Source organism: Streptomyces thermoviolaceus, from assembly GCF_045209695.1.
Classification (GTDB): Bacteria; Actinomycetota; Actinomycetes; order Streptomycetales; family Streptomycetaceae; genus Streptomyces; species Streptomyces thermoviolaceus.
The window spans coordinates 5372077-5486758 of the sequence record NZ_CP109280.1; the positions used below are offsets into that span (position 1 = coordinate 5372077).

96 protein-coding genes and 6 pseudogenes (1 of these 102 cut by a window edge) are annotated in these 114682 nt (G+C 72.8%); 46 read left to right on the forward strand and 56 right to left on the reverse strand.

The window, feature by feature from the left end:
* On the reverse strand, positions 1-478 hold the 5' portion of the coding sequence (locus OG899_RS23490) for a MurT ligase domain-containing protein (RefSeq protein ID WP_125498866.1). The gene continues 761 nt to the left of window position 1, outside the view; 478 of the gene's 1239 nt are visible here — the first part of the coding sequence; the start codon lies at positions 476-478; its stop codon lies off the left edge, out of view.
* A 181-nt stretch (positions 479-659) separates the two neighbouring features.
* Here OG899_RS23490 and def point away from each other — a divergent pair, with 181 nt between their 5' ends.
* Positions 660-1205, forward strand: coding sequence for a peptide deformylase (gene def / locus OG899_RS23495; RefSeq protein WP_125498865.1), 546 nt, complete (start codon positions 660-662; stop codon positions 1203-1205).
* Between the two features lie 103 nt (positions 1206-1308).
* Here the strand turns inward: def and OG899_RS23500 are convergent, their stop codons facing one another.
* Positions 1309-1953 carry a TetR family transcriptional regulator gene (locus OG899_RS23500; RefSeq protein ID WP_125498864.1) on the reverse strand — a complete coding sequence of 215 codons (645 nt, stop codon included), beginning with the start codon at positions 1951-1953 and terminating at the stop codon, positions 1309-1311.
* 177 nt (positions 1954-2130) lie between these two features.
* On the opposite strand from OG899_RS23500, the gene OG899_RS23505 reads away from it, so the two are divergent.
* Positions 2131-3357: an acyl-CoA dehydrogenase family protein gene (locus tag OG899_RS23505; RefSeq protein ID WP_125498863.1), complete on the forward strand. Its 1227-nt coding sequence runs from the start codon at positions 2131-2133 to the stop codon at positions 3355-3357.
* Positions 3358-3745: 388 nt separating this feature from the next.
* Here the strand turns inward: OG899_RS23505 and OG899_RS23510 are convergent, their stop codons facing one another.
* The 7 genes and pseudogenes from OG899_RS23510 to OG899_RS23540 form a co-directional block, all read right to left on the reverse strand.
* On the reverse strand, positions 3746-4315 hold the full coding sequence (locus OG899_RS23510; protein WP_125497619.1) for a cupin domain-containing protein: 570 nt from the start codon (positions 4313-4315) through the stop codon (positions 3746-3748).
* A gap of 5 nt (positions 4316-4320) precedes the next feature.
* A complete protein-coding gene (locus OG899_RS23515) occupies positions 4321-5640 on the reverse strand; it encodes a cytochrome P450 (RefSeq protein WP_125497620.1) in 1320 nt (439 codons plus the stop codon).
* A pseudogene (locus OG899_RS23520) lies at positions 5637-6704 on the reverse strand (type III polyketide synthase); the annotation flags it as partial. The gene OG899_RS23515 and the pseudogene OG899_RS23520, both read right to left, overlap by 4 nt.
* A gap of 726 nt (positions 6705-7430) precedes the next feature.
* The gene (locus OG899_RS23525) at positions 7431-7670 is read right to left on the reverse strand and encodes a DUF6213 family protein (RefSeq protein WP_125497622.1); all 240 of its coding nucleotides are present in this window, start codon (positions 7668-7670) and stop codon (positions 7431-7433) included.
* 25 nt (positions 7671-7695) lie between these two features.
* The gene (locus OG899_RS23530) at positions 7696-9081 is read right to left on the reverse strand and encodes an NADP-dependent succinic semialdehyde dehydrogenase (RefSeq protein ID WP_168131473.1); all 1386 of its coding nucleotides are present in this window, start codon (positions 9079-9081) and stop codon (positions 7696-7698) included.
* Between the two features lie 74 nt (positions 9082-9155).
* On the reverse strand, positions 9156-9635 hold the full coding sequence (locus OG899_RS23535) for an NUDIX domain-containing protein (RefSeq protein WP_125497624.1): 480 nt from the start codon (positions 9633-9635) through the stop codon (positions 9156-9158).
* Positions 9632-11170 carry an ATP-dependent DNA ligase gene (locus OG899_RS23540; RefSeq protein WP_125497625.1) on the reverse strand — a complete coding sequence of 513 codons (1539 nt, stop codon included), beginning with the start codon at positions 11168-11170 and terminating at the stop codon, positions 9632-9634. Before OG899_RS23540 ends, OG899_RS23535 begins: the two co-directional genes overlap by 4 nt.
* A gap of 221 nt (positions 11171-11391) precedes the next feature.
* Here OG899_RS23540 and OG899_RS23545 point away from each other — a divergent pair, with 221 nt between their 5' ends.
* The 4 genes from OG899_RS23545 to OG899_RS23560 all read left to right on the forward strand — a co-directional run bounded on the left by OG899_RS23545 (position 11392) and on the right by OG899_RS23560 (position 14999).
* Positions 11392-12369 carry an NADPH:quinone oxidoreductase family protein gene (locus tag OG899_RS23545; RefSeq protein ID WP_125497626.1) on the forward strand — a complete coding sequence of 326 codons (978 nt, stop codon included), beginning with the start codon at positions 11392-11394 and terminating at the stop codon, positions 12367-12369.
* Positions 12366-13559, forward strand: coding sequence for an acyl-CoA dehydrogenase family protein (locus OG899_RS23550; protein WP_168131474.1), 1194 nt, complete (start codon positions 12366-12368; stop codon positions 13557-13559). The genes OG899_RS23545 and OG899_RS23550 overlap by 4 nt, the downstream gene beginning before the upstream one ends.
* Positions 13556-14656, forward strand: coding sequence for an acyl-CoA dehydrogenase family protein (locus OG899_RS23555; RefSeq protein ID WP_125497628.1), 1101 nt, complete (start codon positions 13556-13558; stop codon positions 14654-14656). Before OG899_RS23550 ends, OG899_RS23555 begins: the two co-directional genes overlap by 4 nt.
* 148 nt (positions 14657-14804) lie before the next feature.
* Complete coding sequence (locus tag OG899_RS23560) at positions 14805-14999, forward strand: hypothetical protein (RefSeq protein WP_125497629.1); 195 nt, start codon at positions 14805-14807, stop codon at positions 14997-14999.
* A gap of 431 nt (positions 15000-15430) precedes the next feature.
* Here the strand turns inward: OG899_RS23560 and OG899_RS23565 are convergent, their stop codons facing one another.
* From OG899_RS23565 to xylB, 4 genes are all read right to left on the reverse strand, one after another.
* A complete protein-coding gene (locus OG899_RS23565; RefSeq protein ID WP_125497630.1) occupies positions 15431-16579 on the reverse strand; it encodes a phosphodiester glycosidase family protein in 1149 nt (382 codons plus the stop codon).
* A 647-nt stretch (positions 16580-17226) separates the two neighbouring features.
* The gene (locus OG899_RS23570; RefSeq protein WP_125497631.1) at positions 17227-17829 is read right to left on the reverse strand and encodes an N-acetylmuramoyl-L-alanine amidase; all 603 of its coding nucleotides are present in this window, start codon (positions 17827-17829) and stop codon (positions 17227-17229) included.
* A 511-nt stretch (positions 17830-18340) separates the two neighbouring features.
* The gene (locus OG899_RS23575) at positions 18341-19549 is read right to left on the reverse strand and encodes an ROK family transcriptional regulator (protein ID WP_125497632.1); all 1209 of its coding nucleotides are present in this window, start codon (positions 19547-19549) and stop codon (positions 18341-18343) included.
* A gap of 98 nt (positions 19550-19647) precedes the next feature.
* Entirely contained in the window at positions 19648-21096 is a 1449-nt protein-coding gene (xylB, locus tag OG899_RS23580; RefSeq protein WP_168131475.1) for a xylulokinase, read from the reverse strand.
* A 191-nt stretch (positions 21097-21287) separates the two neighbouring features.
* Here xylB and xylA point away from each other — a divergent pair, with 191 nt between their 5' ends.
* Positions 21288-22454, forward strand: coding sequence for a xylose isomerase (gene xylA, locus OG899_RS23585; protein ID WP_125497634.1), 1167 nt, complete (start codon positions 21288-21290; stop codon positions 22452-22454).
* 301 nt (positions 22455-22755) lie between these two features.
* Complete coding sequence (locus OG899_RS23590) at positions 22756-22938, forward strand: hypothetical protein (RefSeq protein WP_125497635.1); 183 nt, start codon at positions 22756-22758, stop codon at positions 22936-22938.
* Positions 22939-22964: 26 nt separating this feature from the next.
* Here OG899_RS23590 and OG899_RS23595 read toward each other — a convergent pair.
* Both OG899_RS23595 and OG899_RS23600 read right to left on the reverse strand, forming a co-directional pair.
* Positions 22965-23814 (reverse strand): annotated as a pseudogene (locus OG899_RS23595) (tannase/feruloyl esterase family alpha/beta hydrolase).
* 168 nt (positions 23815-23982) lie between these two features.
* On the reverse strand, positions 23983-24861 hold the full coding sequence (locus OG899_RS23600; RefSeq protein WP_125497636.1) for a hypothetical protein: 879 nt from the start codon (positions 24859-24861) through the stop codon (positions 23983-23985).
* Between the two features lie 85 nt (positions 24862-24946).
* Between OG899_RS23600 and OG899_RS23605 the strand changes: the two are divergent.
* Positions 24947-25163, forward strand: a pseudogene (locus tag OG899_RS23605) (DUF2236 domain-containing protein); the annotation flags it as partial.
* Positions 25164-25198: 35 nt separating this feature from the next.
* Here OG899_RS23605 and OG899_RS23610 read toward each other — a convergent pair.
* On the reverse strand, positions 25199-25798 hold the full coding sequence (locus OG899_RS23610) for a class I SAM-dependent methyltransferase (RefSeq protein ID WP_125497637.1): 600 nt from the start codon (positions 25796-25798) through the stop codon (positions 25199-25201).
* 104 nt (positions 25799-25902) lie between these two features.
* Positions 25903-26331: a PPOX class F420-dependent oxidoreductase gene (locus OG899_RS23615; RefSeq protein ID WP_125497638.1), complete on the reverse strand. Its 429-nt coding sequence runs from the start codon at positions 26329-26331 to the stop codon at positions 25903-25905.
* Positions 26332-26424: 93 nt separating this feature from the next.
* Between OG899_RS23615 and OG899_RS23620 the strand changes: the two genes are divergently transcribed.
* Both OG899_RS23620 and OG899_RS23625 read left to right on the forward strand, forming a co-directional pair.
* Positions 26425-26838, forward strand: coding sequence for a roadblock/LC7 domain-containing protein (locus tag OG899_RS23620; protein WP_125497639.1), 414 nt, complete (start codon positions 26425-26427; stop codon positions 26836-26838).
* 124 nt (positions 26839-26962) lie between these two features.
* On the forward strand, positions 26963-28051 hold the full coding sequence (locus OG899_RS23625; protein WP_168131477.1) for a DUF6397 family protein: 1089 nt from the start codon (positions 26963-26965) through the stop codon (positions 28049-28051).
* Here OG899_RS23625 and OG899_RS23630 read toward each other — a convergent pair.
* Positions 27988-28854 (reverse strand): acyl-CoA thioesterase II, encoded by an 867-nt coding sequence (locus tag OG899_RS23630; protein ID WP_125497641.1) that lies wholly within the window; start codon positions 28852-28854, stop codon positions 27988-27990. The genes OG899_RS23625 and OG899_RS23630 overlap by 64 nt on opposite strands.
* A 79-nt stretch (positions 28855-28933) precedes the next feature.
* Positions 28934-31447, reverse strand: a complete 2514-nt coding sequence (locus OG899_RS23635) for an RNA helicase (RefSeq protein ID WP_168131478.1) — start codon at positions 31445-31447, stop codon at positions 28934-28936.
* 145 nt (positions 31448-31592) lie between these two features.
* Between OG899_RS23635 and OG899_RS23640 the strand changes: the two genes are divergently transcribed.
* Positions 31593-32381 carry a metal-dependent hydrolase gene (locus tag OG899_RS23640; protein WP_125497642.1) on the forward strand — a complete coding sequence of 263 codons (789 nt, stop codon included), beginning with the start codon at positions 31593-31595 and terminating at the stop codon, positions 32379-32381.
* 80 nt (positions 32382-32461) lie between these two features.
* Here OG899_RS23640 and OG899_RS23645 read toward each other — a convergent pair whose 3' ends face one another.
* The 4 genes from OG899_RS23645 to OG899_RS23660 all read right to left on the reverse strand — a co-directional run bounded on the left by OG899_RS23645 (position 32462) and on the right by OG899_RS23660 (position 37503).
* Positions 32462-32737: a type B 50S ribosomal protein L31 gene (locus OG899_RS23645; protein WP_125497643.1), complete on the reverse strand. Its 276-nt coding sequence runs from the start codon at positions 32735-32737 to the stop codon at positions 32462-32464.
* Between the two features lie 69 nt (positions 32738-32806).
* The gene (locus OG899_RS23650; protein ID WP_125497644.1) at positions 32807-33280 is read right to left on the reverse strand and encodes a DUF5709 domain-containing protein; all 474 of its coding nucleotides are present in this window, start codon (positions 33278-33280) and stop codon (positions 32807-32809) included.
* Positions 33281-33667: 387 nt separating this feature from the next.
* Positions 33668-35449, reverse strand: a complete 1782-nt coding sequence (locus OG899_RS23655; RefSeq protein ID WP_168131479.1) for an ABC transporter ATP-binding protein — start codon at positions 35447-35449, stop codon at positions 33668-33670.
* Entirely contained in the window at positions 35446-37503 is a 2058-nt protein-coding gene (locus OG899_RS23660) for an ABC transporter ATP-binding protein (protein ID WP_168131480.1), read from the reverse strand. Before OG899_RS23660 ends, OG899_RS23655 begins: the two co-directional genes overlap by 4 nt.
* Before the next feature lie 291 nt (positions 37504-37794).
* Here OG899_RS23660 and OG899_RS23665 point away from each other — a divergent pair, with 291 nt between their 5' ends.
* A complete protein-coding gene (locus tag OG899_RS23665; RefSeq protein WP_125497647.1) occupies positions 37795-38544 on the forward strand; it encodes a L,D-transpeptidase family protein in 750 nt (249 codons plus the stop codon).
* Positions 38545-38875: 331 nt separating this feature from the next.
* Here OG899_RS23665 and OG899_RS23670 read toward each other — a convergent pair whose 3' ends face one another.
* Entirely contained in the window at positions 38876-39331 is a 456-nt protein-coding gene (locus tag OG899_RS23670) for a MarR family winged helix-turn-helix transcriptional regulator (RefSeq protein WP_125497648.1), read from the reverse strand.
* A gap of 146 nt (positions 39332-39477) precedes the next feature.
* On the opposite strand from OG899_RS23670, the gene OG899_RS23675 reads away from it, so the two are divergent.
* The 4 genes from OG899_RS23675 to OG899_RS23690 all read left to right on the forward strand — a co-directional run bounded on the left by OG899_RS23675 (position 39478) and on the right by OG899_RS23690 (position 44208).
* On the forward strand, positions 39478-41280 hold the full coding sequence (locus OG899_RS23675) for an ABC transporter ATP-binding protein (protein ID WP_168131481.1): 1803 nt from the start codon (positions 39478-39480) through the stop codon (positions 41278-41280).
* Between the two features lie 72 nt (positions 41281-41352).
* Positions 41353-41775 (forward strand): secondary thiamine-phosphate synthase enzyme YjbQ, encoded by a 423-nt coding sequence (locus tag OG899_RS23680; protein ID WP_125497650.1) that lies wholly within the window; start codon positions 41353-41355, stop codon positions 41773-41775.
* 242 nt (positions 41776-42017) lie between these two features.
* Positions 42018-43409 (forward strand): LVIVD repeat-containing protein, encoded by a 1392-nt coding sequence (locus OG899_RS23685; protein ID WP_206345373.1) that lies wholly within the window; start codon positions 42018-42020, stop codon positions 43407-43409.
* 163 nt (positions 43410-43572) lie between these two features.
* Positions 43573-44208, forward strand: a complete 636-nt coding sequence (locus tag OG899_RS23690) for a DUF305 domain-containing protein (protein WP_125497651.1) — start codon at positions 43573-43575, stop codon at positions 44206-44208.
* Between the two features lie 165 nt (positions 44209-44373).
* On the opposite strand, the pseudogene OG899_RS23695 reads toward OG899_RS23690, so the two are convergent.
* A pseudogene (locus OG899_RS23695) lies at positions 44374-45366 on the reverse strand (non-reducing end alpha-L-arabinofuranosidase family hydrolase); the annotation flags it as partial.
* Positions 45367-46127: 761 nt separating this feature from the next.
* Here OG899_RS23695 and OG899_RS23700 point away from each other — a divergent pair.
* Positions 46128-47561, forward strand: a complete 1434-nt coding sequence (locus tag OG899_RS23700) for an endo-1,4-beta-xylanase (protein WP_125497652.1) — start codon at positions 46128-46130, stop codon at positions 47559-47561.
* Positions 47562-47675: 114 nt separating this feature from the next.
* Here the strand turns inward: OG899_RS23700 and OG899_RS23705 are convergent, their stop codons facing one another.
* From OG899_RS23705 to OG899_RS23715, 3 genes are all read right to left on the reverse strand, one after another.
* On the reverse strand, positions 47676-48449 hold the full coding sequence (locus tag OG899_RS23705; protein ID WP_168131482.1) for an SDR family NAD(P)-dependent oxidoreductase: 774 nt from the start codon (positions 48447-48449) through the stop codon (positions 47676-47678).
* Between the two features lie 111 nt (positions 48450-48560).
* Entirely contained in the window at positions 48561-49421 is an 861-nt protein-coding gene (locus OG899_RS23710; RefSeq protein WP_125497654.1) for an alpha/beta fold hydrolase, read from the reverse strand.
* Positions 49422-49433: 12 nt separating this feature from the next.
* The gene (locus tag OG899_RS23715) at positions 49434-49853 is read right to left on the reverse strand and encodes a hypothetical protein (protein WP_125497655.1); all 420 of its coding nucleotides are present in this window, start codon (positions 49851-49853) and stop codon (positions 49434-49436) included.
* A 692-nt stretch (positions 49854-50545) separates the two neighbouring features.
* On the opposite strand from OG899_RS23715, the gene OG899_RS23720 reads away from it, so the two are divergent.
* Entirely contained in the window at positions 50546-51556 is a 1011-nt protein-coding gene (locus tag OG899_RS23720) for an aldo/keto reductase (RefSeq protein WP_125497656.1), read from the forward strand.
* A 106-nt stretch (positions 51557-51662) separates the two neighbouring features.
* Complete coding sequence (locus OG899_RS23725; protein ID WP_168131483.1) at positions 51663-52082, forward strand: SRPBCC family protein; 420 nt, start codon at positions 51663-51665, stop codon at positions 52080-52082.
* 83 nt (positions 52083-52165) lie between these two features.
* Here OG899_RS23725 and OG899_RS23730 read toward each other — a convergent pair whose 3' ends face one another.
* The 6 genes from OG899_RS23730 to OG899_RS23755 all read right to left on the reverse strand — a co-directional run bounded on the left by OG899_RS23730 (position 52166) and on the right by OG899_RS23755 (position 59535).
* Positions 52166-53533 carry an MFS transporter gene (locus tag OG899_RS23730; protein WP_168131484.1) on the reverse strand — a complete coding sequence of 456 codons (1368 nt, stop codon included), beginning with the start codon at positions 53531-53533 and terminating at the stop codon, positions 52166-52168.
* A 41-nt stretch (positions 53534-53574) separates the two neighbouring features.
* Entirely contained in the window at positions 53575-54897 is a 1323-nt protein-coding gene (hisD, locus tag OG899_RS23735) for a histidinol dehydrogenase (protein WP_125497659.1), read from the reverse strand.
* Between the two features lie 95 nt (positions 54898-54992).
* Entirely contained in the window at positions 54993-55997 is a 1005-nt protein-coding gene (locus OG899_RS23740) for a LacI family DNA-binding transcriptional regulator (RefSeq protein ID WP_168131485.1), read from the reverse strand.
* Positions 55998-56170: 173 nt separating this feature from the next.
* Positions 56171-57394: an Ig-like domain-containing protein gene (locus OG899_RS23745; protein ID WP_185867832.1), complete on the reverse strand. Its 1224-nt coding sequence runs from the start codon at positions 57392-57394 to the stop codon at positions 56171-56173.
* Positions 57395-57893: 499 nt separating this feature from the next.
* The gene (locus tag OG899_RS23750) at positions 57894-58634 is read right to left on the reverse strand and encodes a class I SAM-dependent methyltransferase (protein WP_168131486.1); all 741 of its coding nucleotides are present in this window, start codon (positions 58632-58634) and stop codon (positions 57894-57896) included.
* Between the two features lie 322 nt (positions 58635-58956).
* Entirely contained in the window at positions 58957-59535 is a 579-nt protein-coding gene (locus OG899_RS23755) for a TetR/AcrR family transcriptional regulator (RefSeq protein ID WP_125497663.1), read from the reverse strand.
* Between the two features lie 244 nt (positions 59536-59779).
* On the opposite strand from OG899_RS23755, the gene OG899_RS23760 reads away from it, so the two are divergent.
* From OG899_RS23760 to OG899_RS23775, 4 genes are read left to right on the forward strand one after another with little or no spacing between them, the layout of a single operon-like run.
* Positions 59780-60367: a (2Fe-2S)-binding protein gene (locus OG899_RS23760; protein WP_168131487.1), complete on the forward strand. Its 588-nt coding sequence runs from the start codon at positions 59780-59782 to the stop codon at positions 60365-60367.
* Positions 60364-61356, forward strand: coding sequence for a xanthine dehydrogenase family protein subunit M (locus OG899_RS23765; protein WP_168131488.1), 993 nt, complete (start codon positions 60364-60366; stop codon positions 61354-61356). Before OG899_RS23760 ends, OG899_RS23765 begins: the two co-directional genes overlap by 4 nt.
* Positions 61353-63485 carry a xanthine dehydrogenase family protein molybdopterin-binding subunit gene (locus tag OG899_RS23770; RefSeq protein ID WP_125497666.1) on the forward strand — a complete coding sequence of 711 codons (2133 nt, stop codon included), beginning with the start codon at positions 61353-61355 and terminating at the stop codon, positions 63483-63485. Before OG899_RS23765 ends, OG899_RS23770 begins: the two co-directional genes overlap by 4 nt.
* The gene (locus OG899_RS23775) at positions 63478-64620 is read left to right on the forward strand and encodes an XdhC/CoxI family protein (RefSeq protein WP_125497667.1); all 1143 of its coding nucleotides are present in this window, start codon (positions 63478-63480) and stop codon (positions 64618-64620) included. Before OG899_RS23770 ends, OG899_RS23775 begins: the two co-directional genes overlap by 8 nt.
* A 120-nt stretch (positions 64621-64740) precedes the next feature.
* Here the strand turns inward: OG899_RS23775 and OG899_RS23780 are convergent, their stop codons facing one another.
* On the reverse strand, positions 64741-65166 hold the full coding sequence (locus OG899_RS23780) for a DUF5997 family protein (protein WP_125497668.1): 426 nt from the start codon (positions 65164-65166) through the stop codon (positions 64741-64743).
* A gap of 121 nt (positions 65167-65287) precedes the next feature.
* Between OG899_RS23780 and OG899_RS23785 the strand changes: the two genes are divergently transcribed.
* Together OG899_RS23785 and OG899_RS23790 are read left to right on the forward strand one after the other, a co-directional pair.
* Positions 65288-66103, forward strand: a complete 816-nt coding sequence (locus OG899_RS23785; RefSeq protein WP_125497669.1) for a LysR family substrate-binding domain-containing protein — start codon at positions 65288-65290, stop codon at positions 66101-66103.
* Positions 66104-66249: 146 nt separating this feature from the next.
* Complete coding sequence (locus tag OG899_RS23790) at positions 66250-67284, forward strand: lactonase family protein (protein ID WP_125497670.1); 1035 nt, start codon at positions 66250-66252, stop codon at positions 67282-67284.
* A gap of 174 nt (positions 67285-67458) precedes the next feature.
* Here the strand turns inward: OG899_RS23790 and OG899_RS23795 are convergent, their stop codons facing one another.
* The 5 genes and pseudogenes from OG899_RS23795 to OG899_RS23815 form a co-directional block, all read right to left on the reverse strand.
* A complete protein-coding gene (locus tag OG899_RS23795; RefSeq protein WP_125497671.1) occupies positions 67459-68382 on the reverse strand; it encodes a sirohydrochlorin chelatase in 924 nt (307 codons plus the stop codon).
* Positions 68383-68536: 154 nt separating this feature from the next.
* Positions 68537-69538, reverse strand: coding sequence for an N-acetylglucosamine kinase (locus OG899_RS23800; RefSeq protein WP_125497672.1), 1002 nt, complete (start codon positions 69536-69538; stop codon positions 68537-68539).
* Complete coding sequence (locus tag OG899_RS23805) at positions 69535-70212, reverse strand: uracil-DNA glycosylase (protein ID WP_125497673.1); 678 nt, start codon at positions 70210-70212, stop codon at positions 69535-69537. Before OG899_RS23805 ends, OG899_RS23800 begins: the two co-directional genes overlap by 4 nt.
* A gap of 268 nt (positions 70213-70480) precedes the next feature.
* Positions 70481-71148, reverse strand: a pseudogene (locus OG899_RS23810) (WD40/YVTN/BNR-like repeat-containing protein); the annotation flags it as partial.
* Positions 71149-71493: 345 nt separating this feature from the next.
* A complete protein-coding gene (locus tag OG899_RS23815) occupies positions 71494-73203 on the reverse strand; it encodes an acyl-CoA dehydrogenase family protein (protein ID WP_168131489.1) in 1710 nt (569 codons plus the stop codon).
* Positions 73204-73272: 69 nt separating this feature from the next.
* On the opposite strand from OG899_RS23815, the gene OG899_RS23820 reads away from it, so the two are divergent.
* Positions 73273-74022 (forward strand): PaaX family transcriptional regulator C-terminal domain-containing protein, encoded by a 750-nt coding sequence (locus OG899_RS23820; RefSeq protein WP_125497675.1) that lies wholly within the window; start codon positions 73273-73275, stop codon positions 74020-74022.
* A 121-nt stretch (positions 74023-74143) separates the two neighbouring features.
* Here the strand turns inward: OG899_RS23820 and OG899_RS23825 are convergent.
* A pseudogene (locus tag OG899_RS23825) lies at positions 74144-74918 on the reverse strand (pectate lyase).
* Positions 74919-75376: 458 nt separating this feature from the next.
* Between OG899_RS23825 and OG899_RS23830 the strand changes: the two are divergent.
* From OG899_RS23830 to OG899_RS23840, 3 genes are all read left to right on the forward strand, one after another.
* Entirely contained in the window at positions 75377-76708 is a 1332-nt protein-coding gene (locus OG899_RS23830; RefSeq protein WP_125497677.1) for an SGNH/GDSL hydrolase family protein, read from the forward strand.
* A 287-nt stretch (positions 76709-76995) separates the two neighbouring features.
* Positions 76996-77532 (forward strand): hypothetical protein, encoded by a 537-nt coding sequence (locus OG899_RS23835; protein ID WP_168131490.1) that lies wholly within the window; start codon positions 76996-76998, stop codon positions 77530-77532.
* 126 nt (positions 77533-77658) lie between these two features.
* Entirely contained in the window at positions 77659-81963 is a 4305-nt protein-coding gene (locus tag OG899_RS23840; protein ID WP_168131491.1) for a cation-translocating P-type ATPase, read from the forward strand.
* A gap of 89 nt (positions 81964-82052) precedes the next feature.
* On the opposite strand, the gene OG899_RS23845 is transcribed toward OG899_RS23840, so the two are convergent.
* Complete coding sequence (locus OG899_RS23845; RefSeq protein WP_168131492.1) at positions 82053-83132, reverse strand: NADH:flavin oxidoreductase/NADH oxidase; 1080 nt, start codon at positions 83130-83132, stop codon at positions 82053-82055.
* A 120-nt stretch (positions 83133-83252) separates the two neighbouring features.
* Between OG899_RS23845 and OG899_RS23850 the strand changes: the two genes are divergently transcribed.
* Entirely contained in the window at positions 83253-83606 is a 354-nt protein-coding gene (locus tag OG899_RS23850; RefSeq protein WP_125500657.1) for a helix-turn-helix transcriptional regulator, read from the forward strand.
* A gap of 37 nt (positions 83607-83643) precedes the next feature.
* Here OG899_RS23850 and OG899_RS23855 read toward each other — a convergent pair whose 3' ends face one another.
* The 6 genes from OG899_RS23855 to OG899_RS23880 all read right to left on the reverse strand — a co-directional run bounded on the left by OG899_RS23855 (position 83644) and on the right by OG899_RS23880 (position 89475).
* Positions 83644-84993 carry an FAD-dependent oxidoreductase gene (locus OG899_RS23855; RefSeq protein ID WP_125500658.1) on the reverse strand — a complete coding sequence of 450 codons (1350 nt, stop codon included), beginning with the start codon at positions 84991-84993 and terminating at the stop codon, positions 83644-83646.
* Between the two features lie 139 nt (positions 84994-85132).
* Entirely contained in the window at positions 85133-85819 is a 687-nt protein-coding gene (locus tag OG899_RS23860) for a TetR/AcrR family transcriptional regulator (RefSeq protein ID WP_125500659.1), read from the reverse strand.
* Positions 85820-86018: 199 nt separating this feature from the next.
* A complete protein-coding gene (locus OG899_RS23865) occupies positions 86019-86645 on the reverse strand; it encodes an HAD-IA family hydrolase (RefSeq protein ID WP_406311197.1) in 627 nt (208 codons plus the stop codon).
* A gap of 88 nt (positions 86646-86733) precedes the next feature.
* Positions 86734-87438 (reverse strand): phosphatase PAP2 family protein, encoded by a 705-nt coding sequence (locus OG899_RS23870; RefSeq protein WP_125497355.1) that lies wholly within the window; start codon positions 87436-87438, stop codon positions 86734-86736.
* 279 nt (positions 87439-87717) lie between these two features.
* Complete coding sequence (locus tag OG899_RS23875; RefSeq protein ID WP_125497356.1) at positions 87718-88653, reverse strand: M56 family metallopeptidase; 936 nt, start codon at positions 88651-88653, stop codon at positions 87718-87720.
* 237 nt (positions 88654-88890) lie between these two features.
* Complete coding sequence (locus tag OG899_RS23880; RefSeq protein WP_189427615.1) at positions 88891-89475, reverse strand: DUF5134 domain-containing protein; 585 nt, start codon at positions 89473-89475, stop codon at positions 88891-88893.
* A gap of 222 nt (positions 89476-89697) precedes the next feature.
* On the opposite strand from OG899_RS23880, the gene OG899_RS23885 reads away from it, so the two are divergent.
* Positions 89698-91383 (forward strand): FUSC family protein, encoded by a 1686-nt coding sequence (locus tag OG899_RS23885; protein ID WP_206345166.1) that lies wholly within the window; start codon positions 89698-89700, stop codon positions 91381-91383.
* Complete coding sequence (locus OG899_RS23890) at positions 91380-92057, forward strand: MarR family winged helix-turn-helix transcriptional regulator (protein WP_229813715.1); 678 nt, start codon at positions 91380-91382, stop codon at positions 92055-92057. Before OG899_RS23885 ends, OG899_RS23890 begins: the two co-directional genes overlap by 4 nt.
* Positions 92058-92176: 119 nt before the next feature.
* Here the strand turns inward: OG899_RS23890 and OG899_RS23895 are convergent, their stop codons facing one another.
* Positions 92177-93001, reverse strand: a complete 825-nt coding sequence (locus tag OG899_RS23895; RefSeq protein ID WP_406311133.1) for a VOC family protein — start codon at positions 92999-93001, stop codon at positions 92177-92179.
* A 152-nt stretch (positions 93002-93153) separates the two neighbouring features.
* The gene (locus tag OG899_RS23900; RefSeq protein WP_125497359.1) at positions 93154-93549 is read right to left on the reverse strand and encodes a VOC family protein; all 396 of its coding nucleotides are present in this window, start codon (positions 93547-93549) and stop codon (positions 93154-93156) included.
* Between the two features lie 293 nt (positions 93550-93842).
* Between OG899_RS23900 and OG899_RS23905 the strand changes: the two genes are divergently transcribed.
* Positions 93843-94382 (forward strand): GNAT family N-acetyltransferase, encoded by a 540-nt coding sequence (locus OG899_RS23905; protein ID WP_125497360.1) that lies wholly within the window; start codon positions 93843-93845, stop codon positions 94380-94382.
* A 184-nt stretch (positions 94383-94566) separates the two neighbouring features.
* On the opposite strand, the gene OG899_RS23910 is transcribed toward OG899_RS23905, so the two are convergent.
* On the reverse strand, positions 94567-95250 hold the full coding sequence (locus tag OG899_RS23910) for a glycerophosphodiester phosphodiesterase family protein (protein WP_125497361.1): 684 nt from the start codon (positions 95248-95250) through the stop codon (positions 94567-94569).
* Between the two features lie 438 nt (positions 95251-95688).
* Between OG899_RS23910 and OG899_RS23915 the strand changes: the two genes are divergently transcribed.
* The 3 genes from OG899_RS23915 to OG899_RS23925 all read left to right on the forward strand — a co-directional run bounded on the left by OG899_RS23915 (position 95689) and on the right by OG899_RS23925 (position 99656).
* Positions 95689-97107 carry a DUF6421 family protein gene (locus OG899_RS23915; protein ID WP_189427614.1) on the forward strand — a complete coding sequence of 473 codons (1419 nt, stop codon included), beginning with the start codon at positions 95689-95691 and terminating at the stop codon, positions 97105-97107.
* 717 nt (positions 97108-97824) lie between these two features.
* On the forward strand, positions 97825-98586 hold the full coding sequence (locus OG899_RS23920; protein WP_125497363.1) for an SDR family NAD(P)-dependent oxidoreductase: 762 nt from the start codon (positions 97825-97827) through the stop codon (positions 98584-98586).
* Positions 98583-99656, forward strand: coding sequence for a low specificity L-threonine aldolase (locus tag OG899_RS23925; protein ID WP_251503596.1), 1074 nt, complete (start codon positions 98583-98585; stop codon positions 99654-99656). The genes OG899_RS23920 and OG899_RS23925 overlap by 4 nt, the downstream gene beginning before the upstream one ends.
* 141 nt (positions 99657-99797) lie before the next feature.
* Here OG899_RS23925 and OG899_RS23930 read toward each other — a convergent pair whose 3' ends face one another.
* Positions 99798-100016, reverse strand: a complete 219-nt coding sequence (locus OG899_RS23930) for a hypothetical protein (RefSeq protein ID WP_125497365.1) — start codon at positions 100014-100016, stop codon at positions 99798-99800.
* A 149-nt stretch (positions 100017-100165) separates the two neighbouring features.
* Between OG899_RS23930 and OG899_RS23935 the strand changes: the two genes are divergently transcribed.
* From OG899_RS23935 to OG899_RS23955, 5 genes are all read left to right on the forward strand, one after another.
* Entirely contained in the window at positions 100166-100558 is a 393-nt protein-coding gene (locus OG899_RS23935) for a TlpA family protein disulfide reductase (RefSeq protein WP_373296019.1), read from the forward strand.
* Between the two features lie 44 nt (positions 100559-100602).
* Entirely contained in the window at positions 100603-101091 is a 489-nt protein-coding gene (locus tag OG899_RS23940) for a flavin reductase family protein (protein ID WP_125497415.1), read from the forward strand.
* Between the two features lie 233 nt (positions 101092-101324).
* Positions 101325-102113 (forward strand): electron transfer flavoprotein subunit beta/FixA family protein, encoded by a 789-nt coding sequence (locus OG899_RS23945; RefSeq protein WP_125497366.1) that lies wholly within the window; start codon positions 101325-101327, stop codon positions 102111-102113.
* A 57-nt stretch (positions 102114-102170) separates the two neighbouring features.
* Positions 102171-103133: an electron transfer flavoprotein subunit alpha/FixB family protein gene (locus OG899_RS23950; RefSeq protein ID WP_125497367.1), complete on the forward strand. Its 963-nt coding sequence runs from the start codon at positions 102171-102173 to the stop codon at positions 103131-103133.
* Between the two features lie 329 nt (positions 103134-103462).
* Positions 103463-104746, forward strand: a complete 1284-nt coding sequence (locus OG899_RS23955; RefSeq protein ID WP_125497368.1) for a DUF6986 family protein — start codon at positions 103463-103465, stop codon at positions 104744-104746.
* A 58-nt stretch (positions 104747-104804) separates the two neighbouring features.
* Here the strand turns inward: OG899_RS23955 and OG899_RS23960 are convergent, their stop codons facing one another.
* Positions 104805-105881 (reverse strand): LacI family DNA-binding transcriptional regulator, encoded by a 1077-nt coding sequence (locus tag OG899_RS23960; protein ID WP_185867824.1) that lies wholly within the window; start codon positions 105879-105881, stop codon positions 104805-104807.
* A 253-nt stretch (positions 105882-106134) separates the two neighbouring features.
* Here OG899_RS23960 and OG899_RS23965 point away from each other — a divergent pair, with 253 nt between their 5' ends.
* Positions 106135-107088 carry an ROK family protein gene (locus tag OG899_RS23965; protein WP_125497369.1) on the forward strand — a complete coding sequence of 318 codons (954 nt, stop codon included), beginning with the start codon at positions 106135-106137 and terminating at the stop codon, positions 107086-107088.
* A gap of 33 nt (positions 107089-107121) precedes the next feature.
* On the opposite strand, the gene OG899_RS23970 is transcribed toward OG899_RS23965, so the two are convergent.
* Positions 107122-109176: an NPCBM/NEW2 domain-containing protein gene (locus OG899_RS23970; protein WP_406311134.1), complete on the reverse strand. Its 2055-nt coding sequence runs from the start codon at positions 109174-109176 to the stop codon at positions 107122-107124.
* A 170-nt stretch (positions 109177-109346) separates the two neighbouring features.
* Here OG899_RS23970 and OG899_RS23975 point away from each other — a divergent pair, with 170 nt between their 5' ends.
* Together OG899_RS23975 and OG899_RS23980 are read left to right on the forward strand one after the other, a co-directional pair.
* Entirely contained in the window at positions 109347-109538 is a 192-nt protein-coding gene (locus OG899_RS23975; protein WP_125497370.1) for a hypothetical protein, read from the forward strand.
* A 151-nt stretch (positions 109539-109689) separates the two neighbouring features.
* Positions 109690-110733 (forward strand): NUDIX hydrolase, encoded by a 1044-nt coding sequence (locus OG899_RS23980; RefSeq protein WP_229813713.1) that lies wholly within the window; start codon positions 109690-109692, stop codon positions 110731-110733.
* A gap of 401 nt (positions 110734-111134) precedes the next feature.
* Here the strand turns inward: OG899_RS23980 and OG899_RS23985 are convergent, their stop codons facing one another.
* Positions 111135-112487, reverse strand: a complete 1353-nt coding sequence (locus OG899_RS23985; protein ID WP_125497372.1) for a dipeptidase — start codon at positions 112485-112487, stop codon at positions 111135-111137.
* Positions 112488-112740: 253 nt separating this feature from the next.
* Between OG899_RS23985 and OG899_RS23990 the strand changes: the two genes are divergently transcribed.
* Positions 112741-114021 (forward strand): geranylgeranyl reductase family protein, encoded by a 1281-nt coding sequence (locus OG899_RS23990; protein ID WP_125497373.1) that lies wholly within the window; start codon positions 112741-112743, stop codon positions 114019-114021.
* 188 nt (positions 114022-114209) lie between these two features.
* On the opposite strand, the gene OG899_RS23995 is transcribed toward OG899_RS23990, so the two are convergent.
* Positions 114210-114662, reverse strand: a complete 453-nt coding sequence (locus tag OG899_RS23995) for a nitroreductase family deazaflavin-dependent oxidoreductase (RefSeq protein ID WP_125497374.1) — start codon at positions 114660-114662, stop codon at positions 114210-114212.
* Between the last annotated feature and the right edge of the window lie 20 nt (positions 114663-114682).

Here is a 114682-nt window from a genome sequence, read left to right on the forward strand (position 1 = left end):
CCAGTCCCTCGCGCCAGTTCTCGGCGAGCATCCGGGTCTCCGCCGCGCGGTCCAGCTGGTCGCGGGAGAGGTTGAGCAGGGCGATGCACTTGGGTTCGGTGTCCCGGGCCACGGCCGCGAGGTACTTCTCGTCGACCTCGATCACCCCGAACTTCGCGTCCGTGCCGCCCGCCAGGGCCGAGGTGATGCCGGCGGGCATGTTGGCGCCGAGCGCGTTGGAGGCCACCGGGCCGGCCGCCCGCAGCGCCTCCGCGATGAGCCGGGTGGTGGTCGTCTTGCCGTTGGTCGCCGACACCAGGACCACGTCGAGGTTCTGCGCAAGCCGGCGCAGCAGGTCGGGATCGAGCTTGAGCGCCACCCGGCCGCCGATCACCGAACCGCTGCCGCGCCCCGCGGCGCGCGATGCCGCAGCGACCGCCTTGCCTGCGGTCACGGCCAGCTTGGCCCGCGGCGTGAGCGGGTCCGAGTTGCCTGCCATCAGTTCTCGATCCTCCTTGCGTACGCGCCGCGCCTGAGCCGTCCGGCAACGATGTGGGCATCAGCCTATCGAGATCCGATCGTGCTCCCGAATCCCGCCGCCGGTACGGCGACCACGATGCCGGCGCCGTCCAGGGGGCCGCGCGCCGGCCGTCGTCCACCGGAACCGTACCCTTGCCGCCATGCGACACCGCTCCATCCCGGGCGCACGCGGGCGCGTGAGGCCGCTCACCCTGCTCGGCGACGCCGTTCTGCACGACCCCTGCCGCGAGGTCACCGCTTTCGGCCCTGAACTGGCCGCCCTCGTCGAGGACTTGTTCGCCACCATGTACGCGGCGCGCGGGGTCGGGCTGGCCGCCAACCAGGTGGGCGAGGATCTGCGCGTGTTCGTCTACGACTGCCCCGACGACGAGGACGTGCGGCACCTCGGGCACGTCGTCAACCCGCGTCTGGTGTCGGTGGACGGTGTCGTGGTGCGCGGCCCGGAGGGCTGTCTGTCGCTGCCCGGTCTGGAGGCCGGCACGGAGCGGTACGACGAGGCGGTGGTGGAGGGCTTCACGGCCACCGGGGAGCCCGTCACGGTGCGCGGCACGGGCTTCTTCGCCCGCTGCCTGCAGCACGAGTGCGACCATCTGGACGGCCGGCTGTACGTGGACCGTCTTCCGGAGCGGCGCAGGCGCAGGGTGCTTGGCCGGGCGGCCAGGACCGAGTGGGGCAGGCGCGGCTGACGGCGCGTGCGGTCCGCGGCGCCGGGTCGGGACGGCGAGCCCGGTGACCTCGTCCCGCCGTGCGGCCTGCTGCGGGGTGGACGGCGGGATGCCGCGACGCGGCCTAGAACCCCGGGCTGTCCGTCTTGTCGTCGACCGCGGCGAGGCCGCCCCACAGCAGCTCGGTGAGGCCGCGGACCAGCTCCGACCGGGAGCAGGGGCGCTCGCCCAGCCACCAGTCGCCGGCTGCGTGCATCATGCCGACGATGCCGTGGCCCCACACCCGGGCCAGCTGCCGGCTGCCCGGCCCGAGGTCCAGGCGCTCCTCGATGACCTGGGCCAGTTCCTCGCCCATGCGGCGCAGCAGCGGCGCGGAGTGCTTGCCGACGTCGAAGCCCTGGTCGCTGCCCTGGCCGCCCTCCGCCGGGTGCATCAGGAAGCGGTAGACCTGCGGACGGGCCTCGATGGCCGCGAGATAGGTGTCCAGCGTGGACTCCACCCGCTCGCGCCGGTCCGCGGGCGCGTCCAGCGCGGCCCGCAGCGAGTCGAGCAGGGCGTCGGTGTGGCGCTGGGCGAGCGCCGCGTACAGGCCGCCCTTGTCGCCGAAGTGGCGGTAGAGGATCGGCTTGGTGATGCCGGCCTCGGCGGCGATGGCGTTCATCGAGGCCTGCGGGCCGTCGCGCAGCACCACCCGGTCGGCGGCCTCCAGCAGCTCGCGCCGTCGACGGTCGGCGGACCGCTGCCGGTCGGTGCGCTGCGTGGTGTCCATGAGCTCTCCCCACCCGTGCTGAATCGGTGACGCCTGCGCAACGTAACACCAACCGGCCCCCCGGGCCTCGAACGGGCGGCCGCGACCTGCGGGATCATGCGGCATTTGACTTTTCCTACTGGTCAGTAACACAGTACGGTTACCGCAAGTAACAGCCGGTGTGCCACTGGAGGGGTCATGGCGGAGTTCACCATGGAGCTGAACGACGAGCAGAAGGAGGTGCGGGACTGGCTGCACGGCTTCGCCGCCGATGTGATCCGCCCGGCCGCCGCCGAGTGGGACGAGCGTGAGGAGACCCCCTGGCCGATCATCCAGGAGGCCGCGAAGGTCGGCATCTACTCCCTCGACTTCTACGCCCAGCAGTACTTCGACCCCACCGGCCTGGGCATCCCCATGACGATGGAGGAGCTGTTCTGGGGAGACGCCGGCATCGCCCTGTCCATCGTCGGCACCGGTCTGGCCGCCGTGGGCGTCCTCGCCAACGGCACCGAGGAGCAGATCGGCACCTGGATCCCGCAGATGTACGGCGACCCGAACGACGTCAAGGTCGCCGCCTTCTGCTCCTCCGAGCCCGACGCCGGCTCCGACGTCGCCTCGATGCGCACCCGTGCCGTCTACGACGAGGCCAAGGACGAGTGGGTGCTCAACGGCACCAAGACCTGGGCGACCAACGGCGGCATCGCCAACGTCCACGTGGTCGTCGCCTCCGTCGACCCCGAGCTGGGCTCCAAGGGACACGCCTCCTTCATCGTCCCGCCGAACACGCCGGGCCTGTCCCAGGGGCAGAAGTTCAAGAAGCACGGCATCCGCGCCTCCCACACCGCCGAGGTGATCCTCGACAACGTGCGCGTCCCCGGCTCCTGCCTGCTCGGCGGCAAGGAGAAGCTGGACGAGCGCCTGGCCCGCGCCCGGGAGAAGGCCAAGAAGGGCGGCGAGCGTGTGAAGAACGCGGCGATGGCCACCTTCGAGGCCTCCCGCCCGGCCGTCGGCGCGATGGCCGTGGGCACCGCCCGTGCCGCGTACGAGGTCGCCCTCGACTACGCCAAGACCCGCGAGCAGTTCGGACGGCCGATCATCGACAACCAGGGGGTCGCCTTCCAGCTCGCCGACATGCGCACCCAGATCGACGCCGCCCGCCTGCTGGTGTGGCGCGCCTCCTGGATGGCGATCAACGGCAAGCCGTTCACGTCCGCCGAGGGCTCGATGTCCAAGCTCTTCGCCAGCGAGACCGCGAAGAAGGTCACCGCCCAGGCGATCCAGATCCTCGGCGGCAACGGCTACACCCGGGAGTACCCGGTGGAGCGGATGCACCGCGATGCTGCTATTTACACCATCTTCGAGGGCACGAGCGAGATCCAGCGGCTGGTGATCTCCCGCACGCTGTCGGGGATGCCGATCCGCTGACGCACCGTGCACGACCGGCGGCTCTCCCCGCCCGCGGGAGGGCCGCTGCCGTCTGCTCCGACTGCTCCGGGCGGCGTCCGGGCTGCGCGGGAGCGCCCCGCGGCGCAGGGCCGCGGGCGCCCGGAGGAAGAGGGGCGTGGGTCGGTCGACCGGCTCGGGATCCCCCTTCCGGAACGACCTCGACGGGGCACAGGCCAGCGTGATCCGCGCCCCTGCCGGGTGTCCGTCGGGTTCCGCCGTTCGGGTGACAACGGTGCGCGGCAGCGTCTCCCGCCGGGCACCGCGAGGCGGAGCCGTCACGCCCGTGGATCCACTCCGAGCGGCCGGCCGGGAGCGTTCCGTGCGAGGGCCGGGGCGCACACACCCCGGCCCTCGTCCCCGTCCTCCGCTAGCGGTGCCGGAGCGGGGTCAGCTGTTCGATGTCGTAGCGCTTGCGCAGCGCCTCAATGGCCTCGCGGTCCGGCGGACCCCCGTCACGCAGGATCTCCAGCAGTTCCTCGAAGTACCGCTCGTGGTCCGGGGGCGGAGACGCCTGGAAGAACATCCTCGCCGGCGCCTCCGTCGGATTGGCGAACGCATGCGGACAGCCCGGGGGCACGACGATCACCGTGCCCGGGGTCGCCCGCACCACGCGCCGCCCCGAGGGGGACTCCCACGACTGCCAGTGGTCGGGGGTGCGGACCCGCGGTTCGAAGGCGAGCACGTCCAGCTCGCCCTCCAGCACGTAGAACAGCTCCTCGCTGCGCGTGTGCACATGGGCGCCCACGTCGAAACCCGGCGGGACCTCCACCTCGAAGGTGGAGGCCATGCGCGAGTGCGAGCCGGTCACCTTGAACGTCACCCGCTGCGCGGGTGTCTCCACGACGCGGCCGTGGCCGGGCGGCACCAGCAGCCCCTCCACCGGCGTGGCCGGAGGATCCACGGCCGTCGTCCTGACGGGTTCGTCGGTCGCCGTCATCGCGCTCACCACGCCACGGGCAGGGCCTCGGGACCGCGGATCAGCGCGCCCTTGCGGAACGGCACCTGATCCGGCGGCACCGCCAGGCGCAGGGTCGGCAGCCGGTCCAGCAGGGCGTCGACCAGCAGCTGCGCCTCCATCCGGGCCAGCTGGCCGCCCGGACAGTAGTGCGGGCCGAAACCGAACGCCACATGCGGATTCGGGCTGCGCGAGAAGTCGATCCGGTCCGGGTCCGGGAAGACCTCCGGGTCGCGGTTGGCGGCCAGGTACGACACGTACACGGCGTCGCCGGCCCGGATCCGCACCCCCGCGATCTCCACGTCCTCCAGCGCGATCCGGGACAGTCCGACGGCATTGCGGTGCGGGATGTACCGCAGCAGCTCGTCGATGGCCGCGGGGCGGATCGCCGGATCGGCGCGCAACCGGTCGGCCAGCTCGGGACGGGTGAGCAGGATGTAGAACATCTGCCCGCTGTTGTTGGTGACCGCCTCGCCGCCGATCTGCAGCAGCACCGCCAGGCCCACGGCCTCCGCCACGGTCACCTCGCCCCGCCCCACGGCTCTGCCGAGCAGCGAGGCGACGTCCTCACCGGTGCTGTCGACGCGGGCGTCGATCAGCTCGGTGAAGTACTCGCCCATCTCCTTCTTGGCCCGCTCGCTCACCTCCGCGCCGTGCGCGGAGGACAGGATCAGCTGGGTCCAGGTGTGCATGGCCTCCCGGTCGGCCGGCGGCACCCCCATCAGCTCGCAGATCACCGCGATCGGGAAGGGGCCGAGCACGTCACGGGTGAGGTCGGCGGGCGGACCGGCCGCCTCCAGCGCGTCGACCAGCTCGTCCAGCATCCGCCGGGCGCTGTCGCGCACCCGCTCCACGCCCCGCGCCGTCAACGCGGGCGTCACCGCGCGGCGCAGCCGGGTGTGGTCGGGCGGGTCCAGGAAGCCGACCGCGTCACGGGAGGGGATGAAGTGCGGGGCGAGCCGGGTGACCTGCCGGTCCATCACCGCCGCGCGGCTGAAGCGGGGATCGTTGGTGACCGTCCTGACGTCCCGCATCCGGGTCACCAACCACGCCCAGCCCTCGCCGTGCGGCAGTTCGATGCGGGTGACCGGGCCCTCCTCCATCAGATCGGCCAGCACCGGGTCGAAGTCCACCCCGGTCAGGTCGAACGCCGGCCAGTACCGCACCGGTGGCAGGGCGGCGCCGGCCTCGTCCGTGGGCGCCCGTCCGGCATGGAACGGGCACCCGGACGGTGTCCGCGCCTCCGGCGGTGTCGTGGGCAGCGTCTCGTCCACGGCCGCCTTCTCGACCAGCGGTTCCGCGGTCATACCGCACCTCCGTCCTGCCAGGTGCCGAGGCTCATCTCGGCGGTGATGCCGGGGCCGAACCCGGCGAGCAGGCCACGGTCCTGGTGCTGCGCGCCGCCCTCGTCGAACAGCCGGCGCAGCGCGTCCAGGACGACGGCGCTGGCGATGTTGCCGTACTCGGTGAGCGTGGCCCGGCTGAACCGGAACGCGTACGGGTCGACGTGCAGGAACTTGCTGAGGTCGTCCAGGATGCGCGGCCCGCCCGCGTGGATGACGTAGAAGTCCAGGTCGGACGCGTCCCACCGGTGCATCCTGGCGAGGTCCCGCAGCGCGGGAGCGAGCGGCTCCATGGTGGTGGGCACCCGCTTGTCCAGCAGGAAGTGGAAGCCGGTCGCCCGGACGTCGTACGCGATCCAGTCCTCGGTCTTGGGAATCAGGTACGAGCCGTTGCGTTCCAGGTGGACACCGGTGCCGCCGGTGCCGCGGACCACGGCGGCGGCGATGCCGTCGCCGAACAGGCCGTTGGACAGCAGGGAGCCGACCCCCAGGTCGGTGGGCTGGTAGCACAGCGAGCAGAACTCGCAGGCCACGATGAGCGCGTTGGCCTCCGGGTACGCGGAGCAGAAGTCGTGCGCCCGGTTGATCGCCGCACCGCCGGCCGCGCAGCCCAGCTGGGCGATGGGCAGCTGGCGGGTCGTCGAGTCGAAGGCCATCTCGTTGATCAGCCACGCCGTCAGCGAGGGCATCATGAAGCCCGTGCACGAGACGTAGATGATCACGTCGATGTCGGTGGGCAGGAGCTGAGCGTCGTCCAGCGCCCGCCGGACGACCGCGGGGACCCGGGCCTTCGCCTCCTGCTCGTAGAGCTTGTTGCGCTGCTCGAAGCCGGGGTGCTTCAAGGTCTCCTCGATGGGTTGCACGATGTGCCGGGTACGCACGCCGGTGTTCTCGATCAGCCGGAGGGCCAGCGGGAGTTGCGGATGGTCCGCGTGGCGGGAGCGTGCGAGCTCCAGCGTTTCCTCCATCGTGATCACGTGCTCTGGAACGGACACCGAAGGTCTGCACAAAGTCGCCATGAGCCGTGCCTGCTTTCGCCTTCCGGAAGGCCGGTAGCCCCCCGGTCAGAGGGTTGTGCACCCAGAAGGGTGGTCCACCCACGATCACCCGGAAGAGCGATGATCTCTCGCGGGACTACTCCGTTCCGGGGAGTCCGGGACGGTGTCGCAGAGGGGTGTGGCGGGGTACGCGACAGCGGGCACGGCGGCCGACGGAACAGCGTTGTCGCAGGTCACGGGCGAGGGCTCGGGTACCGGCACCGGGTGCCGCCCGCCGAGGCACGCCGGGTCAGGCGGCGTGTGCCGCGGACACGGCCGGGCGACAGTCGGACGAGCGGCAGCCGGGTGAGCGGTGCGGTACGGCGCGCCCCGCGGATGCGGAGACGGAGGGAGTCGACGACGGGGGGAGCGGCGGGTCCGGTTGCGGGGCGCGTTGCGGGGGAGCCGGGGCAGCGACGGGCGCGGTCGGGAGCTGCGGGGAGAACGCCGACGGAGCCGACGGAGTCGACGGAGTCGCGAGAGAAGCAGAGCGCCCCGCGCCGTTCGGGCGCGGTGACGGGGCAGGGGCGACGGAGCGGGCAGTACGCAGTGGTGACGGCGGCCGCGTGGTGCGGCGGCGAGGGGCGTGCAGGGCGCTGTCGGCGGCCGCGCGGTGCGGTGCGCGCGGGGAGCCGTGACGCGGCAGGCGACCCGTGAGCGGATCGAGCAGCGGGCGGCAGGAAAAGCGGCAGGAAAGAGGCGGGAAGGCGCGGAGATCTAGCCGGACGCGGCCCCGCTGCTGTGCGCGATGCAGGCAACGTCGATCCGGTCGGCCAGCTTGGCCAGCTCGATGGTCAGCGCGGCCACCGTGTCCTCGTCGAGCCCCTCCTGCCCGGCCTCCACCAGGCGCAGCCACCGGCCGCCCACCGTCCGCAGCAGCTTGCTCACGTCGGCCGCGGCCACCTGCAGCTCGCCGCGGTTGTCGACGATCAGAGGGAGAGTCACTTCGCGGTTCACAGCACGGATCGTAGCCGCGGAAGGCTCACGCCCCGTGCCACACCGTGGTGATGTTGCAGAACTCCCGGATTCCGTGTCCGGACAGCTCACGCCCGTATCCGGACCGCTTCACACCCCCGAACGGAAACGCCGGGTGAGAGGCGGTCATCCCGTTGACGTACACCCCGCCGGCCTCCAGATCCCGCACGAACCGGTCGATCTCCTCCTCGTCGCGGGTCCACACGTTCGAGCTCAGTCCGAACGGGGTGTCGTCGGCGAGCAGGACCGCCTCGTCCAGGTCGCGGGCGCGGTACAGCGTGGCGACCGGACCGAAGGCCTCCTCGCGGTGGATGCGCATCTCACGGGTGACACCGGCGATCACGGTCGGCGGGTAGTACCAGCCGGGCCCCTCGGGCCGCTCGCCGCCGCACAGCACCTGCGCCCCACTGCGCCGGGCGTCGTCGACGAGCTCCTCGAGGTCGGCCCGGGCGCGTTCGCTCGACAGCGGCCCGACGTCGGTGTCCTCCTCCATCGGGTCGCCCATGCGCAGCGCACGCATGCCGGCCACGAACCGCTCCGTGAAAGCGTCGTAGACGTCGGTGTGGACGATGAAGCGTTTGGCGGCGATGCAGGACTGGCCGTTGTTCTGCACCCGGGCGGTCACCGCCACCCGGGCCGCGCGGTCGAGGTCGGCGGAGGGCATCACCACGAACGGGTCGCTGCCGCCCAGCTCCAGCACCGTCTTCTTCACCATCTCCCCGGCGGTGGAGGCCACCGCGCGGCCGGCCGGTTCGCTGCCGGTCAGGGTGGCCGCCCGCACCCGCTCGTCGCGCAGGATCTCGTCGACGGCGTCGGAGCCGATCAGCAGGGTCTGGAAGCAGCCCTCGGCAAAGCCCGCGCGGTGGAACAGGTCCTCCAGGTACAGGGCGGTCTGCGGCACGTTCGAAGCGTGCTTGAGCAGGCCGACGTTGCCGGCCATCAGCGCGGGCGCCGCGAACCGCACCACCTGCCACAGCGGGAAGTTCCACGGCATCACCGCCAGCACCGGCCCCAGCGGCCGGTAGCGGACCAGGGCCCGCACCGCGCCGGAGTCCTTCACATCGGCGGCCGCGGGTTCCTCGTCGGCGAGGAGTTCCTCGGCGTGCTCGGCGTACCAGCGCATCGCCTTGGCGCACTTGGCGGCCTCGGCGCGGGCCTGGGCGATCGGTTTGCCCATCTCGCAGGTGATGGTCCGGGCGATCTCCTGCTGGTCGTCGTCCAGCAGACCGGCGGCCCGCCGCATCCGCTGCGCCCGCTCGGCGAAGGACGTCGTGCGGTAGGTGCGGAAGGTGGCCTCGGCGAGCTGCAGACGGCGCTCGATCTCCTCCCCGTCCATGGCCTCGAACGTCCGCAGCGTCTCCCCGGTGGCCGGGTTCACCGTGGCGATGGACATGGCTGACCTCCCTGGCAGCGGGCTTGTGTCGACCCTCGCGCGCCGTGCCCGCGGCCGCAACGCGTGGTGCCTCCTCAGAGCGAGTGCTCCGCCAGGCGGTCCAGAAACGCGGCCTGGGCCGCGACGATCAGCTCGCGCGCCCGGTCCGGGCCGAACCACGCCACCCGGTCCAGTTCCGGGAACTCCCGGGTGCGCCCCGAGCGCGGCGGCCACTCCATCGTGAACGTGCCCGGAGTGATCGCCTCCGGGTCGAGGTCGCCCTCGACCGCCCAGACGGTCACGATCTTGCCGCCGCGCTGCCGTACCTCGCCGAGCGGCACCGCCTCCCCGTCCGGGGGAGCGAGCCCCAGCTCCTCCCGGAACTCGCGGCGGGCGGCGTCCAGGGCGGACTCGTCCGGGTCGTACTCGCCCTTCGGCACCGTCCACGCGCCCTGCTCGCGCCGGGCCCACAGCGGGCCGCCCATGTGCCCGAGCAGCACCTCGAGGCCCTTGTCACCGGTGCGCCGGTACAGCAGGATCCCGGCGCTGCGCCGGCTGCGTCCGCCGCCGCTCACGGCCGTACCCCAGGATGCGCCGCCAGCAGGTCCTCCACGGTGTCCGCCTCCTGCGGGCGCTTGTCCTCGCGGTAGCGCACCACCCGGGCGAAGCGCAGTGTGACACCCGCCGGGTAGCGGGGGGAGCGCTGCAGTCCGTCGTAGGCGATCTCGACGACCAGCTCGGGACGGACCACCAGGCCCCAGGAGCGCTCCTCCACGGCCAGCTGCCGCAGCCGTTCGGTCTGCCAGGCCAGCATCGCGTCCGTCATGCCCTTGAAGGTCTTGCCGAGCATGACCAGGCCGCCCTCGGCCGTGCGGGCGCCCAGGTGCAGATTGGACAGGTATCCGGTGCGTCGGCCGTGGCCCCACTCGGCGGCCAGCACCACCAGGTCCAGGGTGTGCACCGGCTTGACCTTCAGCCAGGTCGCACCGCGCCGGCCCGCGCTGTAGGGGGCGTCGAGCGCCTTGACGACGACGCCCTCATGGCCGCGTTCCAGGGTGCTCGCGAGGAAACGTTCCGCTTCCGCCGTGTCCCCGGGCCCCAACACCACGGTCCGTCTGACCCGCATCGGTTCCGGCACGAGCCGCGCCAGCTCGGCGTGCCGCTCGGTGAACGGCAGATCGAGCAGATCCCGGTCGTCCGCCGACAGCACGTCGAAGAAGACCGGGGAGACGGGCACCTGCTGCGCGGCCCGGGCCACGTCGAGCCGGGAGCCGACCCGCCCGGCGGTCTCCTGGAACGAGCGCGGCCGCCCGTCGGGGCCGAAGGAGATCACCTCGCCGTCCAGGACGAACCGTTCGCCCGGCAGGCCGAGCGCCGCCGCGGTCACCTCGGGCAGGCGTTCGGTGATGTCGTCGAGGGTGCGGGTGTGGATGCGCACCGTGCCGCCGTCCCGGTGCACCTGCACCCGGATGCCGTCCAGTTTCTCCTCCACCGCGCAGGCACCCAGCTTCGCCACGGCCTCGGCCACCGAGGAGGCGCTGCGCGCCAGCATCGGCAGCACCGGACGGCCCACGGTGAGCCGGAACCGCTCCAGCGCCGCCGGGCCGTCGGCGAGCAGGTCCCGGGCCACCGCCTGCAGCGACCCGGCCAGCATCACCGCCCGCCGCACCTGCTCCGCCGGCGCGCCCGTCGCCCGGGCCAGCCCCTCGACGGCGAGCGCGTCCAGCGCGCCCTGCCGCACCTCGCCCGTGAGCAGCCCGCGCAGGAAGCGCTGCTCGTCCTCGGTGGCCGCACCCATCAGCTCGCCCACGAGCCGTGCGCGTCCGGCCTGGGCGCCCGGCCCGGAGACCGTGCCCAGCTTGCTCAGCCGGGCGTCCACCTCCCGCACGGTCAGGGTGGGTTCCGCGGCCGGCGGCACCGGGCGGCCGAGCACCGACCAGCCCACACCGAGCCGCCCCTGCGGCAGTCGGCCCGCCAGATACGGGATCACCACCGGCACGTCCTCGGGCTCCGCCTGCCGGAACAGCTCTGCGAGCAGGGCGGTCTTCCGGGACCGGGCCGAGGTGGCCGCGACCTCCCGGGACACCTGCGCCAGCCGGGCGAGCAGCATGCAGTCATGGTGCACCGCCGGCCGGCGATCCACACCTGCGGGTGCCGGGGCGCGCCTTGCGGCTCGCCGGGCGCGTCCTTGGCCTCGGCCATCCGGTGCGAGCTGGGGCGTGCGGAGTCGTGGTGTGTCGTTGGTGTCCGCCAGACGGTTCCCCAGAGGCAAGCAACCGCTTAGTATGCGTGCGACCCGGTCCGAGCAACGCAGTCCCGTGGAGGCGGCGCATGCAGGCATGGCGAGTGCACGACAACGGTGAGCCGAGCGAGGTGATGCGCCTGGAGGAGACCGAGCGGCCCGCGCCCGGCGACGGCCAGGTGCTGCTGAAGGTCCGCGCCGCGAACATCAACTTCCCCGACGCGCTGCTGTGCCGGGGCCAGTACCAGGTCCGGCCCCCGCTGCCGTTCACGCCCGGCGTGGAACTGTGCGGCGAGACCGAGGACGGTCGACGGGTGATCGCCACCTCCGCACTGCCGCACGGGGCCCTCGCCGAGTACGCCCTCGCCGACGCGACCGCGCTTCTGCCCGCCCCGGACGCCCTGGACGACGCGGAGGCGGCCGCCCTCCACATCGGCTACCAGACGGGCTGGTTCGGCCTGCACCGCCGGGCCCGCCTGCAGGCCGGCGAGACCCTGCTCGTGCACGCCGCCGCCGGCGGGGTCGGCAGCGCCGCCGTCCAGCTGGGCAAGGCGGCCGGTGCCCGCGTCATCGGTGTGGTCGGCGGCCCGGAGAAGGCTGCCGTCGCCCGCAAGCTGGGCTGCGACGTCGTCGTCGACCGGCACGCCGAGGACGTCATCACCGCCGTGAAGGACGCCACCGGCGGCCGCGGCGCCGACGTGATCTACGACCCGGTCGGCGGCCAGGCCTACGCCCAGTCCGCCAAGACCGTCGCCTTCGAGGGCCGGATCGTGGTCGTGGGCTTCGCCGGCGGCACCGTCCCCACCCCGGCGCTCAACCACGCCCTGATCAAGAACTACTCGATCCTCGGCCTGCACTGGGGGCTGTACCGGACCACGAACCCGGAACTGATCCGGCACTGCCACGAACAGCTCACCGATCTGGCCGCCCGGGGCGCGATCGCCCCGCTGGTGAGCGAACGGGTGCCGCTGGACGGGGCCGCGGCCGCCGTGCAGCGCGTCGCCGACGGAACCACCACCGGCCGCATCGTCGTCCTGCCCGCACTGCGCAACGGAGACGCCGCATGACCGACAGGCCCCTCGACGCGGCCGGACTGCGCCGCCGCACCCGCCGGTTCCTCGCCGAGCATCCGCCCGGCAGCACCGACCGCCTCGACTTCCTGCGGGCCCGCTTCGACGCCGGACTCGCCTGGGTGCACTACCCCGAGGGCCTCGGCGGCCTCGGGGCGCCCCGCTCCCTGCAAGCCGTCGTGGACGACGAACTGCAGGCCGCGAACGCCCCCGACAACGACCCGCGCCGCATCGGCATCGGCCTGGGCATGGCCGCGCCGACCCTCCTGCGCTACGGCACCGAGGAGCAGAAGCGGCGCTACCTGCGACCGCTGTGGACCGGGGAGGAGGTCTGGTGCCAGCTGTTCAGCGAACCCGGCGCCGGATCCGACCTGGCCGCCCTCGGTACCCGTGCCGTCCGTGACGGCGACGACTGGGTGGTCGACGGCCAGAAGGTGTGGACGTCCAGCGCACACCTGGCCCGCTGGGCCATCCTCATCGCCCGCACCGACCCGGACGCTCCCAAGCACCAGGGCATCACCTACTTCATCTGCGACATGACCGACCCGGGTGTCGAGGTGCGCCCGCTGCGGCAGATCACCGGGGAGGCCGAGTTCAACGAGGTGTTCCTCACCGGCGTCCGTATCCCCGACTCCCGCCGCCTCGGCGAGGTCGGCGACGGCTGGCGGGTTGCGCAGACCACCCTGATGAACGAGCGTGTCTCCATCGGCGGCACGGCCCTGCCCCGCGAGGGCGGCATGATCGGCAAGGTCGCGCAGACCTGGCGCGAACGCCCCGACCTGCGCACCCACGACCTGCACCAGCGGCTGCTGAGACTGTGGGTGGAGGCCGAGGTGGTGCGCCTCACCGGCGAACGGCTGCGCCAGCAGCTCGCCGCGGGACAGCCCGGACCCGAGGGCTCCGCGATGAAGCTCGCCTTCGCCCGCCTCAACCAGGAGATCAGCGGCCTGGAGGTCGAACTGCGCGGCGCCGAGGGACTGCTGTACGACGACTGGACCATGCGCCGCCCCGAACTCGTCGACTTCACCGGCCGGGACGCCGGCTACCGCTACCTGCGCGCCAAGGGCAACAGCATCGAGGGCGGCACCAGCGAGATCCTGCTGAACATCGTCGCCGAGCGCGTCCTGGGCCTGCCCCCCGAGCCGCGCACCGACAAGGACGTCGCCTGGAAGGACCTGGCCCGATGAGCACACCGCCGGACCTGCTGTACACCGAGGAGGAAGAGGCGCTGCGCTCCGCCGTCCGCGACCTGCTCACCGACCACTGCCCGGCGGCCGAGGTGCTCGCACGCGCGGAGACGGACACCCCGCACGACCTCGCCCTGTGGCGACGGCTCGCCGGCACCATGGGGCTCGCCGGGCTGCTGGTGCCCGAGGACCGGGGCGGGGCGGGCGCCTCGCACCGCGAGGCCGCCGTCGTCCTGGAGGAACTGGGCCGGGCGGTGGCGCCCGTGCCCTACCTCAGCAGCGCGGTCGTCGCCACGGAGGCCCTGCTGGCCTGCGGCGACGACGAGCTGCTCGGCCGGCTCGCCTCCGGCCGCACCATCGGCGTCCTGGCGGTCGGCCTGCACCTGGCCCCCGGCGCCCCGTTCCCCAGGGTCCGCCGCATGGACGGCACCCTGCACGGGGAGCTGACCGGCATCGCGGACGCGACCGTCGCCGACGTGCTCCTCGTCCCCGCCGACGACGGCGGCCTGTACGCCGTGGAGGCGGCGGAGGCGACCGTCACCGGCCAGGTGTCCCTGGACCTGACCCGGCCGGTGGCCACCGTAGGACTCGACGGCGCTCCCGGACGCCGCGTCGGCGCCGCCGGCCCCGCCGTGCGCCGGGCCCTGCGGGCCGCCGCCGGACTGCTCGCCTCCGAGCAACTGGGCGTCGCCGACTGGGCGTTGACCGAGACCGTGCGCTACCTGAAGGAGCGCAAGCAGTTCAACCGGCCCGTGGGCGGCTTCCAGGCGCTCAAGCACCGGCTGGCCCGGCTGTGGCTGGAGGTCGTGAGCCTGCGCGCCGCCGCCCGCTCCGCCGCCGACGCACTGGCACGCGGCCGGGACGGCGAGAACGGCCCGGACGTCGACGTGGCGGTCGCCGTCGCCCAGGCCTACGCCGCACCGGTCGCCGTCCACGCGGCCGAGGAGGCCCTGCAACTGCACGGCGGCATCGGCATGACCTGGGAACACCCGGTCCACCTGTACCTGAAGCGGGCGAAGGCCGACTCGATCGCCTACGGCACCGCGGGCGCGCACCACCAGGCGCTGGCCGGCCTGGTCGACCTGCAGGCCCCCTGACCGGCCACCCCGCCGAGCAGTCATGGCCGCCGGACAAACCTGTACAGAACCACACGTTCGGCGGACATGTCAGCCCCCGGGACGCCCCCTCCGCTGCGCCACACTTGCCGCCTGAAGCCGCGAGTGGGCGTGGCGGAGGAGGTTCACGGTGGCCATTTCCATCTCTGGTGTGCTGTTGCTCGCGATCCTGGCGATCATCTTCCTGCGCAACGGCGCACTGAAGTTCTCCCACGCCCTGATCTGCGTCCTGCTCGGCTTCTCCCTGGCCGGCACCAGCATGGCCCCCACCATCCACGAAGGGCTCGCGGCCACGGCCCAGATCGTCAGCAGCCTGCGTCCCTAGGCCGACGCACGCTTCGAGGCGTCGAGTGCCGTGAGGCGGCGCACGTCCCGTGGTGGCCGGTCTCTGGGGCGACACACACCCCGAGGCGGCTGATGCCCCTGCGCCTGCACGTCCGGGGCGGTGGGTGTCTGCACGTCGTCACACCCGAGGCGGTGCGTGCCCGCGAGCCTGCACACCCATGGCGGCACGTGCCTGCGAGCCTGCACACCCGTGGCGGCGCGTGCCTGCGAGCCTGCACACCCGTGGCGGCACGTGCCTGCGAGCCAGCACGCCCGTGGCGGCGCGTGCCCCTGAGCCGGCGTGTGCCTCGAGCAGCGCGGGGAGCGACGCATCCTTGTCGTCCGGTACCGCACCACCCGTGGCGGGGCCTGGCCCAGGTGTCGGCCACGTGCCGCCCCGGGGCAGGGTCCGGTGTGTGCGCCACGATCCGCTCACCCGGCCGCGAAGACGCCGATCCCGTTCGGCACGGCCCGTTCGCTTCCGTCGCTCGGATGGTTGCGCACACTCACCCTGGTCGCCCCCCGGGGCCGGGCCACCAGTGTGCTGGAGCCCCCGCCGTCCAGGTCGAAACCTTCCGTCGCGCCCAGTTTCTTCAGCTGGGCGGCCAGTTCGGCCACCGTGAGACCGCGGCGGTAGGCCGGCCGTCCGTCCAGTGCCACGAGCAGCAGCCGGTGCCCGCCGTTCGCGATGCCCACCGCGGTGCGCACCGCCGTGGCCTTCGCGTCCAGCCCCTTCAGCGGGGCGCCGTTCCGCAGCACCGGGAACCCCCCGATCGCGAACGCGTACCGCACACCGGACGCCGCCACCAGCCGGTGCTCCACCCGGACGGACTGCCCCTTGGTCAGCTTGCGCAGCTGCCGAGCCCCGTCCTCACGCCCCACCAGCACCGTTGTCCCCGCCGGGATGGTGCCCGTGCCCGGTTTCCCGGACGTGGCCACCACCCGGCCGTTCCTGACCGTCACCTCATAGGTGTCCTTGCTGCACGGGGCACTTCTGCGGGTGTCCGTGCCGCATGTGGCCCGGGCACGGGAGGCGCTGCCCCAGTCGGAGGTGTAGGCGCCGATCGAACCGACGGGCAGGGCGTACTGGTTGAGCCCGCCGAGCTTCAGCCGACCCGCCGGGGTGGTCACCGAGCCGGACAGGGACAGCCGGTCGATGCGCGCGGTGCGGTCGGTGCCCACGCCGACCACGTCCTCGGTGGTGCTCCCCGACGGCAGGGCCGGACCGAACCGCTGCCCCTTCGGCACAGCCGCCTTCAGCGGATGTCCGTCGGCGATCTCCGGGCCCACGGCCGAACCGGTCGCGGCGACCCCCGGACGGGTCTCGGTGATGTGGAAGAAGTCGCCATTGATACCTGCCAGTGCTCCTTGTCCGTCGGCGAGTTGGGAGACGGTGCGCCGTGCCGCCACCTTCCCCGGGTGCAGCAGCCCGATCCGTACGTGCCGGTCGCGCAGGTCGACGGTGACCACATGGGCGCGGACCACCCCGCGCGCCGTCCGGAGGTCGACGTCGCGGTACTCGACGCCCGGTGCGAGCTGCTCGGAGCGTTGCGCACTGCCGGCCGGCGTGGCCGCTGCCATCGACGTGCCGGCGAAGGTGCCGCACGTCAGGAGGACCGTCAACACTCGTCCGAGCCGCCTGTTGCGGTGTGTAGCAGTGTCCACCTACACCTCTGATGCTTCGTCACCTGTGCATGGACACACGGAAGTGCATCAGAACAAGGCGTCAGGAACGGGATGCGAACCGTGACGACGCGGCGTCCGGCGGGAAAACACACCCCTTCGGGCGCCCCGGCGGGCGGTCTCCGGCCGGGAGACCCCGGCCATGACCGACCGGTGCCGACGGCGGCTCAGCGCTCGCCCCGCGACCGTGCGGCCGTGTCGTCCTGCTCCCTGCGGCGCCTGTCGGCCCGGGTGCACGGTGCGTGCCGGGGAAGGCTGCGCGCGCCGAGGACGCCACGCCGACTCGCGGTGGCCGGCACGCACGCGCACCCCGCTGCCGCGCCACCCGCCCGGCGCCGCTGCGCGGGTGTTGTGCCGGCGTCGCTCGCCCGCACCGGACGCCGCGAGCTGATCGCACTGTCTCCGTGTCGTGAACCGGTGGTGCCGCGCACGTGTGCCCTCGTGTCCGGGCCGCGTGCGTCGCCCCGAGGGGCCGTCCGCCTGCGAGGCGCGCGGCCCGGCGGGTGTGCCGCGGCCGGCAGGCGTCCTGCGCAAGGACGGTCGTGTCAGGCCGAGTCGACCAGTCTCATGTAGCGGGTCCAGTCCCAGTTCGGTCCCGGGTCGGTGTGGTCCGCGCCGGGCACCTCGGCGTGCCCGAGGATGTGCGTCCGGTCCTTGGGGATGCCGTAGCGGTCGCAGATCGCCGCCGTGAGCCGTGCCGACTCCTGGTACAGCTCGTCGGTGAAGTAGGACGGGTCGTCCACCCATCCCTCGTGCTCGATGCCGATGCTGCGTGTGTTGTAGTCCCAGTTGCCCGCATGCCAGGCCACGTCCGCCTCGCGCACGCACTGGGCGATGTGTCCGTCGGCGGACCGTACGACGTAGTGCGCGGACACCTTCTTCTGCGGGTTCTGGAAGATGGCCAGGGTGTCGGCGTACGTCTCCTGGGTGACGTGGATGATCACCCGGTCGATGGCATAGGTCGTGGGGCGGTTCGCGACCGTGTAGTTGGAGGAGCTGGCAGGTTGCCACTCCGTCGACGGATAGTCGTAAGGTCGGGGACGCGCCATGGCTCGTGTGGTGGGAAGCAGGGCGTAGGGGGCGGCGGCGAGAGCGACGGCGCCCCGGAGAAGCCGCCGCCGGCTGGGCTGAGGTCCGGCCCGGTCCATGAGTGGTGACCCTTTCTCGTGAGAGTGCTCGGCTGGTGTGGCGAGGCCTCGGCGAAGGCCGGCAGGCACGTGGTGCGGTGCACGCCGTCGTCGTCGCGTACGGTCGTGCGGACATCGCGCGGTGAGTCTCGCGCACGACCGGCGCCGGTGTGCGGAGCCTGGCCGGGTGCGTACGGCTGATGTCGCGGATGCCGGTCACGGTGATGCGGCCACTCGGCCCTGCCGTCTGCGCGAGCCCGTGTCGTGGCGCGCAGGGATTCGTCCGGTGCGTTCTCGTCCCGCTCAGGCGCCCCGGAGCGGCGTTCGTCCTCCCCCGTCATCGGTCCCCCCGTCGGTCCCGTGCGGGTGCCTCCGGACCGGTCCGGACGCACCGCCTCGCGCGAACCACGGTACGGCTGACGGCCGTTGGGCAGAAGAGGGCCTCACGCGGCGGTGGACGAGCGCGAGATTGTGGACAACTCGGCCACTCGAACGTGTGATTCCGCCCAGGGGACGGAGAAATGAGGGTGGGTCAGTCCTGAGCCGCAGCGGACGCCGGGTCGTCCAGCACGGCCCGTGCCACCGAATGCGCGGCGCCCAGCAGCGGTCCCTCGGGACCCAGCCGTGAGACGGTCACCGGGCAGGCCGGACCGGCGGTGCGCCGGGCGAGTTCCGCCTCCAGCGACGGCAGCAGCCAGGGCGCGAGCGCGGCCAGCGCGCCGCCCAGCACCACGGTCTCGGGATCGAGCAGGTTCACCGCACCGGTCAGCGCCACACCCAGCGCCCGTCCCGCCTGCCGCAGAGCCTGCCGAACGGCCTCGTCGCCCGCGGCGGCGCGGCCGGCGAGCAGACCGACGCTGCCCTCGCCCGCCGGGAGTCCCGCCGCCCGCAGCACGGCCTCCTCGCCCGCGTACTGCTCCAGGCAGCCACGGCCGCCGCACGGGCACGCCGGTCCCTCCGGCTCCACCGGCACATGTCCCAGTTCTCCGGCGAAACCCCGCGTGCCGCGCAGCAGCCGACCGTCGACCACCACCGCGGCACCGATACCGATCTCCGCCGACACATGCAGGAAGTTCGGGGGAGTGCCCTCGCCCAGCCACAGTTCGGCCAGCGCACCGAGGTTGGCCTCGTTGTCCACGGCCGACGGCAGACGGCCCGGCAGCAGGGAGGTGAGGTCGGTGTCGTGCCAGTCGAGGTTCGGCGCGCGCACCACCGTGCGGCCGTCCCGGGCGATCAGACCGGGCACGGCGACCGCGAGGCCGGTCGGCCGCAGACCCTGCTGCTCGGCCTCGGCGACGACCTGGGATATCAGCGCGCTCAGGTCCTTCGCCACCGGTTCCGGTGCCCGCCCACGGTTCGTGCCGTGCCGGACCGCCCGGGCCCGCACCTCGCCCCGTAGGTCGACCACGCAGGCCGCGAGGTGGTCCACCCCGACCTCCGCGCCCACGCCCGCCGGACCGCGGTCGCTGACGGCCAGCGCCGAGCCGGGGCGGCCCACCCGGCCCGGCCGCTCGGGACCGAGTTCCCGCAGCAGCCCGGAGCGGATCAGCTCGTCGACCAGGGTCGACACCGCCGCCCGTGTCAGCCCGATGCGTGAGGCGACCGCGGCCCGCGACAGCGGCCCCTCGGCACTGACGGTGTGCATGACCCGCGCCAGATTGCGGCGGCGCATGCCCTGCTGGGTGTCGGGCAGCGCCCGCCCGGGACCGGCGGGATGGGGGTCGTGCAGCGGTGCGGTCATGCCTCCGTCGTCCTCGGTCGTGTCCGCCGACCGTGCCTGAGGCGGATGGTGCCGGCCCACGGGTCCGTGGGCCGGGGCGGGCCGGCGGACGGGTTCCCTCAGCGGTGGTGCGGCCCTCGCTCCAGCAGCGGGGTCGCGTCGGAGAGTACCCCGGAGATCCTTTCCAGTGTCGCCTCGTCCCGCTCCACGGGCTCCAGCACCGGTCCGTCGGCGGTCTTCCAGCGGCGGGCCACCGCGGCCGGGTCCTCCCCGGTCAGCAGCCCCGCGGCCTGGGCGGCGGCGCCCAGCGCCACCAGTTCCCGGGCCTGCGGCACCTGCACCGGACGGCCCGACAGGCGGCGCACCGTCTGCTGCCACGCGGTGCCACGGGCGCCGCCCCCGATCAGCAGCAGCGGCGAGGTCCGGTCCGCGTCCTGGTCGAGCACCAGGTCCAGCGCTTCCAGCAGAGCGTGGACGGCGCCGTCGTAGGCGGCCTGCAGCACCTGGCCGGGTGTGGTGTCGTGCCGCAGGCCGTGCAGCAGCCCGGAGGCCTCGGGCAGGTTGGGGGTGCGCTCACCGTCCAGGTAGGGGAGCACTGTCACGGAGCCGCCGGGCTCCACCGCCTCCCGGTCCAGGCCGAACAGGGCCGCTATGCGGTCGACGGCGAGCGTGCAGTTCAGGGTGCAGGCCAAAGGCAGCCAGGCGCCGTGCGCGTCGGCGAAACCGGCCACCGTGCCCGAGGGATCCGCCGGCCGGTTCCCTGACACCGTGTAGACGGTGCCGGAGGTGCCGAGGCTGAGCACCGGGCTTCCCGGCCGCAGCCCGAGACCGAGTGCGGCGGCGGCGTTGTCCCCGGTGCCGGCCGCGACCAGGGTGCCGCGGGAGAACGGCAGGTCCTCGTGGCCGTCGCGCACGGTGCCCGCCACCTCCCCGGGCCGCACCACCCGCGGCAGCAGCGCCGGGTCGAGCCCCACCCGGGCGAGAATCTCCTCGTCGTACGCCTCCGTCGACGACGCCCACCAGCCCGTGCCCGAGGCGTCACCCCGGTCGGTGGTGCCCTGGCCGGTCAGGCGTTCGGTGAGGTAGTCGTGCGGGAGGCGCACCGCGGCCACCCGCCGTGCGGCCTCGGGCTCGTGCTCGGTCAGCCACGCCCACTTGGTGACCGTGAAGGAGGCGCCCGGCACGCTTCCCACGCGCTCCGCCCAGAACTTCGGGCCGCCCAGCTCCTCGACCAGCCGGCGGGCCTGCGGCGCCGAGCGCACGTCGTTCCACAGCAGGGCCGGGCGCACCGGTTCACCGCGGTCGTCCAGGGTGACCAGGCCGTGCTGCTGGCCGGCGATCGACACGGCCGCGGCCTCGTGGGCCGCCTCGCCGCACTGCCGCAGCGCCGCGCACAGGGCCTGCCACCACTGGCGCGGGTCGCTCTCCCGGCCGTCGCCCGTGGAAACCGTGTGGGGTGCCTGGCCGCTCGCCACGACCCGGCCGGTGGCCGTGTCGACCACGAGCGCCTTGGTGGACTGGGTGGACGAGTCCACACCGACGACGAGCGGACCCTCGGCTGCTGACATCGGCTCTCCCTCTTTTCCCGGCTCAGGGGATCTGACCTGCGGCTTCACGGTATGCGGGGCCTCTGGGCCCGTGGCATGGACCCGTCCCGACGCGGTTTCTGCTTCCGCGCTCCCTTCCCAGGGACGCGCTCGGCATACTAATTTGTAAATCGCCCTGACGAAATAGTCGCAAGCGAGCAAGGAGCCGCGGCATGAACTACCAGCCCACCCCCGAGGACAGGTTCACCTTCGGCCTGTGGACCGTCGGCTGGCAGGGGCGGGACCCCTTCGGCGACGCCACGCGTCCCGCCCTCGACCCGGTCGAGGCGGTGCAGCGGCTGGCCGAACTGGGCGCCTACGGAGTGACCTTCCACGACGACGACCTGATCCCCTTCGGGTCGTCCGACGCCGAGCGCGAGGCGCACGTCAAGCGGTTCCGTCAGGCTCTCGACGCGACCGGTATGACCGTCCCGATGGCCACCACCAACCTCTTCACCCACCCCGTCTTCAAGGACGGCGCGTTCACCGCCAACGACCGCGACGTGCGCCGTTACGCCCTGCGCAAGACCATCCGGAACATCGACCTCGCGGTCGAGCTGGGCGCCAAGGTCTACGTCGCCTGGGGCGGCCGCGAGGGCGCGGAGTCCGGTGCCGCCAAGGACGTGCGTGCGGCCCTGGACCGCATGAAGGAGGCCTTCGACCTGCTCGGCGAGTACGTCACCTCGCAGGGCTACGACATCCGGTTCGCCATCGAGCCCAAGCCCAACGAGCCGCGCGGCGACATCCTGCTGCCCACCATCGGCCACGCGCTCGCCTTCATCGAGCGCCTGGAGCGCCCCGAGCTGTACGGCGTCAACCCCGAGGTGGGCCACGAGCAGATGGCCGGCCTGAACTTCCCGCACGGCATCGCGCAGGCCCTGTGGGCGGGCAAGCTCTTCCACATCGACCTCAACGGTCAGTCCGGCATCAAGTACGACCAGGACCTGCGCTTCGGCGCCGGTGACCTGCGCGCCGCCTTCTGGCTGGTCGACCTGCTGGAGAGCGCCGGCTGGGAGGGTCCGCGCCACTTCGACTTCAAGCCCCCGCGGACCGAGGACATCGACGGCGTGTGGGCCTCCGCGGCCGGCTGCATGCGCAACTACCTCATCCTGAAGGAGCGCGCCGCCGCCTTCCGGGCCGACCCGGAGGTCCAGGAGGCCCTGCGTGCTGCCCGGCTCGACCAGCTCGCCGAGCCCACCGCGGCCGACGGCCTGCAGGCCCTGCTGGCCGACCGCACCGCGTACGAGGACTTCGACGTGGACGCGGCCGCCGCGCGCGGCATGGCCTTCGAGCGCCTCGACCAGCTCGCCATGGACCACCTGCTGGGCGCCCGGGGCTGAATCGAGCGACGAGAGGGGTACGCGCGGTCGGTACTCCCCGCGTCGTCATGCGTCGTACCCCCTTGCGTCGTCACGAGGGGTGCCGGGTGGCTCGAGGCGGCCCGGCACCCCTCGTGGTGCGTCTCCCCGAGGCGCGGTGTCCGTCCGACGGGGCGGGTACCGAGTAAGGGCAGCGGCCCGGCACGCGTCAGGGGTGTCTCAGGGGGCTTCTCCGGGGCATCTCAGGGACGCGAGCCGGAACAGCCGGGCGGGCGGAGCCGTTCTCCTGGGAGAGCGGCAGAGTCCGCGAAGGAGGCGACAGATGTCGAACAAGGCGAAGATCGCCGCCGGCGGCGTGGTGGCCTGGCTGGTCCTGATGATCTGGCTGCCGTGGTGGGCCGCGCTCCTGATAGTCCTGGGCGTTCCGGCCGCCGCGTACCTGGCGCTGGACCCCGGGCAGCGGCGTCGCCTGCGTCGTGTCACACGCAAGGAGCTCGGCCGCTGAGACACTGAGACACCAGGGGCCGGCCCCTACGGGCGCAGGGAACACGAGTCGACGACATCACCGCTCGCGGGCCTGCTGACGGTCCGGTCCGCGGGCGGCCGGTGCCCGCGCTCCACCCGGGCCACCAGCGCGTCGAACGCGGCCCGGTAGCACGGCAGCATCGGGCGCAGCCGCGCCGGATGGCTGTCGTACAGTCCGTCGACGTGGGTGCCGTCCTCGATCCGGTAGGAGCGGTGCAGCCCGCCGTGTCCCTGCTCCCGGATCATCCGCGTGTACACGTCCGAGTCGGCCGCGATGGGCAGCAGGGTGTCCAGGTCGCCCTGCAGCGTGATCAAGGGCTTGCCGATCCGCCCGGTCAGCGACACCCGGGCCACGGCCCGGCGCACCGCGTCGGGACGCGCGGCGTAGTCGCAGGCGGCATCCAGGTCGGGGCCGTCCGCCGTCCACAGTGTGCCCTCCCGGTCCACGCCTCCGTCGTACAGCTCCGGATGGTGCTCCAACTGCCAGCGGGTGAGATGGCCGCCGTTGGAGATGCCGGTCACGTACGTCCGGCGCGGAGCCCGGCCGTAGCGCCGGGCGATCACACGCTTGGCCGCCCGGGTCAGCTGGGTGGTCCGGGCGTTCCACTCGGCGACGGCGTCACCGGGCCGGGTGCCGGCGCGGTAGAAATCGGCCGAGCTGTTGCCCTTGTCGGTCGTCGGTGGTCAGATCCGGAAGACAGGCGGTGCGCTCGTAGGCGGCGCCCGGCACCCGGAGCTGTTCCTGCCGGGCGCAGTGCCCGTCGGCGCCGGTCGTGGCCGCCGCGGGGACGGGCCAGGCGACGGCACCGGTGAGCAGCGCCGCGACGACGAGCGGGACACCTCGGGACAGACGCACGACGGCCTCCAGGGGCAGAAGGAGCAGGAGGGCCCGGGCGGTGATGCCCGGAGCTGCCCCATCGTGCGAGCGGGCCGACCGCGCACTCCACAGGTTGGCACCATACGGGCCTCGTGCTGGGTAGGGTGCGGCACTCCATACGTGGAGGGCGCAGCGGCCGTCGCCTCGTCAACTCGGACGCACTGCCAACTTGTCCAGGGACTCGAGCAGGCCGGGCAGCTCCGGTCCCCGGCCGACGGGCAGCACTTCGCCGGGCCGCTCGTCGAGCAGCACGAAGGCGATGTCGTCGGTGCGGGCCACCATCGACCATCCGGGGCCGTCGGCGCGCAGCGTCCGCGCGCCACCCGGCGCGAACGCGGACCGTACACGGCCCGGAGGCGGCGGGGAGTCCAGATAGGCGCGGGCCTGAGCCAGCACACGCCGCACCGCGCCGGTGCCCTCGGGTGTCCGCCGGCCGGCTCCGTCCCCCGCGCCGCCGCCGTCGGTCGCCGGGCTTCCGGCCTCCCCGCCCACGCCGGGCCCGGCCGTCTCCGCGGTGCGTGGAGGGGCGAAGGAGTCGTCGTCGAGCTGGTCACGCCATTCGGCCCACCGCAAGGCGATCTCGTCGGCACCCAGCCGGCGCTGCGCCGGGCCCCAGACCGCGGTGTCCGGTGGCGACAGCAGCGGCCCGTCCCCGGCCTCCGGGTCCGGGTCGTGCGGTGCCGGTACGCCGGGCGCGGCCACCGCGACGGCCAGAGGCCAGCCCGGCAGGGCGGCGACGACCGCACGCTCGTCGGGGGACAGCTCATACTCCAGGCCGCAGTCCCAGGAGGCGATCGCCACCGCGACCAGTGACACGTCGTCGACGACGACCGTCCACCGGGCGCCGGTGCCGTCCTGACCGAGCACCAGGCCGTATCCCTCGGCCCGCGGCGTCAGCCCGAGCGCCGCGCAGGCCTCCGGGTAGTCGTCGCCCAGCACGCTCGGGAACTGTGCCGGAGTCAGCAGCACCGCCGTGAGCACATACAGCGCGTCGTCCGCGCCCGCCTCCTCGTCCGTCCCGGCCATCCCAGCCTCCCGTGGTTCGTCCAACGGCGCGCACCCTAGTGGCCGGGCCAGGGCGTTGTCACGACATCGGCGACCACGCGGACGCTCCGCCCTCACCCGCGCGCTCGTCCGCACCGCCCTGCGTGCCCGGGCGCGTCGTGCGGCTGCTGCCGCCTCGGCGGGAACCCCACGTCCTGAGGCAGAACCTTGAGATCAAGAGCTACCCGAACGGCTACCGGGTGACCGACCTCGGCACCTGGCCGGTCCCCGGTGTGCGCGGCTGCCCGGTGCGGACACCGGCCGCACGGCGGGCGTCGGCGTGACCCGGGACGGCCCCGCGCCGCCCCGCCGCCTCGCCTCAGTCAGCGCGGACGGCCGTCGCGAGGAAACGGGCGTCCTCGTCGGTGTACGACGTCATCCGCCACCCCGCCGACGCCAGCAGCGGCCGCAGGTTGGGCTCCGCGCGCAGGTCGTCCGGTGTGATCTGCCGTCCCTGGTGCGCCGCGAGGGCCGCCCGGCCGACCGGGTGGAAGAGCGCCAGGATGCCGCCCGGCCGCACCACACGCCGCAGTTCCCGCAGGTTCTCGGCGGGACGCGGCAGATGCGAGATCAGCCCCGCGGCGAAGACGGCGTCGAACGACCCCGAGCGCAGCGGCAGCGCGGCGACGTCGGCCAGCAGCAGCCGCCCGTCCCTGTGCCGTCCGGCGCGCACGGCCGCGTGCAACATGGCCGGGGTCAGATCGACCCCCACGACCATGCCCGACGCGCCCACGGCGGCCCGCAGCGCCGGCAGGGCACGGCCGGTGCCGCACCCGGCGTCGAGCACCCGGTCGCCGCTGCGCAGCCCGAGGCCGGCGACCGCGGCCGCGTAGGCCGGGCCGTCGTCCGGGAACCTGCTGTCCCAGTCGGCGGCACGGGCGGTGAAGAACTCCTGGACGTGTGCACGGTCCTCGCTCATGCCCCGCATGATGGCGCACCTCCGGCTTCGTCGTGCGCCCCGTCGACCGGACGCGCATGCCGCACGGCGGCCGCGCAGCGGCAGGAGCACGGCGACTCGCCCGCTCACTCCGCCAGGTCGCGGACCGCCACCACCTTGTCGATCCGGACCCGGACCAGAAGCTCCCCCGGAACCCCGTTGCGGGCACCGAACTCCTCGGCGCGCTCCTCGCCCATGTAACGGGCGCCGATCCGGGTGGCCCAGCGCCGCAGTTCCCCCGGATCCTCCGACAGTTGGGCCCGGCCGTGGAGGACCACGAAGGAGTAGGGCGGTCGCTCGTCGTCCACGCACAGGGCGATACGGCCGTCACGTGCCAGATTGTGTCCCTTCACCGTCTCCTTGCCGGTGTTGAACACCAGGTCGTCCCCGTCGAGCAGGAACCAGACCGGGGCGACGTGCGGACTGCCGTCGGCTCGGACCGTGGCCAGCTTGCCCGTGCGGGTGCCGTACGAGACGAACGCCCGCCATTCCTCGTCGGTCATCTTCTGTGCCATGCCCCCATCCTGCTTGCCGCGGCCGCCGCTGTGGGGAAGGCTTGCGGGAGATCCTCCGGCCAGGGGGAAGACGCGACAGGGGGAGGGCGCGACATGGCGCAGAAGCAGGAAACCGGCCGGATGCTGGACGAACTGACCGCACGCGTGCCGCACATTCGGCATGCGTTGCTCCTGTCCAGCGACGGGCTGGTCACGGGTGCGAGCACGGGACTGCGACGGGAGGACGCCGAGCATCTCGCGGCCGTCTCCTCCGGCTTGCACAGTCTGGCCAGAAGCTCCAGCAGCCACTTCGGCGCTGGTTCGGTGCGTCAGACGATCGTGGAGTTCGAGGACGCCGTGCTCTTCGTCACGGCCGCCGGCACCGGCAGCTGCCTGTGCGTCCTCAGCGGCGCGCAGGCCGACATGGGGGAGGTCGCCTACGAGATGACCCTGCTGGTGAACCGGCTCGGCACCGACCTCGACCTGACGGCCCGCCACTCCGACCGGACCTTACCGAAGCGGTCCTGACCAGCGGTTTTCTCGGCTTCAGTGGAGTTGTCCACAGGCTCGAGCGGGAAAGGCGGGCGGCATCTACCGTGGGTCGCAGGCGAGCGCAGCGGGCGCGAGCCACCGACAGCACGGGGGTGCGCACATGTCCGGTGACACGATCGAGCACGGGCCCAAGACCGCGTCCGGACCGGCCCGGGGACAGAACCGAACGACCGTCAGCCCGGGCCGGGCGGCCCGCGAACTGTGCCTGCGGCAGGACGAGTTCGACATCGCCGTCCTTCTCGGGCACATCCGTACCCGGCGCGACGAGGGCTCAGGGGGCCGCTGTGTCGACCGAGCCGAGATCGACCGGCTGCGGTATAGGGAGCGCTTCCCGGGACATCTGCGCGAGCAGCTCACCACCGTCGGCACCCGGGAGGGCGCGCGGCTCTTGGGGGTGACGCCCGCCCGGTTCGTCCGCCTGGCCCGCCTGGGACTGGTGGTGCCGGTGACCTTCCGCATCACCCGGGACCGGTCCGTCGTCTGGCGCTATCCGGTGGGTGAGTTGCGACTCTTCGCCGGCGACCCCGAGCATGCCGCGCTGCTGCGCCAGCAGCTGCCCCAGCATCTGCGCGACCAGCTCGACGCGGGTGTGGACCTGCGGGCCCGCAACTGGCGTCGGCGGTATCTGCGCTGTCTGCTGCGCCAGGCGGAGGACGCGTGGGACCGGGCGGCCTGCGCGGCTTCGCTGCTGGACCCGGTCACGGTGTCGGAGACGGTCACCGATCCCTCGGAACGGGCCCGTCTCCTCCGCCTGCGGCAGCTCCCACCAGGGCATGGCGCACCGGGTTCCCCCACCGCGCGCCTCGTCGAGCGGATCACAACGGCGCAGGACGCCGACGAGGTCGAACGGCTCCGGGCCGACCTGCAGCGGACGGTGCGCGAGGCGCGACGCAGCCGACCCGCGCCCCGGCACACCGGCCCCACTCGGCAGGAGCTCCGTCCGTGTGCTGCCGGGCACGGACAGCGGACCGCACCGCACGGGCCGGCACGGCCCTCCCCGGATCGGAACGCGCACGCCCTGCTCGGCCGGCTGCTCGGCACCAGGCACACGACGGCGGCACCCGAGAAGGCCGTGGTCGGCTCCGCCCGTCGAGCGCACCGGCTCCGGTACCTGACGGCCGGCGCCTACACCGCGCGGAACAGGCCCTCCTGCACGACCGACACCAGCAGTCGGCCCTGCCGGTCGTAGATCCGGCCGCGGGCCAGGCCACGGCCGCCGATGGCGATCGGGGACTCCTGGTCGTACAGGAACCACTCGTCCGCCCGGAACGGCCGGTGGAACCACATGGCGTGGTCCAGCGACGCCATGTCGAAGCCTCGCGGCCCCCACAGCGGCTCCACCGGCAGACGCACCGCATCGAGCAGTGTCATGTCGCTGGCGTAGGTCAGCGCGCAGGTGTGCACCAGCGGGTCGTCACCAAGAGGCCCGACGGCACGCATCCACACGGCACTGCGCGGCTCGGCCTCCTTCACCTCCTCCGGGGTCCAGCGGAGACGGTCGACGTACCGGATGTCGAAGGGCTGACGCCGCGCCATGCGCTCCAGCTGCTCGGGCAGCGCTCCCAGGTGCTCGCGGACCTCGTCGCGGACGGTCGGCAGCGTCTCCGGGTCCGGGACCTCGCGGGCCGGCGGCAGCTGGTGCTCGAAACTGCCCTGTTCAGGCTTGTGGAAGGAGGCGGTCAGCGTGAAGATCGTGCGGCCCTGCTGCACGGCGGTGACCCGGCGCGTCGTGAACGAGCGCCCGTCGCGCACCCGCTCGACCTGGTACACGATCGGCACTCCCGGCCGGCCCGGGCGCAGGAAATACGCGTGCAGGGAGTGGACCGGGCGCTCGCCGTCCGTGGTGCGGCCGGCGGCGACCAGCGCCTGGCCCGCCACCTGGCCCCCGAAGACCCGCTGCAGCGACTCGTGCGGGCTCCGGCCGCGGAATATGTTCACCTCGATCTGCTCCAGATCGAGCAGGTCCACGAGGCGTTCGGCCGGATTCGTCATGGGCGGGCTTCTCCTGTGGGCGCAAGACATCGGTGGGGGTCAAGGGTCGGACGCGCCTGCGGCGCCGGGCGGACGCGGTTCACAGCGGTCCGACGTCCGTGACCCGGACGACCGCCCGGCCCTCGGCGTCCGACGCGGCCAGGTCGACCTCGGCGCTGATGCCCCAGTCGTGGTCGCCGTCGGGGTCGTCGAAGATCTGACGCACCCGCCACAGCCCGTTCTCCGGCTCCTCCTGGATCACCAGCAGCTTGGGGCCGCGCGCATCCGGACCGGTGCCGAGGTCGTCGTACTCCTCCCAGTACCGGTCCATCGCCTCGCTCCACGCCTCGGCGTCCCAGCCGGATTCGGCGTCCATCTCGCCGAGTTCCTCGAACTGGTCGAGCGCGGCCAGCTCGACGCGGCGGAACATGGCGTTGCGCACCAGGACACGGAAGGCACGTGCGTTGGCCGTGACCGGCTTGACCTGGTCGGCCTTCTCCTGGGCCTCCTCGGCGGTGACCTCCGCCGGGTTGGCCAGCTGCTCCCACTCGTCCAGCAGGCTGGAGTCGACCTGCCGCACCATCTCGCCCAGCCAGGCGATCAGGTCCTGCAGGTCCTCGGACTTCAGGTCGTCGGGGACGGTGTGCTCCAGCGCCTTGTAGGCGCTGGCCAGGTAACGCAGCACGATCCCCTCGGTACGGGCCAGTTCGTAGAAGGACACCAGCTCCGTGAACGACAGCGCCCGCTCGTACATGTCGCGCACCACGGACTTCGGCGACAGCGGATGGTCGCCGACCCACGGGTGGCTCTTGCGGTAGGCGCGGTACGCGTGGAAGAGCAGCTCCTCCAGCGGCTTGGGGTAGGTGATCTCCTGGAGCCGCTCCATGCGCTCCTCGTACTCCACCCCGTCGGCCTTCATCGCGGCAACGGCCTCCCCGCGCGCCTTGTTCTGCTGGGCGACGAGAATCTGCCGCGGATCGTCGAGCGTGGACTCCACGACGGACACCATGTCCAGCGCGTACGACGGGGATTCCGGGTCCAGCAGGTCGAACGCGGCCAGCGCGAAGGTGGACAGCGGCTGGTTCAGTGCGAAGTCCTGCTGCAGGTCGACCGTGAGACGCACGATCCTGCCCTCGGCGTCGGGTTCGTCGAGCTTCTCGACGATCCCGCCGTCCAGCAGCGAGCGGTAGATGGCGATGGCGTGCCGGATGTGCCGCAGCTGCTGCTTGCGCGGCTCGTGGTTGTCCTCGAGCAGCCGCCGCATCGCCTCGAAGGCGTTGCCGGGACGCGCGATCACCGACAGCAGCATCGCGTGCGTGACACGGAAGCGGGACGTCAGCGGTTCCGGCTCGGAGGCGATGAGCTTCTCGAAGGTCTTGTCCGTCCAGCCGACGAAGCCCTCCGGCGCCTTCTTGCGGACCACCTTGCGGCGCTTCTTCGGATCGTCGCCCGCCTTGGCCAGCGCCTTCTCGTTCTCGATGACGTGCTCGGGGGCCTGCGCGACGACGAAACCCTCCGTGTCGAAACCCGCACGCCCGGCCCGGCCGGCGATCTGGTGGAACTCCCGGGCACGCAGAGTACGCACCCGCGTGCCGTCGTACTTGGTCAGCGCGGTGAACAGCACCGTGCGGATCGGGACGTTGACACCGACACCCAGGGTGTCCGTGCCGCAGATCACCTTCAGCAGGCCGGCTTGGGCCAGCTTCTCCACCAGCCGCCGGTACTTGGGCAGCATGCCGGCGTGATGGACGCCGATGCCGTGACGGACGTAGCGGGAGAGATTGCGGCCGAAACGGGTGGTGAAGCGGAAGTTGCCGATGAGTTCGGCGATCCGTTCCTTCTCCTCGCGCGAGCACATGTTGATGCTCATCAGCGCCTGTGCCCGCTCCACGGCCTGCGCCTGGGTGAAGTGCACGATGTACACCGGCGCCTGCCGGTTCTGCAGCAGATCGGTGAGCGTCTCCGTCAGCGGGGTGCGCCGGTACTCGTAGGACAGCGGCACCGGGCGGGTCGCGGAGCGCACCACCGCCGTGGGACGGCCGGTGCGGCGGGTGAGGTCCTTCTCGAAGAAGGACACGTCACCGAGCGTGGCCGACATCAGGACGAACTGTGCCTGCGGCAGTTCCAGCAGCGGGATCTGCCAGGCCCAGCCGCGGTCCGGCTCGGCGTAGAAGTGGAACTCGTCCATCACGACCTGGCCGACGTCGGCGTGCCTGCCGTCGCGCAGTGCGATGGACGCCAGCACTTCGGCGGTGCAGCAGATGACGGGCGCGTCGGCGTTCACGGAGGCGTCGCCGGTGAGCATGCCCACGTTCTCCGTGCCGAACAGCTTGCACAGCTCGAAGAACTTCTCCGACACCAGAGCCTTGATCGGCGCCGTGTAGAAGGTGACCTCGTCCCGGGCGAGGGCCGCGAAGTGCGCGGCGGCGGCGATCATGCTCTTCCCGGATCCGGTGGGCGTCGACACGATGACGTTCGCCCCGGAGACCACCTCGATCAGCGCCTCCTCCTGATGCGGATAGAGGGTGAGCCCCCGCTCCTGGGCCCACGAGTCGAAGGCCTCGTACAGGGCGTCGGGGTCGGCGGTCGGCGGCAACTGGTCGATGAGGGTCACGCACCCATCTTGCCTGGCCGTACGGTCCGGACGGGAATCGGATGCCCCAGCGAAGATCACGACCGCTACGCTGTCTCGCCGACGGAGCATCGGCGCACCGGGCCAAGAGGCCTGCCGCGCAGACGAAATGGGGCGGAACACAGTCATGATGGGACCAGCACACTCACTGTCCGGCGCGACGGCCTGGCTGGGGGTGGGGGCCGTCATGGCGGCGGCGGGACATCCGATGCCCTGGCCGGTCCTGCTGAGCGGCGCGCTGATCTGCGCGGGCGCCGCACTCGCCCCCGACCTGGATCACAAGCCCGCCACGATCTCCCGGGCGTTCGGACCGATATCGCGCGCCCTGTGCGAGTTCGTGGACCGGCTCTCCTACGCCGTGTACAAGGCCACACGCACCAAGAGCGACCCGCGCCGCTCCGGCGGTCACCGGACGCTGACGCACACCTGGGTGTGGGCGGTGCTGATCGGCGCCGGCTTCTCCGTGCTGGCGGTCACCGGCGGGCGCTGGGCGGTGCTCGCGATCCTCTTCGTCCACATGGTGCTGGCCATCGAGGGCCTGCTGTGGCGGGCGGCCCGCGGCTCCAGCAGCGACGTCCTGGTGTGGCTGCTGGCGGCGACGAGCGCCTGGATACTCGTCGGCGTCCTCGACGAGCCGGGCAAGGGCTCGCAGTGGCTGTTCCCGGGCCACGAGTACCTGTGGCTGGGCCTGCCGATCGTGGTGGGGGCGCTGGTGCACGACATCGGCGACGCGCTGACCGTCTCCGGCTGCCCGATCTTGTGGCCGATCCCCATACGGCGCAAGCGCTGGTACCCGCTCGGCACGCCGAAGCCGATGCGGTTCAAGGCCGGCAGCTGGGTGGAGGTGAAGGTGCTGATGCCGGCGTTCATGGTGCTCGGCATCGTGGAGGGCGTCGCCGCGCTGAACGTCGGCTGAGGGGCTCCCTCGCGACGACGCCGGCCCGGCGTGCGTCCCTGGCGACGGGGACGGCCCCGGGCGAGTCCTGTGCGACGGGGTCAGCTCGGCGTGCCGTCGCCGGACGTCTGCTCCCGGCCGCCGAAGCGGCGCTCGAAGCGGGCGATGCGTCCCTCGGAGTCCACCGTGCGTGCCTTGCCCGTGTAGAACGGGTGGCTCTCCGAGGAGATCTCCACGTCCACGACCGGGTAGGTCTGCCCGTCGTCCCAGTCGATGGTCTGGTCGCTGGTCGCGGTGGAGCGGGTGAGGAAGGCGTAGCCGGCGGCCCGGTCACGGAAGACCACAGGGTGGTAGGCGGGATGCTTGTCCTGCTGCATGGGTGCTCCTCGTGCGATGCAGGCGGCCCGAAGGGGCGAGGTGGGGCCGGCGTCGCACCCGGGGCCGCGTCAGTCGCGCAGCCCTTCGTCGTCCACGACGTGCACCGCCGCCTCCTCGGCGGAGGCCGCCGCACCGTCGATCCCGACGTCCGAGGCGACCAGAGCGCTTTCCTCGTCTTCGTGTACACCCTCGTCGGGTGCGACGAGCCGGCCGGAGCGGGCGGAGCCCACCTCCTGGTCCAGGAGTTCCCCGTCCGTGCCGGTGCAGTCGCCGATGCCGTCGCCGTCCGGAACCGCCCTGTCGGGCAGCTCCTCGGACAGACGCTGGTCCAGGGTCTCGCCCCGCCGGCGCTCCTCGGCCGTCACACCGGTGTGTTCCACGGCCCACGGGCGCTCGGGCGGGGACCAGCCACGGTCGAGAGGATCGTCGACGCCGTCGTACTCGAGAGTGTCCTCCGAGTCCAGCACTCCCGTGTCTTCCTTGATCTCGGAGTCCGGATCGGGCTGGTAGACGTCGTCCCCCCAGCCGTCGCCGCTGTCCACGGATACCTCCAGGTGGTGGGTACGGTCCCGTTCTCGCCCCGGCCGGCGGCCGGCCGCGGCGTGCGGTGCAGTGCCCTCGCCGGGCGAACCGGACGGCTCGCAGGCGTTCCCCGTACCACTGCCGTTTTCCAGATTTCCACCCCGGATCGGCAGCGCGCAACGGCACACCGGCGACCCGCCGGGTCCGCACCGGGCACCGCCGTCCGGCGCCGTCCCCCGGGACCGCGCGGCCCGGCCCGGACTGCCCGCCTGCACAGAACTCGCGGACAGCCCCGGCACCGGGTCGGCCGGCACCGGCTCACCCGTGCCCGGCTCAGGTTGTCCCGTTCGCCGGCGGCGACGCTCCCGCCCGGCTCCGGCGTGCTCGTGCGGTCCGTCCCCACGCCCTCAGCCGTGCCACGAGCGCCACAGAGCCGCGTACGAGCCGCCCCTGGCGACCAGCTCGTCATGGCTGCCCAGCTCGGTGATGCGGCCCTCCTCGACCACCGCGACGACGTCCGCGTCATGTGCGGTGTGGAGTCGGTGCGCGATGGCCACCACCGTGCGGCCCGCAAGAACCTGGGCCAGGGACCGCTCCAGATGCCGGGCCGCCCGCGGGTCGAGCAGCGAGGTCGCCTCGTCCAGCACCAGGGTGTGCGGATCGGCCAGGACCAGCCGGGCCAGCGCGACCTGCTGGGCCCGGGCCGGCGTGAGCGCCGCACCGCCGGAGCCGGTCTCGGTGTCCAGCCCGTCGTCGAGGGCGCGGGCCCAGTCGTCCGCGCCGACGGCGCGAAGCGCGGCCCACAGCTCGGCGTCGGTCGCCTCCGGGCGGGCGAGACGCAGGTTGTCGCGCAGCGAGCCGACGAAGACGTGATGCTCTTGGTTGACCAGGGCGACGTGAGAGCGCACGTGTTCGGCAGGCATCCGGCACAGCTCGGCGCCACCGAGGGTGACCCGTCCGCTGCGAGGCGCGTAGATCCCGGCGAGCAGTCGGCCCAGGGTCGACTTGCCGGCGCCCGACGGTCCGACCAGGGCCAGTCGGGTGCCGGGAGTCACCCGCAGTGTCACCTCGCGCAGCACGTCCACGCCCTGCCGGTAGCCGAAGCACACCGTGTCCGCTCGGACCTCACGCCCCCGCGGGACGACAGCCGGGTCCCCGGCGTCCGGTTCGATCTCGCGGACCCCGACCAGCCGGGCCAGCGACACCTGGGCCACCTGCAGCTCGTCGTACCAGCGCAGGATGAGCCCCACCGGGTCGACCAGCATCTGGGCGATGAGCGCACCGGTGGTCAGCTCGCCCACGTCGACCCAGCCGTGCAGCGCGAACACGCCGCCGAGCAGCAGGACGGACGCGAGCACGGTCACGTGCGTGACATTGACGACTGGGAACAGCACCGACCGCAGCCAGAGCGTGTACCGTTCCCAGGCCGTCCAGGATCTGATCCGGCGGTCCGACAGGGCGACGCGCCGGGCACCGAGCCGGTGCGCCTCGACGGTGCGCGCGGCGTCCACCGTCTCGGCGAGCGCGCCGACCAAGGCGGCGTATCCGGCGGCCTTCGCACGGTAGGCGGACGGCGCCCGCCGGAAGTACCACCGGCTTCCGGCGATCAGCAGCGGCAGCGCGAGCAGCACGGCCGTGGCGAGCGGCGGGGAGGTGACGACCAGGCCCCCGAGCAGCAGCGCCGCCCACACCACGCCGATCGTCAGCTGGGGCACGGCCTCGCGCATCGCGGCGGAGAGCCGGTCGACGTCCGTGGTGATGCGGGAGAGCAGGTCGCCGGTGCCCGCCCGCTCCAGGACGCCCGGCGGCAGACGGACCGCCCGGACGAGGAAGTCCTCCCGCAGATCGGCGAGCATCCGCTCGCCGAGCACCGCCCCGCGCAGCCTCATCTCGCGGACGAAGACGGCCTGGACGAGCAGAGCGAGCACGAACAGCGCGACAGTCGCCCCCAGGTGCAGGTCCTGCCTGCCGTCCGACATCCGCTGCACCAGGCCGCCCAGCAGCCGGGGAGCCGCCATGGAGGCGAGCACGGCGACGGCGTTGGCGGTGACGAGAAGCACGAAGTCACGACGGTGGCGACGCAGCAGCTGCCGCACATAGGCGCGCACGGTGGCGGCACCGCCCACGGGCAGCACCGTCGCCGCGGCCGGGACCGTGGGGTCGTGGGCGGGTGGTGACACGCCGATCACGCGGTTCCCTCCATCTCCTTCAGCGCCTCCCCGGCCGCCGTACCGTGCGGCGCCCGGGTGCGCCCGGTGTCCGTGCCCCGCTGAGTCCTGTCGGCCCGGTCCGCCGCCTCGCCGGTCTCGCGGGTCACCACCGACCGGTACCGGGCCTCGGTTCGCATCAGGTCGCGGTGTGCCCCGACGGCCACGACCGTGTCGTCGTGGACCAGCACCACGCGGTCCGCCCGGTCCAGCAGCAGCGGTGAGGAGGTGAAGACCACCGTGGTGCGTCCGGTGCGCAGGTCCCGCAGTGCCTTCGCGATCCGTGCCTCGGTGTGGGAGTCCACGGCCGAGGTCGGTTCGTCCAGGACGAGCACCTCGGGATCGGTGACGATCGAGCGGGCGAGGGCGAGACGCTGCCGCTGGCCGCCGGACAGGGACCGGCCGCGTTCCGTGATCCGCGCGTCCATCGGGTCGACGGTGCCCGGTGTTCCCCGCGCCAGCGCGGCAAGGACGTCGTCGCACTGTGCGGCGGCCAGTGCCGCCCGCACGGTGACGCCGCCCGAGGCCGGTACGTCCAGCAGCTCGCGCAGGGAACCGGACAGCAGCACCGGCTCCTTGTCCTGGACCAGGACGGCGGTGCGGGCCACGTCGAGCGGCAGCGCGTCGAGCGGGACACCGCCCAGCAGGACGGAGGGGCCCGGTTCGCCGGAGTGCCCGCCGAGGCGTTCCGCCAGACGGCCGGCGGCGTCCGGGTCCCCGCACACGACGGCGGTCAGCCGACCGGCGGGCACGTGCAGCCCGGTCGCCGGGTCGTGCAGATCCCCGGACGGCACAGGAACGTCCGCGGGCAGCCGGTTCCCGGACGACAGGCCCGCCGGACCGTCGGACAGGGCCGGCGGATCGTCGGACGGGCTCGGCGGGCCACCGGACGGGCCCGGGCGAGCCGGACGGGGGGTGCGGCCGCCGTCCGCTGGTCCGCCGTCCTCCGTCCCGGCGCCCTGGCCGTCCGGTCCGGGGGTGCGGGGGTGCGGGCCGGCCGGAGCGCCGTGGCCCTCGCCGTGCTGCGCGGTCGGCACCGTGGCCCGTCGCAGGGACAGCACCCGTGCGGCCCGCTGCGCCGACGGCCGGGAGAACGAGTACGCCATGGCGATCTCCTGCACGTGCCGCAGCGGATAGGTGAGGAGCATCACGGAGCTGTAGACGGTGACGAGCTGCCCGACGGTGATCCGGTCCGTGCGCGCCAGGTGCACGCCGTACCAGACGACCGCGAGCAGCAGCAGGCCCGGCAGGAGCACCTGGATCGCGGCGATCAGGGACCACATGCGGGCGCTGTGCACGGCCGCCTGCCGCACCTCTTGCGAGGCGCGGCGGTAACGGTCCAGGAACAGTTGCTCGCCGCCGATGCCGCGCAGCACCCGCAGTCCCGCCACGGTGTCGGAGGCCAGCTCGGTGGCCCGGCCGGCCTTCGCGCGCTGCACATCGGCGCGGCGCGCGGCGTGCGGCAGCAGCGGCAGCACCGTCACGGCCAGCAGCGGCAGGCCCGCCGCGACGACGGCACCCAGCGCGGGTTGGTGGACGACGAGGGCGATGCAGACCAGCACGACGGTGACCAGGGCCGCGGTGCACCGGGACACGGCCTCCACGAACCAGCTGATCTTCTCGACGTCGCCCGTGGACACGGTGACCACTTCGCCCGCGGCGACCCGCCGGGTCAATACCGAGCCCAGCTCCGTGGCCTTGCGGGCCAGCAGCTGCTGTACCCGGGTGGCCGTGGTGACCCAGTTGGTCACGGCGGCGCGGTGCAGAAGGGTGTCGCCGAGGGCGTTGCCGGCGCACAGCAGCGCCAGCAGTCCGCCCATGAGCGCCAGGCGTGCGCCGGAGCGGTCGAGCACGGCCTGGACGGCGAGGCCGACGCAGAAGGGCAGCGCGGAGACCGAGGCGAAGTGCAGCAGTCCCCATGCCAGCGCCTTCAGCTGTCCGCCGAGCTGGTGGCGTCCCAGCCACCACAGGAACCGGGCGCCCGAGCGAGTGTCCGGCACACCCGGGTCGGGAAACGGAAGGTCTTGGATGCGCATGTCGTCCCTGGGGCTCGGTGGGGGAGTACGGCTCGTGCCGGGGCGGAAGAGGCGCACTGCGTGCACGGCGACGAGCCGTCACCTGCCCGCCACAGCCTGGCGGCGCACGGCGGCACCGGGCAAACGGTTTTCCGCGGTCCTGCCTCCAGGGCCCGTCGGCGGCCGACCGTCCACCGTCCATCGTTCGAACACCAGGACCGGAATGCCCGTCAGGTGGAGAAGCGTGGCGAATAAGGCTGTTCGGACCAATCTCGATTAGATCGTCATGCCGCCGGCGGCCACCATGGACGCATGCGAAACGGCGGAGCAAGGCGTGCGATGGCCGCGGTGGCGGCCTGCGGTGTCCTGATGTCGGCTCTGGCGGCGTGCGGCGACACGCGGACCGAGGCCCGTCACGGAGACATCCCCAGACACGGCGGCCCCTCAGGAACCGCGCAGCCCGGCACTCCGGCGCCGCCGGCCCGTATCCCGGGTATCGGTGAACGCATGTGGCAGCGGGTCCCCGCACAGACCCGGCAGATCGTCGCGGTGTACGGCGAGGGGCCGAACTCGCCCGACTCCACTCTGGTGCTGTACGAGAAGCGTGGGAACGTCTGGCACGCGAGCGGAAGTTGGCCGGCGCACAACGGCAAGCGCGGCTGGAGCACCGACCATCGGGAGGGCGACGAGCGCACTCCGGTGGGGGTGTTCACGCTGTCCGACGCCGGGGGACTGCTGGACGACCCGGGTTCCAAGCTTCCCTACACGCAGGACGAGAAGGCCTTCCAGACCCCGTACTCCTGGGACCGGAACCACTGGCACGACTTCGACTACGTCATCGCCATCGACTACAACCGTGTGCCGGGCAACCGCCCGGACGACCCGACCCGCCCCCTCGGGAAGGACAAAGGCGGGGGCATCTGGCTGCACCTGGACCACGGTGACGGCACGCTGGGCTGCGTCAGCGTCCCGGGATCGGCGATGCGCTATCTGCTGCGCACCCTCGACCCCGCGGACCGTCCCGTGGTGGTGATGGGGGACAAGGCCACCCTGCGGGCCTGAGACCCGCGCGAGCGCCCGCCGCGATCCCCCGGCACCACAGCGCGGACGCGATCATCCGGCACCACAGCGCGGACGCGATCATCCGGCACCACAGCGCGGACGCGATCCCCGACGCCGACGCCGGCAGGACGGATGGAATCCCCGGCACCGGCAGGACGGACCGGCTGCCCCGCCTCGCCTTCTCGCGCCCCTGCGACAGATCCGATTCCGGTGGGCCGGAGTCATCGGGGCGTGGCGCCACGGGAGCGCCGTACGCCTCCGGGTGACGCCGTGCTCCCCGCGCCCCGGCGCCTCGGTCCGGGCCGCCGGCCCGGTGCCCGGCGCCGCCTCGTCAGCGGTGCCGGTCCTGGGCCGGGGCGGCGCCCACCAGGGTGTCCAGCAGCCCGCCGAGCATCCGGCGCTGGTCGTCCGTCAGCGGCGCGAGGATCTCCTCGGCGGCGGTACGGCGCGCATGCCGCAGGGTGCGCAGAGCCGTACGGCCGTCGTCGGTCAGTTCGATCCGGATGACCCGGCGGTTGTCCGGATCCGGGACCCGGCGCACCTTGCCGCTCGCCTCCAGCGCGTCCACCAGCGTGGTCACCGCACGGGGCACGACCTCCAGGGCCTGGGCGAGGTCGGCCATACGGGGCGGCTCGGAAAAGTGTGCGAGCGTGCGCAGCAGCCGGGACTGGGCGGGGGTGATGCCCAGGGCGTGCTCCTCCAGATGGCGTTTCTGGATGCGGTGAACCCGGCGGGTGAGCCGCAGCAGTTGCTCGGCCAGCAGGCCGTCGGAGTCGGGGCTGGTCATGCCGGGAACACTATCAGGACCTCATTCATTGTGAACATAGGTAAGTGTGAGCTACGATCCCCCGAGCCCGACCGACGCCGTGCGTCCGTGCCTCGCCCGCCGACGACACCCGTGAACGCCGGCCCCGCCCGTCCCCGTAGGAGCCCATGCACCCCGACCGCCCGCCCTCCTGGACCCCGCCCGCGGACGCCAAGGACCAGCCCCGGCAGGTCCGCCGGATCCTGCGGCTGTTCAAGCCCTATCGGGGCCGCCTCGCGGTCGTCGGCCTGCTGGTCGGCGCCTCCTCGCTGGTCTCCGTCGCCACACCCTTCCTGCTGAAGGAGATCCTGGACGTCGCGATCCCGCAGGGCCGCACGGGGCTGCTGACCGTGCTCGCCGCGGGCATGATCCTCAGCGCCGTCCTCACCAGCGTCTTCGGTGTCCTGCAGACCCTGATCTCCACGACCGTGGGCCAGCGGGTCATGCACGACCTGCGCACCGCCGTCTACGGGCGCCTGCAGCGCATGTCGCTCGCGTTCTTCACCCGCACCCGCACCGGCGAGGTGCAGTCCCGCATCGCCAACGACATCGGTGGCATGCAGGCCACCGTCACCTCCACCGCCACCTCCCTGGTCTCCAACCTGACCAGCGTGGTCGCCACGGTCGTCGCCATGGTGGCCCTGGACTGGCGGCTGACGATCGTCTCGCTGCTCCTGCTGCCGGTCTTCGTGTGGATCAGCCGCCGTGTCGGCAACGAACGCAAGAAGATCACCACGCAGCGCCAGAAGCAGATGGCGGCGATGGCCGCCATCGTCACCGAGTCGCTGTCCGTCAGCGGCATCCTGCTCGGTCGCACCATGGGACGGTCCGACTCCCTCACCGCGTCCTTCGCCGACGAGTCCGAACGCCTGGTCGACCTCGAGGTGCGCTCCAACATGGCCGGGCGCTGGCGCATGGCGGTCATCACCATCGTCATGGCCGCCCTGCCGGCCGTCATCTACTGGACCGCGGGTCTGGCCCTGCAGATCGGCGGGCCCACGGTCTCCATCGGCACCGTCGTCGCCTTCGTCTCGCTCCAACAGGGCCTGTTCCGGCCGACGGTGAGTCTGCTGTCGACCGGCGTGCAGATCCAGACGTCCCTGGCGCTCTTCCAGCGCATCTTCGAGTACCTTGACCTGCCGGTCGACATCACCGAACGCGAGCGGCCCGTCCACCTGGACCAGGTCAAGGGAGAGGTCCGGTTCGAGAACGTCGCCTTCCGCTACGACGGCGACGGCGCCCCCGTCCTGGACGGCATCGACATCACCGTCTCGGCCGGCAGCAGCCTCGCGATCGTCGGTCCGACCGGCGCCGGCAAGTCCACCCTCGGCTACCTGGTGCCCCGGCTGTACGACGTGACCGGGGGCCGTGTCACCCTCGACGGGGTCGACGTCCGCGACCTCGACTTCGACACGCTCGCCCGGGCGGTCGGCGTGGTCTCCCAGGAGACGTACCTGTTCCACGCCTCCGTCGCCGACAACCTGCGCTTCGCCAAACCCGACGCCACCGACGAGGAACTGATCGCGGCGGCGCGCGCGGCGCAGATCCACGACCACATCGTGTCCCTGCCCGACGGCTACGACACCGTCGTCGGCGAACGCGGCCACCGCTTCTCCGGGGGCGAGAAGCAGCGCCTGGCGATCGCCCGCACCATCCTGCGCGACCCGCCGGTCCTCATCCTCGACGAGGCCACCAGCGCCCTGGACACCCGCACGGAGACCGCCGTGCAGGAGGCCATCGACGCGCTGTCCGCCGATCGGACCACCCTCACCATCGCGCACCGTCTGTCCACCGTGCGGAACGCCGACCAGATCGTGGTGCTCGACTCCGGCCGCGTGGCCGAACGCGGCACCCACGAGGAACTGCTGGAGCTGGGCGGCCGCTATGCCGCGCTGGTCCGCCGCGACGCCCGGCTCGAACCGGACGACTGACACCCGGCCCGGACCGCCCACCGACCGCGGGCGGGGCGCGCGGCTTCCCGGTGATCGAGCAGGATAGGACCCATGTCACACGCTTTCACGACCCGAGTGCTGAACGTCGCCACCGGCTCACGGGAGAGGGTCGTCGACCTCACCCGCGACTGCGAGTCCTTCCTGCGGGAGGCCGCCGACGGCCGTGACGGCCTGCTGAACGTCTTCGTACCGCACGCGACGGCCGGCATCGCCATCATCGAGACCGGCGCCGGCAGCGACGACGACCTCCTCGCCGCGCTGCACACCTTGCTTCCCTCCGACGAGCGCTGGCAGCACCGTCACGGCAGCCCCGGGCACGGCCGTGACCACGTGCTTCCCGCCTTCGTCGCCCCGCACGCCACCGTCCCGGTCCTCGGCGGACGGATGGCACTGGGCACCTGGCAGTCGGTGTGCCTGGTCGACACGAACGTCGACAACGCGAACCGCCAGGTCCGGCTGAGCTTCCTGGGCTGAGCGCCGCCTGCGGACCGGTCTCGCCGGGCCGCCGCCCGGGCGGCACCGAAGAAGCGGTGGCACCTCGGACGGCCCGGCGACCCGGGCCCGTCCGTGTCGGCCGACGCCATGTCACCTTCCGCCGTGGACACCGCCGTCGCTCACGGACAGAATGGCTGGTGTCATGATCATGGCTGGATGTGATCATGACAACACCACTATAGTGCGTCGGTCTGTAACGCTCTCGGGACAGGAGGTCTGCGTTGCACGGCTCGACACTGGCGCGAAGAGCGCGCCGCGCACTCAAGGCGGCCGTACTCGCCGGCGTACTGGTGGTCACATCGTTCGGGATGGCCGGCCCGTCCACTGCTCAGGACCGCGACCTCGACGTCGACGAAATAGCGCACAGCGCGAACGTCAAGCACCTGGCCAACATTCCGCGGCAGGGGCCGCTCGCCGAGGCCACCCACAGCGACCTCGCCTTCTACCGCGACTACGCCATCCAGGGCACCTACGCCGGGTTCACGATCTACGACATCAAGAATCCCAGGAAGCCGAAGATCGTCACCCAGTTCGCGTGCAACGGCGGCCAGGGCGACCCGACCGTCTCCGAGGACGGCAGGCTGCTGTTCGTGTCGGTCGACACCCCGCAGTCGGACCCGTCCTGCACCAGCACGAACTCCAATGCGGCCAACCCCGACGCCTGGGAAGGCATCCGCATCTTCGACATCAGCGACAAGCGTCACCCCAAGTACGTGAAGTCGGTGCGGACCGACTGCGGTTCCCACACGCACACGTACGTCCCCGGCGACCGGGACACGGCCTACCTCTACATCTCGTCGTACGGCCCCTCCCCGACGTTCCCGCACTGCCAGCCCCCGCACGACTCCATCTCGATCGTCGAGGTGCCCCTGCGTCACCCGGACGCAGCGTCCGTGATCGCCACGCCCGTGCTCTTCCCCGACGGCGGTGCGGGCGCCACCGCGGGCTGCCACGACATCACCGTCTTCCCGGCGAAGAAACTGGCCGCCGGCGCCTGCATGGGCGAAGGTGCGCTGATCGACATCTCGGACCCCACCGAGCCGTACGTGATCAGCAGCGCCACCGACGACAACTTCGCCTTCTGGCACTCGGCGACGTTCACCAACGACGGCAACCGCGTGGTCTTCACCGATGAGCTCGGCGGCGGAGGCGCGCCGACCTGCAACGAGGAGATCGGGCCGAACCGCGGCGCCGACGCCGTCTACGACATCAAGGGCGAGGGCGACGACCGTCGGCTGGTGTTCCGCAGCTACTTCAAGATCCCGCGCATGCAGCAGCAGACCGAGAACTGCGTCGCCCACAACGGTTCGCTCATCCCGGCCAAGCACCGCGACATGATGGTGCAGTCCTGGTACCAGGGCGGTGTGTCGATCTTCGACTTCACCGACCCCGACCACCCGAAGGAGATCGGCTACTTCGAGCGCGGCCCGCTGTCCAAGGACACCCTGCAGCTCGGCGGTTCCTGGTCGGCGTACTGGTACAACGGCTACATCTACTCCAGCGACATCACCAAGGGGCTGGACGTGCTCCAGCTCACCGGCGCGCCGAACAGCGCCAACCGGGTCCACCTCGACTTCCTGAACCCGCAGACCCAGTACGTCTACACGTCCTGATTCCGCCCATGGCCCCGGCAGGCGGCATGCCTGCCGGGGCCGCACCGTACCCACCCACGCAGCACGCCATACGTCCGGCCCGTCGTGCGCGCGGCTCCCCGAGGCGCCGCGCGGCGAGGCAGAAGGGAACAGGGGCACAGTGAGACACCGTCGAGTCGCAAGCGTGTTGCTGACGGCAGCCTGCCTGCTCGGCGTCACCGGAACGTCCGCCGGCGCACAGACCGGGCACATGCCCGCGGCCACGGCGGCCGGGGCCGACCCGGCGTCGACGCACGCGCAGGTGACGGCGAACGAGGCCGATGCACAGTTCGTCGCCATGATGATCCCGCACCACCAGCAGGCACTCGTCCTGAGCCGGATGGCCCCGTCGAGGTCCGGCGACAGCGATGTGCGGGCGCTCGCCGACCGCATCGACGTCGAGCAGGGTCTCGAGATCTACATGATGCAGTCGTGGCAGGAGTGGAACGGCCTGGAGAAGACGGATCCTCAGCGGGCGTACGAGGAGATGCTGCAGGATCCGATGATGGTCGAGATGATGGGGATGGCCACCCCCGAGGAGCTCGACCAGCTGAGCGCGGCCACGGGCGACGCCTTCGACGTGCAGTACCTGCGGCTGATGATCAAGCATCACAACGGGGCGATCGGCATGCTGGAGGACGTGCTCGCCAACGGCACCGACGAGACCCTGCAGACGTGGGCGACCGACATGCTGGCCAACCAGTACGCGCAGGTCCAGATGATGCAGCAGATGCTGGACGACAGGACGAAGGCGACGAGGACCGAGGCGCGGACGACCTGACCGTCCCGCGGTCCGTCACTCCCCGCGGCCGGGCTCGCGGTGCGGCGGCGGCCCGGACGAGGGAGGCGGCGACGACCCGGGCCCGCCGGACCGGGGCGGCACCTGCGCGGTGTCCGCCCGGCCCGGCGGGCCGGATGCTGGTGGGGCGGCCCTGCGTGAAGACCCTCAGCGCTGCAGCGTCAGCAGGCCCGGACGGTAGGGCAGAAGGTCGTAGGTGCCGCCGGAGCCGGGGTCGCGCCCCTGGTAGAGCAGCTGCAGGTTGCAGGGGTCGACGGTCATGGTCTGATCGGCAGTGGTGCGGATCAGTTCCCCGTGGCTGATGTCGTCGGTCCAGGTGGCACCGCTGTTGGCCTTGCCGGCGAACGGGTTGCTCTCGGACGTGGCCTGGGGCGTCCACTCGCCGTCCAGGCTGGTGGCCGTGAACGAGCGGAAGTAGCGCTGCCCCTGGGCGCCGATCGCCTCGACGATCATCAGGTAGCGGTTCTGCCCCTGGAGCTTGTAGACCTGCGGGGCTTCGAACAGGTTGTTCCGCGTATCGCTCATGACGACCGTCGCGGTCGAGCCGAAGCTGCCCGGGAAGTCGCCGATCGGCATGCTGGCCCGGTAGATCTTGCCGTTGTCACCGGCGAAGAACAGATACATGTGGGTGTCGTCGCCGATGAGCGTCTGGTCGATGGGTCCGGTCGCGGAGTCGGCGATGCTTCCGGAGAACAGCACCTGTTCGGACGACCAGCCGTTCGGGTCGGTGGGATCGTGCGACGTACGGTAGGAGAAGGCGCTTCCGCCCCACTGGTAGGCGAGCACCCAGATGTCCTTCGGTGCGAAGTAGAAGAGCGTGGGGGCCACGGTGGGGCTGTTCATCGCGTTCTGACGGGCCGTGGCCATCTGCGACCAGTCGCCGAACGGCTCGAAGTTCATCGAGCCCCATCGCGTCCCGGTGTCGTGCGTGGTCGCGTAGACGAGGTGTTGGCCGTTGTAGGGGACGACGGTGAAGTCCTTGAGCGAGACCCATCCGGACCTGGGCTGGGCCAGGGCGCCCGTCGAGGTCCAGCGGTAGGTGGACGGAAGCTCGCACGATGCGCGTGTGCCGAAACCGTCGGTCAGCTGTGACTGCCGGCCGGTGCCTTGCACGTCGTCGCTCGGGACGACGGTCGCGGCGCCGGCGGGCTGGGTGCTCATGACGCCGGCCAGCAGCAAGGGCGCCAGAACCCCGAACAGGCGTTTGGGACGGAACGGCAGCGAGCGGTGGAACGACAACGGAGGCCCTCCTCGGGAGCGGGTGCGGTGCCGGCGGTGGTGCCTCGAATGTTTCGTTGTGTTTGCCGGTGTGTGACGCCACAAGCTAGGTAAGCGGAGGCCGCCGGTCAAGCCCCGCCGCAGTCATCCGTCCACACAGGGCTTTCTCTCGTCGGGGCGGCACAGGGCTGCCCCGGATGCCTCCCCCGGGAGTCGGCGAGCGAACCAAGTCGGCCTGAACGCGGTGTTGACAGGGGATTCGGCAGGAGACCTTTCCTGTCCTCGTCCGTCTGCGGCCCTGTCTCGCCGGGAGCGCCGCGGCTGCGCCGACGTACCGCCTCGGCAGAAATGATCTTCGAAAGTTTCGAAAGAAAACCGGAAAGATTCTCCGTCCAGCGGGTTGACGAGACACCGTCAAGTCTCAATCATCCTGTCGGGGAAACCGATCCTGCACCGAGCCGCGCAACCATGTCGGTCCCGAGCACCCGTGCCGCACGACAGAGCCGCGTACGAAGCACCCGCGTCATGCCGTGGTACGTCAGTGAGGTCCACACCACGGCAGTGGCCGGTGCGCATGTGCAGCCCGGGGTCCGGGGCCGACCCGTCCGTCCGCCCGTGGAAGCGGACGGTGTCTCCCCCCTGCGCCTCGCTCGTTCCGTGACGTCTACCTTGGAGGCAGACCCATGGGCTCTCACGCCCTTCCCAGACCGGCTCTCCGCCAAAGGATCCGCGGCGCGCTGTGGGCGCTGGCCGCGGGCGTCCTCGGTCTGGGCGCCACGCTGAGCACACCGCCGACCGCGCACGCCGCCGAGAGCACGCTCGGTGCGGCCGCGGCTCAGAGCGGCCGTTACTTCGGCACCGCCATCGCCGCGGGCAGGCTGAGCGACTCGACGTACACGTCGATCGCCAGCCGCGAGTTCAACATGGTGACGGCCGAGAACGAGATGAAGATCGACGCCACCGAACCGCAGCGCGGGCAGTTCGACTTCTCCGCCGGCGACCGCGTCTACAACTGGGCGGTGCAGAACGGCAAAGAGGTGCGCGGCCACACCCTGGCCTGGCACTCCCAGCAGCCGTACTGGATGCAGAGCCTGAGCGGCAGTGACCTGCGCCAGGCGATGATCGACCACATCAACGGCGTGATGAACCACTACAAGGGCAAGATCGCCCAGTGGGACGTCGTGAACGAGGCCTTCGAGGACGGGAACTCGGGAGCCCGGCGCGACTCCAACCTGCAGCGCACCGGCAACGACTGGATCGAGGTCGCCTTCCGCACCGCGCGCGCCGCCGACCCGTCCGCCAAGCTCTGCTACAACGACTACAACATCGAGAACTGGACCTGGGCCAAGACCCAGGCCGTGTACAACATGGTCCGCGACTTCAAGCAGCGCGGCGTACCGATCGACTGCGTCGGCTTCCAGTCGCACTTCAACAGCGGCAGCCCGTACGACAGCAACTTCCGCACCACCCTGCAGAGCTTCGCGGCGCTCGGTGTCGACGTGGCCATCACCGAACTCGACATCCAGGGTGCCTCGCCCACGACGTACGCCAACGTGGTCAACGACTGCCTGGCCGTCTCGCGCTGCCTGGGCATCACCGTCTGGGGTGTGCGCGACACCGACTCCTGGCGGTCGGGTGACACCCCGCTGCTGTTCAACGGCGACGGCAGCAAGAAGCCTGCCTACTCCGCCGTTCTCGACGCGCTCAACGGCGGCTCCTCCGGCGAACCTCCGGAGGACGGCGGGTCCGGACAGATCAAGAACGCCGCGTCGGGCCGGTGCCTCGACGTCTCCGGTGCCGGCACCGCCGACGGCACAGCAGTCCAGCTCTATGACTGCCACGGCGGCACCAACCAGCAGTGGACCTACACCGACGCCGGCGAGTTCAGGGTCTACGGCAACAAGTGCCTGGACGCCGGCGGCACCGGAAATGGAACGCGTGTTCAAATTTACAGCTGCTGGGGCGGCGACAACCAGAAGTGGCGCGTGAACTCCGACGGCACCATCGTCGGTGTCCAGTCGGGCCTGTGCCTGGACGCCGCCGGCACGGGCAACAGCACCCCGGTCCAGCTCTACACCTGCTCGTACGCCGACAACCAGCGCTGGACCGTCTCCTGACACGGCATGCGGCGCGGACGCCGGAGGCGGAACGCTCCGGCGCCCCGCCGCACGCGGCCGCCAGCCCGCGCCGATAGCACACGTGTGCCGCGCCTGCTCGGGAACAGCCGCCGGTCAGGGAAAGATGGTGGGCACCATGCCACCGTCGACGCCGAGCGCGGAGCCGGTGGTCGCCGAGGAGTGGTCCGTCGCCAGATAGGTGATCAGACGGGCCACTTCCTCCGGACGGATCAGGCGTTTCAGCAGGGAGTCCGCGGCCCGGCCCTCGGCGACGAATCTCCGCTCCTGCTCGGCGGGGTCGACACCCGGGTACAGCTCGTCCCACATCCTCCGCACGCCGGCGCTCAAGGTCGGCCCGGGCAGCACACAGTTGACCGTGACGCCGCTCCCCGCGACCTGCTGCGCCATCCCGCGGGACACCGCCAGCTGCGCCGTCTTGGTCATTCCGTAGTGCACCATGACCGTGGGTGTCTGGATCCCGGCCTCGCTGCTGACGAACACGATCCGCCCCCAGCCGCGTTCCACCATCCGCGGAGCGTAGTGGCGTGCCAGACGGATCCCCGAGAGCACATTGACCTCGAAGAAGCGCACCCACTCCGCGTCGGGTATCTCGAAGACCGGCCGGGCGGCGAACACCCCGGCGTTGTTCACCAGGACGTCGACGTCGGGCACCTGCTCGGTCAGGGCGCGGACGCCCTCCGCGGTGCCGACGTCCGCGGTGACTCCCGTGGCCCCGAGCCGTTCGGCGGTGCGGTCGACACGATCGGGATCTCGCCCGTTGACCACGACATCGGCGCCCGCGGCGGCCAGCGACTCGGCCGTGGCCTCGCCGATGCCGGAGGTGGAGCCGGTGACCAGGGCCCTGCGTCCACTCAAATCCATTTTCATCGGTCGAGTACTCCTCGGAGGTGCTGCGGCCGGCCGGTCCACCGCTCACAGTCGGGTGTGGGCGACGGTGCCGGCACCCGGCCCGGGGCCGTCGCACCGGTCCGCATCCGGCTATCCGCCGGTGCGCTGTTCGATGCGCTGGAGCGCCTGCCGGAGGTACGGGGCGAAGCGCGGGTAGTTCTCGCTCATCGGGAAGTGGCCGATCTCCCTCATCTCGATGAACTCCGCTCCCCGGATCGCGTCCGCGGTGCGCCGTCCGTCCTCCGGGGTGGTGAGGTAGTCGTACTCACCGGTGAGCATGACGACCGGGCAGCGTTCGCCGTCGATCTCGCCGAGCCGCCCCCGCAGGTCGTGATCGACGGAGTAGAAGTAGAGGTCGCCCTTGAACGCCTCCGACCCCTGGGTGTAGTAGAACCACGTGGCCCAGCGGTCGTGCTCCGGGGACTGCGGTGCCATGAGATCCCACACGCCGCTGGCGCACACCTGGGCGGCGTTGGCATGGGGATGCTGCCACCAGTCGAGGTAGAAGCCGGGGGCGTGGTCGGCTCCCTCCACCGGGATGACGGCCTTGAACCGGTCGGGATGCCGCAGTGCCAGTTGCAGCGCGACATTGCCACCGAAGGACGACCCCATGAAGATCGGTTCCTCCAGCTCCAGGGCGTCGCAGAAGGCCACGATGAACGCGGTGAAGTGGTCCGCGGTGAGCCGGTACTCCTCCTTCCACCACTCCCGGTCGAGCGGCGGATCGGATTTGCCGTGCCGTGCGAGGTCATAGGCGATCACCCGGTAACGGCCGGTGATCTCCTCGTCCTCGAGCAGGCCCAGCCACTGATGGTTGTGGCAGCCCGCGGTGTGCTGGCACACCAGTGGCTGCCCCGTGCCGTTCTCCAGGTAGAAGACCCGGTACTGGACGCCCTCCACCTCGATGCCGACGTAGTGGCCCGTCACCGGAGAGATCCTTCCGACGGTCATGGCACCTCCTCATCAGTCGGACGGGGCCGAGTCCCGGTGGGCCGGGACGAGCGGACCCGTCACACGCAGCAGTTCCAGCTGACGGGTCACGCACCGCAGGTTCTGCATCAGCACGAGCAGGTCGCCCTCCAGACGCATCCCCCGCCGGAACGTGGCGGCCCAGATGCCGTGACACATCGGCGGCGGCGTCGGACTGCAGAAACCCCGCCATGTGTCCGCGCTCGCGCGGATCGCGAAGTCGTGGGCGGTCAGCGGCTCGGGGTCGGTGACCAGCTCCTCCACCCGCCCCCGGTGCATGCGCACCAGGAAGCGGTGCTCCTCCATGTCCAGCAGAAAAGTGCAGGAGTAATACGCGCCGTGGGCCCGCAGCTCCGGGTCGTCGTCGGACAGCCGGCGGAACTCCTCCACCGGATCCGTGGTCGCTGACGTCATGTCCCACCTCACGGAGTTCTCACGGGGTGTTTCCCGCTCGGGACGGCGGATCCGGCCGACGGGGCCGGTGCAGGGCCGGCACCGGCCTGCCGGTGTCCCGCCGGTGCCGCGGGCGTGTGGCCGCGCTCATGGGCCCACGGGAGCAGAACGGCCGGAAACACGTGCCGGAACGGCCGGCACACATGCCGTCGGGACGCTCGCCGCTCGGCATGCCGGTGCGTCGGGGGTGACGGCATCGCCGTCGGGAAGGTGAGATCGTCCGTCTCGGGGTTCCGCCGCTCGCGTGCCGGTCCGGCCTGGTCGCCCGTTGTCCATGGCGACACCTCTCGATTCCTCACTGCATGCGTACCACGCTCCGGAGCTGCTCGCCTGTCGGGCTCGCGGCTGTGCGTGCCGGCGCCGCCGCGGCGAATCGCGGCCACGGAGGAGCAGCGAGCCGAGCAACGGGACATGCGGCGAGCCGTGCGCACCCGGGCGGGTACCCGCCTGTCGGGGACATCTGCGGGCACATCTTGCATTAGCCCGCGTAAGCAATTATTGTCGACGCATGTAAGCGGTGCTCGCATTTATACGTGAGGGCGCTGTCCGACCGGTGAATCGCTGCCTGTCCGGTTCCGGTGCCACCGATGCCGCCGGTGCGCGGACGGGCACACTCCACCGGCACCCCTCACACCCGCAAAGGCAAGTTGGTCATGTCACTTTCCGGAATCCTGCCCGGCCGACTCGGATTCGGCACCGCACCGCTCGGCAACATGTTCCGTGCCATACCCGACGACGAGGCCCTCGCCACCGTGGAGGCCGCCTGGGACCACGGTATCCGCTACTTCGACACCGCCCCGTTCTACGGGGCCGGTCTGGCGGAGACCCGGCTCGGTCAGGTGCTCTCCACCAAGCCCCGTGACTCCTACGTGCTGTCCACCAAGGTCGGCCGGGTCATCCTCGACGAGCTGGAGGAGGGTGCCCGCGATCTCGGGGAGAAGGGCGGGCTGTTCGAGCACGGCAACCCGAACAAGATCGTCCACGAGTGGACCGCCGAGGCCACCGAACGCTCCATCGAGGACAGCCTCAACCGCCTCGGCGTCGACCGTCTCGACATCGTCTGGGTCCACGACATCGCCCAGGACTTCCACGGCGACCTGTGGCTGCAGAAGTTCGAGGAAGCCCGTACCGGCGCCTTCCGCGTCCTGTCCCGCCTGCGTGACGAGGGTGTCATCAAGGCCTGGGGCCTGGGTGTCAACCGCACCGAGCCCATCGAGCTGACCCTCGCCCTCGACGAGCCGCAGCCCGACGGCTTCCTCCTCGCGGGCCGCTACACGCTTCTCGACCACGAGCACGCCCTGCAGCGCCTGCTGCCGATGGCCCAGGAACAGAACGTCGACATGGTCGTGGGCGGCCCCTACAGCTCCGGCATCCTCGCCGGCGGCTCCCACTTCGAGTACCAGCAGGCACCCCCGGAGATCGTCGAGCGGGTCGGCAAGCTCAAGGCCCTCGCCGAGAAGCACGGTGTCGGGATCAAGGCCGCCGCCCTGCAGTTCTCCCTGGCCCACCCGACGGCCGCTGCCGTCGTCCCCGGCGCCACCCGCCCCAGCCGTATCGCGGAGGACACCGCCGCGCTGACCGAGAAGATCCCGGCCGCGTTCTGGCAGGAACTGCGCGCCGCCGGCCTGGTCAGCCCCGCTGCCCCGCTCCCCGAGGGCGCCTGACCCCACCGTCACCCGGCGGCCGGGCGGCCGTGCGGTCCACGGCGCTGCAAGCGCACGACGGCCGCCGGGTCACCGCACCCCGCACACGCTCAGAAAGAGAAGCGACATGGCATCGACCTCGGTCAGCCGCACCATTCCTGCCTCGCCGCAGAAGGTGTGGGACCTCATCGGCGGCTTCGGCTCGCTGCCCGACTGGCTCCCCTACATCCCGAAGAGCACCTTGCAGGAGGGCGGTCGGGTCCGTCGGCTGGAGAACCCGGACGGCGACGTGATCGTCGAACGGCTGGTGCACTTCGACGACGTCGAGCGCCAGTACAGCTACGCGATCCTCGAAACTCCGTTCCCCGTCACCGGCTACCTTTCCACCCTCCGGGTCCACGCCGTGCCCGGCCGGGACGACATCACCGAGGTGCAGTGGTCCGGACGGTTCGTCCCCGACGGGGCCACGGAGGAGGAGGTGGTGGAGCTGTTCACCGGCATCTACCGCGACGGCCTCGACGCCCTGCACCAGGCGTTCGCGGCCTGACGGCACACGGGGCGCCGCACCGACGACAGCACCCACGGCCCGGGCACGTCCTCGCGTGCCCGGGCCGTCGTGCGTGCTGCCGCTCAGGGACGGGACGACGCCACGGCAGGTGTGTCCCGTCGGTGCGTGGCCAGGGTGCCGATCTCGTCCAGCTCGCGGTCCCGGCGGTCGGGGGCGAAGGCGATCGCCGCCATGGCGATCAGCGTCGTGACGATCGCGAAGGCGACGACCATCCACAGGCTGCCGTCGGCCCACAGCACCATCGCACTGGCCAGGGCGGGCGTGAAGCTCGCCAGCAGGATCGAGGCCGCCTGGTATCCGACCGAGATGCCGGAGTAGCGCACCGAGGTGGGGAACATCTCGCAGTACAGCGCGGGCAGGGGAGCGTAGACCATGGCGTGCCCCAGGGCGAGGAAGAGGACCACCCCGCCCACGATCGCCCACAGCCGGCCGGTGTGCACCAGCGCGAAGACCGGCCAGGTGGTGACCACGATCAGGGCGCCGCCGATGAGGAACGTCCGCACCCGGCCGATGCGGTCGGACACCGCCCCGAACACCGGGATCATCACGATGTTCACAGCCGCGCCGATCATGGACGCCGTCAGGCCGTAACGCTCCGGGACACCGAGCGTGCTGGTGACGTAGGACAGGATGAACGTGGTGAACAGGTAGTAGTTCCCGGCCTCCGCGAACCGGCCGAACACCGTGATCAGCAGCGGCTTGCGGTGGTCGCGGAAGAGGGTCGCGGCCGGCGCCTTGCGGCGTTCCAGCTCGGCGTCCCTCCTCGCCTTCTCCGCGAGGAAGGCCGGGGACTCGGTGGCCCGCAGCCGGATGAAGAAGCCGATGCCGGCGAGGATCACACTGAGCAGGAACGGCAGCCGCCACCCCCACTGGTCGAAGGCGTCACCGGACAGCCACGAGGCGAACGACACCGCGGCCGTGCCCAGCAGCAGACCCGCGGACACCCCGATCTGCGGCCACGCCCCGAAGTATCCGCGCCGTTCCCGCGGCGCGTTCTCCACGGCCACGATGGCCGCCCCGCCCCACTCGCCGCCGACCGCGAACCCCTGGACGAGCCGCAGCACGCACAGCAGCAGCGGCGCCGCCACACCTATCTGACGGTAGGTCGGCACCAGGCCGATCGCCGCCGTCGCCGTGGTCATGACGGAGAAGGTGAGGATCAGCGTGGACTTGCGTCCGATCCGGTCTCCGAGGTGGCCCGCGACGAAGGCGCCGACCGGGCGGGCCAGGAAGCCCACACCGAAGGTGGCCAGCGAGACGATCTGGCCGATGCCGGGCGACAGATCCGGGAAGAACAGTCGCCCGAACACCAGCGCGGCGGTGACGCCGTAGACCGTGTACTCGTACCACTCGACGATCGCACCGACGGTGCCGGACTGCAGGGATCGACGGCGGATCTGCTCCGGCGTCGGGGTAGCGGCGGTGGGCATGTGATCTCCGTTGATCGGGGGAGCGGGGCGGGGCGGCCGTCTCAGGCGCGCGTCGTCTCGGCGTAGTGGTCGGTCCAGTCCAGCGGCACACCCGCGTACTTCGCCGCCCTGACGTCGCCGGAGCGGGCGTGCCCCTCGAACAGCTCGACACGGGCGGCCCGCCCGCAGAGCACCCCGAGGTCCGCGGACGACTTCGCGTCGCGCACCTCCTGGTAGGTCACCGTCCGCAGGTACTTGCCCACCCACAGGCCACCGGTGTAACGGGCGGCGCCCCGGGTCGGCAGCACATGGTTGGTGCCGATCACCTTGTCCCCGTAGGAGACACAGGTGCCCTCGCCGAGGAACAGGGCGCCGTAGGTGTGCATCTTCTCCAGCGCCTCACGCGGGTTCGCGGTGAGGATCTGCACGTGCTCGGAGGCGAAGGAGTCCGCGATGCGGTAGGCCTCGTCCAGGTCGTCGGCCAGGACGATCTGGCCGTGGTCGCGCCAGGCCGGGCCGGCGATGTCGGCGGTCTGCAGGCCGGGCAGGATCTCCTCGATGTGCCGCTGCACCTCGGTGGCCACCCGCTCGCTGGTGGTGACCAGCACGGCGGGGGAGTCCGGGCCGTGCTCGGCCTGCGAGAGCAGGTCGACGGCGACGATGAACGGGTCGGCCTCGTCGTCGGCCACGATCAGGATCTCCGTGGGGCCGGCGAACAGATCGATGCCGACCTCGCCGAAGAGCTGGCGCTTGGCCTCGGCCACATAGGCGTTGCCCGGCCCGGCGAGCATGTCGACCGGGGAGATCGTCTCGGTGCCGACACTCATCGCGGCGATCGCCTGCACACCGCCGAGGAGGTAGATCTCGTCCGCGCCGGCCAGGTGCATCGCCGCCACGGTCGCGGCGGGGATCTCGCCGCGGATCGGCGGCGTGCAGGCGATCACCCGCGGCACACCGGCGGCCTTGGCGGTCACGATCGTCATGTGCGCGGAGGCCGTCAGCGGGTAGCGGCCGCCCGGCACGTAGGCGCCGACGGACTGGACCGGCAGGTGGCGGTGGCCGAGGAACACACCCGGCGCGGTCTCGATCTCTAGCTCCGACATCGACGCGCGCTGTGCCTCGGCGAAGCGGCGGACGTTGGCCTGGACGGTCTCGATGTCCTCGACGACCTGAGGGTCCAGTGTGCTGATGATCTTCTCCAGCTGCGCCTCGTCGAGGCGGAAGGTCTCCGGCTCCCACCCGTCGAAACGTGCCGACAGCTCGCGGACGGCCGCGTCGCCCCGCGCGCGGACGTCGGCGATCAGTTCACGGACGGCCTGCCCGACGCTGTCGTTGCCGGACGGGGCCGTGGACGAGGTGATGGCGGCCTTGAGAGTGCGGGACACGCCCGTCTCCTTTGCTCGGGGAGGGATGGATACGTATCCAATGGATACGTATCCAGAGCATGGTGTGCGGACGGGCAAGGCGTCAAGAGGTGGTCTCAGATACGGGATGCCGGAGCGGTCGTCGAACGCTCGACGAACTCCACCGGCAGCACCTCGCGCCGGGGCGGCAGATCCGGCTCGTCCAGCCGCTGCACCAGCAGCTCGACGCCGACCTGGGCGATCCGCTCCAAGGGCTGGCGCACCGTCGTCAGATCGATGCGCTCCCACGCCGACAGGGGCACGTCGTCGCAGCCCACCACGCTCAGCTCGTCCGGCACCCGCACACCGGCGGCCGCGGCGGCGTTGAGCGCCGCGTAGGCCATGATGTCGTTGTGGCAGAACAACGCGGTGGGCCGCCGGTCACCGGACAGCAGCGTGCGCACCGCTCCGTAGGCGGTGGCGTAGTCGTAGTCCCCGTCGACCTCGGTCAGGGTGACGTCGCCGTGGGCCCGGAGGCGGTCGCGGAACGCGGCACCGCGCTGCTGCGCCGTGCTCGCCCCGGCCGAGCCGCACACCATCCCGACGTGACGGTGCCCCAGGCTCAGCAGGTGGTCGGCGGCCAGGCGGCCGGCCGTGGCGTTGTCCGCTTCCACCTGGTCGGCCGGGAAGTCCTCCAGGGTGCGGTGGCACAGCACCACGGGGATGTCGTGCTTGAGCATGCGATGGGCCAGCGGATCGTCCTGGACCGCCGAGGTGAACACGACCCCGTCCACGCCTTCGCGGCGCAGCAGTGCCAGCCCTTCCTCCGGGGTCATCACATCCGTCACCAGTGACAGGCGCAGCCCCTGCTGGTGCAGCACACGCTCCACGGCCTTGACCATCACCGGGTAGAACGGGTTGGTCAGATCCCGGATGACCACGCCGATCAGCCCGGAACGCGTCCCCACGAGGCTGCGCGCCGCCTGGCTGGGCTGGAAGTCGTACTTGGCGACCACGTCCAGCACCCGCCGCCGGGTCTCCTCGGAGACGCTGCCGCCATTGAGGACACGGGACACCGTCGACTGCGCGACCCCCGCTTCACGGGCGATCTGCACGCTGGTGACGGTCCGCCGCCGGCCCATGGGTCCTTCCTCCGATGGTTTTCGGATCAAGGATACGGGCCGCCCGGGCGGGTGATGCACCCGTCGTGGGTGCGCGGGCCGGGCGGACGTGCCGCGCAACGGTGGGTGTCCGCATGCGAAGGAACGAGGACCTGTACGGCGGCCGAAGCCCCGCCCGGAGTGCGGCGCGCGGATCAGCGGGTGGCGCTGCCGGCGACCCACTGGCTCCAGGGCATGTTCCAGTCGCTGTAGCCGTTGCCCGGTGCCAGCTTGGACGTGTCCGAGGAGTTCTTGACGATCACGACGTCGCCGATCATCGAGTTGTCGAAGAACCACGCGGCAGGCTGCCGGTCGTCGCCGCCGCCCGCGACGTCCTTCAGGCCCACGCAGCCGTGACTGGTGTTGACCGAGCCGAAGACGGAGTCGGCACCCCAGTAGTTGCCGTGGATGAACGTGCCCGAATCGGTCAGCCGCATGGCGTGCGGTACGGCCGCGATGTTGTAGGCCGGTTTGCCGTCCTTGTCGGTGAGGCCGACGGTGGCGGCGTTCATGCGGATCTGCCGGTACTTCTCGGAGATCACCATCTGGCCGTTGTACGTCGGATGCTCGGGGCTGCCGGAGGTGATCGGGACGGTTGTGATCGTCTTGCCGTCCCGTTGGACGGTCATCTGCTTGGTCCGGGCGTCGACCGTGCTGACCTGGCTCCGGCCGACCTTGAACGTCACCGTCCTCTCCTCGCCGTGCGCCCTCATCCTGACGGTGACGGTGGAGCCCGCCTTCCAGTAGCTCTCGGGGCGGAAGTCGAGGCGGTAGTCGTTGAACCAGTGACCGACGACCTGCTGGCCGCTGCTGGAGCTGACCTGGAACTCGGACTCCACGGCGGCCTTGTCGCGGATCGCCTGGGGGAAGCTGACCGACACCGGCATGCCCACGCCGACGGTCGAGCCGTCCTCGGGGGAGACGTGCCCGAGGAAGTCGTTGGCCGGGGAGGTGGTGGTGATCGTGGCGTAGGAGTCGACGGCACGCCCCTCGGCGTCCTGCGCCTCGGCGGCGATCTGATACCGGGTGGCCCGCTGCAGGGGGCCGGTCGCCTGCCAGGAGGTGCCGTCGGCGGACAGAGCGCCCGCGACCTGCTCCCCGGTGGCGACGGCGGTCATGGTGACCTTGGTGAGCGTGCCGTCGGCGACGGTCACCCGCACCGGGTCGTCCACCCCGACCCCGTAGGTGCCGTGCTGCGGCGTGATCTGTATCCGGGCGTCGGAGACGTCCTGGGTGGGCGGCTGTGCGGGCGGGCTCTGGGTCGCCGGGCTCTGCGCCGCCGGGCGGGAACCGGGGGCGTCGTCGCCGGTGGCGGCGACGCTCGTACCGCCGAGGGCGCTCAGTGCCAGGACGGCGCCCAGTGCGCCGGCCCCGGTCATGAGCCGGGTGCGTCGTGCACGTGCCGTGATCAACCGCTTCTCCCATGCCGCTGGTCGTGCGACTCCTGGAGCAGGCCGCTGCAGGAGCACCAGCAACCATCAAACCGCATATAGGAGTTCATTCATCCCTAATCGGACGTTTTGTGGCGAGGGACACGTGGTTTCCGCCGCGCACGGCCGATCGCACTGCCGGCCGGTGATCCGGTGGACTGGGGCGCGTGGCGTGTGACGGGCGCGGTGCGGCCCGGTGTGCGGATGCATGCGCTGCGTGAGCAGGTGCGGATCGTGTGCCGGGCCGGTGGGTGCGGCGCCGGCCGCGCCCTGCGCTCAGCGGATCGGCGCGCCCGGCGGATCGGCGACGGCGATGGTACGGAAGAGCGCGGGTACCAGAACGTGGGTGCAGGGACAAGGGCGCGGAAGGCGCCTGCAGACGTCGCGCCGCGCCGCGGCGTCCGGTGACCCGGTGTCGCGGCCGGCCGCACGGCATGCCCTGCGTGGCTCAGGTCGGCTTGCGCCACACGGAGATGTGCTTCTCGGACTCCTGGGTGAACGGCGTCCCGTCCCAGTCGGCGACGCGTCGCTCCAGCTCCAGCCCGGCCAGCCGCGCCATCAGGTCCAGCTCGGCCGGCCATGCGTACCGGTGCCGTGAGGCCTCGCGGCGGTAGTGGTCGTCGTCCCCGTCACGGGTGAAGTGGTGGGAGACGAGAAGCTGCGCGACGGGGTCGATGGTGTCGAAGCCGAGATGGCGTTCGGAGACGTCGAACGGCACCGCGGTCTGTCCCGGCGGCAGGAACCGCAGCGGCGGCACCCCCAGCTCGACGACGAAGCGGCCGCCGGGCAGCAGATGACGGGCGGCGTTGCGGAAGCACTCGACCTGCTCGTCCTGGGTGAGCAGATTCGAGATCGTGTTGTACACGAGGTACACCAGGGTGAACGCGCCGGGCACGACGGTCGTGGCCATGTCGCCGATGACGACCGGCAGGGTCTCCTCGTCGACCTTGCGCCGCAGGACCGCTGCCATGTGCTCGGACAGTTCGATGCCGGTCACCGGTACGCCGCGTCGTCTCAGTGGGACGGCCACCCGTCCGGTCCCGATCGCGAACTCCAGGGCCGGGCCGTCGCCGGCGAGTCCGGCGAGGAAGTCCACGGTCGGACCGACGACGGCGGCCGAGAACATCCCCGTCTCCTCGGCGTCGTAGCGCTCGGCGGCCTCGCGGCTCCACAGCTCACTGCTCGTCATGTCGGGTCACTGTGCCGGGTGTCGTGAGCGCTGTCGACCGGTTTTCCTTCCCTGCGGCCGCGGGTGCAGCGAGCGACCGACCGGCGCATGGGGGCGGCCGGCGCGCGCGTGACCGGTGCACGCGGCGGGACGGGCGCATGCGCGTGCTCGCAGTGGTGGTGCAGGCGTGTGCTGTCGGTCCGCGCGGTCTCGCGGGGTCTCGTCGGCCTCCCGCGCGCCTCCTCGGCCTCCTTGTGCGCCGGGCGTACGCCGACGGCGCCTCGGGGCACGTGCCGGTGCGAGTGAGTGGTCGCGCCGGTGTGAGCGGTGGGCGGGTGTGCGCTCAGCGGCCCGGTGCGCCCGCGCGCAGGCCGTCCATGACGATGTCCAGCAGCCGGGTCGCGCGTGTCTGCCAGTCGCCCTGCGGGTCGATCTGCCACAGTCCCGCGATGGCGAGCATGAACTCGTCGGCCGTCACGCCCGGGCGGATGGTTCCGGCCTTCTCGTTGGCGCGCAGCAGGGTCTCGGCCGCGGCGGCCACCGGTAGGGGGCTCGGCTTGCCCGGGCCGCCGGGTGTGCAGGTGGCCTGGCGGATCGCGTCCGCGAGGCCGGCCTTGGTCATGGCGAACCGGGCCAGGTGGTCCATCCAGGTGCGCAGTGCCGTGTCGGGCTCGTAGCGGGCGAGCAGCTCGGCCGCGCTGTCCGCGACCTGCTTCATTTCGTGCCGGTACACCTCGATGACAAGTGCTTCCCGGTTGGGGAAGTTGCGGTAGAACGTGCCCTGTCCGACGCCTGCCTTCCGTGCGATCACGCTGAGCGGGGTGTCCGCGCACCGGGTCAGTTCGGCCACGGCCACTTCCAGGATGGTGGCGCGGTTGCGCTGCGCGTCCGAGCGTCGGGGGGCGCTTCTCTTCTCCGCCACCGATCCTCCCTTCGGGCGCAATCGGCCGTCCGGCCTTGCTAAGCGGACAGCTGTCCGGGTAAGTTCGAAGCCACAGTGGACAGCTGTCCACTTCTCAATCACCATAGTGGTGGAGTGTGCTTTTCCGCCACGTGTCATGGGCTTTCCGATCCGTCCGTCCGCTGTCCTCTTCTTCCGACGTTTCTGACGTTCTCCCGCAACACGGGCCGCCGTGTTCCCTCTGGATACGCGAAAGAAGCCGATCATGGAATCAGCACCCTCGCCGACCTCCAGCACCATCACCCTGCACATCAACGGCGAGAAGCACACGCTCTCCGTCGACCACCGCACGACCCTCCTGGACGCCCTGCGCGAGCGGCTGGATCTCACCGGTACCAAGAAGGGCTGCGACCACGGACAGTGCGGCGCCTGCACCGTCCTGATCGACGGGCGCCGGGCCGTGTCCTGTCTGCAACTGGCGGTGGCGGCCGAAGGGCGTGAGATCACCACCATCGAGGGCCTGGCCGACGGCGAGCGCCTGCACCCGGTGCAGCAGGCCTTCCTCGACCTCGACGGATTCCAGTGCGGCTACTGCACGCCCGGACAGATCTGTTCCGCCGTCGCGATGATCGAGGAACACGCGGCCGGCTGGCCGAGCGCGGCCACCGAGGACGTGCGCCCCGAGGCCGGCCCGCCACCGCTGACCGCGGAGGAGATCCGCGAGCGGATGAGCGGCAACCTGTGCCGCTGCGGCGCCTATGTGTCGATCGTGCAGGCCGTCGCCCGCGCCGCGGAATCCGCGGGCCAGGACGGTGCCGAGCGCACCACCACGGGCGAGGAGGCCGCGGCATGAGGGAATTCACCTACCACAAGGCCCACGACGTCGCCGGTGCCGTGGCCCTGCTGGGAGCCGACCCCGAGGCCCGCTTCCTCGGCGGCGGCACCAACCTCGTCGATCTGATGAAGAACGGCGTCGAGCGGCCGTCCCGCCTGATCGACGTCCGCGATCTGCCGCTCGACCGCATCGAGGCGACCGAGGACGGCGGACTGCGCATCGGTGCGACGGTGACCAACAGCGACCTGGCCGCGCACCCCGACGTCCGCCGCCGCTACCCGGCGCTCGCGCAGGCCGTGCTCGCCGGAGCCTCCGGACAGCTGCGCAACATGGCCACCGTCGGCGGCAACCTGCTGCAGCGCACCCGCTGCGGCTACTTCACCGACGTGAGCCGGCCGTGCAACAAGCGCCGCCCGGGCAGCGGCTGCCCCGCCGTCCACGGTGTGCACCACAACCACGCGATCCTCGGCGCCTCCGAGCACTGCGTGGCCGTGCACCCCTCCGACATGGGCGTCGCCCTGGCCGCCTTCGACGCCCAAGTCACGTACGAAACCGCCGACGGGTCGGGCCGGCTGCCGCTTGCCGACTTCTACCTGCCGGTCGGGGACACCCCGCACCGGGAGACGGCCCTGCCCCCGGGGGCGCTGATCACCGGCGTCGAGCTGCCGCCCGTCCCGGTCGCCGCCCACTCCCGTTACCGCAAGGTGCGCGAGCGCGCCTCCTACGCCTTCGCGATCGGTTCGGTCGCCGCCGCCCTCGACGTCCGCGACGGCGTCGTGCACGACGTGCGGCTCGCCTTCGGCGCCGTCGCCTCCCGCCCGTGGCGGGCACGGACGGCCGAACAGGCGCTGACCGGGGCACGAGCCGGTGCCGACGCCTTCGCGGCCGCCGCGGACGCCGAACTCGCCGAGGCGCGACCGCTGCCCGACAACGGATACAAGGTGACTTTGATGCGCAACCTCGTGGTGGCCGTGCTCACCGAACTCGCCGAGGAGGCCGCTCGATGACCACGACCACGACCCGCACCCCCTTCCGCGGCCGCACCGGCACCGCGCACACCCGCGTGGAGGGCCGCGAGAAGGTCACCGGCGCCGCCCGCTACGCCGGAGAGATCCCCTTCGCCGACCTCGCGCACGGCTGGCTGGTGCTCTCCACCGTCGCCCGAGGCCGGATCCGGTCCATCGAGACCGAGCCCGTCCTCGCCATGCCGGGCGTCCTCGCCGTCCTGCACCACGAGAACGCCCCCCGGCTGAACACCGACTACGTCGGCTTGCTGGGCAAGCCCGACCCCACCTGGGCCGTGTTCCAGCACGACCGCGTGCCGCACCTGGGCTGGCCGGTCGCCCTGGTCGTCGCCGAGACCTCCGAGCAGGCCAGGGAGGCCGCCGAAGCACTCGTCGTGCACTACGACCAGGAGCCGCACGACATCGACTTCTCCCCGGCGCGCACGGACACCGTCCCGGGGGAGGGCTTCGTGCCGGCGACGACGGAGAAGGGCGACCTGGAAGCCGAACTCGCCGCCTCGGCCTTCGTCGTCGACGCCGAGTACACCACCCCCGAAGAACACCACAGCATGATGGAGCCGCACGCGGCGACCGCCCGATGGGACGGCGGCCGGCTCGAAGTCGTCGACTCCAACCAGGGCGCCTTCTGGGTCGTCGGTGAACTGGCCAACCTGTTCTCGCTCGACCCGGCCTCCGTGCGGGTCGTCTCCGAACACGTCGGAGGCGGCTTCGGCAGCAAGGGAGTACGCGCCCACCAGGTGGCCGCCGTCATGGCCGCGACCGAGCTGCAGCGCCCGGTTCGCGTGGTCATGACACGCCGTCAGATGTTCTATCTCACCGGCTACCGCAGCCCCACCGTGCAGCGGGTACGGCTCGGCGCGGACGCCGACGGCCGACTGCGCGCCCTGGAGCACCACTCCCTGAGCCTCACCTCAGCCGTGCACGACTTCGTCGAGCCGAGCACCATGCCCTCCCGGGTGATGTACGACGCCGACGCCCACCACACCGCCCACCGCCTGCTCCGGCTGAACGTCCCGACGCCCACCTACATGCGGGCCCCGGGTGAGGCGCCCGGCTCCTTCGCACTGGAATGCGCGATCGACGAGCTCGCCGAGAAGGCCGGTCTGGACCCGATCGAGCTGCGCCTGCGCAACGAGCCCGAGCGTGGCCCGGTCTCCGGACTGCCCTTCACCAGCCGCAACCTCGCCGCCTGTTTCCGTGAGGGCGCCCGCCGGTTCGGCTGGGCGGACCGCGACCCGCGGCCCGGCGTGCGCCGTGAGGGACGCTGGCTGCTCGGGACCGGCACCGCCGCCGGATCCTTCGCCGCCGGAGCCGGGCCCTCCACCGCCACCGTCACGGCGGAGGCGGACGGCACGTTCACGGTGCGCATCGGCGCCGCCGACATCGGCACGGGCGCACGGACCGCGCTGACCCTGATCGCCGCCGACGCGCTCGAGGTGCCGCCCGAGCGCATCCGGACGCACATCGGCGACAGCGCCTTCGGACGCGCCATGATCGCCGGTGGCTCCCAAGGCACCCGCTCCTGGGCGTGGGCGGTGCGGACGGCGGCCGCCGAACTGCGCGAGCGGCTGGCGCTGGGCGCGGACATTCCGCCGGAGGGCATCACCGTGCGCTCCGACACCACCGCCGCCGTCGCCGCGCTCGCCGAGAAGGAACGGCACTCCTACGGAGCCCAGTTCGCCGAGGTCGCCGTGGACGTCACCACCGGCGAGGTACGGGTGCGCCGCATGCTCGGCATCTTCGCGGCCGGCACGATCGTGAACCCGCTGACCGCCCGCAGCCAGCTCGTCGGCGGCATGATCTGGGGCATCTCCATGGCCCTGCACGAGGAAGCCGTCCGGGACGCGGCCAGTGGCGGCCTGTACGGCCCCGACCTCGTCGGCTACCACGTCCCCACGCACGCCGATGTGCCGCTCGTCGAGGCCGACTGGGTGGACGACCACGACCCGGAGGACCCGATCGGCATCAAGGGCATCGGCGAGGTCGGCATCGTCGGCACGGCCGCGGCCGTCGCCAACGCCGTCTGGCACGCCACCGGTGTGCGACACCGTCACCTGCCCATCCGGCCCGACCGAGTCCTGCAGGCCGCCGCAGAGGTACCCCATGCTTGACATCGCCGAGGAACTGCACCAGTGGATCGAGGAAGGCCGAGACTTCGCGGTCGCCACCGTCGTCGACGTCGGCGGCAGCGCACCGCGCGGTCTCGGCGCCGCCCTCGCCGTCGACCGCGACGGCACCGCCATCGGCTCGGTCTCCGGCGGCTGCGTGGAAGGAGCGGTCTACGACCTGTGCCTCCAGGCGCTCCAGGACGGCACCGCGGTCGTGCAGAAGTTCGGCTACAGCGACGAGGACGCCTTCGCGGTCGGCCTGACCTGCGGCGGAACCATCGAGGTCATGGTGGTGCCGGTCCGCGTGCAGGCCCCGGCGCGCCCGGTGCTGCGGGCCGCGCTGCAGGCCGCCTCCCGCGGTGAGCCGGCCGCTCTCGCCCGGGTCGTACGCGGCCCCGACGGGCTGCTCGGCGCGGCACTGCTGGTACGGCCCGACGGCACCGTCGAGGGCGGCCTGGGCGGTGCGGCGGAACTGGACCGCACGGCGCAGGCCGAGGCCCGGGCCCTGCTGGATGCCGGCCGCACCGCCACCGTGGAGATCTCGGAGGACGGATCGCACTGCCCCGGCGGGCTGACCCTGCTCGTGGAGGTCAATGTGCCGCCGCCCCGCATGATCGTCTTCGGGGCGGTCGACTTCGCCGCGGCGCTGGTGAGGGCGGGCAAGTTCCTCGGCTACCACGTCACCGTGTGCGACGCCCGACCGGTCTTCGCCACCCGGGCGCGCTTCCCGGAGGCCGACGACGTCGTGGTCGACTGGCCGCACCGCTACCTGCGGAGCACCCCGACCGACGCGCGCACCGTGCTGTGCGTGCTCACCCATGACGCCAAGTTCGACATCCCCCTGCTGACGGAGGCGCTGCGGATGCCGGTCGCCTTCGTCGGCGCCATGGGGTCGCGCCGCACCCACGCCGACCGGGAACGGCGGCTGCGCGAGGCCGGCCTCGGGGAACGGGAACTGTCCCGGCTCAGGTCCCCGATCGGCCTCGACCTCGGGGCCCGCACCCCCGAGGAGACCGCCTTGTCCATCGCCGCGGAGATCGTCGCCGTCCGGCACGGAGGCACCGGCGTCCCCCTGACCGGCTCGGGGACCTCCATCCACCACGACCGCGGGGAGCACGGCGCTGCCCGCGCGGCCTGACCGGCGCACCTCACGACCGCGGCCCGGGGAGCGGGAGTGGCCGGGGCCGTCCCGACCGCCGCGTGCCCCGGGCCGCTCCGCACACCGTGCGGGATGTGCCGCGTCAGCGGCTCACCGGTGTCAGACGGACCGCGCGTCCTCCTGCCGGGCGCGTTCGGCCGCGCGCCGAGCACGCTCGGCGTTCCGCTTCTTCAGGCGCGCCGCTTCCTTGCGGACCTCGGCCTGTGTCGCGCGCTCCTTCTCCAGCCACTCGGGCCGCTCCTGCTTCAGAGCCTCGATCTGCTCCGTGGTCAGTGCCTCGGTGATCCCGCCGCGTGCGAGACCGGCGATGGACACCCCCAGCTTGGCCGCGACCACCGGACGCGGGTGAGGGCCGTTGCGTCGCAGTTCCCGCAGCCACTCGGGCGGGTCGGCCTGCAGCCGGTTCAGCTCGTCACGCGTCACCATGCCCTCCTGGAACGAGGCGGGCGTGGCAGGCAGGTACACACCCAGCTTCTTCGCCGCGGTGGCGGGTTTCATCGTCTGGGTGCTCGGGTGCGACTTCATGCTCCCCAGCCTATCGACCGTGCGGGTGAGGTCCCGACCACGGGAGGCGGGGACGGGGCGGCCGCACGGAGCAGGCATGACCGGGGGAGAGGGTGCCGGGCGGGCCGGGTACCCTGGCCGGGTGACAGGCTCGGAGATCTCCCCCACCTTCCGGCTCGCGTACGTCCCCGGGGCGACGCCCGGCAAGTGGGCGCGAATCTGGAGCGAGCGCTACCCCGGCGTCTCCCTCGAGCTCGTCCAGGTCCCCGCCGCCGACGCCTGCGGGGAACTGCGCGACGGCGCGGCGGACGCGGGCATCGTCCGGCTCCCCGTGGACCGTACGTACTTCCATGCGATCCCGCTCTACACCGAGACCACGGTCGTGGTCGTCCCCAAGGACCATCTGGTGACGGCCGCCGACGAGATCACACTGGCGGACCTGGCCGACGAGGTGGTCTTCCACCCCCTGGACGACGTTCTCGGCTGGGAGCAGCCCCCCGGGGAGCCCGCCTTCGAACGCCCTGCCACCACCGCGGACGCCGTGGAGCTGGTGGCCGCCGGGGTCGGTCTGCTCGTCGTCCCGCAGTCGCTGGCCCGCCTCCACCACCGCCGCGACCTCACCTACCGTCCCGTCGTGGACGCGCCGCAGTCCAGCGTCGCGCTGGCCTGGCCGCAGGAGGCCACGACCGACCTGGTCGACGACTTCATCGGGGTCGTCCGCGGCCGCACGGTCAACAGCACCCGGGGGCGGTCCCGGACCACGGAGCAGTCGTCGGACGGCCGCCCGCCGAGCGCCCGGCAGAAGCCCGCGGCGGGTGCGTCGGCGCGCGCCGGCGGCTCCCGCACCGCCAAGGGCGGCAGGAGCACCCCCGGCGCCAGGGGAGCGCACGGCGGCAGGGGTGGCCGCGGCGCACGGGGCGCCCAGGGCGCACGACGCGGCAGGCCCAAGCGTCGCTAGCGCCCCGCACGGCCCCTTGCCGTGAGGCCGGCCGACCGCGACCACGGCGAGGGACTGCGACAGGCCGGACACCCGCCGGCTTGGGCCGTACCGTGCTGCCCGGCTGCTAGCGTCGGCCCGGAGCGGGTCGACGAGAGGGGACGCAGGTGGCAGACGGCGGCGAACGGCGGGCGTTCATCGGATCGTTCACGGCGGCGGGAGGCCCCGGAGTGGTCACCGCGGCCGTGGCCGGACGCGACGGCGCACTGACCTTGCTGAGCAGCGTGGACGATGTGCTCGACCCCTCCTACCTGGCCCTGGCACCCGACGGCGGCACCCTCTACGCGGTCAGCGAGACGGCCGAGGGAGCGGTGGCCGCATACCGGGTGAAGGGCGAGGCGCTGGAGTTGACCGGCCCTCCGGTGCGGGTCGGCGGCAGCGGCCCCACCCATCTGAGCGTGGTCGGCGGACACGTCCTGACCGCCAACTACGGCTCCGGCAGTGTCAGCGCCGTCCCCGTCCGCGCCGACGGCCGTCTCGCGCCCGCCCCCGACGCGGTGCTGCGGCACACGGGTTCGGGCCCGCACGAGCGGCGGCAGCGCGGTCCGCACGCCCATCAGGTGCAGCCGGACCCGAGCGGCCGCTGGGTGGTCAGCGTCGATCTCGGGACGGACTCCGTGCGGGTGTGCACGCTCACCGGCGGTGCGCTCACGCTGCACCGGGAGATCGCGCTGCGTCCCGGCTCCGGTCCCCGTCACCTGGCCTTTTTCCCGGACGGGCGGCACGCCTGCGTCGTCAACGAACTGACGCCCTCGGTCACCCTCTGCCGCTGGGACCCCGAGGCCGGCAGTCTTCAGCCCCTCACCGAGACACCCGTCCTGGCGCAGGCGCCCGCCGGTGACGCCTATCCCTCGGGGGTCGTCGTCGCACCCGACGGCCGGTTCGTGTGGACCGCGACGCGTGGCGAGGACGTGCTGACCGTCTTCGCCGTCACGGCCGGCGGCGAACGGCTGGAGCGGGTGACGACCGTGCCGTGCGGCGGTCACTGGCCGCGGGCCCTCGCCTGGTGCGACGGCTTCCTGTACGTCGCCAATGAGCGGTCCGGCGACGTGACCTGGTTCTTCGTCGACCCCGGGACAGGAGTCCCGGAGCGGGCCGGGGCAGTCGGGGTGACGGCGGCGTCCTGCGTGGTCTTCGGCTGACCGACCAGGCACCGGCCTCCCCGAAGGCCCGCGTGCGCCCCCGCACCCGCGGCACAACCGAGACATACGGAAAGGGCCCCGCTCCGGCCGAGTCGTCCGGAGCGGGGCCCTTCCCAAGGGCTTGTGCGGCGGTCCGTACGGCGCGGTGGCACCGCAGGGCGTGGGCCGTACGGGTCAGCGGACCGGTACGCCCTGCGGCTGCTGCGGAGTGATGCCCAGTGCCGTCGTGTACTTGGCCAGCGCGAGCTTGCCGATCGCCGGGTAGGCGCCGAGGGCCTCCGCGGCCGGGCAGTCCGCCTCCTTGGCCGCCCGCTCGATCACCTCGGCCTCGATCTCCGGGCCGATCAGGTACGGCGCCAGCGCCAGCTGATGCGAACCGGACGAGCGCAGCTGCTCGGCGACGGTCGCGATCGAGCCTTCCTGATCCAGCGCCGCGGACATGACCGGCACCGCGAGGCGGGCGGCGAGCAGCATGCCGGTGATCCCAGCCGCCTGCACGGCCTCCTCACCACCGGTGGAGGCGAGGATGATGCCGTCGGCGGCGGTGGTCACCGTGAACAGGCGGGCCCGGTCCGCGCGGGCCAGGCCGGCCTCGGACAGGCGCACGTGCAGCGCCTCGGCGAGCAGCGGATGGGGGCCGAGCACATCGGTCAGCTCGGCGGCGACGCGGCTGTCCATGACGGCCTGGCGGATGCGGCGCAGCAGCGCGCTGTCCGGACCGGCCAGCAGCGGCACGACGATCGCGACCGGGCCCTCGGGCTCCTTGGCCTCCACACCGGCGGCCAGGGCCTGCTCATAGCGGGCGGTGCGGTCGTCGGCCGCGCGGGACAGCACGGACTGCACGCTGGGGAACTCCGGGCCGTCCCCGTCGACATACCCGATCCGGGCGTCGAGGCCGGGCAGCTCGGAGCGCGCGATGCTCACGACCTCCTCGGCGAGGCTGCGCGTGGCGGTGCCGGTCGTGCCTGGCACCGCGAGGACGAGCGCGGGCGCGCCCTCGGGAGCGGCCAGCGGTTCGGGGCGGCGGTGCCGTCCGGGCTGGCGGGGGCGCGGCATTCGTACTGGCAGGCCGGACGCGGGCCCAGTGGGGGAGCTCATGGCGCCGCATGTTACTGGTTTCCTCAGGCCTGCTGTTCGGGGAGGGTGCAGGTGAACGGTTTCCGTCCGGTTTTGTCTGATGGGTCACCGGAAGGCCGGGAAACGAAGGTGTGCCCCGTGGGGCGGCTTACGATCCCCGGATTTCCGGTTTCCGTCAACTGCCGTGTTCCGCAGGCACGTACAGCATCTTCTCGTCCATGGGCAGGTCGAGTGTGCCGCGTGCCAGCTCGGTGGCGATGCGCACCGAACCGTGCAGCGGATCGCCCTCGGCGGCGACCCGGCGGGCCTGCGGCAGCCGTGCCGTCAACTCCCGCTCCAGCGGCGCCAGAAGAGGTTCGCCCATCTTGAACAGGCCTCCGGTCAGCGCGATCAGCGGCTCGCCCGAGGCGGGGCAGACGGCGGCGGCCGACTCGGCCATGTGCCGGGCCGCAGCGCGCAGCACACCTGCCGCGACCGGGTCGTCCGCGGCGCAGGCGGCCACCTGGGGAGCGAAGGAGGCCAGCACCGCGGCACGGTCGGTGCGCGGGTACAACCGGCCGGGCAGCTCGGGCATCGGGCCGAACATCTCCTCGGCGCGGGCGAGCAGCGCCGCCGAGCCGCCGTCGCGCCCGTCGTGGGCGCGCAGCGCGGCCTCCAGCCCGGCCCGTCCGATCCAGGCACCGCTGCCGCAGTCGCCCAGCAGATGGCCCCAGCCGTCCGCCCGGCGCCACCGGGTCAGGTCGGTGCCGATCGCGATCAGGCCGGTGCCGGCGGCGAGCACCGCTCCGGGCCGCGGGCCGAGCGCGCCGACGTAGGCGGTGACCGCGTCGGCGGCCAGTGCGACCGACCGCACGCCGAGTTCGCGGGCCAGCAGACCGGGCAGCTCGGCACGCAGGGCGTCGCCCAGCGTGGCCAGCCCGGCAGCGCCCACGACAGCCGTCGTCGGCCGCTCCACGCCGGTCTCGGCCGCCAGCGACGCGGCCATCGGCACCAGCTGCCGCATCAGGTGCTCCGGGTCGATGCCCCGGGAACCGGTGCGCACCGGCTCCTTCGACGACCGCTGGGCCAGCGCCCCGCGTCCGGGGACACCGACGACCACCCGCAGCCCGGAGCCGCCGGAGTCCACGGCGAGGAACCCGGTCTCCTCCTGCGCGCCGCCCGGCGCCCGGCCGGTCACGGCAGGCGCCAGTCGACGGGCCGGCCGCCCTGCCGGACGAGCAGGTCGTTGACCCGGCTGAACGGGCGTGAGCCGAAGAAGCCGCGGTCGGCCGACATGGGGGAGGGGTGCGCCGACTCCACGCACGGCACGTCGCCCAGCAGCGGGCGCAGAGTACGGGCGTCACGGCCCCACAGCACCGCCACGAGCGGCTTGCCGCGTGCCGCGAGCGCCCGTATCGCCTGGTCGGTGACCTCCTCCCAGCCCTTGCCGCGATGGGCTCCGGGTCTGCGCGGGGCGGTGGTGAGCGCCCTGTTGAGCAGCAGCACGCCCTGCCGGGTCCAGGGCGTCAGATCGCCGTTGGACGGCTGGGGCACCCCCAGGTCGGCGGTCAGCTCCCGGAAGATGTTGATCAGGCTGCCGGGCAGCGGGCGGACTTCGGGTGCGACCGAGAAGCTCAGGCCCACGGCGTGCCCCGGGGTGGGGTAGGGGTCCTGGCCGACGATCAGCACCCGCACGTCGTCGAAGGGTTGCTGGAAGGCCCGCAGGACGTTCTGTCCGGCCGGAAGGTAAGTGCGTCCCGCCGCGATCTCCGCGCGCAGGAAGTCACCCATCGAGGCGATGCGTCCGGCCACCGGCTCCAGGGCCTTCGCCCAGCCCGGCTCGACGATTTCATGCAAGGGTCGTGGTGCCACGGGCGTCACCCTACTGCTGCGACGGGTGAGGTGATCAAGCGGTGCCCGCACAGCGACCGGTCTCGACCGATGCTGCGCGGGCGGTGTCCGGTTCGGATCACCGGGTGGTGGTTCGCGGTGCACGGGCGGGGCCGGCGGGCCGGATCGCGCGGTGTGCCCGGTGTCGGTACCCCGGGTCCGTGTCCCCGGTGTCGGTACCCCCGGGTTCGGTGTCCCGGGGCCCGGACCAGGCGGGGCACGCGGACGGCGCCGGCGCGGGCAGCAGGCCTCACCCCACCACCGCCGCGCGGACGCACAGGACGTCCGGCAGGTGCGCGGCCGCGGCAGGTGCGCGGCCGGCTGCTGCCGGCTGTCACCGTCGTCCGCCGGGGCGTACACCTCGCCGTTGCGGTCGCCGAAGGACACCCCGGCCGGTCCGCGTCGTCCGTGCACAGCGCGTCCCGCAGCACCGTCCCGTAGGGGTCCGCGCGCGGCAGGCCGGCCACGAGCGGCTCCCGACTCTTGCCCGCGTCCGTGGTGCGGAGGACGCGGCAACGGTGGCCGCGGGCACCCGGTCGGTGTCGGCTTCGATCGGGAGGACGTAGGCGGTGTCGCCGTGCCGCGGGTGTGCGGCGGCGGCGAAACCGGACGTGGAGGGCAGACCCGCGCCGAGGTCCGCCCAGTGCGCGCCGTCGTCGTCGCTGTGGTGCACGCACCCGTGGTTTCGCGGATACAGCCGGTCCGGGGCTGCCGCATCCCGTGCGATCTTGGGGACACACCGCCCGAACTCCGGGCCGGGTCGGGCAGGAACACCGCCGACACCCCGGCGTCGGAGGGCGCCCAGCTCTTCCCGCCGTCCGTCGTGCGGAACACCCCGCTGGCGGAGACGGCGACCGTGACGGCCCGTGGATCGCGCGGGTCGGTGACCGCCGTGTGCAGGCACTCACCGCCGCCGCCCGATGAACAGGCCCTTGCGGGCCACGGCGAGCAGTACCCCGGTCATGCCGGCCATTTCCACATCATCGTCGCCCGGACCCTTCGTCCGCACGACGCTCGGGTGTGCATCTTGCCGCTGACAGTCACCACGGTGATGATGTCGTCCCAGGTGGCAGCGGCCGCCAGGTCGGTGCGGTACGACGAGGCGTCCGGCTCGTATCCGGATGCCCCCGCGCGACCGGCGGACGACGGGGTGTGCCGCGCGACCGGCGGACGGAGCCGGCCGATCACGCGGCCCGGCCGCACCCGGTGCCCCGAAGCGGGCGCCACGGTCGGACCCGGCGGCCGGGCGGGCGCCCGCCCGGATCAGACCGTCCCCGGCAGGGCCCGCGCCAGAATGCCCGTGACGTCGGCGGAGTCCGGCAGCGTGCCGAAGCAGTGACCCCAGTCGCCGCCCAGCCGGGTCGCGCAGAAGGCGTCGGCGACGGACGACGGGGCATGCCGGACCAGCAGCGAGGCCTGGAGGGTCAGCGCCATCAGCTCCACCAGCCGGCGCGCCCGCAGCGGGGAGGCCTCGACCAGCTCGTTCTTCAACCGGGTCACGGCCGCGTCCAGGCGGGCGTCGGCGCCCCGGGCGAGCTCCAGCTCGGCGAACAGCGCCTCGGCGGTGCCCGGCTCACGCCCCACCGCCCGCAGCACGTCCAGGGCGTTGACGTTGCCCGAGCCCTCCCAGATCGACAGCACGGGCGCCTCGCGGTAGTGCCGGGGCATGCCGGACTCCTCCACGTAGCCGTTGCCGCCCAGACACTCCAGTGCCTCCGCCGTGAAGGCCGGGCCCCGCTTGGTGACCCAGTACTTGCCCACCGCGGTGGCGATCCGCCGGAACGCCGTCTCCGCCGCGTCCCCGCGCACCGCCCGGTCCGCCGCGCCGGCCAGGCGCAGCGTCAGGGTGGTGGCGGCCTCCGACTCCAGGGCGAGGTCGGCCAGCACGTTGCGCATCAGCGGCTGGTCGGCCAGCAGGGCGCCGAACGCCCGGCGGTGCCGTGCGTGGTGGCCGGCCTCGACCAGCGTCTTGCGCATCAGCGCCGCCGACATCATCACGCAATCCAGACGCGTGCAGTTGACCATCTCGATGATGGTCTTCACCCCGCGCCCCTCGGGTCCCACCAGCCAGGCCACGGTCCCGTCGAACTCCGGCTCGCAGGAGGCGTTGGAACGGTTGCCCAGCTTGTCCTTCAGGCGCTGGATGCGGAACGGGTTGCGGCTGCCGTCGGGCAGCACCCGCGGCACCAGGAAGCAGGACAGGCCGCCCGGCGCCTGCGCCAGCACCAGGAAGACGTCGCACATCGGCGCGGAGGTGAACCACTTGTGGCCGCGCAGCGTGTACACCCCCGGCTCGGCGGTCGGGGTGGCCGTCGTCGTGTTGGTGCGCACGTCCGAGCCGCCCTGCTTCTCCGTCATGCCCATGCCCGCCAGCAGGCCCGGCTTCTCGGCCGGCACCCGCAGACCCGGCTCGTAGGTCCGGCCGGCCAGCAAGGGCTCGTAGACGGCGGCGAGATCCGGCTGCGCGCGCAGGGCCGGGACGGCGGCGTAGGTCATCGAGACGGGGCACATGTGCCCCGCGTCCGTGTGTCCCCACACCAGCCCGCCGGCCGTGCGGGCGACGTGCGCGCCGGGCCGTTCGTCCGCCCAGGGCGCGCCGGCCAGGCCCTCGCCGACCGCGGTGCGCATCAGATCGTGCCAGCTGGGGTGGAAGTCGACCTCGTCGATGCGGTGGCCGTACCGGTCGTGGGTGCGCAGCTCCGGCTCGTGCCGGTTGGCCTGTTCCGCCCACTCCTGCGCCTCCGGGCCGCCGGCCAGCTCGCCGAGCCGCCGTACCTGCTCCTCGGCCCACCCGGCGCCCTCCCGGCGCAGCCCCTCCAGCAGGGCCGCGTCGTCGGCGGCGTCGTACGGGGCCAGGGGCGGGGGTTGGTTGGTCACCTCGTGGGTGGCGCCGGACGTGGGGGAGGGTCCGGCGGGGGCGGGCGGGCCGTCCTGCGGCCGCTGCTGTCGTTCGCGTGCGAGAGGAGAGGCCATACCCGTCAGTGTTGCACCGTCGCTGCGACCGTAGCAATGATGCAACACGCCGCCGTACAGTACGGGACCATGAACGCCTCCCCGGAGTCCGTCGCGGTCGAGCTGCGCCCCTTGTCCGCGCGGTCCGTGGTGCTGAGCCTGCTGCTGGGCACCCACCCGCCCGAGCTGCCCGTGAGGGACCTGCTGCGGGCCGTCGAGCCCTTCGGCATCGGCGGCTCCACCCTGCGGGCGGCGCTGAGCCGGATGGTGGCCGCCGGAGACCTCCGGCGCGCCGACGGCGTCTACGGCCTCAGCGACCGGCTGCTGGAGCGCCAACGACTCCAGGACGCGGCCGTGCACCCGCGCACGCGCCGCTGGAGCGGGGAGTGGGAGATGGCCGTGGTGACGGCCACCGGGCGCGGACCCGCCGAACGAGCCGACCTGAGGGCGCGGTTGAGCGCGCTCCGGCTCGCCGAACTCCGCGAGGGCGTGTGGGTGCGCCCGGCCAATCTGCTGCGCCCCTGGCCCGAGGACGTGACCCGCTCCGTCGGCCGGTTCACCGCCCGGCCCGAGGAACCCGCCCGCGACCTGGCCGCACGCCTGTGGCCGCTGGCCGGATGGGCGGCCGCGGCGCACGCCCTGCTCGACCGGGTCGCGGACGCCCGCCACCCGGCCGAGCGGTTCACCGTGCTGGCGGCCGTGGTGCGGCACCTGCTGGCCGACCCGGTCCTCCCGTCCGACCTGCTGCCCGACGACTGGCCGGGGCCCGCGCTGCGCGCCGCCTACACCGGTCACCGGCGACGGCTGACCGAGGAGATGCTGGGTCGGACTCGACGGTGAGCGGTGTGTCCGGCCCGGTGGGTGCGGCATCCGGCGACGACGGCCGGCCGTCGCCGAGGGTGGTCGGTCGTCGCTGGGGGCGGTGAGTCATCACTGATGGCGACCGGTTGTCACCGGTGGGTCAGTCGTAGCTGATGTCGGACGACGAGTAGCGGCAGTACGTGCCGTCCGGGCCGCTGCCGATCTCGGCCGGCTCGTCCCCGTCGTCGTTGCCCTCGTAGCGCACGCACGGCTTGATCTTCTTGGAGCTGTCCCCGTGGATACGGATCCTGCTGAGGGTCGCCGTGTCGCCGTAGTTCTGGTTGATGCCCACGATCGCCTTGCCGGGGGCGGCGACGTCGACGTCGCTGACGAAGATCGTGCGGCGGTACTGCGTCTTGCAGTTGCCGCAGGAGCGCACCAGCTTGCCGAAGTCCTCGACCTGGAACTGGGTGACCCTCAGCGTGCCGGCGCCGTTGAACGGGAACACCTTGTCCGAGGCTTTGCGGGCGCCGCCCCCCGGTGACGGTGTACACGGCCGAGGACGAGGGTCCCTTGAAGGTCGCCGCGTCCTCGCCGACGTCCTCCCACCACACGTTCTGCAGCGTGCAGCTGCCCAGGCAGTGGATGCCGTCGGCGGCGGGCGCGCCGATGATCACGTTCTTCAGCACCGCGCCGTCGGCCAGCTCCAGCAGGGGGGCCTGGTCCTCGTCCTGGCCGCCGGTGCCCAGGTCACCGCTGCCGTACAGGCGCACCATGCCGTAGTCCTCGGTGCCGGAGACACCGATGGTCTTCGTGACCGCCTGGCTTCCGGTGGGGGTGGGCCAGGAGGCCGCCTGCGCGGGTGCCGCACCAATCGTGAACATGTCAATCGAGAGCCCGAGTGCGGCCGTGGCGGCGATCGCGGTGCGCCTCATGGCGAGCCGGTGCGACCGGTGAGCTGTGGATGCCGTCTCGGACGTGCCTTTCGTGTCGGGAGAAGCCCGGGAGGGTGTGTCCACGGGGCGTCCGCGGCCCGGGGTGAGATTTCTCGTGCATGAAAGACACTCGTCTTGCGGAACGCCCTGTGGGTGATCTGCCCGCAAATCGCGGTTCCGAGTGCGTCGACGTGTGCTGCGGGTCACACTCATGAACGGACCGTAGGGGGTGAGCGCTTTCCGGTCAACGCCTCGGGTGCGGTCGTCTCACCCTGGCTGATTCGTGTACCGGAAGTGCCGTGGGAGCGCTTCCAAAGCAGATGTGTCCATGCCACCATGCGGTGCGCAGCGGCCACCGCGCCGTGCCGGGACGGAGCCGGGTACTCCGTGCCCGGTGCGCCGAGTGCGCCGCCTCTGCCACGCGTCGTCGCGTATGCCCCGCGCCCCGGAGGAGGCCAGTGAAACCGCCTCGCAGCAGATCCCGCGTCACCGACCTCGTCACCGTCTGCGTGCTCGTCCTCGCCCTCGCCGTCACCGCCTCCGCCGTGACCGGGCTGGTGCGCGGACCGCACGGCGGCACCTCCGCCGCCTCGCCGAGCACACCGGCCGCACCGCACTGGGTGAACACCTGGACGGCGATGCCACAGCTCACCGAGCCCGCCAATCTGCCGCCCGCCCCCTTCACCGGCGACGACGCCGTCCTGGTCGACACCACCGTCCGCCAGACGCTCCGCGTCTCGGCCGGCGGCCACACACTGCGGCTGCGCTTCTCCAACGCCTACGGCGACACCCCGCTGCCGCTCACCGCCGTGACCGTGGCCCGCCCCCAGGGCGGCCGGGCGGGCGTCAGCGCGGTCGAGCCCGGCACGATCCGCCGGGTCACCTTCTCGGGCAGGACGTCGACGACCGTCCCCGAGGGCGCCCAGGTCGTCTCCGATCCGCTGGACATCGACCTGCCGGCCGCGAGCCGCCTCACCGTGACGGCCTATCTGGCGGACGGGCAGCAGTCGCTCGCCCTGACCGGCCACCCGGGCTCCCGCACGACGTCGTACCTGATCCACGGCGACCACACCGCGGACACCGACCTGCCCGGCGCGACCGCCGTCGACCACTGGTACCTCCTCAGCGACGTCGAGGTTCTGGCGAAGTCCGCCACCCGCGCCGTCGCCGTCCTCGGCGACTCCCTCACCGACGGACGCGGCTCCACCACCAACGGCGACAACCGCTGGACCGACCAGCTCTACGACCGCCTCCGCACCCGGCCCGCCACCGCCCACCTCGCGGTCCTCAACCAGGCCGCCGGAGGCAACCGAGTCCTGAACGACGGCCTCGGACCCAACGCCCTCGCCCGGCTCGACCGGGACGTGCTCGCCCGCAGCGGCGTGTCGTGGCTGATCGTCTTCGAGGGCGTCAACGACATCGGCACCGCCGACGCCACACCGGCGGCCCAGCGGCGCGTCACCGACGATCTCATCGCCGCCTACCAGCAGATCGTCGTCCGCGCCCACGCCCAGGGCATCCGCGTCTACGGCGCCACCCTGCTGCCCTTCGGCGGCAACACCCAGTACGACGACCCGGCCGGTGAGCGGGAGAAGTCACGGCAGGCGGTCAACCGCTGGATCCGCACCAAGGGCCACTTCGACGCCGTGATCGACTTCGACCGAGCGGTCCGCGACCCCGCCGCCCCGAACCGTCTGCGGGCCGACCTGCAGGACGGGGACTGGCTGCACCTCAACCCGGAGGGATACGGGGTGTTGGCAGGGGCGGTGTCTGGGGGGTTGTTCCGGTAGGCGGCGCGGCCGGGGGGCGGGGCATGGTCAGGCGTCTGCGGCAGTGGTATGCGCGGTAGGTTCCTTTTGCCGGAGTCGGTGAAAGTCATGAGGAGAGCGGCTCTCTTGGGGTAACGTCGCAGGTCGCGCACTCTGCTTCCCGCGCACGTGGAGGATGGCCCTTGCGCTACGCCCCACGCCGAAGCGACCCCAACCCCACCCCCCGCCCACCCCACCGGGATGACCAGCACACCCACGGGCACCCGGGAAACGGACACGGAGGGATCTCACCGCAGGCGAGGCAAGTCATGGCTGAGCAGAAGACGGCGTCGCTTCTCGAGGCTCCTCTGCACGGCGCTGCGTCGGTGCTGCGCAAGGTGCCGGGTGCCGGGGTGGTGGGGCGTGCCGCGCAGGAGACGCTGGACAAGGTCGGCGCCGTGTCGCCGCGGAGTCGGCGGATCGCGGTCTACACGGGCGCCGGAGTTCTCGCGGCCGTCGGGGTGGTGGAGTGGCCCGTCGCGCTGACCGGTGCGGCCGTGGCCTGGCTGACCCAGCCCCGGCCCGAACGCACCGCACAGGAGCGAGCCTCGGACCGGTCCGCTCACGACGGGCGACCCGGCCGGCCCACGGCGGAAGAGCAGACCGAGCAGACCGAGGCCGCAGCACCCGGCGGCGGCCCCGGGACCGGCCCGAAGTCCGGCACCACAAGCGACCCAGGCGACGTATCGGCAGCGGACCACCCGGACAAGCCCACCCCGAGACGGACCTCCCGCAAGCAGACCCCGGGGCAGGCGGCCACCGGTCCTCTCGGCCCCACCGCCCGGCCCAGCCGCACCACCCGCTGACGGGGCACGGACGAGAAGCGGCACAGGAACGACAACCGGGACACCGGACCGGGAACCGACACACGGGAACGTGCACGCGGTGGCCGGGAACGGGAACGCGGGGAACGCGGACGCGGAGGAGAAGCCATGGCGCTCGGCCTGCTGACGACGCCCGCTGCCGCCTCCCGGCGGGTCGTGCGGGCGAGCGCTCCTGCGGTGGGCAAGGCTGCCGGGGCGCTCGCCGGGACGGCGCGTGCCGGTGTGCGCGGCGCGGATGTGGCGGTACGGGTCGCGCACGTCACCCGAGGGGCGCTGACCGGCGCGGCGGCGCCCTGGCGCTCCGGCGCCCGCGCGCACCTCGCCCTGCACGCCGCCGAGCCCGAGCGGGTGCACCGGGCCGGAGGGGTCGAGCAGGTGGCACACCATGTGGCCGCCGCGCTGGCGGACCATCCCGATGTGCTGTTCGCGTACTGGGACCAGGGCCTGGGCCGCCTGGTCCTGGCCGCCACCGGTGACGAGGTCGTCGACGAGATCGTGGAGCACGCGGTCGGTCTGGCCGCCCGGCACGGACTGGTGTCCGGCGGCGATCCGGAGGAGCCGACCCATCCGGCCGATCGCGCCGGGGTTCGGGCGGCCGCCGCGACGCTGGCCGCCGACGCGCTGGGCATCGCCGTGGCGCTCACCGCCTCCGCGCTGCGCCTGCCGCCGTCCCCGCGCGCGGTGACGGCCGCGGTGACCCTGCTGCGCGAGAACCCGCGGTTCGGCACCTGGCTGCGCGACCGGCTGGGCAGCAGCCGGATGGACCTGGCGACGGCCTGTGCGAATGCCGCCGCCCACGGTGCCGGGCAGACCCCGGTCGCCCTGGTGCTCGACGGGACGCTGCGGGCCTGCCAGCTGGCCGACACGGTGGCCCGCGCCGCTGCGTTCGAAAGGTTGCACGACCGTCTGTGCGACCCCGACCGATTCCGCGTCGCAGCCGACCCGGCGCCGCGGCCCCCGCTGCATCTGTCGCCCGCTCAGGAGTACGCCGACCACGCCTCGGCGGGCAGCCTGGCGGGCGCGGCGGCGACGCTGCTGGTCAAGCACTCGGGGTCGGAGGCGGCCGAGGCGGTGCTGGCCGGTTCGCCCAAGGCCGCCCGCTACGGGCCCGCCGTCTTCCACAGCGTGCTCAGCGCCCTGCTGGCGCGCACCGGGGTGCTGGTGCGGAACCCGGAGCGGCTGCGCCGGCTGGAGACGACCGGCACCCTCGTCCTGCACCCCAGTGCGCTCCGCACCGCGCACGGCGACCTCGATCCGTGGGCGGAGCCGGTCCTGGACGCGGCGCGGCGTGCCGGACTGCGGGTCGTCCTGGTGGACGACCCGGTCCTGGAGGATCTCGTCGGTCTCGCCGACGAGGTGGCCGACGCCCGCCGTCCCCTGGACGACGTGGTGCACTCCTTGCGCGGTGACGGCCGGCGCGCGGTGCTCACGGTGGCCAGGGTGAGACCGGCCGGCGACCGCACCGTGCCGGCCGGGCTGCACGCCGGCGACATCGCCGTCGCCCTCACCGACGGAGACGGCGCGGTCTACTGGAGCGCCGACCTGCTGGCCCTGCACGGTCTGCCCGATGTGTGGCGCCTGCTCACCGCGGTTCCGGCGGCTCGCGGGGTGGGGCGCCGGGCGCAGGTCCTGGCCCGTTCCGGGGCCGCGCTGTCGGGACTGCTGGTCGCGGTGGGCGAGTCCTCGTCGCAGCGGGGACGCCGGCCGGTGCTGCCCGGGCTGCGGCATGCGCCGGTCGACGTGGCCGCGGCCGTCGCCCTGCTGTCGGGCACCCGGGCCGCGCTCGGTGTGATCGCCGCCCGCCCTCCGCACCCGCGTCCCCGAGTGCACTGGCACGAACTGGACACGAGCGAGGCCCGCGAACGCCTCTCCCGCGAAGAGGAGACCGAACCGGCCGGGCCCGGGCAGGCGGCCGCCCGGCTGCGCCGGCGGGCCGGTGCCGTCTCCCGGCATCCGGTCATGGCCCCGGCGCGCTGGACGGTGCAGCTGGGCCGGGCCGTGCGCGGCGAACTGCACGACCCCCTCACCCCGGTCCTCGCGGTCGGTTCGGCCGCGTCGGCGATCCTCGGCTCCGTCGTGGACGCGCTGCTCGTGGTCGGCGCCCTGGACCTGAACGCCCTGATCGGCGGTGTCCAGCGGCTGCGTGCCGAGCGGGCGTTGTCCGGGCTGCTCGCCGACCAGCAGCGCAAGGCGCGGCTGGTGCCGCAGGACGGAGAAGCTCCGGCAGGCGGTGCCCGCACCGTCGACGCCGGCCGGCTGCGGCCCGGTGACGTGATCGAGCTGACGGTGGACGACGTGGTGCCGGCCGACGCGCGCCTGCTGTGGGAGGAGGGTCTGGAGGTCGACGAGTCCGCGCTGACCGGTGAGTCCCTGCCGGTGGACAAGCAGATCGCGCCCACCCCGCACGCGGCCGTCGCCGACCGGCGGTGCATGGTCTTCGAGGGCACGACGGTCGTGGCCGGGCGGGCGCGCGGTGTGGTGGTGGACACTGGGGAGGACACCGAGGCCGCGCGTGCCGTGCACCTGGCCGCCCGGACGCCTCCGGCCGGCGGGGTCCAGGCCCGGCTGCAGGAACTGACCGGCAAGGCGCTGCCGTTGACGCTGGCCGGCGGGGCCGCCGTCACCGGTCTCGCCCTGCTGCGCGGCACCCCGATCCGGGAGGCGGTCAGCGGCGGGGTCTCCGTCGCCGTGGCCGCCGTGCCGGAGGGGCTGCCGCTGGTGGCGACGGTGGCGCAGTTGGCCGCGGCACGCCGGCTCAGCCGCGGCGGTGTGCTCGTGCGCACCCCGCGCACCCTCGAGGCGCTGGGCCGGATGGACACGCTCTGCTTCGACAAGACCGGCACGCTGACGGAGAACCGGCTGCGGGTGGTGCGGGTCGCCGACGCCGGCGGCGCGGTGCACGCGGCGACCGACGGCAAGGCCGCGGACGTGGTGCGGGTGGCGGCCCGGGCCTGCCCTCGCCCGGCCGGCGGGTCGGACCGGCCCGTGCACGCCACCGACGAGGCCGTGCTCGCCGCCGCGGCGCCCGACCCGGATTGGACGGAACGGGACAGCCTGCCCTTCGAGGCCGCCCGTGGTTATGCGGCGGGCGTCGGCCGCACCGGTGCGGACGGCCCGCGCCTGCTCGTGGTCAAGGGCGCCCCGGAGACAGTCCTGCCCGCCTGCTCCGGTCCGACCCCGGACGCCTCCGAGGCGGCGCAGACACTCGCCGGAGGCGGACTGCGCATCCTCGCGGTGGCACAGCGGCGGCTCGACGACTCCGAGGAGGACGCCGACGCCCTCGAAGAGCCGCTGCACGAGCTGGAGTTCACCGGTCTGCTGGGGCTGTCCGACGTGGCACGCGACACCTCCACCGCCCTGGTGCACGGCCTGTACGAGGAGGGCGTCCGCCCCGTCATGCTCACCGGTGACCATCCGCAGACCGCGCGGGCCATCGCCACCGAGCTGGGCTGGCCCGAGGACACCCCGGTGGTGACCGGTGACGAACTGGCCGCGGCCGACCGGCGGACGCGGGCCGGCATGCTGCGTGACGCGGGTGTGGTGGCCCGGGTGGCGCCCGAACAGAAGCTGCAGGTCGTGGAGGCGCTGCGGGACGCGGGCCGGGTGGTCGGCATGGTCGGCGACGGCGCCAACGACGCGGCGGCGATCCGCGCCGCCGACATCGGCGTGGGCATCAGCGCCCGCGGGTCGGCGGCCGCGCGCAACGCCGCCGACATCGTGCTGACCGACGACGACCTCACCGTCCTCATCGACGCGATCGGCGAGGGCCGCGCCCTGTGGCACAGCGTCGCGGACGCCATCGCCGTCCTGATCGGAGGCAACGCCGGCGAGGTCGGTTTCGGGATCCTCGGCACGCTGCTGTCCGGCAGGGCGCCGCTGTCCACCCGGCAGATGCTCATGGTGAACCTGTTCACCGACCTGTTCCCGGCGATGGCGGTGGCGGTGACCCCCGAGGAGGACGCCGGGCAGGCCCGGGCCACCTCGCCCGAGGACGCGGCCGGCGGGGTCCTCGGCGAGCCGCTGATCCGGCAGATCCGTCACCGTGCCCTGACCACCTGCCTCGGCGCGGTCACGGCCTGGCTGATCGGCCGGTTCACCCCGGGCACGGCACGTCGCTCCGGGACGATGGCCCTGTGCGGGGTGGTCGGCACCCAGCTCGCCCAGACCCTGCTGGACCGGCGGGGCAGCACGCTGGTGCGGGTGACGTCGCTCGGTTCGGCGCTGGTGCTGATCGCCGTGGTCCAGACGCCCGGCGTCAGCCGCCTGTTCGGCTGCAGTCCGCTCGGCCCGGTCGCCTGGACCGGCGTGGTCGTGGCGATCGCCCTGGCGCTGGCGGGGCAGCGGGTCCTGCCCGGCGTGGAGCGGACGGTGGAACGGCTGGCGGCCGCCGGGCGGGAACGGGCCGGACGCTGACCGGCCGGCACCCCCGGCACCCGGCACGAAACCTCGTGCGCGTCCGGGCGTCCGCACCGCGTGCCGGCCGCCCGGATCCGACGGAGCGATCAGACGGAGCGGTGGTACTGCTCCGGCACGTGCACGTCGCCGCCCAGCTCGCGGGCCGCGTGCCGGGCGAAGTACGGGTCGCGCAGCAGCTCACGGCCCACCAGGACCGCGTCGGCCTCGCCGCCGACCAGGATCTTCTCGGCCTGGCCGGGCTCGGTGATCAGGCCGACCGCGGCGACCGGCATCGGCGTCTCCGCCTTGACGCGCGCGGCGAAGGGAACCTGGTAGCCGGGGCCGGTCGGAATGCGCACCCCGGCCGCGTTCCCGCCGGTGGAGACGTCGAGCAGGTCCACGCCGTGGGCGTGCAGCTCCGCCGCGAAACGCACCGTGTCGTCGGCCGTCCAGCCGCCCTCCTCCAGCCAGTCCGTGGCGGAGATGCGGAAGAACAGCGGCTTGTCCTCCGGCCACACCGCGCGGACCGCGTCCACGACCTCCAGCGCGAAGCGCACCCGGTTCTCGTAGGAGCCGCCGTAGGCGTCGGTGCGGTGGTTGGAGTGCGGGGAGAGGAACTCGTGGATGAGGTAACCGTGGGCGCCGTGGATCTCGGCGACCTCGAAGCCCGCGGCGAGCGCCCGGCGGGCGGCCTGCGCGAACCGGTCGACGATCTCACGGATGTCGTCGGTGCTCAGCTCGGTGGGGACGGGGTGCTTGTCGTCGAAGGCCACCGGGCTCGGTGCCACCGGCTGCCAGCCGTGCTCCTCGGGTCCCACCGGGTTGCCGCCCTTCCAGGTGCGGTCGGTCGACGCCTTGCGGCCGCTGTGCGCCAGCTGGATGCCGGGCACCGTGTTCTGGCTGCGCAGGAAGCCGGTGATCCGGCGGAACGCCTTCACCTGGGTGTCGTTCCAGATGCCGAGGTCGTAGGGGGAGATCCGGCCCTCCGGACAGACCGCGGTGGCCTCCACGATGATCAGGCCGGTGCCGCCGGTCGCGCGGGCCGCGTAGTGGGCGAAGTGCCAGTCGGTCGCAGCGCCGGTCTCCGGCCCCTCGGGCGCGGCCGAGTACTGGCACATCGGGGGCATCCAGACGCGGTTCGGGAAGGTGACCTGGCGCAGGGTGAGGGGTTCGAAGAGCGCGCTCACGTCGGGCTCCAATCGTGACGGGACCGATGGCAAGCTAGTACGATAGACCTCGTACTACGGCAGGTGTCAAACTACGACGCCCTTCGTACCATGAGGGGCCCGTACGAAGTGGAGCCCGCTGTGACCGTCCCCGCTGCCGACAGCCGTGCCCTTCCGCACCCTGTGCGGGAGGAGATCCGTCTGGAGGGCATCCTGCACGCGCTGTCCGACCCGCTGCGGCTGCAGATCGTGTCCCGGCTGGCCGAGGCCGGCCGGGAGCTGTCCTGCTCCTGTTTCGACCTGCCGGTCTCCAAGTCGACCACCACGCACCACTTCCGGGTGCTGCGCGAAGCCGGGGTGGTCCGGCAGGTCTACCGGGGCACCGCCAAGATGAACGACCTGCGCCGCGACGACCTCGACACGCTGTTCCCCGGTCTGATCGACAGCGTGCTCGACGCCGCGGCCCGTCAGGCGGCGCGCACCGCGACCGGCTGAGCGGGCCCGCCGGACCGCACGCGCCCGGGCACCCCGGTCACACCTCCCGGCCGGCGGCCGCCGCCCGCAGCGACTCCCAGTCCGGGAGCTTGACCACGCCGCGCCCCAGCGAGGCCCCGAGCCGTGCCTCGGCACGTTCGATCGCCTGCCAGCCCTCCCACTCGACCGGCTCCACACCGTCGGCGCGCAGCACCGCCACGGCGTCCTCGGGCACCACCCGGTCCCGTACCAGCACGGGCGCGTCGGCGAGCAGCGACGTCACCGTCTCCTTCGCGCACGGCCGGTTGGTGCCGATCACACCGGTCGGTCCCCGCTTGATCCACCCCGCCACGTACTCACCCGGAGCGACCGTCCCGTCGCGCAGCACCCGCCCCTCCGTGTGCGGCACGGTGCCGGTGACCGCGTCGAACGGCAGCCCGTCCAGTGGCACGCCGCGATAGCCCACCGAGCGCAACAGCAACTGCGCGGCCACGTCCTCGTACCGTCCCGTCCCTGCGATGCCGCCCTGCCCGTCGGGCACCGTCCGCTCGAACCGTACGCCCGCCACCCGGCCGCCCTGTTCCAGGACCTCGACGGGCCGCAGGAAGAACCGCAGCCGGACACGGCGCTCCGCATCCCGCGGCGCCGCGTCCGCCCACCCGTGCAGCACCTCGACATTGCGTCGCTGGGCGGCGGGAAGGCCCGAGGGGTCGGTGTACGCGGGATCCAGAGCCAGCTCCTCGGGATCCACGACGACCTCGGCACCGGGCAGGGAGCCCAGCTCGCGCAGTTCCTTGGTGGTGAAGCGGGCCTGGGACGGGCCGCGCCGGCCCACCATGTGGATCTCGCGCACCGTGCCGGCGGCCAGCGCGGCCAGGGCCGCCTCGGGCATGTCGGTGACGGTCAGCTCCTCGGGGCGGCGGGCCAGCATGCGGGCGACGTCCACGGCCACGTTGCCCACGCCGACGACCACGGCGCTGCGCACGCCCCGCAGATACCCGGCGTCCACCGCGTCCGGGTGCGCGCTGTACCAGGACACGAACTCGGTCGCCGACCAGCTCCCCGGCAGATCCTCGCCCGGAATGCCGAGACGGCGGTCGGCCGCCGCGCCCACGCAGTACACCACCGCGTGGTACAGCTCCCGCAGCCGGCCGATCGGCAGCCCGCCGGGGCCGCCGACCTGCACGCACCCCAGGAAGCGGACCCGCTCGTGCTCCAGCACCGTGCGCAGGCTGTTCTGCAGGGACTTGATCTTCTCGTGGTCCGGCGCCACCCCGTAGCGCACCAGCCCGTACGGGCACGGCAACCGGTCCAGGACGTCGACGCGTACCGAGGAGTCCTGCTGGACGAGGCTCTGAGCGGTGTAGCACCCGCTCGGCCCCGAGCCGACGACGGCGACACGCAGCACGGCGGAACTCCTTACCCCGGCGGTCGGAGGAGATCGCTGATGCCTCCAGCATGGCAGCAGGCGACCCCGCGCGGGGAGTGGGAGGACGCCGGGCGGGCGTGTCAGCGCCCGGGCGCCACGGCCGACAGCGCCCGGACCCCTACCGCTCCGACCGTCCGGCCGACGGCCCCGAGGTGCCGGTGGCACCGGTGGGGGAGTCCTGCGTGCCGCCGGGGCCGGCGTCGTCCCTGCCGCCGTGCGGGGGCACACCCAGGCGCCAGTCGAGCCGGTACCGTTCGAACAACTCCGCCCGCAGCGCCGCCACCGGCATCGGCGCACCCGGGATCAGCGCCGTGTAGACCGCCCCCATGAGCTGGGAGCGCAGCCTGCGATAGTCGCCGTCTACGTCCGAGGAGCCGTTGCGGGCCACGGTGTCCCGCAGCAGATGGGCCAGCCGCTGCTGCTCCGGGCACTGCACGAACCCCTCGGCCTGCAGGATGCCCGCCATGTGCTGGCGCATCAGCACCGGCCGGTCCCGGGCCAGGCCGAGGATCGCGTCGATCGCGCGGGCCAGCCGCTCCTGGCCGTCCTCGGTGTGCGGATCGCGCTCCAGTGCCTCCTGCAGCGTCAGATGCATCAACCGGTGCACGGCGGACTGCACCAACTGCCGCTTGCCGGAGAAGTAGTACGACACCAGTCCGCGGGCCGATCCGGCCCGGTCGGCGATGTCGCCGAGGGTCGTCGCGTCGTAGCCGCGCTCGCTCACCAGCTCGACCGCCGCCTGCAGCAGCCGCTCCCGGGAACGCCGTCGCAACTCTTCATTCGCCGAGGCGCTGCGGGGGGACACCGTGTAACTCCTTGCATTGACTGGCTGCCAGCCAACTATACTCTCCACAGGTCGGCCGCCCCGGCGCGGTGCTGGTCGGCGCGTCGGCTCGTCTCGGGCAATGCGGGGGATTGTCCGGGACGAGCCGTTCGTCGTCCCCGGGCGGCTGTGCGCCGACATCTCGGGCCCCCGCCCGCCCCGCGGCGTCCGGCGCCTAGGCTCAGTCCGGCCGTCCCACCAGGTCCAGCACCGGCCCTAGTCCGTCCGGCCGTTCGGCCACCGGCCGATGGTCCACGAAGTGGACCGGGCAGCCGAGCGCCGACGCCCCGCCGTCCGCGTCGCGGCTGTCACCCACCATGAGCACCTGCCGCGGATCGACGCCGAGCCGAGTGCAGGCCTTCTCGAACAGCCTCGGGTCCGGTTTCTGGACGCCGTGCTCGTACGACAGGACGTAGGTGTCGACATACGGGCCCAGGCCGTGCTCCCGGAACACCGGGCGCAGATCCCAGCCGATGTCGCTGACCACGCCCACCTTGACCCCGCGCTCGCGCAGGGTGCGCAGCACCTCGGGGCGTCCGGGGAGGGGGACCAGGCGGCCGGGGGCATGTGCCGTTCGTACAGCGCGTCGTGCAGCGCAGGATCGGGCAGGGGCACCCGGCGGGACAGACCGGTGCAGGCGGCCCGGTGCAGTTCGGCGCTGCGGTCCCGGATCCGCCACAGCTCGGCCAGGCCGTCCGGGAGGTGCCGGGGCGGTGTGCCCCGCCGGGAGCGCCCCGGCCTCCTCCAGAGCGCGTGCCGTCCCTGCCGGCGCCGCGGGATCGAGGGGCGGACCGGCCTCGTCCAGCACGGCGCCCAGCCAGGACTCGGCGGACTCGACGCGGAAGAGGGTGCCGGAGAAGCCTAAGAGGACAGCGAGCAAGGGGGAGCATCGTTCCCTACGGCACGTGCGCCGGCCACCGCTTGCGCGCCGGATCGTGCACGGCCGCCGCGGCGGCCACCACGGTCGCGCCCAGCAGCCAGCCGCCGACCACGTCCGAGAGCCAGTGGACGCCCAGCCAGACCCGGGTCAGCCCCACGCCCACGACCGAGACCGCGGCGAGAACCACGGCCGCCGGCCACAGGGCGCGCCCGGCGCGGTGGCGGTGCAGCAGCCACAGCAGCAGCCCGCACACCACCGCAGCGGTCATGGCGTGCCCCGAGGGGAAGGCCGCCTGGCGGGCGGTGTCCACCGGGTCCGGCCAGACGGGGCGTGGCCGGCCGACCGCCGCCTTCACGGCGTACTGCAGCAGCAGGCCCAGCGCACCGGCGGCCACCAGCCACAGGGCATCGAACCTGGTCGGCCGCCGCACGGCCAGCACCAGCGCGACCGCCACGCACAGCAGCCGCAGGGTCAGCGGGTCCCACACCCAGTCGGTGAGGAAGCGGGCGACGCGGGTCGTGCCGTGCTCGGCGACCGCCCAGTGGTGGACGATGCGCGCCACCGTTTCGTCCCACCGCATCAGCGGCGTCCACCGCGCGGCCACCAGGGCCGAGAGCACGGCGGAACACCCGGCGAGGACGCACAGCGCGCGGCAGACGGGCGACCGCGGTCCGCGCGGACCGGTCGGCGCGGGCGCGGAGGTGACGGACGCGGAACGCATACCGCGAATCCTGACCGGCCGCCCGAGGGTGAAACCGTGCCACCGGCCGAACACGCGAACGGAGGATCCGCGGGAGCGATCCGCTGACGGTCCCGCCGGAGCGGACCATGCGGGGAAGCGTTGAGGGAGTTGCGGGAAGGGACGCACGGTCCCGTCGGTCGCTGCGCGAGCCGGTCGGCCCCGCCTCCGTGCCGGCCTGCCTCCGTCTCCGTCCCGGCTCGGGTGGCAGCAGGTCCTGCGTGCGTCGTCTTCTCCCGTCGGCCGTCGGCGGGTCGGGTGTCAGCCCAGGGCCCGCAGCCCCGGTACGACAGCCACCAGCACGGGCACGGCGGGCACCAGCGAGGCGACCGCCGTCAGCCGCAGACGCCGCAGCGCGGGCAGCCGGTTCCACGGCGTGAGCAGGCGGTGTACGCGCTGCGGCACCTGCGCCTGCGCGGCGGGGCAGGGGCCGAACACTCCCCGTTCCTCGTTCAGTTCCACCAGTGCGAGCGCGGTGGTCAGCCGGCCGAAGCGGCGCGACGCCATGTCGTCGGCGGCGAGTTCGACCAGGCGGTGCATCTCGTCCCGGAACGCGGCGAACACCGGCACCTGAGGGAAACCCTCCGCCAACGCGGCCGAGCAGTGCAGCAGCCAGTCGTGCCGGGCACGCGCGTGCCCCTGCTCGTGCGCGAGCACGGCGTCCAGCTGCCGTCCCTTCAGTCGGCGCAGCGCGGCCGTGGTGACCACCAGCCGGGGCGCCGCACCGGGCAGCCACCAGGCCTCCGGCCGGTCGCTCTCCAGCACCACGAGCCGGCCCGTGCCTGGTTCCTCGCCGGGCAGCAGCGGGGCCCGCTCGAGGAGTTCGGCACGCCGGTGCCGCCGCCGGGCCCGGGCCCGCACGATCTCGCGGACCAGCATCGCCGCGCTCCACACGGCACCGCACGCGAGCGTCACCGCGGTGACGGGCGCCCAGGCGCCGGCCGTGCCGAAGGCGTAGGCCTCCACCACTCCGCGTGGCGCCGGCGCGAAGACATGACCGCGCACCGCCTGCCAGGCCGCCGCCGCGCTCAGGGTCATCGACAGCGCGCAGCACAGCAGGACGGCGACCACCACGCACTGCCACACCCACAGCGCCACCACCGGTTCCCTCTCCGCCCAGTCGGCCCGGGCGAGCAGACGGGGAGCGACGACGGCGGTGAGGGCGCCGAGCAGCAACAGCACCGCGGGGACCATCATGCGAGCACCATAGGAGCGGTCCCGCGCTCATGGGTACGGAACCGAGCGGCGAAGTGACCGAGATAACGGCCGCGGTGCGGTGCCGTGCGTCTTCCTCGCGGGTGCCCGCCCGGGACCGTGTCGGCAGCATCCCCCCCCGTGCGCCGCCCCTGCCCGGGACCGGTGACGTCGGCGTCCCGCGTGCGCCCCTGCAGAGGACGGCGCCGTCGGTGCCGTTCGCACGGACACGGCCGCCCGTCACATGGTCAGCAGCATCGCCACCATCGCCATCCCCATCGACAGGCGGCAGGCCCGTGCCAGCTCAGGTCGGTCGCCCCAGCCCGGACCTCCGCTGTCCGTGACGCCGGTGTCCGCCGTCGACCCGGCCCCGGCGGGACGGGCAGCCGGTATCAGCCGGACACCGGACAGCAGGACGTACCCGGCGAAGTAGAGCAGCAGGACGCCGGTGACCACGGGTGTCCCGGATCCGCCGTGCGCGTGGTGGTGGTGGGGCCCGGGCGAGCCGGCCATCGACAGGGACATGTAGACCATCGAGCCCGCCCCGACCAGGTGATGCAGATGGTGCGGACACTTCCGCGCCCGCCACAGGTCGGGCAGTGCGGCGGCGCCGAAGACGGCGGCGCAGACCCACCAGACCCAGTCCGGCGGGGTGAACACCGCCGCGGGCACGGCCATGGCGGCCATCCCGAACCCCATGAGGGCCTCGCCGCCCGCCGTCCGTCGCTGCTCGGCGATCTGGCTGCGCATCCGCAGCAGACAGTAGGTCCCGGTCGCCGTGCACAGTGCCACCAGCAGCCAGCTCAGTGCGGCCGTCGCCTGCACCCCCACCTCCCCGATCGGCTGTTCGGACCCCCGCGGCGCCCGGTCTGTCGTTCGAGCGATGCCCGCCACACGGTCTGCGCACACGAGCGCACAGGGGCACGCAGGAGCACGACGAGAGTGCGCGACGCTCCCGTCGTCCAGTGCCCGCTCCCTCTCGCCCTGCGCCGGAGATCGGGACCCGAAGAATCTTTTACCAGTAAAACACCTGTTAATGTTATAGGCATGAGCAGCGCGACCCCGACCTCCGGATCCCGTCTTCTCCGGCGCCTCGCGCCGGCCGGTGTGCTGCGGCTCGGCCGCCCCTCGGACATCTGGTTCAAGCCCGCGCTGAGCGTCGTCGTCTCCCAGGCCCCGCCTGCCCTGACACTGCTCGCCCTCGGTCGGCTCGACCTGGTCATGTACACCATGCCCGGGTCGCTGTGCGCCCTGTACGCCCACAACCGTCCCTACCGCGCCCGTGCCCGCGTCCTGGCCTGGATGGTGCTCGGCATGGTCGGCGGACTGGCCCTCGCCCTGCTCGCCGCCTCGCTCACCACCGACCCGTGGGTCCTGGTCACCGTCGGCGCGCTGATGGCCGCCGCGCAGAAGGCACTGTGCGACGCCGCTCGGATCGGCCCGCCGGGCAATGTCGTGCTCACCTTCGTCACCACCGGCTCGCTGTTCGTCCCCGAGCGGCTGGAGCAGCTCCCCGGCCATGTGGGTCTCGCCCTGGCCGCGGCCGCGTGGGCATGGGTGGTCGGCATGGCGCCCGGACTGCTGCGCCCGTACGGCCCGGAACGCCGGGTCACCGCACAGGCACTGCGCGCCGCCGCCGCGTACGCCGCCACCCGCGGCACGGACGAGGGCCATCAGCGGGCCCGCGCCACCGCGGCCGCCGCTGTGCGGACGGCCTGGCAGACTCTGCGGGCCGCGGGCACCCGCACCCCCCAGCGGCGCGCCCTGGAGCGGCTGCTGATCCGCGCCGAGGTCGCGCTCGCCGCACCCGCGGACACCGACCCCGGGCCCCTGCGCGTCTGGGCGCACGAGCTGAGCACCGCCCGGACCGTGCCGCCCGTCCTCGTCGGGGCGGCCGAGGCCGACGAGGACCCGCTCGGCGCGCACACCGGACCGACCGGACCCCACCGCCCCTGGCGCTGCCGGCTCGCCCCGCTCGTTCCGTTCGTCGTCCGCACCGCACTGGGCTGCGCGCTCGCCGGATACGCCTCCGTCGCGCTGGGCATCGGCCGTCCCGCATGGGCCGTGACCACGGCCGCCGCCCTCCACCAGGTCAACCTCAGCCACACCTGGAACCGCAGCATCCAGCGTGTCGTCGGCAATGTCGTCGGCGTCCTCGTCTTCGCCGCCCTCAGCCCCCTGGTGCACCGGAGCGAGGTGGCCCTCGTGCTGTGCCTGCTGGCGTGCGCCTTCGGTGCCGAGGCCCTGATCAGCCGCAACTACTGGCTCGGCTCGGTCTGCGTCACCCCGATGGCGCTGCTGGTCAGCGAGTTCGGCGGCTCCCACCCGGCGGGCGAGCTGATCGGCGAGCGGATCGCGGACACCCTCGTGGGCGCACTGGTCGGTTTCGCCGCCGCGCTCGTCGTCGTCGACCGCAAGGCGGGGCACCGTGTCCGGCAGGCGCTCACCACCGCCGACACCGCCCGCGAGCACACGGTGCGTCTGCTCGCTCAGGAACGCCCGGAGCCCGCCGCCCTGGACGCCGCCCGGCAGCGACTGGCCGACGCACTCGTGGAGCTGCGCGCCACCGCCGACGCCGCGTCGGGTGAGTGGTGGCCGCGCTCGCTGCCCCAGGAGCAGGTCATGCGCACCGAGGAAGACGGACACCGTACGCTCGCCGCGACGGTACGCCGCCTGGGCCTGCACGCCCCGGAGGCGAACACGGGGAGCATCACGGAGGACGCACAGCCATGACGGCACGCGACGGACGGCGGGCATCCGCGACGGCGGGCAGGGCGGAGGAGACGGTCGACGCCCAGGGCTCACCGGCGACCGGGGGGCCAGGTTCATCGGCGCCCGAGGTTCCGGGCTCACCGGCGCCCGAGGGGCCGAGTTCACCGGCGCCCGAGGAGAGACACGCCCGGCCCGACGACACCGTCGCCACGGTCGTCCGTCAGTGGCGTGCCGTCCACCCCGACCTGGACACCGCGCCCATGGAGATCATCGGACGCATCAACCGGTGCGCCGCGCTGCTCCAGCAGGCCGAGGACGCACCGCTGCGCCGGGCGGGCCTGAGCCGCCCGGAGTTCGACCTGCTCGGCGCGCTGCGGCGCACCGGACACGAACTGACCCCGGGGGAACTGGCGCGGGAGACCTTCTCCTCCGGAGCGGCGGTCACCAAACGGCTCAAACAACTCACCGAACGCGGACTGGTGGAACGCCGCGGCGACACCCGGGACCGCCGGGTCGCCCACGTCCGTCTGACCGACGCCGGACGCGATCTCGTGGACGGACTGCTGCCCGAGCAGCTCGCCCACGAACGGTCCGTCCTCGCGGGCCTGGCTCCCCACGGTCGTGACGAACTGGCCGCGTTGCTGTCCGAGCTGCTGGGCCGCCTGGAAGGCCGTGCCGGCGCGCTGCGGCTCTGACCGTCGCCCGGGCATCCGGACTCCGCACGACCGCGGGACCGCACCCCGTGTCCGGACCCGGTCCGAGCGGACGCGGCCCGTCCGTGACGTTCCCACCCGTGCCGTTTTGCGGTGCCGGCCTACTGCCGCGCTTCGTCCCGCCGGTCCCGCTGATCCTGCTCGTTCTGCTCGGTCTGCTCGTCCTCCGTCTCCGTCTGATAGATGCCGAAGGCGGCACCCTGTCCGTCCCGCAGCACCGCGAGGCGTGGGCCGCCCTCGACGGAGGTCGGTTCCTGCAGCGCGCGGCCGCCGGCCCGGACGGCGACCTCGGTGGCGGCGTCGACGTCCTCCACCGCGAAGTACGGCAGCCAGTGCGGAGGCACATCCGCGGGGAAGCGGTGGTGCAGCGCCGTCACGCCTCCGAAGTCCATGCCGCGCAGGCCCCACTGCGTGTACCACTCCGAGGCGTTGACGCTCCAGCCGAACACCGTCTCGTAGAAGACCCGGGCCCGTTTGACGTCCCGGGTGGCCAGCTCGACCCAGCCCAGTGCACCGGGCCGGTTGAACACCTGGGCGCCGGCGAACTCCCGGGCCTGCCACAGCTGGAAGGCGGCACCGGACGGGTCGAGGGCGACGGTGCGCCGGCCCTCGTCGAAGATGTCCATCGGCCCGCGGATCACCGTCCCGCCGGCCTCCACCACCTTGTTCGTGGCGGCGTCGGCGTCGCTCACCGCGAAGGACACGTTCCAGGCCACCGGCTGGGTGGGCCGGTAGAGAGGGCCGAGTCCGGCGACAGCGGCGTCCGCCAGGCGAGCGACGGTGTAGCCGCGCAGCTCCGGCCGGGGATCCGGCTCGCCGCACTGCCAGCCGAACACCTCCCCGTAGAACCGCTTGGCGGCCTGGAGGTCGCTGGTGCCCAGTTCCGCCCAGCAGGGACCGCCGATCACCGGCTTGTCGAACTCCATGGCATCCTCCGGCAAGCTCGCCCTCACGGAAACGCTAGCCGTCGTCACCGACGGTGGCCAGCGGAGATCGTCTGGCCGGGAAACCCGCCGTACGCGTCCGGAAGCGGGCCCGCCCCGCCGCGGGGCCCGCGTCCGGTGCCGCCCGCGAGACCTCAGATGCCCGGCCGGAACCGCAACGGATGGTCCGCCGGCACCTCGACCAGCACGATGGGCGTACCGTCCGGATCGGCGATCCACATCTCGATCAGCCCCCACGGCTCCTGCACCGGCGGGCGCACGATGTCGACGCCCTTGGTGCGCAGTTCCTCGTGCACCGCGGCCACGTCGGCGACCTGGAGCCAGATGCGTGTCGCGGGAGAGCGCGGGGCGTCGTCGCGGCGCCCCGACAGCTCCAGGAAGCCGCCGCCGAGGAAGTAGACGGTGCCGCGGTCCGGACCCGTGCCGAACTCGCGGTAGACGGGCAGGCCCAGCTGCTCGCCGTAGAAGGCGCGGGAGCGCTCGGGGTCGGTGGGCTGCAGCAGGATCCGGCTGCTCAGTACATGCACCATGCGGCGGAGCCTAGGGGCTCTTCCACCGTGCGCGGGAGGACGGCGCGCGGCACCAGCGCCGGCACCGGTGCGTGCACCGCCACCGACGGCGGGCCCGCCCCCGGTGTGGGGCCGGACGCCTCCTGGTCCGTCCCGCGAGGGACGGGCACGGTGCCGCGCGTCCACGGGGGCGCAGGGAGTGCGGGGAAGTCACGGGGGCACAGGGAGTGCGGGGAAGTGTGGGGGAATGCCGGTCAGGACGCTGAGGTTAGGCTCGGTGCTGCCCAGCGCCCGAGTGACCGAAAGGCTGTTCCATGGACACCGTCGCCACCGACCTCAGCTTCCGTGACGCGACCGTCGCCGACGTCGACACCCTGGTGGCGCTGGTGGAGTCGGCGTACCGAGGGGAGGCCAGCCGGGCCGGGTGGACCACCGAGGCGGACATCCTCGACGGGCAGCGCACCGACGCCGAGGGCGTGCGGGCCGCGATCGAGACGCCCGGCAGCACGGTGCTCATGGTGGAGCGCGACGGCCGGGTGGTCGCCTGCTGCCAGCTGGAACACCGCGGTGACCACGCCTACTTCGGCATGTTCGCCGTCAGCCCGACGCTGCAGGGCGCCGGTCTGGGCAAGCGCGTCATCGCGGAGGCGGAGCGGCAGGCACGGCTGCGGTGGGGTGTGCGGGAGATGCGGATGACGGTGATCTCCGTGCGCGAGGACCTGATCGCCTGGTACGAGCGCCGCGGCTACCGCCGCACGGGCGAGAGGACGCCCTTCCCGTACGGTGACGAGCGCTTCGGCATCCCGCTCCGCGACGACCTGGAGTTCGAGCTGCTGGTCAAGGAACTGGCCTGACAGCGTCGAGGAACTGGCTGACCACAAGGAACGGGCGTGACGGCGGGCAGGCAGCGGCCGGACGCCCTCGCTCGGGGAGGGCGCCCGTGGGACCGTGCATCAGGACGGCAGCGGCCGCTCGTGCCGACACCGGGACGGTGGCGGCCTGTCGGGCTCACACCGGGACGGTGGCGGCCGGAGACCCTCATGCCGTGAAGCGGCTGGTGCGCTTGATCTCCGGCCGGTCGGTGGTCACCCCGTCCAGCTCGAAGGCCCGGGCCAGCCGCAGCTCGTCCAGGGTGTTGACCACCCAGCCGATGATGCGCAGATCCGCCGCACGGGCCTCCTCGACGATCTCCAGGGTCAGCCGGCGGATGTCGAGCACCAGCGTGCCGGCGCCGGCCGCGCGGGCCCGCCCGACGACCTCGCTGCCGTAGCGGTCGGCGACCAGCGCGGTGCGCACCCCGGGCACCAGGCGGGCGATCTCGGTGAGCGCCTCGTCGTGGAACGACAGCACCTCCACCCGGGAGACCAGGTCGCGGCGGTGCATGACCTCGGCCAGCGCCGCGGCCGCCGCCACGTCCTTGATCTCGGCCTGCAGCGGCGCCCGCACCGCGTCGAGCACCTCCTCGAAGACCGGGATCCGCTCGCCGCGCCCGGCGTCCAGGGCACGCAGTTCGGCGAGCGTCTTGTCGGCGACGGCGCCGCTGCCGTCGGTCGTGCGGTCCACCTCCGGGTCGTGGATGACGACCAGTGCGCCGTCCTTGCTCAGATGCAGGTCGAGCTCGATGGCGTCGAGGCCGGCCCGTTCGGCGGCGACGAAGGACCGGAGGGTGTTCTCGGGCTCGACACCCATGACTCCGCGGTGACCGATGGTAAGGAAGTTCAACGTTCAACTCGCTTCCGTCGACGGCGGCTCGTGACGCACGCGGACCTCGGGGACCTCGTCGTCCACGCGGCAGTGCCGCAGCCTAACCGTGACACAACGCGACGGAGTCTGCACTGAGTGAAGTGCTCGAGGCGACGGCCCGGCTACCAGGCGCCAGGCCGACTCGGGCTCACCCCGGGGTGGGCGCGTCTCCCGGGCGGTTGACCCGCGCCCGCGTGGCGCCGTCCCAGCGGGGCCCGGCTCCGGCGTCTGCCGCTGCCGTGCGGCCGACCTTCACTCGAGTGGGCTAGTCCGGGTGGGCGTCGCTCGGAGGAGTGGCGGGAAGATGGGCGGTCGTCAAGGCTATTCGCAGGACGATTTTCTGATCAAGCCCTTGCTGAGAGAAAGGATGCATGTATACGGTCGCAGGGCGAGAGCATCTCCTGTGGAGGGTTGGACATGACGGAAATTCTTGTGCAGGTGGGTGCGGAGGAGAAGAATCCTCCGGAAGTCAGGGTGATCGAGCACCCGGCGTGGCCCGTGCTCAAGGATGCCGTGGAGCGCATCCGGCCCTGGCAGTCCAAGGACGGCTCGATCGACTTCGAGGCCGAGGGTGCCCCGGCCCGCCAGGAGGCCGAGGAGGTCGTGCGCCGGGTGATCGGCGCCGTGGAGGAGCTGTCCCCGCTGCTGCCGCACGACGCCGCCTATCACGCGGCGCTCGTGGAAGACCTGCGCCGCTGGGCCGGCGGCGGCTTCCAGGTCCCGGACTTCCTCGACTCGCTGCTCGCCTTCCAGCCCGCCGCCAACCGTGTGGACGGCCTGCAGCACCTGGTCGTCTTCCCGATGTACACGCAGAACGGCAACCCGGACCGCAACCTGGAGGCGGTCGTGCTGCGCATGGTCTGGCCCGACTGGCTGGCCGAGCTGGAGCGCACCCGTTACGACAACCCGCTGTTCTGCGGCATCACCTTCGAGGACTTCACGGCCGGCTACGACACCAACTCCGCCGTGCTGTTCCCGGAGACCATCGCCGTCCGCGAAGCGCCGGAACGTTTCTCCTGGGGCGGCATCTTCTGCGACCGCGAGGCCGCCCGCTTCCGCCGGGTCACCGCCGCCGCCGTCGACATCCTGGGCCTCGACCTGCCCGAGGACATCGCCGCGATGGTCCACGACCAGAAGCGCTGCGAAGAGGCCTTCGTGCTGTGGGACCTGATCCACGACCGCACCCACAGCCACGGCGACCTGCCCTTCGACCCGTTCATGATCAAGCAGCGCCAGCCGTTCTGGATGTACGGCCTGGAGGAGCTGCGCTGCGACCTGACCGCCTTCAAGGAGGCCGTGCAGCTCGCCGAGGAGGGCGTCCCGCAGGCGCGTGACGTGCAGTACGCCGTGCTCTTCGACCGGATGTTCCGCTTCCCGGTCACCGGTGAACGCGTCCGCAACTACGACGGCCTGGGCGGCCAGCTGCTCTTCGCCTACCTGCACCAGCACGATGTGGTGCGCTGGCGGGACAACAAGCTCTCCATCGACTGGGAGCGCGCCCCGCAGGTCACCAACCAGCTGTGCGCGGAGATCGAGAAGTTGTACCGCGACGGCATCGACCGCCCCAAGCTGGTGCACTGGTTCGCCGGGTACGAGCTGGTCTCCCGCTACCTCGCCCCGCACCCGGGCTCGGTGTGGGCCAAGGGCCCCGACGCCCTGGACCTGACCCAGCCGCCGCGCAAGCTCGTCGACGAGGTGCTCCCGGACGAGTTCCCGCTGAGCATGTTCTACGAGGCGCTGGCCAAGAAGCTGAAGCGCGTGATCGCGTCGACCAAGGGCATCCGCGCGAACGCCCCGGACTCCGAGGTCGACGTCGCCGGCCGCAAGGCGTCCTGAACGCCTCGACCGCCTGGTGGGCCCTCACCGGAAGGTGGGGGCCTCGGCCCGAGGCGGGGCGGCGTCCCGCGCCCTGCCCTCGCCTCAGCGGCCGTCGTGGAGGCGACGGTGGTGAGGCGGCCTCCCAGCCGCGGCCCGACTTCCTCACGTACGTCTGCGGCGTCCGTTGCGGCCACCGGATGATCCGGGCCCGGACTGCCGGGGGCACGGGCATCCCGACGGGGCGGACACAAGGCCCCGACGCCGCATCCGCCTCGCGGGCACACGGCCGGGATCCCGCTCGCCGTCTCCGACGAGCAGGGCGTGCGAGTCGCAGGCATCCTGGCAGGAGGACGCACGTTTCGGGCAGTGGACCGGGGCGTGCTCTCCGGTGCTGTGGGAGAAGCTGGGCCGGCTCAAGGGGTGGCACGAGCATGACCACGACGAGGGCGGGGCCGCGTCGTCGTCCGGCGCGGCGGCCGTCGGTTCGCGCACGGCCGGTGCGCGACCGCCGGTGCACCGAAGGCGCACCGAAGATCCGCACGAGTTGACCGAAGCATCTTGCGGATACACTCCGTCTCCGATGAAGATCTACGGCGTGATCGACGATTCGACGCAGGATCTGGTGGAACCTGAAGCAGGCAGGGCTGCTCCCTCCACCGAGGAGATCACGGCACACGGCGCCGAGCGGGGTGCTGCGTGAGCGAGCGCACCGACAAGCGTGCTCAGGAGGGAACGATGAGGAACGGCAACGGGCCGCTGAGCGGTGCGGTGATCGCGGTGGCCGGTGCGGGCGGACCCGCCGGCCGGGCGGCGCTGCTCCGGCTCGCCGAGGCGGGGGCCACCGTGGTCGGCGCGGACAACGACCCCGAGCGGCTCTCCCAGGCCGTGGACGCGGCCCGGTACGCCTGCGGGGGTGCGACCGTGATCGGGGACGTCGTCGACCTGCTCGACCTGAAGTCCACCCGTGACTGGGCGGCCCACATCGAGCGGGACTTCGGCCGGGTCGACGGTCTGGTGCACCTGGTGGGCGGCTGGCGCGGCAGCGAGACCTTCACCAAGACCAGCCTGGACGACTGGGACTTCCTGGAGCTGCTGCTCGTCCGCACCGTGCAGCACACCTCGCTGGCGTTCCACGAGGCGCTGCAGCGCAGCGAGCGCGGCCGGTACGTGCTGATCAGTGCCGCCGGGGCCAGCAAGCCCACGGCGGGCAACGCCGCCTACGCCGCCGCCAAGGCCGCCGCCGAGGCATGGACGCTGGCCATGGCCGACTACTTCCGCAAGGCCGGAAAGGCGGAGGGCGCCGAAGGGCCGACGTCCGCGGCTGCCATCCTGGTGGTGAAGGCGTTGGTGCACGACGCGATGCGCGCCGAGCGCCCCAACGCGAAGTTCGCGGGCTTCACGGACGTCAAGGACCTGGCCGAGGCCATCGTCGACGTCTGGAGCAGGCCCGCTGCGGAAGTGAACGGAAAACGTCTGTGGCTGACCGAGGAGCCGTGAACCCCCCGAAGACCGACGCGCGACGCCATCACGACCCCGAGGTCCGCGGCTTCGCCAGCGACAACTACGCCGGGGCCCATCCGGAGGTGCTCGCCGCGCTGGCCGTGGCCAACGGCGGGCACCAGGTCGCCTACGGGGAGGACGAGTACACCGCGCATCTCCAGCGCGTCGTCCGCAGCCACTTCGGCGCCACCGCCGAGGCGTACCCGGTGTTCAACGGCACCGGTGCCAACGTCGTCGCGCTCCAGGCGGTCACCGACCGCTGGGGTGCGGTGATCTGCGCCGACAGCGCGCACATCAACGTCGACGAGGGCGGCGCCCCCGAGCGGATGGGCGGCCTGAAGCTGCTGACCGTGCCCACCCCGGACGGCAAGCTCACCCCCGAGCTGATCGACCGGCAGGCCTACGGCTGGGAGGACGAGCACCGGGCCATGCCGCAGGTGGTGTCGATCACCCAGAGCACGGAGCTGGGAACCGTCTACACACCCGAGGAGATCCGCGCGATCTGCGAGCACGCCCATGAGCGCGGGATGGCGGTGCACGTGGACGGCTCCCGGCTGGCCAACGCGGCCGCCTCGCTGGACGTGCCGATGCGCGCCTTCACCAACGCGGCCGGCGTCGACATCCTCTCGCTCGGCGGGACGAAGAACGGTGCCCTGTTCGCCGAGGCGGTCGTCGTCATCAACCAGGACGCCGTGCGCCGCATGAAGCACATCCGCAAGATGAGCATGCAGCTCGCCTCCAAGATGCGTTTCGTGTCGGTGCAGTTGGAGGCGCTGCTCGCCAAGGACCTGTGGCTGCGCAACGCGCGGCACGCCAACGAGATGGCGCAGCGGCTGGCGGAGGGGGTCCGTGCCGTGCACGGCGTGGAGATCCTCTACCCCGTGCAGGCCAACGGCGTCTTCGCCAAGCTGCCGCACGAGGTGAGCGAGCGGCTGCAGAAACGGTTCCGGTTCTACTTCTGGGACGAGTCCGAGGGCGTGGTGCGGTGGATGTGCTCCTTCGACACCACGGAGAGCGACGTCGACGCCTTCGTCGCGGCGCTGAAGGAGGAGATGGCGCGCCTTTGAGGGCGTGCGTGCGGTCCGGCTCGCGGGGCCGTTCCCGGTGCGGTGCACGGGGAGGTTCGCCGTGCGCCGCACAGGGAGCGGCACCTTCCGAGTGCGTGGCGTACGGCGGCAAGGGCCCCGCGAGGCCGGCAGCCGGCACACCTACGGCCGGCGGTACAGGTCGGTCATGGTCGGCACGGAGTTGTGCACCGTCAGCGAGCCGCAGGACGTGCGCTGTTCCCGTGCGCGCAGCCGGGCGTCCTGCTCGACGAGCAGGCCGTCCGCGTTCTCGGTGACGCCGGCGCGGCGCCGCAGCACCACCGTGATCAACGACACCACGATCACCGCGAACAGGCCGAACATCACCCCGAGCGCGACCATGAACACCCCCCGTGTCCCGTGGCCGGCCGTGTCCCACCGCCCCGCGGCCGGCGCGTGCGGAATCGTGCCGCCATGCCAGCCCGCGAGCTCGTCGGCGTGGCGTCGTTCCAGGCGCCGGTGCGACGGCGGGCGGGAATCTTCGCGGCCGGGTGCACGCTGAAGTGCGGTGCCGGTGTTCAGGTGAGCCGCGGGTGCGGCGGACGGGAGAGGTACGGGTGCGCGAACGCGACGAGACCATGCGGCTGGGTGCGGCCGAACTGGGCCGCACGCTGGGGGAGCGCGCCACGCTGGTGCAGTTCTCCACCGCCTTCTGCGCCCCGTGCCGGGCCACCCGCAGGGTGCTGAGCGAGGTGGCCGGGATGGTGCCCGGCGTCGCACATGTCGACATCGACGCCGAGGCACACCTGGACCTCGTGCGGGCTCTGGACATCGTGAAGACCCCGACCGTGCTGGTCCTCGACGCCGACGGCCGGATCGTGCGGCGGGCCGCCGGACAGCCGCGCACGGTGGACGTCATCGCCGCCCTCGGGGAGGCGGTGTGACCTCCCGCCCCGGCACGGCCCGGCGCTCGCCCGGCGCCGTTTCCATACCCGCCCAGCCCGGCTCGCCGGGTCTGCTGCGCTCCGTCTTCCGTCGGCATGCGGCAGGCGTCGCGGTGATCACCGCGCGCGGCCCGCAGGGGCCGGCCGGGTTCACCGCCACCTCCCTCACCTCCGTCTCCGCCGAACCCCCGCTGATCTCCTTCGGTATCGGCACCGGTGCCTCCAGCTGGCCCGCCGTCGCCGGCACCGAGCACGTCGGGGTGCACCTGCTCGGCGAGCACCAGGAGGAACTGGCGGCCACCTTCGCCCGCAGCGGTGCCGACCGGTTCGCCGCACCCACCGTCTGGCACGACGGTCCCGAAGGCGTGCCGATCCTCGACGGGGTCCTGGCCTGGCTGGTGTGCCGGATCACCGGACGGGTGCCCGCGGGCGATCACCGGATCGTGATCGCGGAGATCGTGCACGGCGCCTCGGCGGGCTGCGGCCGCCCCCTGCTGTACCACCAGGGACGTTTCACCTCCCTGCGGGACTGACCGGCCGGTGCCGCGCTGTGCGCGGGCGGGCGGTGCATGTCCGGTTCCGGTTACGCTGCGTTGCGAAGGTCACAGTTCAAAGCGCTTGCTTAGCGGGAATGAACTGGGTGTACTGGCGAGTAATGTTTCCCGTCGGAGCGTGCTGTCGCCCCGACCGGGATCAGCCGCTTCGGGCGCCTATGCTGCCTGCAGGAAGGCAGCCCCCGATATGACGATGCAGTAGGAGAGCCGGCGTGAGCTTGAGGATCGTTGTCACTGTGAAGTACGTGCCCGACGCCACTGGCGACCGGCACTTCGCCGATGACCTGACCGTCGACCGGGACGACGTGGACGGTCTGCTCTCCGAGCTGGACGAGTACGCGGTCGAGCAGGCGCTGCAGATCGCGGAGAACTCCGACGACGACGTCGAGGTCACCGTGCTGACGGTGGGCCCGGAGGACGCCAAGGACGCGCTGCGCAAGGCGCTGTCGATGGGTGCCGACAAGGCCGTCCACGTCGAGGACGAGGACCTGCACGGCACGGACGCCATCGGCACTTCGCTGGTGCTGGCCAGGGCCATCGAGAAGGCCGGCTACGACCTGGTGATCTCCGGTATGGCCTCCACCGACGGCACCATGGGTGTCGTCCCGGCACTGCTCGCCGAGCGGCTGGGTGTGCCGCAGGTGACCCTGCTGTCCGAGGTGTCGGTCGAGGACGGCGTCGTCAAGGGCCGCCGCGACGGGGACACCGCCTCCGAGCAGCTGGAGGCCTCGCTGCCCGCGGTGGTGTCGGTGACGGACCAGTCGGGTGAGGCGCGGTACCCGTCGTTCAAGGGCATCATGGCGGCGAAGAAGAAGCCGGTGGAGTCCTGGGACCTGTCCGACCTGGACATCGAGGCCGACGAGGTCGGTCTGGAGAACGCCTACACCGTGGTCGAGTCCGCGGCCGAGCGCCCGGCGCGCACCGCGGGCACGATCGTCAAGGACGAGGGCGAGGGCGGCAAGCAGCTCGCCGAGTTCCTCGCGAGCCAGAAGTTCATCTGACGGCCCGCAGTTCGCCTGTCCGTCCCGCACCCTCATCAGCAGGAGAGAAGAAGTCCCATGGCTGAAGTCCTCGTCTACGTCGACCACGTGGACGGTGCCGTCCGCAAGCCCACCCTGGAGCTGCTGACCCTGGCCCGCCGCATCGGCGAGCCGGTCGCCGTGGCCCTCGGCAACGGTGCCGCCGACACCGCCGCCACCCTCGCCGAGCACGGCGCGGTCAAGGTCCTCACCCACGACGCCCCGGAGTACGCCGAGTACCTGGTGGTGCCGAAGGTGGACGCGCTGCAGGCCGCCTACGAGCAGGTTTCCCCGGCCGCCGTCCTGGTGTCCTCCTCCGCCGAGGGCAAGGAGATCGCCGCCCGCCTGGCGCTGCGCATCGGCTCCGGCATCATCACCGACGCCGTCGACCTGGAGGCCGGTGACAACGGCCCGGTCGCCACGCAGTCGGTGTTCGCCGCCTCCTACACCACCAAGTCCCGTGTCTCCAAGGGCACGCCGGTCATCACCGTCAAGCCCAACAGCGCCCCCGCCGAGGCCGCTCCGGCCGCCGGCACGGTCGAGGCCCTGAACGTGACCTTCTCCGAGAAGGCCACCGGCACGAAGATCACCAGCCGTACGCCGCGCGAGTCCACGGGCCGGCCGGAGCTGACCGAGGCCGCGATCGTGGTCTCCGGTGGCCGTGGCGTCAACGGCGCCGAGAACTTCGCGATCATCGAGGCTCTCGCCGACGAGCTCGGCGCGGCCGTCGGTGCCTCGCGTGCCGCGGTGGACGCCGGCTGGTACCCGCACACCAACCAGGTCGGCCAGACCGGCAAGACCGTCTCGCCGCAGCTGTACATCGCCAACGGCATCTCCGGTGCCATCCAGCACCGCGCCGGCATGCAGACCTCGAAGACCATCGTCGCGGTCAACAAGGACCCGGAGGCGCCGATCTTCGAGCTGGTCGACTTCGGTGTCGTCGGCGACCTGTTCGACGTCGTCCCGCAGCTGACCGAGGAGATCAAGGCCCGCAAGGGCTGACCCTCCGGTCGCACACGCCCGGGCCCGCACGGCACGCGCACCGGCGCCGCCGGTCCGTGCCGGGGCAGCAGGCTCTCCCCGGCCCCGCCGAGCTCCGGTTCGGCGGGGCCGCGTGCTGTGCCCGCCGGCCGGGGACGGTGTGTGCCGTGCACCGTGCCGTTGCCCGGCCGTCCCCCCCGCGTACGCACGGCACAGCCTCCGCGTACTCGTCGGGGCACCCGCGAGCCGCCATGATGAGCGGGCGAGATGCCCTTCGACCGGACGGTGTTCCGAAGGGGCGACCATGAAGGGGCTTCGGCTCCGCACGCGGGCGACGGGAGGGTGTGGGGATGGGGCAGGGCCGGCAGGAGAAGGTGGTCACCAGTCTTCCCGGGGCGGTGAGCGAGGAGATCGGTGCGTTGCTCGCCCCGGTCGACGCCGAGCTGGAGCGCCGCTACCCGGGGGATCCGGCGACCCGGCAGCCCGTCCACACCGCCTACGTGCCCGCCGACGTCTTCACCGCCGGCACCGTCCGCTCCTGGGGTGACGCGGCCCTCGCCGCCCTCGACGCACACGCACCCGACCCGGCGTCCCTCGCCGCCGTCCTCGGCCTCCCCGACGACCTGGCCGAGCCGGTCCACTCCCGGGTGTGCGCCAAGCTCGCCCGCGAACCCGTCGAGGATCTGCGCATCGACTTCGAGGACGGCTACGGCCGCCGTCCGGACGACGAGGAGGACCGGGCGGCCGCGCGCGCCGCCCGGATCGTCGCCGAGACCAGCGCCGACGGCACCGCGGCCCCCTGCACGGGAATCCGCGTCAAGTCCCTGGAGGCGCCGGTGCGGGGCCGCGCGATCCGCACCCTGGACGTGTTCCTCACCGGCCTGATGGAGCACGGCGGCCTGCCCGCCGGGCTCGTCCTGACGCTGCCCAAGGTGACATACCCCGAGCAGGTCACCGCGATGGTGCGGCTGCTGGAGGCCTTCGAGACGGCGCACGGGCTGCGCCCGGGCCGGCTGCGGTTCGAGATCCAGATCGAGACCAGCCAGGCCGTCCTCGGCGCCGACGGCACCGCCACGGTGGCCCGCCTGATCCACGCGGCCGAGGGCCGCGCCACCGGACTGCACTACGGCACCTACGACTACAGCGCCGGCCTCGGCGTCGCCGCCGCCCACCAGGCCGCCGACCACCCCGCCGCCGACCACGCCAAGGCCGTCATGCAGGTCGCCGCGGCCGGCACCGGGGTGCGGGTGTGCGACGGGTCCACCAACGTCCTGCCCGTCGGTGACACCGCACAGGTCCACCACGCCTGGCAGGTCCACCACCGCCTCGTCCGGCGCGCCCTGGCCCGCGCCTACTACCAGGGCTGGGACATGCACCCCGGCCAGCTGGTCACCCGCTACGCCGCCGTGTTCGGCTTCTTCCGCGAGGGGTTCACGCAGGCCGCCGCCCGGCTCGCGGCGTACGCCGGACGGGCCGGCGGCGACGTGCTGGACGAGCCCGCCACCGCCCGGGCGCTCGCCGGCCACCTGCTGCGCGGCCTGGACTGCGGAGCCCTCGACACCGCCGAAGTGGACCGTGCGACCGGCCTGACCCGAGCCGATCTGGAACGCTTCGCCGGCCGCCGAGACACCTGACAGCCGCCCGCCGGCGCCGTGACCGTACCCGCCCGGTGCGGCCACGGCCGAGTTGCGCTCACTGAACGGGCGGCAGTTCGCCCGACCCGCGCATCACCAGCCGCGTCGGCAGCTCGATGCGCTCGGGGGGCACCTGGGCGCCGTCGCCGTCGAGCTGCAGGAAGAGCCGTTCGGCCGCGGTGCGGCCCAGGGCCGCCGCATCCTGGGCGACCACGGTGACACCCGGCTGGAGCAGGTCGGCCAGCTCGATGTCGTCGAAGCCGACCAGGGCGACCGGGCGCGGATGCCGCGACAGCACCCGGATCACGGTCACCGTCACCCGGTTGTTGCCCGTGAACACGGCGGTGACCGGCTCGGGCCCGGACAGCATCTCCTCGGCGGCCCGCCGCACCCGCTCCGGGTCGGTCGCCCCCAGGGAGATCCACTTCTCGGCCACGGGTATCCCCGCGTCCTCCATCGCCGCCCGGTACCCGCGCAGTCGCTCGGCCGCGGTGTGGATGCGCGGCATGTCCCCGATGAAACCGATCCGGCGGTGGCCGTGCGCGATCAGGTGGGCCACTCCGTCGCGGGCGCCGCCGAAGTTGTCCGAGAGCACCACGTCCGCGTCGATCCGCCCGGCCGGGCGGTCCACGAACACCATGGCCACCCCGGCACGTATCTCCGGCTCCAGATACCGGTGGTCGTCGCCGGCCGGGATCACCACCAGCCCGTCCACCCGCCGCGCGCACAGCGCCAGCGCGAGTTCCTGCTCCCGTGCGGGGTCCTCGGCGCTGGAGCCGTTGATGAGCAGCGCGCCGTGGGCACGAGCGACCTCCTCCACCGCGCGGCTGAGCGGGCCGTAGAACGGGTCCGCCAGGTCCTCCAGGATCAGTCCGATGCTCGCCGTGCGGCCCTTGCGCAGCACCCGGGCGCTGTCGTTGCGGCGGAAACCCAGCGCCTGGATCGCCTCCTGGACGCGCCGCTCGGTGTCCGGGGTGACCCCGGGCTCGCCGTTGACCACACGGGAGACGGTCTTCAGTCCCACACCGGCGCGGGCCGCCACGTCCTTCATGGTGGGACGGTTGCCGTAGCGGCGTCCGGTGCGGGCCGCGGGGCGGTCGGCGGGGCGGTCGGCTCGGCTGGCGGTTCCTGGCACGATGCGGCGTCCATTCCTGTCGTCCGCGGGTGCGTCGGCCCGCGGAGGTGAGTCGTCCACGGTGGGGTGCGTCGGGGCCCTCACGCGTCTGAGGATCACGTGTATGAGGATGTGGCGTCGAGCATAGAGCCTGGACAACGTTGTCATACGCGCGAGAGACTGTGCAGCGCACACTCCGGACCGCGTCCGTCCCACGCGGCCGGCTGCGCCCTGCTTCGGTTTTCCACTGGTGTACGGGGAGATCTGACACGACATGCACACCGACCTCGTGGCCGCGCTGGACATCGGCGGCACCAAGATCGCCGGAGCGCTGGTCGACGGCCGCGGCACCATCCTGGTGCGCGCCCAGTGCGCGACGCCCGCGCAGGAGGACGGCGACACCGTGATGGGGGCGGTGGAGGAGGTGCTCGGCCGGCTGGCCCGGTCGCCGCTGTGGGAGCGGGCCACGGCCCTGGGCATCGGCAGCGCGGGCCCGGTGGACGCCTCCGCCGGCACGGTCAGTCCCGTCAATGTGCCGGGCTGGCGCGACTATCCGCTCGTGGAGCGGGCCCGTGCCGCGGCCGGCGGGCTGCCCGTGGAGCTGATCGGCGACGGCGTGGCGATCACGGCCGCCGAGCACTGGCAGGGCGCCGCCCGCGGTCACGACGACGCGTTGTGCATGGTGGTCTCCACCGGTGTGGGCGGCGGTCTGGTCCTGGGCGGACGGCTGCACCCCGGCCCGACGGGCAACGCCGGGCACATCGGTCACATCAGCGTCGACCTGGACGGTGACGCCTGCCCGTGCGGGGCGCGCGGGTGTGTGGAGCGCATCGCCAGCGGCCCGAACATCGCCCGCCGGGCCGTGGAGATGGGCTGGCGGCCCGGCCCGGACGGCGACACCTCGGCCGCCGCGGTGGCCGCCGCCGCCCGCGCCGGCGACCCGGTGGCCCTCGCCTCGTTCGAGCTGGCCGCACGGGCCCTGGCCGCAGGCATCGCCGCGACCGCGACCCTGGTGGAGATCGACATCGCGGTGATCGGCGGGGGAGTGGCCAAGGCGGGCGAGGTGCTGTTCGCGCCGCTGCGCCGCGCCCTGCGCGACTACGCGACCCTGTCGTTCGTCCGGGACCTGGAGGTCGTGCCCGCCCGGATGGGCACGGACGCCGGTCTGGTCGGGGCGGCCGCCGCCGCTCTGGCCCGCCAGGCGGACACGGCGGCCGCCGTCTCCTGACCTTGCGCACGGCCGCCGGCCGCCCGGCCGGGCTCAGCAGGTCAGCCGGGCGTCGGCCCAGTCGGCGTGGTCGGAGTCGGTGCCGTCCTGGCCGTCGGTGACCACGAGCCGCACCACCTGGGCCCCGGTCACGTCCGCCTCGAGGTGCTGGGCGGGCATCGCGTTGGTGAGGACACCGGTGGAGGCCGCCTTGGTGTCGTCCGCCCAGATCTCGAAGGCGACGGTGCCCTTGGCGCCCTTCTCGTCGTCGACGCCGACCTCCGCGGTGACCGCGGTGCAGGCCCCGCCGGTGTAGTACGTCACGCTGCTCGGCGCGTGGACACCGAGGCCCTTGGCGTACACGGTGCCGCCGATGGTGATCGGGTGCCCGTCGCCCGCGGGGCGCTCACCGTTGCTCGTGTCGCGTTCCACGGGGCCGTAGTGGTTGGTGGCCGACATCCACGGCAGATCGCTCAGGTACGACGTGCCCGCGGGCGGCGGCACCACCACCGGAACCGTGAGCGGCAGCGCGGCGGACACCGTCCGGCCGTCCGGGGAGCGGTGACGCACCGTCAGGGTCAGGTCGTACGGGCCGGGTTGCGCCCCCTTCGGCGGGGTGACCGCCCAGGTGGTGCGCAGGGCGCGGCCCGGCGGCACCGTGGCGGCGCGGCTGGGGGTGCGCGCCCGCAGCGTCCAGCCCTCGGGGCCGGTCAGCGACACGGCGACCTCGCGGGCCGGGGTGCGGCCCAGGTCGGTCGCCGTGGACGTCAGCGTCGACGTGTCGTCGGCCACCGCCACGGGCAGGCCCTCGATGCCGAGTTCGACGGCGGGCGGATTGCCCGCCCAGTGACGGTCGGCCCACACCCGGACCAGAACGGTGCCGTGCGCGGGCACGGTCGCCGCGATCGTCCCGGCCGTGTGGGAGCTGCGGTGCTGCCACAGGTCGCGCAGGGTGTAGCCGCCGGCCGCGGGCAGGCCGACGGCCGTCGCGGTGGTGGCGATGCGCTGCGCGGTGTCGTTCTCGTTGAACAGGGCCACCGCGCGGCTGCCGTCCTGCATCTGTTTGGCGACGACCCAGCGTCCGCCCTCGGAGGAGACGACCGTGCCCTGCTTGCCCAGCGGGTCCTGGTCGACGGCGATGACCTCGCGGTTGCCCAGGATCTCCAGCGTCTCGGGGGTCGCCTTGCGCAGGTCGGTGCCGATGAGCAGCGGTGCCGCCATGACCGACCACATGGAGAAGTGGGTGCGGTACTCGGTGTCGGTCATGCCGCCGTTGCCGACCTCCAGCATGTCCGGGTCGTTCCAGTGGCCGGGACCGGCGTAGGGGGCCAGCGGCAGGTTCTGCTTGAGGATGGACAGCATCGACGCCCAGCTGTCGCTGATGTCGCCGGTGGTGCGCCACAGGTGGCCGACGTCGGCGGCCCACTCCCAGGGCTTGTTCTCGCCCCACTCGCAGATGCTGTAGACGATCGGACGGCCGGTCCTCGCGGTCGCCGCCTTCAGGGCGTCGCGCATCGTGGTGTAGCGCTGTTTCGCGTCGACGCCCTGATTGTTGCAGTTGTCGTACTTCAGGTAGTCGATGCCCCACTCGGCGAACTGCTCGGCGTCGCTGTACTCGTGGCCGAGTGCGCCCGGGAATCCGGCGCTGTTGCAGGTCTTGGTGCCCGCGCTGGTGTAGATGCCCAGCTTCAGACCCTTGGCGTGCACATAGTCCGCGACGGCCTTGATGCCGTGCGGGAAGCGGTCCGGGTCGGGCACCAGCTTGCCGTCGGCGTCGCGGGAGGGCAGCGCCCAGCAGTCGTCGAGGTTGACGTACTCGTAGCCGGCGTCCTTCAGGCCCGAGGTGACGAACAGGTCGGCGATGCCCTCGACCATCTCCTCGTCGAACTCCGGGCCGCAGTGGGTGGCGTTCCAGTTGTTGAAGCCCATGGGCGGAGTGAGGGCCAGCCCGTCGGCGAGGGCGGGTGCGGCGGACGGTCCGCCGTCCGCGGCCGACAGGTGCCGGTCGGCGGCGGCGACGGCCGGGGCCGCGCCGGCCAGGGCGAGCAGCGACGCGGTGAGGGCTCCGAGCAGTCTTCGGCGGCGGGGACGCGTGGACGGGTGACGCATGGAACGCACCTCCGGACTCACGACGATGGGGTTACATGCCCACGTCACTCTGTGTGCGGTCACGGTAGTACCTGTGCGAGTGTGGTGGAAGAAAGATGTGAGCCGTGCGCTGTCGGCCGGCGTGGCGGGCCGGACCGTGACCGACGCCGCTGCTGAACCGTTGAACGGGCATGAAGAAGCGCAGCATGCTCGCCCTCGCCTCCCTCGCCACCGGCTTCGTGGTGGCCGCCGTCTCCCCCTCCCACGCCGAGGACCGCGAGGCCCTCGTCGACCTGACCGTCAAGGACGCTGTGGGCACCGTGGACCACGTCATCGGCGACGAGCTCACCGCACAGGACGACGGCCAGGCCCAGGGACGCTGAGGGCCGGAAACCCGACGGCGCCGGCACCCCGGACGGGATGCCGGCGCCGTCGCGTCGCGCCCTCGGTGGTGCGGCGCCCTCAACTGGGGCTGGTTTCCGTGGCAGGGTGGAGCGGGCAAGCCACTGGGGGCCGACACAAGAGGGGGACGGCGTGATCGTCTGGCTCAACGGAACGTTCGGTGCGGGCAAGACCGCCACCGCACGGGAACTGGTCGAGCTGATCCCGAACAGCACGCTCTTCGACCCCGAGGTCATCGGCGGCGCCCTCACGCACCATCTGCTGCCGCCCAAGCGTGTCGCCGAGGTCGGTGACTTCCAGGACCTGCCCATCTGGCGCAGGCTGGTGATCGACACGGCGGCCGCGCTGCTCGCGGAGCTGGGCGGCACCCTGGTGGTCCCCATGACCCTGCTCCGCCAGGACTACCGCGACGAGATCTTCGGGGGCCTCGCGGCCCGGCGCATCGGTGTCCGGCACATCCTCCTCGCCCCGGCCGAAACGATCCTCCGGGAACGGATAGCCGGGCGGGAGATACCGCCGGACCTGCCCGACGGCGACCTGCGGCTGCGCCAGTGGGCGTTGGACCACATCGAGCCCTACCGGGCCGCCCTGGCGTCCTGGCTCGCCGCCGACGCCCACCTGATCGACACCAGCGCGCTCACCCCGTACGAGACGGCCGTGCGCATCGCCGAGGCCGTCGGCACCGGAGCCGCGGCGCCCTGCGACATCGTGCAGACCCCCGAACCCACCGCCGAGACCGTCGCGTCCGGGGTGCTCCTCTTCGACGAACAGGACCGGGTGCTGCTCGTCGACCCCACCTACAAACCGGGCTGGGAGTTCCCCGGCGGTGTCGTCGAGCCCGGCGAGGCCCCGGCCCGCGCCGGGATGCGCGAGGTGGCCGAGGAGACCGGGATACGGCTCGAAGAGGTGCCCCGGCTGCTGGTCGTCGACTGGGAGCGGCCCGCACCGCCGGGCTTCGGCGGCCTGCGCCTGCTCTTCGACGGCGGACGGCTGGACTCCGCCGCGGTGAGCCGGCTGCTGCTGCCCGGACCCGAGCTGCGCGCGTGGCGCTTCGTCACCGAGGAAGAGGCCGAGGCGCTGCTGCCGCCGGTGCGCTACGCACGGCTGCGATGGGCCCTGCGGGCCCGTGAGCGGGCCGCCGCGGTGTACCTGGAGGCCGGAGTACCGGTCGGCTGAAGCCCCCGGGAGCGCTTCGCCGGCCGGCCCGTGCGCGCCCTGCACACCGGCGTCCACGAGGGTCAGCGGTCGCGGTCGCGCCACAGATACGCCTGACCCACGAGCCGCCGCAGCAGATGCGGGCGGGGCAGGATCCGCACGAGGTCCGTGCCAGGACAGCAACCGCACCGCCGGCGCGGGGGAGCGCGCATTCCGCCGCGGGCAGGAGCAGCGGGCAGAAGCAGACGGAAGCAGCCGGGCACGGCTCCCGGGCCCGGCTGCGCCGGCCGACCGAGGACCTGCCCCCGCAGCGGTCCCGGTCAGCCGTCCGAAGAACTACCCTGCGCAACCGTCCCGGCCGGCCTGCGGGGACGTGGCGTACGCAGCCGCCCGGTCGCTGCCGTCAGGCGACGCCACCCCGATCAACCCGCGTAGGCGCGCAGGAACAACGCCTCCGCGACCGACATGCGCTCCAGCTCCTCGGGCGAGACGCTCTCGTCGACCGCGTGGATCTGGGCCTCCGGCTCGCTCAGGCCGATGAGCAGGATCTCCGCCTCCGGGTAGAGCGCGGCCAGGGTGTTGCACAGCGGGATGGAGCCGCCCTGGCCCGCGTACTGCAGCTGCTCGCCGGGGTAGGCGACCGCCATCGCCTCGGCCATCGCCCGGTAGGCGGGGCTGTCCGTGTCGGCGCGGAACGGCTGGCCCTGGCCGGCCGGCTCGGTGCGCACCCGGGCTCCCCACGGGGTGTGCGCCTCCAGGTGGGCCTGGAGCAGCTTGGTGGCCTCGCCGGCGTCCAGCCCCGGCGGCACCCGCAGGCTGACCAGGGCACGGGCGCTCGCCTGCACGGACGCGGTGGCGCCGGTCACCGGCGGGCAGTCGATGCCGAGGACCGTCACCGCGGGCCGGGCCCACAGACGGTCGGCGACCGTGCCGGAGCCGATCAGCTCCACTCCGTCGAGCACCTTGGCGTCCGCGCGGAACTGCTCCTCGTCGTAGGCGAGTCCGTCCCAGGCGGCGTCGGCGGGCAGGCCGTCCACGGTCGTGGAGCCGTCCTCGGCGCGCAGCGAGTCCAGGGTGCGGATCAGCGCCGCGAGCGCGTCCGGGGCGGCACCGCCGAACTGACCGGAGTGCAGGTTGCCCTCGAGGGTGTCCACCTGCACGCGGACGAGCGTCATGCCGCGCAGGGTGGTGGTGACGGTGGGCAGGCCGACCCGGAAGTTGCCCGTGTCGCCGATGACGATGGTGTCGGCCGCGAGCAGATCGGGGTGCTGCTCGGCGTACCGCTCCAGACCGCCGGTGCCCTGCTCCTCCGAACCCTCCACGATCACCTTGACGTTGACGGGTACCCCGCCGTTCGCCTTCAGCGCGCGCAGGGCGAGCAGATGCATGACGACGCCGCCCTTGCAGTCGGCGGCGCCCCGCCCGTACCAGCGGCCGTCCCGCTCGGTCAGCTCGAACGGCGGGGTGGTCCACGCGGCCTCGTCCAGGGGCGGCTGCACATCGTAGTGGGCGTACAGCAGAACCGTTTTGGCGCCCTCGGGGCCCGGCAGGTAGCCGTACACCGACTGCGTGCCGTCCGGGGTGTCGAGCAGCGCGACGTCCGTGAAACCCTCGGCGCGCAGCGCGTCGGCGATCCAGTTCGCCGCGCCCTCGCTCTCGCTCCTGGGATACTGCGCGAAGTCCGCCACCGACCGGAAGGCCACCAGCTCGGCCAGCTCCTGGCGGGCCCTGGGCAGCAGGGCGGCGACGGTCTCGGCGACCGGATGCGACGACATGGGCACGCTCCTCGTAGGTGCGTCGGCGTGCTCGGCAGCGCCCGCAGGACGCCGGGCGAGCACTGCGGTGTTCAGATGGTCGTGTCAGCGTAGGCGCGCCCCCCAGCGCTGCGCACGCATCCGCCGATCCTCCCACAGCGGCCTGTGATCGCGACCGCCGTAGGATGCGGGGGACACATGGGGTATCCCCCTGCTCGCGCGGACCGGGAGCGCGGGGTGAGGCAGTCGGCTTGATCTGGAGCGGTGGACGAACGTGAGCAGCGGCAACACTTCGGCGGACGACGTGCGGCAGGTGTGGGACGTCGTCGTGGTGGGCGCAGGACCCGCGGGGGCCTCGGCCGCCTACGCGGCGGCGGTCACCGGACGGCGCGTGCTGCTGCTGGAGAAGGCGGAGCTGCCCCGGTACAAAACCTGTGGCGGCGGGATCATCGGACCCTCGCGCGACGCGTTGCCGCCCGGGTTCGAGCTGCCGCTGAAGGACCGGGTGCACGCGGTGACGTTCTCGCTGGAGGGCCGGTTCGCCCGCACCCGCCGCTCCAAGCAGATGCTGTTCGGCCTCGTCAACCGGCCCGAGTTCGACCAGCAGCTGGTCGAGCACGCGCAGAAGGCGGGCGCCGAGCTGCGCACCGGTGTCACCGTCTCGCGGGTCGAGCAGCACGGTGCCGCGGTGCCGGACCGGCGCACGGTCGCGGTGGTGCTGCAGGGCGGTGAGACGGTGCTGGCCCGGGCCGTGGTCGGCGCCGACGGCAGCGCCAGCCGGATAGGAGCCCACGTCGGGGTGAAGCTGGACCAGGTGGACCTCGGCTTGGAGGCGGAGATCCCGGTGCCCGAGACCGTCGCCGAGGACTGGCGCGGACGTGTGCTGATCGACTGGGGTCCCATCCCCGGCAGCTACGGCTGGGTGTTCCCCAAGGGCGACACCCTGACGGTCGGTGTGATCTCGGCCCGCGGCGAAGGCGCCGCCACCAAACGGTACTTCGAGGACTTCATCGCCCGCCTGGGCCTGGCCGGCTTCGAGCCGCGCATCTCCTCCGGGCACCTGACCCGCTGTCGGGCCGAGGACTCCCCGCTGTCCCGTGGGCGGGTGCTGGTGTGCGGGGACGCCGCGGGCATGCTGGAGCCGTGGACCCGCGAGGGAATCTCCTTCGCGCTCAGGTCCGGGCGGCTCGCGGGGGAGTGGGCGGTCCGGATCGCCGAGGCGCACGACGCGGTGGACGCCCGTCGGCAGGCCCTGAACTACGCCTTCGCCATCAAGGCCGGTCTCGGGGTGGAGATGTCCGTCGGCAAGCGTCTGCTGGCCGTGTACCAGCGTCGCCCCGGCCTGTTCCACGCCGCGCTGACCGGCTTCCGCCCGGCCTGGCGGGCCTTCCGGGACATCACCCAGGGCTCTACCACCCTCGGGGAGATCGTGCGCACCCACCCCGTGGCCCAGCGCGCCCTGTCGGTGCTGGACCGGCGGCCGGAGCCCGAGGCCGGGTCCGAGGAACACCAGGCCCGCGCCGAGCAGGACGGCCGGGAGACGGCCGCGTCCTGACCAGCGGCGTCGTCGCTCGAGGGCGTCGCTGCATGTGCCGGTGACGCCCCTTCCTTCTCAGCAGGACGTCCCCTGCCCCGGCGGGACGGACGTCCCTTGCGCAGCAACCACCCTCGCGCCGGACGGTCGCTGCGGACATCTCCCGGACGGTCGCTGCGCGCACGTTTCCGGCGTCGCCGCGAGCCATGTCACTGCACGACCGTGATCCGGAACACCGGGTGGTCGGCGGCGACCCGGGCGATCTCCTCGTCGGAGGAGGACGCCGTGACGCCGTCGAAGAACGCGCCGACCTGCCAGCCCCACCGCTGCAGATAGCTCCGCAGCACCGGCGCCTTCTCGGCGTCGGGCACCTCCACCGCACGGAACGGGCGTACCGTCCGCCCGACGCGCAGCTCCCCACCGCCCGCGGCCCGCATGTTGCGCACCCACTGCGAGTGGCCGCGCGCCGACACCAGGTACTGCGCGCCCTCGTGGGTGTGCGGGTTGACCGGCAGGCGCTGCGGCTTGCCGCTGACGCGGCCCCGTACGGTCAGTTCGGCACTGCCCGCCAGGCTCAGCCCGTAGCGGGCCAGCCGGCCGACGACGCGGTTGAACAGTGCGCTCAGCGGGCCGGTCTCGCGGTAGTACGGCGACGACGTCATGGTGCTCTCCCAAGGGTGCG

Excerpts from the sequence above, each read along its gene's own strand:
- def (WP_125498865.1), top strand. The coding sequence starts at position 660 with ATGCGACACCGCTCCATCCCGGGCGCACGCGGGCGCGTGAGGCCGCTC.
- OG899_RS23500 (WP_125498864.1), bottom strand. The coding sequence starts at position 1,953 with ATGGACACCACGCAGCGCACCGACCGGCAGCGGTCCGCCGACCGTCGA.
- OG899_RS23505 (WP_125498863.1), top strand. The coding sequence starts at position 2,131 with ATGGCGGAGTTCACCATGGAGCTGAACGACGAGCAGAAGGAGGTGCGG.
- OG899_RS23510 (WP_125497619.1), bottom strand. The coding sequence starts at position 4,315 with ATGACGGCGACCGACGAACCCGTCAGGACGACGGCCGTGGATCCTCCG.
- OG899_RS23515 (WP_125497620.1), bottom strand. The coding sequence starts at position 5,640 with ATGACCGCGGAACCGCTGGTCGAGAAGGCGGCCGTGGACGAGACGCTG.
- OG899_RS23530 (WP_168131473.1), bottom strand. The coding sequence starts at position 9,081 with ATGTCCATCGCCACGGTGAACCCGGCCACCGGGGAGACGCTGCGGACG.
- OG899_RS23540 (WP_125497625.1), bottom strand. The coding sequence starts at position 11,170 with ATGCTGCTCGCCCGGCTGGCGCAGGTGTCCCGGGAGGTCGCGGCCACC.
- OG899_RS23545 (WP_125497626.1), top strand. The coding sequence starts at position 11,392 with ATGCAGGCATGGCGAGTGCACGACAACGGTGAGCCGAGCGAGGTGATG.
- OG899_RS23550 (WP_168131474.1), top strand. The coding sequence starts at position 12,366 with ATGACCGACAGGCCCCTCGACGCGGCCGGACTGCGCCGCCGCACCCGC.
- OG899_RS23555 (WP_125497628.1), top strand. The coding sequence starts at position 13,556 with ATGAGCACACCGCCGGACCTGCTGTACACCGAGGAGGAAGAGGCGCTG.
- OG899_RS23565 (WP_125497630.1), bottom strand. The coding sequence starts at position 16,579 with ATGGCAGCGGCCACGCCGGCCGGCAGTGCGCAACGCTCCGAGCAGCTC.
- OG899_RS23570 (WP_125497631.1), bottom strand. The coding sequence starts at position 17,829 with ATGGACCGGGCCGGACCTCAGCCCAGCCGGCGGCGGCTTCTCCGGGGC.
- OG899_RS23575 (WP_125497632.1), bottom strand. The coding sequence starts at position 19,549 with ATGACCGCACCGCTGCACGACCCCCATCCCGCCGGTCCCGGGCGGGCG.
- xylB (WP_168131475.1), bottom strand. The coding sequence starts at position 21,096 with ATGTCAGCAGCCGAGGGTCCGCTCGTCGTCGGTGTGGACTCGTCCACC.
- xylA (WP_125497634.1), top strand. The coding sequence starts at position 21,288 with ATGAACTACCAGCCCACCCCCGAGGACAGGTTCACCTTCGGCCTGTGG.
- OG899_RS23590 (WP_125497635.1), top strand. The coding sequence starts at position 22,756 with ATGTCGAACAAGGCGAAGATCGCCGCCGGCGGCGTGGTGGCCTGGCTG.
- OG899_RS23600 (WP_125497636.1), bottom strand. The coding sequence starts at position 24,861 with ATGGCCGGGACGGACGAGGAGGCGGGCGCGGACGACGCGCTGTATGTG.
- OG899_RS23610 (WP_125497637.1), bottom strand. The coding sequence starts at position 25,798 with ATGAGCGAGGACCGTGCACACGTCCAGGAGTTCTTCACCGCCCGTGCC.
- OG899_RS23615 (WP_125497638.1), bottom strand. The coding sequence starts at position 26,331 with ATGGCACAGAAGATGACCGACGAGGAATGGCGGGCGTTCGTCTCGTAC.
- OG899_RS23620 (WP_125497639.1), top strand. The coding sequence starts at position 26,425 with ATGGCGCAGAAGCAGGAAACCGGCCGGATGCTGGACGAACTGACCGCA.
- OG899_RS23625 (WP_168131477.1), top strand. The coding sequence starts at position 26,963 with ATGTCCGGTGACACGATCGAGCACGGGCCCAAGACCGCGTCCGGACCG.
- OG899_RS23630 (WP_125497641.1), bottom strand. The coding sequence starts at position 28,854 with ATGACGAATCCGGCCGAACGCCTCGTGGACCTGCTCGATCTGGAGCAG.
- OG899_RS23640 (WP_125497642.1), top strand. The coding sequence starts at position 31,593 with ATGATGGGACCAGCACACTCACTGTCCGGCGCGACGGCCTGGCTGGGG.
- OG899_RS23645 (WP_125497643.1), bottom strand. The coding sequence starts at position 32,737 with ATGCAGCAGGACAAGCATCCCGCCTACCACCCTGTGGTCTTCCGTGAC.
- OG899_RS23660 (WP_168131480.1), bottom strand. The coding sequence starts at position 37,503 with ATGCGCATCCAAGACCTTCCGTTTCCCGACCCGGGTGTGCCGGACACT.
- OG899_RS23665 (WP_125497647.1), top strand. The coding sequence starts at position 37,795 with ATGCGAAACGGCGGAGCAAGGCGTGCGATGGCCGCGGTGGCGGCCTGC.
- OG899_RS23670 (WP_125497648.1), bottom strand. The coding sequence starts at position 39,331 with ATGACCAGCCCCGACTCCGACGGCCTGCTGGCCGAGCAACTGCTGCGG.
- OG899_RS23675 (WP_168131481.1), top strand. The coding sequence starts at position 39,478 with ATGCACCCCGACCGCCCGCCCTCCTGGACCCCGCCCGCGGACGCCAAG.
- OG899_RS23680 (WP_125497650.1), top strand. The coding sequence starts at position 41,353 with ATGTCACACGCTTTCACGACCCGAGTGCTGAACGTCGCCACCGGCTCA.
- OG899_RS23700 (WP_125497652.1), top strand. The coding sequence starts at position 46,128 with ATGGGCTCTCACGCCCTTCCCAGACCGGCTCTCCGCCAAAGGATCCGC.
- OG899_RS23705 (WP_168131482.1), bottom strand. The coding sequence starts at position 48,449 with ATGAAAATGGATTTGAGTGGACGCAGGGCCCTGGTCACCGGCTCCACC.
- OG899_RS23710 (WP_125497654.1), bottom strand. The coding sequence starts at position 49,421 with ATGACCGTCGGAAGGATCTCTCCGGTGACGGGCCACTACGTCGGCATC.
- OG899_RS23715 (WP_125497655.1), bottom strand. The coding sequence starts at position 49,853 with ATGACGTCAGCGACCACGGATCCGGTGGAGGAGTTCCGCCGGCTGTCC.
- OG899_RS23720 (WP_125497656.1), top strand. The coding sequence starts at position 50,546 with ATGTCACTTTCCGGAATCCTGCCCGGCCGACTCGGATTCGGCACCGCA.
- OG899_RS23725 (WP_168131483.1), top strand. The coding sequence starts at position 51,663 with ATGGCATCGACCTCGGTCAGCCGCACCATTCCTGCCTCGCCGCAGAAG.
- OG899_RS23730 (WP_168131484.1), bottom strand. The coding sequence starts at position 53,533 with ATGCCCACCGCCGCTACCCCGACGCCGGAGCAGATCCGCCGTCGATCC.
- OG899_RS23740 (WP_168131485.1), bottom strand. The coding sequence starts at position 55,997 with ATGGGCCGGCGGCGGACCGTCACCAGCGTGCAGATCGCCCGTGAAGCG.
- OG899_RS23745 (WP_185867832.1), bottom strand. The coding sequence starts at position 57,394 with ATGACCGGGGCCGGCGCACTGGGCGCCGTCCTGGCACTGAGCGCCCTC.
- OG899_RS23750 (WP_168131486.1), bottom strand. The coding sequence starts at position 58,634 with ATGACGAGCAGTGAGCTGTGGAGCCGCGAGGCCGCCGAGCGCTACGAC.
- OG899_RS23760 (WP_168131487.1), top strand. The coding sequence starts at position 59,780 with ATGGAATCAGCACCCTCGCCGACCTCCAGCACCATCACCCTGCACATC.
- OG899_RS23765 (WP_168131488.1), top strand. The coding sequence starts at position 60,364 with ATGAGGGAATTCACCTACCACAAGGCCCACGACGTCGCCGGTGCCGTG.
- OG899_RS23770 (WP_125497666.1), top strand. The coding sequence starts at position 61,353 with ATGACCACGACCACGACCCGCACCCCCTTCCGCGGCCGCACCGGCACC.
- OG899_RS23775 (WP_125497667.1), top strand. The coding sequence starts at position 63,478 with ATGCTTGACATCGCCGAGGAACTGCACCAGTGGATCGAGGAAGGCCGA.
- OG899_RS23780 (WP_125497668.1), bottom strand. The coding sequence starts at position 65,166 with ATGAAGTCGCACCCGAGCACCCAGACGATGAAACCCGCCACCGCGGCG.
- OG899_RS23795 (WP_125497671.1), bottom strand. The coding sequence starts at position 68,382 with ATGAGCTCCCCCACTGGGCCCGCGTCCGGCCTGCCAGTACGAATGCCG.
- OG899_RS23815 (WP_168131489.1), bottom strand. The coding sequence starts at position 73,203 with ATGGCCTCTCCTCTCGCACGCGAACGACAGCAGCGGCCGCAGGACGGC.
- OG899_RS23820 (WP_125497675.1), top strand. The coding sequence starts at position 73,273 with ATGAACGCCTCCCCGGAGTCCGTCGCGGTCGAGCTGCGCCCCTTGTCC.
- OG899_RS23835 (WP_168131490.1), top strand. The coding sequence starts at position 76,996 with ATGGCTGAGCAGAAGACGGCGTCGCTTCTCGAGGCTCCTCTGCACGGC.
- OG899_RS23840 (WP_168131491.1), top strand. The coding sequence starts at position 77,659 with ATGGCGCTCGGCCTGCTGACGACGCCCGCTGCCGCCTCCCGGCGGGTC.
- OG899_RS23870 (WP_125497355.1), bottom strand. The coding sequence starts at position 87,438 with ATGCGTTCCGCGTCCGTCACCTCCGCGCCCGCGCCGACCGGTCCGCGC.
- OG899_RS23875 (WP_125497356.1), bottom strand. The coding sequence starts at position 88,653 with ATGATGGTCCCCGCGGTGCTGTTGCTGCTCGGCGCCCTCACCGCCGTC.
- OG899_RS23885 (WP_206345166.1), top strand. The coding sequence starts at position 89,698 with ATGAGCAGCGCGACCCCGACCTCCGGATCCCGTCTTCTCCGGCGCCTC.
- OG899_RS23890 (WP_229813715.1), top strand. The coding sequence starts at position 91,380 with ATGACGGCACGCGACGGACGGCGGGCATCCGCGACGGCGGGCAGGGCG.
- OG899_RS23895 (WP_406311133.1), bottom strand. The coding sequence starts at position 93,001 with ATGGAGTTCGACAAGCCGGTGATCGGCGGTCCCTGCTGGGCGGAACTG.
- OG899_RS23900 (WP_125497359.1), bottom strand. The coding sequence starts at position 93,549 with ATGGTGCATGTACTGAGCAGCCGGATCCTGCTGCAGCCCACCGACCCC.
- OG899_RS23905 (WP_125497360.1), top strand. The coding sequence starts at position 93,843 with ATGGACACCGTCGCCACCGACCTCAGCTTCCGTGACGCGACCGTCGCC.
- OG899_RS23915 (WP_189427614.1), top strand. The coding sequence starts at position 95,689 with ATGACGGAAATTCTTGTGCAGGTGGGTGCGGAGGAGAAGAATCCTCCG.
- OG899_RS23920 (WP_125497363.1), top strand. The coding sequence starts at position 97,825 with ATGAGGAACGGCAACGGGCCGCTGAGCGGTGCGGTGATCGCGGTGGCC.
- OG899_RS23930 (WP_125497365.1), bottom strand. The coding sequence starts at position 100,016 with ATGGTCGCGCTCGGGGTGATGTTCGGCCTGTTCGCGGTGATCGTGGTG.
- OG899_RS23950 (WP_125497367.1), top strand. The coding sequence starts at position 102,171 with ATGGCTGAAGTCCTCGTCTACGTCGACCACGTGGACGGTGCCGTCCGC.
- OG899_RS23955 (WP_125497368.1), top strand. The coding sequence starts at position 103,463 with ATGGGGCAGGGCCGGCAGGAGAAGGTGGTCACCAGTCTTCCCGGGGCG.
- OG899_RS23965 (WP_125497369.1), top strand. The coding sequence starts at position 106,135 with ATGCACACCGACCTCGTGGCCGCGCTGGACATCGGCGGCACCAAGATC.
- OG899_RS23970 (WP_406311134.1), bottom strand. The coding sequence starts at position 109,176 with ATGCGTCACCCGTCCACGCGTCCCCGCCGCCGAAGACTGCTCGGAGCC.
- OG899_RS23975 (WP_125497370.1), top strand. The coding sequence starts at position 109,347 with ATGAAGAAGCGCAGCATGCTCGCCCTCGCCTCCCTCGCCACCGGCTTC.
- OG899_RS23985 (WP_125497372.1), bottom strand. The coding sequence starts at position 112,487 with ATGTCGTCGCATCCGGTCGCCGAGACCGTCGCCGCCCTGCTGCCCAGG.
- OG899_RS23995 (WP_125497374.1), bottom strand. The coding sequence starts at position 114,662 with ATGACGTCGTCGCCGTACTACCGCGAGACCGGCCCGCTGAGCGCACTG.